The organism is Azospirillaceae bacterium (assembly GCA_028283825.1).
GTDB lineage: Bacteria > Pseudomonadota > Alphaproteobacteria > Azospirillales > Azospirillaceae > Nitrospirillum.
The window spans coordinates 974006-1070000 of the sequence record JAPWJW010000003.1 but is presented as its reverse complement, the minus strand read 5'-3'; the positions used below and the strand labels follow the sequence as shown (position 1 = coordinate 1070000).

60 protein-coding genes, 2 tRNA genes and 1 pseudogene (2 of these 63 cut by a window edge) are annotated in these 95995 nt (G+C 69.5%); 20 read left to right on the top strand and 43 right to left on the bottom strand.

The window, feature by feature from the left end; translation table 11 throughout:
• Positions 1 to 239 carry the 3' end of a flavin reductase family protein gene (locus PW843_16765; protein MDE1148252.1) on the top strand. It extends 415 nt beyond the left edge of the window, so the window shows 239 of its 654 coding nt (coding positions 416-654); its start codon lies off the left edge, out of view; its stop codon occupies positions 237 to 239.
• Between the two features lie 139 nt (positions 240 to 378).
• On the opposite strand, the gene PW843_16760 is transcribed toward PW843_16765, so the two are convergent.
• From PW843_16760 to PW843_16745, 4 genes are all read right to left on the bottom strand, one after another.
• The gene (locus tag PW843_16760; protein MDE1148251.1) at positions 379 to 2436 is read right to left on the bottom strand and encodes an alpha/beta hydrolase domain-containing protein; all 2058 of its coding nucleotides are present in this window, start codon (positions 2434 to 2436) and stop codon (positions 379 to 381) included.
• A gap of 68 nt (positions 2437 to 2504) precedes the next feature.
• Positions 2505 to 3689: an AGE family epimerase/isomerase gene (locus PW843_16755; protein ID MDE1148250.1), complete on the bottom strand. Its 1185-nt coding sequence runs from the start codon at positions 3687 to 3689 to the stop codon at positions 2505 to 2507.
• 27 nt (positions 3690 to 3716) lie between these two features.
• The gene (locus PW843_16750) at positions 3717 to 4610 is read right to left on the bottom strand and encodes an ROK family protein (GenBank protein ID MDE1148249.1); all 894 of its coding nucleotides are present in this window, start codon (positions 4608 to 4610) and stop codon (positions 3717 to 3719) included.
• Positions 4611 to 4905: 295 nt separating this feature from the next.
• A complete protein-coding gene (locus PW843_16745) occupies positions 4906 to 6132 on the bottom strand; it encodes an ROK family transcriptional regulator (protein MDE1148248.1) in 1227 nt (408 codons plus the stop codon).
• A 193-nt stretch (positions 6133 to 6325) separates the two neighbouring features.
• Between PW843_16745 and PW843_16740 the strand changes: the two genes are divergently transcribed.
• From PW843_16740 to PW843_16725, 4 genes are all read left to right on the top strand, one after another.
• On the top strand, positions 6326 to 7975 hold the full coding sequence (locus PW843_16740) for an alpha-L-fucosidase (GenBank protein MDE1148247.1): 1650 nt from the start codon (positions 6326 to 6328) through the stop codon (positions 7973 to 7975).
• A 274-nt stretch (positions 7976 to 8249) separates the two neighbouring features.
• A complete protein-coding gene (locus tag PW843_16735; GenBank protein ID MDE1148246.1) occupies positions 8250 to 13151 on the top strand; it encodes an alpha-2-macroglobulin in 4902 nt (1633 codons plus the stop codon).
• Positions 13148 to 15214, top strand: coding sequence for a penicillin-binding protein 1C (pbpC, locus tag PW843_16730; GenBank protein MDE1148245.1), 2067 nt, complete (start codon positions 13148 to 13150; stop codon positions 15212 to 15214). Before PW843_16735 ends, pbpC begins: the two co-directional genes overlap by 4 nt.
• A gap of 105 nt (positions 15215 to 15319) precedes the next feature.
• Positions 15320 to 16678 carry a beta-1,6-N-acetylglucosaminyltransferase gene (locus PW843_16725; protein ID MDE1148244.1) on the top strand — a complete coding sequence of 453 codons (1359 nt, stop codon included), beginning with the start codon at positions 15320 to 15322 and terminating at the stop codon, positions 16676 to 16678.
• A 223-nt stretch (positions 16679 to 16901) separates the two neighbouring features.
• On the opposite strand, the gene mgrA is transcribed toward PW843_16725, so the two are convergent.
• The 3 genes from mgrA to PW843_16710 all read right to left on the bottom strand — a co-directional run bounded on the left by mgrA (position 16902) and on the right by PW843_16710 (position 20375).
• Positions 16902 to 17945 carry an L-glyceraldehyde 3-phosphate reductase gene (gene mgrA / locus PW843_16720; protein MDE1148243.1) on the bottom strand — a complete coding sequence of 348 codons (1044 nt, stop codon included), beginning with the start codon at positions 17943 to 17945 and terminating at the stop codon, positions 16902 to 16904.
• 93 nt (positions 17946 to 18038) lie between these two features.
• Positions 18039 to 19730, bottom strand: a complete 1692-nt coding sequence (locus tag PW843_16715) for a HAMP domain-containing methyl-accepting chemotaxis protein (GenBank protein ID MDE1148242.1) — start codon at positions 19728 to 19730, stop codon at positions 18039 to 18041.
• A 186-nt stretch (positions 19731 to 19916) separates the two neighbouring features.
• Positions 19917 to 20375, bottom strand: coding sequence for a MarR family winged helix-turn-helix transcriptional regulator (locus PW843_16710; protein ID MDE1148241.1), 459 nt, complete (start codon positions 20373 to 20375; stop codon positions 19917 to 19919).
• Between the two features lie 142 nt (positions 20376 to 20517).
• Between PW843_16710 and PW843_16705 the strand changes: the two genes are divergently transcribed.
• The 3 genes from PW843_16705 to PW843_16695 all read left to right on the top strand — a co-directional run bounded on the left by PW843_16705 (position 20518) and on the right by PW843_16695 (position 23040).
• Positions 20518 to 20901: a tautomerase family protein gene (locus PW843_16705; protein ID MDE1148240.1), complete on the top strand. Its 384-nt coding sequence runs from the start codon at positions 20518 to 20520 to the stop codon at positions 20899 to 20901.
• Positions 20898 to 21596 (top strand): SDR family NAD(P)-dependent oxidoreductase, encoded by a 699-nt coding sequence (locus tag PW843_16700; GenBank protein MDE1148239.1) that lies wholly within the window; start codon positions 20898 to 20900, stop codon positions 21594 to 21596. Before PW843_16705 ends, PW843_16700 begins: the two co-directional genes overlap by 4 nt.
• Positions 21597 to 21699: 103 nt before the next feature.
• Complete coding sequence (locus PW843_16695; GenBank protein MDE1148238.1) at positions 21700 to 23040, top strand: LLM class flavin-dependent oxidoreductase; 1341 nt, start codon at positions 21700 to 21702, stop codon at positions 23038 to 23040.
• A 69-nt stretch (positions 23041 to 23109) separates the two neighbouring features.
• On the opposite strand, the gene PW843_16690 is transcribed toward PW843_16695, so the two are convergent.
• Complete coding sequence (locus tag PW843_16690) at positions 23110 to 23946, bottom strand: oxidoreductase (protein ID MDE1148237.1); 837 nt, start codon at positions 23944 to 23946, stop codon at positions 23110 to 23112.
• 133 nt (positions 23947 to 24079) lie between these two features.
• On the opposite strand from PW843_16690, the gene PW843_16685 reads away from it, so the two are divergent.
• Complete coding sequence (locus PW843_16685) at positions 24080 to 24976, top strand: LysR family transcriptional regulator (protein MDE1148236.1); 897 nt, start codon at positions 24080 to 24082, stop codon at positions 24974 to 24976.
• Positions 24977 to 24982: 6 nt separating this feature from the next.
• On the opposite strand, the gene PW843_16680 is transcribed toward PW843_16685, so the two are convergent.
• From PW843_16680 to PW843_16545, 28 genes and pseudogenes are all read right to left on the bottom strand, one after another.
• A complete protein-coding gene (locus tag PW843_16680; protein MDE1148235.1) occupies positions 24983 to 25360 on the bottom strand; it encodes an ATP-binding protein in 378 nt (125 codons plus the stop codon).
• A gap of 70 nt (positions 25361 to 25430) precedes the next feature.
• Complete coding sequence (locus PW843_16675) at positions 25431 to 25763, bottom strand: STAS domain-containing protein (GenBank protein ID MDE1148234.1); 333 nt, start codon at positions 25761 to 25763, stop codon at positions 25431 to 25433.
• Between the two features lie 12 nt (positions 25764 to 25775).
• On the bottom strand, positions 25776 to 26987 hold the full coding sequence (locus PW843_16670; protein ID MDE1148233.1) for a SpoIIE family protein phosphatase: 1212 nt from the start codon (positions 26985 to 26987) through the stop codon (positions 25776 to 25778).
• 1 nt (position 26988) lies between these two features.
• Positions 26989 to 31389 (bottom strand): hypothetical protein, encoded by a 4401-nt coding sequence (locus PW843_16665; protein ID MDE1148232.1) that lies wholly within the window; start codon positions 31387 to 31389, stop codon positions 26989 to 26991.
• Positions 31328 to 34954 (bottom strand): hypothetical protein, encoded by a 3627-nt coding sequence (locus tag PW843_16660; protein MDE1148231.1) that lies wholly within the window; start codon positions 34952 to 34954, stop codon positions 31328 to 31330. Before PW843_16660 ends, PW843_16665 begins: the two co-directional genes overlap by 62 nt.
• Positions 34955 to 35379: 425 nt before the next feature.
• Positions 35380 to 36852, bottom strand: a complete 1473-nt coding sequence (locus PW843_16655; GenBank protein ID MDE1148230.1) for a hypothetical protein — start codon at positions 36850 to 36852, stop codon at positions 35380 to 35382.
• On the bottom strand, positions 36770 to 37387 hold the full coding sequence (locus PW843_16650; GenBank protein ID MDE1148229.1) for a hypothetical protein: 618 nt from the start codon (positions 37385 to 37387) through the stop codon (positions 36770 to 36772). Before PW843_16650 ends, PW843_16655 begins: the two co-directional genes overlap by 83 nt.
• 704 nt (positions 37388 to 38091) lie before the next feature.
• Positions 38092 to 45489 (bottom strand): hypothetical protein, encoded by a 7398-nt coding sequence (locus PW843_16645; protein MDE1148228.1) that lies wholly within the window; start codon positions 45487 to 45489, stop codon positions 38092 to 38094.
• Between the two features lie 347 nt (positions 45490 to 45836).
• Positions 45837 to 49904 (bottom strand): hypothetical protein, encoded by a 4068-nt coding sequence (locus tag PW843_16640; protein ID MDE1148227.1) that lies wholly within the window; start codon positions 49902 to 49904, stop codon positions 45837 to 45839.
• The gene (locus PW843_16635; protein MDE1148226.1) at positions 49798 to 50943 is read right to left on the bottom strand and encodes a hypothetical protein; all 1146 of its coding nucleotides are present in this window, start codon (positions 50941 to 50943) and stop codon (positions 49798 to 49800) included. Before PW843_16635 ends, PW843_16640 begins: the two co-directional genes overlap by 107 nt.
• Entirely contained in the window at positions 50864 to 54499 is a 3636-nt protein-coding gene (locus PW843_16630; GenBank protein ID MDE1148225.1) for an Ig-like domain-containing protein, read from the bottom strand. The genes PW843_16635 and PW843_16630 overlap by 80 nt, the downstream gene beginning before the upstream one ends.
• Before the next feature lie 407 nt (positions 54500 to 54906).
• Positions 54907 to 56010, bottom strand: a complete 1104-nt coding sequence (locus tag PW843_16625) for a hypothetical protein (GenBank protein ID MDE1148224.1) — start codon at positions 56008 to 56010, stop codon at positions 54907 to 54909.
• Positions 55913 to 57049: a hypothetical protein gene (locus PW843_16620; GenBank protein MDE1148223.1), complete on the bottom strand. Its 1137-nt coding sequence runs from the start codon at positions 57047 to 57049 to the stop codon at positions 55913 to 55915. The genes PW843_16625 and PW843_16620 overlap by 98 nt, the downstream gene beginning before the upstream one ends.
• A gap of 130 nt (positions 57050 to 57179) precedes the next feature.
• On the bottom strand, positions 57180 to 58505 hold the full coding sequence (locus PW843_16615; GenBank protein ID MDE1148222.1) for an HlyD family type I secretion periplasmic adaptor subunit: 1326 nt from the start codon (positions 58503 to 58505) through the stop codon (positions 57180 to 57182).
• Positions 58505 to 60697, bottom strand: a complete 2193-nt coding sequence (locus PW843_16610; protein ID MDE1148221.1) for a peptidase domain-containing ABC transporter — start codon at positions 60695 to 60697, stop codon at positions 58505 to 58507. Before PW843_16610 ends, PW843_16615 begins: the two co-directional genes overlap by 1 nt.
• A complete protein-coding gene (locus PW843_16605; protein ID MDE1148220.1) occupies positions 60694 to 62292 on the bottom strand; it encodes an ATP-binding cassette domain-containing protein in 1599 nt (532 codons plus the stop codon). Before PW843_16605 ends, PW843_16610 begins: the two co-directional genes overlap by 4 nt.
• A 1000-nt stretch (positions 62293 to 63292) precedes the next feature.
• On the bottom strand, positions 63293 to 64960 hold the full coding sequence (gene leuA / locus PW843_16600; GenBank protein MDE1148219.1) for a 2-isopropylmalate synthase: 1668 nt from the start codon (positions 64958 to 64960) through the stop codon (positions 63293 to 63295).
• Between the two features lie 579 nt (positions 64961 to 65539).
• Positions 65540 to 67675 (bottom strand): TonB-dependent receptor, encoded by a 2136-nt coding sequence (locus PW843_16595; GenBank protein MDE1148218.1) that lies wholly within the window; start codon positions 67673 to 67675, stop codon positions 65540 to 65542.
• A gap of 137 nt (positions 67676 to 67812) precedes the next feature.
• Positions 67813 to 68853 carry an ACR3 family arsenite efflux transporter gene (arsB, locus tag PW843_16590; protein MDE1148217.1) on the bottom strand — a complete coding sequence of 347 codons (1041 nt, stop codon included), beginning with the start codon at positions 68851 to 68853 and terminating at the stop codon, positions 67813 to 67815.
• An 11-nt stretch (positions 68854 to 68864) separates the two neighbouring features.
• Positions 68865 to 69149, bottom strand: a complete 285-nt coding sequence (locus PW843_16585) for a GNAT family N-acetyltransferase (GenBank protein MDE1148216.1) — start codon at positions 69147 to 69149, stop codon at positions 68865 to 68867.
• Positions 69150 to 69287: 138 nt separating this feature from the next.
• Positions 69288 to 69695 (bottom strand): annotated as a pseudogene (gene arsC, locus PW843_16580) (arsenate reductase (glutaredoxin)).
• A gap of 8 nt (positions 69696 to 69703) precedes the next feature.
• Positions 69704 to 70060, bottom strand: coding sequence for a metalloregulator ArsR/SmtB family transcription factor (locus PW843_16575; protein MDE1148215.1), 357 nt, complete (start codon positions 70058 to 70060; stop codon positions 69704 to 69706).
• A gap of 5 nt (positions 70061 to 70065) precedes the next feature.
• Positions 70066 to 70809 (bottom strand): arsenical resistance protein ArsH, encoded by a 744-nt coding sequence (gene arsH / locus PW843_16570; protein MDE1148214.1) that lies wholly within the window; start codon positions 70807 to 70809, stop codon positions 70066 to 70068.
• Positions 70810 to 70899: 90 nt separating this feature from the next.
• Positions 70900 to 71847 carry a hypothetical protein gene (locus PW843_16565; GenBank protein MDE1148213.1) on the bottom strand — a complete coding sequence of 316 codons (948 nt, stop codon included), beginning with the start codon at positions 71845 to 71847 and terminating at the stop codon, positions 70900 to 70902.
• A gap of 95 nt (positions 71848 to 71942) precedes the next feature.
• On the bottom strand, positions 71943 to 73982 hold the full coding sequence (locus PW843_16560; protein ID MDE1148212.1) for a S9 family peptidase: 2040 nt from the start codon (positions 73980 to 73982) through the stop codon (positions 71943 to 71945).
• A 134-nt stretch (positions 73983 to 74116) separates the two neighbouring features.
• Positions 74117 to 75691, bottom strand: a complete 1575-nt coding sequence (locus PW843_16555) for a peptidase S10 (GenBank protein MDE1148211.1) — start codon at positions 75689 to 75691, stop codon at positions 74117 to 74119.
• A 294-nt stretch (positions 75692 to 75985) separates the two neighbouring features.
• Positions 75986 to 77578 (bottom strand): peptidase S10, encoded by a 1593-nt coding sequence (locus PW843_16550; GenBank protein MDE1148210.1) that lies wholly within the window; start codon positions 77576 to 77578, stop codon positions 75986 to 75988.
• 69 nt (positions 77579 to 77647) lie between these two features.
• Positions 77648 to 78652: an NAD(P)H-binding protein gene (locus PW843_16545; protein ID MDE1148209.1), complete on the bottom strand. Its 1005-nt coding sequence runs from the start codon at positions 78650 to 78652 to the stop codon at positions 77648 to 77650.
• An 89-nt stretch (positions 78653 to 78741) separates the two neighbouring features.
• Between PW843_16545 and PW843_16540 the strand changes: the two genes are divergently transcribed.
• The 5 genes from PW843_16540 (at position 78742) to PW843_16520 (ending at position 82264) form a co-directional block, all read left to right on the top strand.
• A complete protein-coding gene (locus PW843_16540; protein ID MDE1148208.1) occupies positions 78742 to 79650 on the top strand; it encodes a LysR family transcriptional regulator in 909 nt (302 codons plus the stop codon).
• Between the two features lie 129 nt (positions 79651 to 79779).
• Positions 79780 to 80631: a fumarylacetoacetate hydrolase family protein gene (locus PW843_16535; GenBank protein MDE1148207.1), complete on the top strand. Its 852-nt coding sequence runs from the start codon at positions 79780 to 79782 to the stop codon at positions 80629 to 80631.
• A 78-nt stretch (positions 80632 to 80709) separates the two neighbouring features.
• The gene (locus tag PW843_16530; protein MDE1148206.1) at positions 80710 to 81534 is read left to right on the top strand and encodes an NAD(P)-dependent oxidoreductase; all 825 of its coding nucleotides are present in this window, start codon (positions 80710 to 80712) and stop codon (positions 81532 to 81534) included.
• Between the two features lie 68 nt (positions 81535 to 81602).
• On the top strand, positions 81603 to 81842 hold the full coding sequence (locus PW843_16525) for a plasmid stabilization protein (protein ID MDE1148205.1): 240 nt from the start codon (positions 81603 to 81605) through the stop codon (positions 81840 to 81842).
• Positions 81839 to 82264, top strand: a complete 426-nt coding sequence (locus PW843_16520) for a type II toxin-antitoxin system VapC family toxin (GenBank protein ID MDE1148204.1) — start codon at positions 81839 to 81841, stop codon at positions 82262 to 82264. Before PW843_16525 ends, PW843_16520 begins: the two co-directional genes overlap by 4 nt.
• Positions 82265 to 82286: 22 nt before the next feature.
• Here the strand turns inward: PW843_16520 and PW843_16515 are convergent, their stop codons facing one another.
• The 5 genes from PW843_16515 to PW843_16495 form a co-directional block, all read right to left on the bottom strand.
• Entirely contained in the window at positions 82287 to 83759 is a 1473-nt protein-coding gene (locus tag PW843_16515; GenBank protein ID MDE1148203.1) for a S41 family peptidase, read from the bottom strand.
• A 32-nt stretch (positions 83760 to 83791) separates the two neighbouring features.
• Positions 83792 to 85531: an ankyrin repeat domain-containing protein gene (locus tag PW843_16510; protein MDE1148202.1), complete on the bottom strand. Its 1740-nt coding sequence runs from the start codon at positions 85529 to 85531 to the stop codon at positions 83792 to 83794.
• Between the two features lie 191 nt (positions 85532 to 85722).
• Positions 85723 to 85914 carry a hypothetical protein gene (locus PW843_16505; protein MDE1148201.1) on the bottom strand — a complete coding sequence of 64 codons (192 nt, stop codon included), beginning with the start codon at positions 85912 to 85914 and terminating at the stop codon, positions 85723 to 85725.
• A gap of 97 nt (positions 85915 to 86011) precedes the next feature.
• Positions 86012 to 86085 (bottom strand) — tRNA-Gln (locus PW843_16500).
• A 68-nt stretch (positions 86086 to 86153) separates the two neighbouring features.
• Positions 86154 to 86227: transfer RNA gene (locus tag PW843_16495), tRNA-Gln, on the bottom strand.
• A gap of 325 nt (positions 86228 to 86552) precedes the next feature.
• Between PW843_16495 and PW843_16490 the strand changes: the two genes are divergently transcribed.
• The 5 genes from PW843_16490 (at position 86553) to PW843_16470 (ending at position 92477) form a co-directional block, all read left to right on the top strand.
• Positions 86553 to 87587, top strand: a complete 1035-nt coding sequence (locus tag PW843_16490; GenBank protein MDE1148200.1) for a Ppx/GppA phosphatase family protein — start codon at positions 86553 to 86555, stop codon at positions 87585 to 87587.
• Between the two features lie 106 nt (positions 87588 to 87693).
• Complete coding sequence (locus tag PW843_16485) at positions 87694 to 88422, top strand: RlmE family RNA methyltransferase (protein MDE1148199.1); 729 nt, start codon at positions 87694 to 87696, stop codon at positions 88420 to 88422.
• A gap of 371 nt (positions 88423 to 88793) precedes the next feature.
• Positions 88794 to 90269, top strand: coding sequence for an IMP dehydrogenase (gene guaB, locus PW843_16480; GenBank protein ID MDE1148198.1), 1476 nt, complete (start codon positions 88794 to 88796; stop codon positions 90267 to 90269).
• A gap of 109 nt (positions 90270 to 90378) precedes the next feature.
• Positions 90379 to 91773 (top strand): RsmB/NOP family class I SAM-dependent RNA methyltransferase, encoded by a 1395-nt coding sequence (locus PW843_16475; GenBank protein ID MDE1148197.1) that lies wholly within the window; start codon positions 90379 to 90381, stop codon positions 91771 to 91773.
• Between the two features lie 119 nt (positions 91774 to 91892).
• Positions 91893 to 92477, top strand: a complete 585-nt coding sequence (locus tag PW843_16470; GenBank protein MDE1148196.1) for a GNAT family N-acetyltransferase — start codon at positions 91893 to 91895, stop codon at positions 92475 to 92477.
• A gap of 126 nt (positions 92478 to 92603) precedes the next feature.
• Here the strand turns inward: PW843_16470 and PW843_16465 are convergent, their stop codons facing one another.
• Both PW843_16465 and PW843_16460 read right to left on the bottom strand, forming a co-directional pair.
• The gene (locus tag PW843_16465) at positions 92604 to 93290 is read right to left on the bottom strand and encodes a GNAT family N-acetyltransferase (protein MDE1148195.1); all 687 of its coding nucleotides are present in this window, start codon (positions 93288 to 93290) and stop codon (positions 92604 to 92606) included.
• A gap of 60 nt (positions 93291 to 93350) precedes the next feature.
• Complete coding sequence (locus PW843_16460; protein MDE1148194.1) at positions 93351 to 94394, bottom strand: alpha/beta fold hydrolase; 1044 nt, start codon at positions 94392 to 94394, stop codon at positions 93351 to 93353.
• Between the two features lie 229 nt (positions 94395 to 94623).
• Here PW843_16460 and guaA point away from each other — a divergent pair, with 229 nt between their 5' ends.
• Positions 94624 to 95995 carry the 5' portion of a glutamine-hydrolyzing GMP synthase gene (gene guaA, locus PW843_16455; GenBank protein MDE1148193.1) on the top strand. The gene runs 191 nt beyond the window's last position, so the window shows 1372 of its 1563 coding nt (coding positions 1-1372); its start codon is at positions 94624 to 94626; its stop codon lies off the right edge, out of view.

The window sequence follows — 95995 nt, the reverse complement described above, 5'->3', positions numbered from 1 at the left end:
CCGACATCCACCGCCTGCGCCGCCATGACGGTACCGACGTCGATTCCTGGCTGGTGATGGGGGAGGCGGTGGCCATCCACATCAGCCGCCACCTGCTGGTCGACGGCCTGTTCGACACCTTCGGTGCCGGCATCATTCTGCGCGCCGGCGGCCCCAGCGCCTACGCCGCCATCACGCCGGACACCCGCTTCGATATCGAGCGGCCGAGCGCGGAACAGGCGCGGGCGCACAAATCCTGAGCATGGCAGCGGCATGAGACGCCTCATGCCGCTGTAGGCCCCGACCGGGGCCGCCGGAGATTTTTGGGGAGCCGAAGGCGGACTGAAAATCGAGGATAAGCCAAGGGCGCGGATGCGCCCGCCCGGCGTTTGAGGGCACTTAATTCATATACAGATACCCGCAGCCGGTATCCGCCGGGTCGTGGGCCAGGATGCGGTCGTACAGCGCGCCCTGGTCGGCCACCAGGCCGTCCGCCTCTTCCGCCAGGATGAAGCCGGCCTGGACTTCGCGGGTCACGGCCGCGCGCACCTTGGCCAGGAAGGCGTCGCGGGTGGGATAGCGCTCGGCCAGCGACGGGCGCGGGTCATGGCTGGCCGCGCGTTCCGCCGCCGTCCGGGCGAAGGGCACGAAGGAACCGTCGAAGCGCGCCTGCACTTCCGCGAAGCCGGTTTCCGGCGCCCGCAGGTTCCAGCCGGTGTGGGTGCCCAGCGGCGCCTCCACCTCCACCTGGCGCACGCCGCCGCGGTCGTTGCCGTCGGCATCGGGGGCAGGCACGCGGGTGACGTAAGCCGCACCCCGCGCCGGCGGCACGCGGTCGGCGATGCCCTGGGCATAGCGCGGGCCGAAATCCAGGCGCGGCGGTGCCAGGGGACCGGCAGGCGGCGTCAGGCCGGGCACGGCCGGGAACGCCGCCTTGGCGACAGCCGCCGGCACCAGCGTGCCGTCGGCCAGCTTGGGCACGGCGCTGGCCGGTGGTTGGCCCTTGCCCTGCACCCAATTGTCCAAGGCCACGATCAGGGCACGTTCCACCGGGTAATGGTTGGTGGTGTTGACGCACGCAGTGAACGGCGCCCGGGTGTGGGAGCGGCCGACATAATGCTGCGATCCCGCCAGCATGTAGATGCGGGCGTCGGGATCGATGGCGGCGTCCGCCTGGCCGTCCGGCGTGATGTGCAGCAGTGAGGCGGAGCGGTTCCAGTACTCCGCCGAGGTGTTGGCGAAGATCATCTTGGGCAGGGGCCCCGCCGCCCGCGCGCCGTCCAGCATCGACCCGCTTTCCCCCGTGGCGGCGTCGGTCGAGGTCACGGTGGTGAAGGGGAAGGCGTCGGAGAAGTAGATCTGCTCCACCAGCGGGCTGAAATGGCGGGTGGCCATGCCGAAGCGCTGGTTGAAGGCACCCTTGCCGGCACCCGGCACCTGGGCATAGGCGCCGTCGAAGGCCGGCCGGCCCTCCTCATCCCGGTTCCAGCCATTGTACAGCATGGTGTCGATGACCCGGCCCGACTGGGAAATGCCGAAGATCAGGGCGCGCGACAGTGGCGTCTGGCCGGCGAAAGGCTGGTTCTTGAAGTAGGACAGCAGGTCGCGGATGCCCGCCAGGCCGACGCCCACCACGTATGGGTCGCGCGACGGCACCACCACCTCGTACAGCTTGCCGGTCTGGAAGCCGGCGTCCATCCGCACCTCGATGGGCAAGGCACCGTCGCCGCTGTTGACGAAGGTCCAGGCGTCGCGCGGGATGACGTGGCGGGGGCTGTCGGGCGCGTCGCGTTCGGTCAGCACGGCGTCCGGTGCGCCGGGGGTGGCGAAGGGGTAGGGCGTGCCTTTCATGCCGACGTAGGTCGCGGTCTTGGCCGGTGCGTCGACGATGAACTCATAGGCGGCCTTGCCGGTGATGGGCTTGCCTTTTTCGGTCGCCACCGGCGGCTTCAGGATGAAGGGCTTGTCGCCGGGCCCGCCTGGCTGGACGTCCCAGGTCCAGGCTGACCACAGCAGGGTGAAGCCGCGCTTGAAGAAGAAGCCGTTGCCGGTGTCGGCCAGGGTGGTGGGGTCGTTGTGCGGTGGCACACGGCCATTGGCCTGACCCAAGGCGGCGATGCCGCCGCGGTTGTTGACGTCGTAGAACAGGGCGCCGTTGCGGCGGGCGGCGTCCACGGGACGCAGCATCAGGAAGTCAGTGGCGAACACCACGCGGCCGCGCTTGTCCCGGGGCGCCAGCGCCAGGTCGGTGATGTTGGCGTTGGCGGGCAGGGCGGGGTCCAGCGCCACCCAGGCCGTCCCCCGGATCTTCTCGTAGGCGCCGGCCTCACCGAAGGTGGCGCCGTCGGCCAGCACCGTCCGTTCGGTGATCTCCACCCGCTCCACCTCGGCCCTCGACGGCGTGGCGCTCAGGATGGTGCCGGCCAGCAAGGCCGCCAGGAAAATCAGTCGCCGCATTCTGTCTGCCCCCTATTTTGGGCGACAGTAGAACCGACCGATGCGGCGATATCAATGCCCGGGACGCGTCAGCCCGGATGCCCGGCCTTGGCCAGGGCCTGGTCCAGTTCCTGGATGGCGCAAACGATATGGTAGAAGCTGCTGGCGGGTGCCGCTTCCTCCACGAACGTCCCGTCCGGGTTCAGGCGGTCGCGCCACAGGCCCTGCACCGGCGTGTCGAAATATTTCATCAGGCCGCGCCCGCCGGCCGCCGCCATGGACCAATAGCCGTCGGACTGTTGCGGGTCGTCGCGGGTGGCCAAGGCGGCCAGCACGGCACACTTGATGCGTTCCGTCTGCGGCCACAGCCGGGCTACCGGATCGTGCGGCGTGAGGTCGTCCAGCAGGGCGTTCATGGCGACACCACGCGCCGGGTCCACGCCCGATCCTTCCCCCACCGCGATCATGCGCCAGGCGGCATCCGCCGCCGCCTTGCTGCCCGTCAGGCCGGCCCAGCGCAGCATCAGCCACGACCATTCGAACTGGTGCCCCGGCTCGACAATCCGGCCGGGGGTGCCGGCCTGGGGGTGCCAGTCGCCGTCGAAGAATTCCTTCAGCCCGCCCATGTCGTCGTCGATGAAGCGGGTGAGGGCCAGGCCCACGATCTCTTCCGCCAGGTTGCGCCAGCCCTTGTCGCCGCCCTGCTCCATCCAGGCCAATGAGGCCTCCAGCATGTGCATGTGCGGGTTGGACAGCAGCGGCAGGGTGCGGGGGTGGCTTTCCTCGAACCCGCCCTGGGCATGGTGCAGGGTGTCCAGCAGGCGCTGGCGCAAGGCCACCGCCATTTCCTCCGGCACCCGACTTTCGGGCGTGGCGCTTTGCGCGGCGGCCAGCGCGAACAGGGCGAAGGCCTGGTCGTACAGCACCACGGTGTCGTCCAAACAGGAACCGTCCGGCGCCACCTTGGTGCGGAACAGGCCGTCGGGCCGGCGGTAGTGGTTCAGGAAGAAGGTCAGGCCGTGTTCCGCCGCCTCACGCACCGGACCGTTCCAGCCCGACCGGGCGGCGACGGAATAGGAGTAGACCTGGCGGGCCTGCACCCGCGCCCGGCGGGCGTCGTTGGTGGGCTTGCCGTTCAGGTCCAGCTTTTCATGAAAGCCGCCGTTCACCCGGTCGGCCCCCGCCTGCCACCACAGCGGATAGGCCTGTTCCACCAGCCAGGCCTTCAATTGGCCGCGCACGGCGGCGGCGTCGATCAGGGCGGGGGAAGACATCGGGGCTTTCCTTTGTGGATGGACGGATCAGGACCAGAGGCGGGCGGCGCCACGCACGCCAGAGGAATCGCCCCAGCGTGCCGGAAGGATCTTGGCCTCCCACGTGTCGGTGAACAAGTGGGGACGTATGGCGTCGGGCAGGCGCTGGTAGATTTCCGTCACGTTGGACAGGCCGCCGCCCAGGATGAAGACATCGGGGTCGGCGATGTGGGAGACGGCGGCCAGGCCCCGGCCCAGCCGGTCGACGAAGCGGTCGAAGGCGGCGACGGCGTCGGGTTCATTGCGGCGCATGCCCTGGATGATGGCTTCGGTATCCAGGGAACGGCCGGTGACGGTCTGGAAATCCCGGCGCACGCCGGTGCCGGAGATCCAGGTTTCCAGGCAGCCGCGCTTGCCGCACCAGCATTCCGGCCCCGGCAGTTCGTCGGCCTTGGGCCAGGGCAGGGCGACGTGGCCCAATTCCCCCGCCATGCCGTTGGCGCCCTCCACCAGGCGGCCGTCCACCACCAGGCCGCTGCCGCAGCCGGTACCCAGGATGACAGCGAAGGCGACGCGGGCGCCGGCGGCCGCACCGTCCACCGCCTCTGACAAAGCCAGGCAGTTGGCGTCGTTGGCCACGCGCACCGGCCGGCCCAGGGCGCGGCCCAGATCGTCGTGGAAGACGCGGCCGTTCAGCCAAACGGTGTTGGCGTTGCGCATCAGCCCGGTGCGCGGCGAGATGGAACCGGGCAGCCCGATGCCCACCGTGCCCTGGCCGCCGGCCTCGGCCTCGACCTTGTGGATCAGGGTGCAGACGGTGGCGATGGCGGTGTCATATTCGCCGGGATTGGCGGCCCGGATGCGGGACAGGAAACGGCCGTCAGGCGCCAGCGCGGCCGCCTCGATCTTGGTGCCGCCGAAATCCACGCCGATCTGTATCATCCGTGATGCCCTCGAGAGTGGCGTCGGACGCCTGGAGCACGCAAGGGGCGCCAGCCGGGGCCAAAGCACCCGGAATCCATCCAGGCGGTGGCCCTCCGCACCCCTCCCACGATCCTTTGGCGTTCCCTAAGGTTTGAGGCCTGTTTTATGCGCCGGTCCCACCTTGGGGTAACCGGGGTCAATCCGGTGCCAAGCCACAACCGTTGTGGGGCCGACGATAACGCGCCCGCTCTAAAATGAAAATTGAAATATTAATTATTGAGGACAGAAATCGGCCGTCGCCACCGTTCCAGGCTCAGGTGGCGGAGGTCTTCATCAGGGCGGCGCGCGACGGCAGCAGGCGGTCGTTGAAGGGCAGGATGGCTGCCCCCACGGCGGGGGCGTCCATGGCGGTGGCGGCGCGGTGCACGGGGGCGATCACCGGGATGGCGCCGGCGAAAGCCTCCAGCCGGCGGGCGATCAGCTGGGCCAGGCGATCCAGCTGCGCGGTGGGCAGGCGGCCGCCCAGGAACACCGCCTCCGGGTTCACCAGGCAACTGACGGCGATGATGGGGCTGGCCAGCAGTTCCGCCGCCAGGTCCAGCCACTGGTCCACCAGCGCCTGGCCGGCGGCGTCCAGTTCGGCCAGCTGGTCCGGCTGGGTCACGGTGCGGCCATGGCCGGCCAGGAAGGCGAACAGGGCGGACAGGGACACCGCCTCCTGCAAGGACTTGGCCAGCGTGCGGGGGGAGGAGACGGGCAGGAAGCCGATTTCACCGCTACGCCCCTGGGCGCCGCGGAAATACTGCCCATCGATCACCATGCCGCCGCCCAGGCCGCGGCTGACCAGGATGTAGAAGAAGCTGGGATCGCGCAGCCCGTGGCCGAATTGCAATTCACCCAGTGCCGCCGCCGCCGCGTCGTTTTCCAGGAAGACGGGCAGGGGCAGGGTGTTGGCGAACAGGCGGGCGACATCCACACTGTTCCAGGCATCGTAGCTGTCGGGCCGGTTGGGCAGGTTGACGCGTGCCAGGTCGTCCGGCATGGCGACGCCGATGCCGACGATTCGGTCGTTCGGGAAGGCCCCGCCCCCCAGCAGGCCGTCCATCTGTTCCTTGAAGAAGGTCGCGACGGCGTCGGGCAGGGGGAAGTCGACCTCCAGCGTGGCGCGGTGCCGCACCTGGCCCAGCAGGTCCAGCAGCACCACCGTCACATGGTCGCGGTCGATATTGACGCCGATGGAAAAGCAGCCGTCGGGGTTGATGGCCAGGCGCATGGCCGGCTGCCCCCGGGCGCCGTGCAGGCGCCCCACCTCCATCACCAGGCCGTCGTTCAGCAGGCGCTTGGTGATGTTGGCGATGGCCGGCGCCGTCAGCCCGGTGACGGTGGCCAGCTCCGCCCGCGTGACCGGGCCGCTGACCCGGATGGCCTGCAGCATGACCCGCTGGTTGTGGTCGCCTGCCCGTTCCAGGTTGGTGCCCGACAGACTTGCCCCCAGCGATGGGTGCAGATCCGTGGGGCGCGGGCTCACAGGCGGTGCCATCCGGACAATTCCTTTTTCAAATTTAAGAATGCTGCGGCCGGATGGTGGGACATCGTGCTTCCGGACACAATCCCGCTTTTTCATCGCCTTCGCTTTTGTGGCGACACGCGGAAGGGTGTGCCAGGGTGGGATGTTCCATCCAGTGACGCCCCGACATCGCAGGGGGGCCCCAAGGAAAGGTCGCCGAACACCCATGACCGCCCGCTCCGCCGTTTTTTCATGGCGCCTCCTGGGTGCCGCCGCCGCTTTCCTGGTCGTCCCGGTCGCCTTCGCCGCCGATCCGCCCCCCGCCGTTTCCCCGACGGCACCCACCGTCAGCACCCTGACACCGGCGCAGATGGACGCGGCGTGGCACAAGGCGGCATCCCGGACGGTGCGGGAGCGGGACGCCCTGCTGAAAACGGTGATTGCGGGCGATGCGGAGGGGCCGTTCCGGGCGGACTGGGTGTCGTTGCGGGGATATCAGGTGCCGCAATGGTATGCGGACGCCAAATTCGGCATCTTCATCCACTGGGGCGTCTATTCCGTGCCCGCCTTCGGCAGCGAGTGGTACTCGCGCCGCATGTACATCAAGGGCAGCCAGGAATATCAGCACCACGTCGCCACGTACGGCCCGCCGGACAAGTTCGGCTACAAGGATTTCATCCCCCAGTTCAAGGCGGAGAAGTACGACCCTCGTGCCTGGGCCGCCCTGTTCCGCGCCGCCGGCGCCCGCTACGTCGTGCCGGTGGCCGAACACCATGACGGCTTCGCCATGTACGCCACCAGGTTGTCCGACTGGTCGGCCCTGCGCATGGGGCCGAAGCGCGACCTGATCGGCGACCTGGCGCGGGCGGTGCGGGCGCAGGGGCTGCACCTGGGCCTGTCGTCGCACCGGGCGGAGCATGACTGGTTCTTCGGCGACGGCCGCAAGATCCCCTCCGACGTCAACGACCCGCGTTATGCCGACCTGTACGGCCCCGCCGAAATCCGCCTGACGGGGGAGGAGGTGGGCGATCCGCAGATGACGGGCGACTTCACCTACGTCTCGCACGCCTGGCTGGAGGATTGGACGGCGCGCACGGCTGAACTGGTGGAGAACTATCACCCCGACCTGATCTATTTCGACTGGTGGATCAGCAACCCGGCCTTCCGCAACACCCTGCCGAAGTTCCTGGCCTATTATTACAACACCCAGGCCAAGCGCGGCGGCTCCGCCATCGTCAACTTCAAGGAAGGGGCGCTGCCGCCCACCGCCGGCGTGATGGACGTGGAACGCGGCCAGATGCCCGACATCCAGCCCCATGTCTGGCAGACCTGCACCTCGCTGGGCAACATCAGCTGGGGTTATGTGGAGAATGAGACCTACAAGTCGCCGCAGCAGGTGGTGCATCTGCTGGCCGACATCGTGTCCAAGAACGGCAATCTGCTGCTGAACATCGGGCCCAAGGCCGACGGCACCATCCCCCAGGGCGTGCAGGATACCCTGCTGGCGGTGGGCGGCTGGCTGAAGACCAACGGTGAGGCCATCTACGGCACCCGCCCCTGGCGCCAGTTCGGCGAGGGGCCCACCCAGGTGGTCAGCGGCGCTTTCCAGGAGGGCAAGACCAAGCCCTTCACGGCGGGGGATTTCCGCTTCACCGCCAAGGGTGACACCCTCTACGCCATCGAACTGGACTGGCCGGAGGATGACGAGGTGGTGATCCACGCGGTGCAGGCGGAGGACGCGGTGAAAGGCGTCACCCTGCTGGACGGCGGCGCCGGCACGCCTGTCACCTTCCGTCAGGACGGCGACGGCCTGCACCTGACCGTGCCCAAGCGGCCCGCCGGCCAGTTCGCTTACGTCTATCGCATCGAGCGGTAACGACGCGTCCTTTCCCGAGTCCATTGCGCCCGGGCGTTTGGGCAGCCCAGGCCGGCACCCCCGCTGTCGCCGCTGGGTGCGGTGAGGTCGCGTTTTGCTGTCATCAGCGGTGATGGCATCGCCATCCCCTATCTGGGCGCCATACCTCTGAAGGCGATGATCGTGGAAATTGCCGATCGGCCTTGACGCTCTATTGGCAGCATCGCAACGATCAAGTCCCGCCTTCGCGACCGGCCGCCCGTGGTCGCCCTGATCCTGCCTGGGACTTGCCGCCATGGGACGTCGCGCCGCGTCTTCCACCCGCCCGGTCATCGCTTTCGCCCGGCTCTTGCGGGCCGCCATCTTGGGTGCTGCCCTGATGCAGGCCGGACCGGCGCTGGCGGGACCACCCCTGGCGCCGTCCGGCGGCTTGGCGCAGGACGACAGCGACAGCACCGCGGCTTGCGTCACCTTCAACGGGGCGCTGGCCGACAGCCGCGGCGACCTGTCGGGTTTCGTCGCGGTGGCGCCCGGCGGTGACATCGCCGTCACCGCCAATGAGCGCCGGCTGTGCCTCAGCGGGCTGGAGCCGGGCAAGGCTTATGACGTCACCGTCCGCGCCGGGCTGCCGGCGGCGGACGGCGGCAGTCTGGCCCGTAATCTGACCTTCCACGTGGTGATGCACGACCTGGCCAGCAGCATCCGCATCGCCGGCACGGGCTACGTGCTGCCGCGCGTGGGCAACGCCGGCGTGGGCGTGGAGACGATCAACATCCCAGCCGTGCGCCTCAGCCTGTACCGCGCGCCGGAAACGGCGCTGTCCTCGCTGACCCTGAACCAGGATCCCACCGGCTGGAGCGTCCAGCAGCTGGTTGAGGAAAAGGTGCGGCCCGTCTGGACCGGGACCATGGAAACCAAGGGCCCGCAGAACAAGCGCGTCATCACCAACTTCCCCCTGGACCAGGTGCTGGCTGACCGCCAGCCCGGCGCCTATCTGCTGGTGGTGGAAGATCCCAAGCTGAAGCGCGATGACGATGATTACTTCAGCCAGCGGATGGAACGCACGGCCGCGCGCTGGCTGGTGGAAACCGACATGGCGCTGACGACGCTGAGCGGGCCGGATGGTTTAACCGTCGTCGCCCGCTCGCTGGCCAAGGCCGCCCCCCTGTCCGGCGCCCGCGTGGTGCTGGTGGCCCACGATTCCGGCACGCTGGGTGAGGCCAAGACCGACGGCGACGGCATCGCCCGTTTCCCCATCGGCCTGCTGCGGGGCAAGGGCGGCGCCCGACCGGCACTGGTGGAGGCGTTCGTGGGCGGCCCATCCCTGATCCCCTTCGCCAGCAAGCCGGCGGATTTCGCGGCCTTGTCGCTGGACCGCGCCGCCTTCGACTTCAGCGCCCGGGGTGCCGACGGCCGGGAGGATCCCGGGCCCCTGGATGCCTTCGTCTATACCGAGCGCGGCATCTACCGCCCGGGGGAGACGGTGCACGCCGCCCTGGTGCTGCGCGACGGGCAGATCCGCACGACGGCGGTGGAGAACGTGGCCGCCGTGGTCCGGCGCAGCGACGGGGTGGAGGCCGCCCACCTGACCCTGAAGCTGTCGGCCGGTGCCGGGGCCGTGGACATTCCCATCAGTGCCGCCGCCCCCCGGGGCGAATGGCGGATCGATCTGTATGTGGCCGGCGGCGACGTGATCGTGGGCTCAGGCACCTTCGAGGTGCAGGACTTCGTGCCCGAGCGGCTGAAGGTCACCATTGGCAAGCCGCCGGTCCCGGCCCTGGTGGCGGGGCGCACCGCTACCTTGCCGGTGGAGGCGCGGTTCCTTTACGGCGCCGCCGCGGCTGACTTGCCGGCCGGGGGTGAGGTGCGGCTGGAGCGTGATTCCAAGCCCTTCGCCAAATGGACGGATTTCGCCTTCGGCCGCGACGACGACAAGTTCGAGGCGCAGACGGCGCCGGCCGCCGACACCAAGACGGATGGCGAGGGCAAGGCCCAGGTGGAATTCCCCTTGCCTGAGGCCGGCACGGCGACGGCGCCGCTGCACGCCGTCATCACCGCCACGGTGGTGGAGCCGGGCGGCCGCGTCACCCGCGACCAGACCGCCCTGCCGGTCAGCTACCGCGCCGGTTTCGTCGGTATCCGGCCGGCGTTCGCCAACCACCGTGTGCAGGAGGGCGGTGGCGCCGACTTCGACATCATTGCGGTGGACAGCCTGGGGGCAGCGCAGGCGGCGAAAGGCCTGCGCTATACCCTCAGCCAGGTGGAGCGCGACTACACCTGGTACCGCAGCGGTTATCAATGGTCCTACAAATCCTCGGCCCATTACCGGCAGGTGGCCAACGGCACCCTGGACCTGGACGGGACCCACCCCGGCCGGGTGAGCCAGCGCCTGGACTGGGGCGAATACCGCCTGCTGGTGGAAAACGCCGCCACCGGCGCCGTCACCACCGTGTCCTTCTATGCCGGCTGGTACATGGCCGGCGTCAGCACCGATGCGCCCGACGTGGTGCCGTCCGCGCTGGACAAGGCCGCCTACAAGCCAGGGGAGACGGCGCACCTGCGCATCGAACCGCCCTTCGCCGGCCAGATGCAGGTGGCCGTCGCCGGGCGTGAGGTCACCATCCTGGCCACGCGCGCCGTGGGGGCGGAACCGGTGACGGTGGACGTGCCGGTCAAGGCGGAATGGGGGGCGGGCGCCTATGCCCTGATCTCCTTCATCCGGCCGGCGGACAAGGCGGCGGGGCATCAGCCGGTGCGCGCCGTCGGCCTGGCCTGGATACCGGTCGACCCGATGGGCAAGGCGCTGGCCGTCAGCATCGATGCGCCCAAGATTCTGCGCCCCCGCCAGAAGGTGGACATAACCGTGACGGCGGCGGGGGCGGACCCTGGTGCCCACGTCACCGTGGCGGCGGTGGATGAGGGCATCCTGCAACTGACCCGGTTCCGTACCCCCGACCCGCTGGCCTATTACTTCGCCAAGCGCAAGCTGTCGGCCGAGATGCGCGACGATTACGGCCGCCTGCTGGAAAGCGAGGCCGGGCAGACCGGCGTGCTGCGCCAGGGCGGCGACCATGGCGCGCCGGGCGGTGTCGGCCTGCCGGTGGTTCCCACCCGCACGGTGGCCCTGTTCTCCGGCCTGGTGACCCTGGACGACAAGGGGCGGGCCAAGGTCACGCTGGACATCCCCGATTTCGCCGGCAGCCTGCGCCTGATGGCCGTGGCGGTGGATAAGGACCGCATGGGTATGGCCGAGGGCGCCATGGTGGTGCGCGACCCGGTGGTGGCGGAGGTCATCCTGCCCCGTTTCCTGGCACCGGACGACACCGCGGCGGGCACGCTGCTGCTGCATAATCTGGAGGGGGCGGCCGGCGACTATCGCGTGACGCTGGTGCCGGACGGCGCCCTGAAGCTGGCGGGGGAGCCTAAGCGCACCGTCGCCCTGGCCGCCGGCCAGCGCGTCATCCAATCCGTGCCCCTGCGCGGCGGGCCGGCCGGCATCGGCGGCCTGACGCTGCTGGTGGAGGGGCCTGGCGGGCTGAAGCTGGAACGGAATTGGCCCATCACCGTGCGCCCGGCGGAGGCGCCCATCGTGATGGCGGAACAGCGCCAGCAGGCGCCGGGTGAGGCCTTCACCCTGCCGCCGAACCTGCTGGACCTGTTCCAGGCGGGGACGGGCAGCGTCAGCCTGTCCTACGCCAACCTGCCCGGCATCGACGTCGCCGGCCTGATGCGGGATCTGGACCTTTACCCCTATGGCTGCACCGAACAGACCACCAGCCGGGCCCTGCCCCTGGTGGCCTTCCGCGACCTGGCGCGGGCCCTGAACCTGGAGGGCAACGTCAAGGATCCGGATAACCGGGTCAACACCGCCATCGACCGGCTGTTGCAGCGCCAGGACACCACGGGGCGGTTCGGCCTGTGGTCGGCGGGTGACGGCCTGGGCGGTGATTGGCTGCAGATGTACGTGTTCGACTTCCTCAGTCGCGCCCGCGTCGCCGGTTATTACGTACCCGAAACGGCCATGCAATCCCTGACCGACTGGGTGACGCAGCAGACGGACAAGGGGGTGGGCGCCACCGGGGCGGAGGGGGAGGCGGTGGCCTACGGCCAGTACCTGCTGGCCCGTGCCGGTCACGCCGTCCCGGCCAATCTGCGTTACATCCACGACATCACGGGGGAACGGCTGTCCACCGGACCGGTCGCCTATGCCCAGCTGGGCGCCGCCTTGCTGTCCACCGGCGACAAGGCGCGGGCCGAGGTGGCCTTCGCCCGGGCCCGCGATCATTTGGGGCGGCAGTCGAACGACTATTACACCTCCCCCCTCCGCGACGCGGCGGCCACCCTGGCGGTGGCGGCGGAAGCCAACAACGCCCCCTTGCAGGAGGCGGCGCTGACCCTGGCGCTGCAGAGCCTGAAGGAACCCTGGTACTACAACACCAACCAGAAAAGCTGGCTGCTGCTGGCGTCCCAGGCCATCCTGGCCAAGGGGCAGCCCATTTCCCTGACCACCACCGGCTTCGCCAAGGCCGCCACCGGCCGCACCCTCAGCTACAGCCCCACGGCCGCGCAACTGGCCGCCGGCTTCGGCGTGACCAACAGCGGCACGGCGGCGGTGTGGCGCACGGTGCAACTGCGCGGCGTGCCCAAGGAAAGCCCAGGCCCCGTGTCGCAAGGGCTGACCCTGTCCAAGGACGTCTACACCATGGACGGCAAGCCGGCCGACACGGCGCATGTCGCCCGCAACACCCGGCTGGTGGTGGTGCTGTCCGGCGTGCTGCAATTCCCGGTGAAGCGCACCCTGGTGACGGTCGATCCCTTGCCCGCCGGGTGGGAGATTGAGTCCGTGCTGCGCCCCGCGCGCAAGGGCAAGCACGCCCTGGCCTGGCTGAAGGAACTGAGCCGCGCCACAATGGCGGAGGCGCGCGACGACCGCTTCGTGGGCGTGCTGGATGCGGGGCAATCGACCTGGATCTACCGCATCGTCAATGAGGAAGACGGCGATGACGACAACGCCACCACCGATGATGACGAGATCGATGACAGCGGCCCCACCCACGCCTTCCGCTTTGCCTACGTCATCCGGGCGGTGACGCCGGGGCAGTTCGCCCTGCCGCCGGCCTCCACCCAGGACATGTACGACCCCGCCACCATCGCCCGCACCGCTTCCGGGCGCACGGTGGTGGACGCGGTGCCGTGACCCGGCGCCGCATCGTCGCCCTGGGCGCCGGCGGCCTGGTGGCGCTGGCCGTCCTGGTTTTCGCCGCCGACCGGCTGTTCCCGCCGGACCTGACGCGCTGGCGCGACCGGTCCACCCTGGTGACCGACGCCTCCGGCGAGGTGCTGCGCGCCTTCATCAGCGATGACGGCGCCTGGCGCCTGCCCATGACGGCGGATGAGGCGAACGCGACCTATCTGGCGATGCTGGTGGCGTATGAGGACCACCGCTTCTACTGCCATCCCGGTGTCGATCCGCTGGCCCTGGCGCGGGCGCTGTGGCAGGCGGCCCGCCACGGCCGGGTGGTGTCCGGCGGATCCACCCTGACCATGCAGGTCGCCCGCCTGCTGGAACCCCGGCCGCGCACCGTGGGCGCCAAGCTGGTGGAGATGCTGCGGGCTTTTCAGCTGGAAGAACGCTTTTCCAAGCGTGAGATCCTGGGCATGTACCTGACCCTGGCGCCCTTCGGCGGCAACCTGGAAGGGGCGCGGGCGGCGTCGCTGGCCTATTTCGGCCGGGCGCCGTCGGCCCTGACGCCGGGGCAGGCGGCCTTGCTGGTGACGTTGCCGCAATCGCCGACCAAGCGCCGGCCGGACCTGGCGCCGGCGGCGGCCCAGGCGGGGCGCGACGGCCTGCTGCGCCGCATGGCGGCCCGGGGCATTCTGACCCGACAGGTGGCGCATGAGGCGATGTCGGAGCGCGTGCCGACGGAGCGGCGCCCGCTGCCCTTCCTGGCGCCCCACCTGGCCGACCGTTTGCGCCGGACCCAACCCACCGGCAGCGTCATCGCGTCCACCGTGGATGCCGGGCTTCAGCGTCGCGTGGAGACCCTGGTCCGCGATGCCCGTGCCGCGCTGGAGCCGGAGGCGGAGGTCGCGGTGCTGGTGGTGGATGTCGCCAACCGCCGCGCCCGCGCCTATGTCGGCGGCAGTTTCACCGGGCCGTTCGGCCAGGTGGACATGGTGGCGGCCCCGCGCTCCCCCGGCTCCGCTCTGAAACCCTTCCTCTATGGCATGGGGTTCGAGGCGCTGCCCCTGCATCCCGAGACCCGCATCAACGATGCCCCGGCGGTGTTCGGCGATTACGCCCCGCGCAATTTCGACGGCGGGTTCCACGGGCTGGTGACGGTGCGCGAGGCCCTGCAGCAATCGCTGAACGTGCCGGCGGTCAAGGTGCTGGACCGGGTGGGGCCGGCCCGTTTCCTGGCCCGCCTGCGCGAGGTCGGCGCCCAGGTCAGCCTGCCGCGTCCGGACGCGGCGCCGGGCCTGCCGCTGGCCTTGGGCGGCGTGGGCATCAGCCTGGCGGACCTGACCAACCTTTACGCCGACCTGGCCGACCGGGGACGGGCGCTGCCCCTGGCGCTGACGCTGCCGGTTCCCGGCAATCGGGCCGTGGCCGAACGGCGGCTGTTGAGCCCGGTGGCCGCCTGGTATGTGGCCGACATCCTGGCGGAAACGCCCCGCCCCGATGGCCGCGCCGCCATCGGCGGGCGTTGGTTGGCTTACAAGACCGGCACGTCCTACGGCTTTCGCGATGCCTGGGCGGTGGGTTTCACGGGCGGCCAGGCCGTCGGCGTCTGGGTGGGGCGGCCCGACGGCACCCCCCGTCCCGGTGCCGCCGGCCGGGATGTGGCGGCACCGCTGCTGTTCCGCGTCGCCGACCTGCTGCCGGCCGGGGAGGAGGCGCCATCACCGCCGCCGGGCGCCCTGCTGGTGGGGCCGGGACAGGCCCTGCCGATGACGCTCGCCCTGTTCGACCATGGGTCCGGTATCGGCGGTGGCGGCGACGCGCCCCTGAAGATCGCCTTCCCACCCGACGGGGCGGAGGTGGAGCGCGCGCAGGGCCATGACGGCACGGCCGCTGCCGTCCCGCTGGAGGCGTTGGGCGGCCGGGCGCCGTTCCATTGGCTGGTCAATGGCCTGCCGCTGCCGTCAGCTGACGGTGAGGATGGGGCGGGGTGGGTGCCGGACGGCATCGGTTTCGCCGACATCGCCGTCATCGATGCCGTCGGGCAAAAGGCCAAGGCCACCGTGCGGGTGCGGTAGGACCGTGCTGGGCGACGGGATGGGCGGTGCCGCCGGGGTTGCGCTGCGCGCGGCCTTTGTACTATGTGCCATGGGGTTTGATGGCGGGTTGGGACGTTGGGCCTCATGGCGAACTGTTATTTCATAAGTTGCCACAGGGCGTGCGATCAGGTGGCGGACCTGTTCCGGTTCATTTACCGGCCTGAACATCTCTACGTTGTCCATTGCGACCCCAAGGCGCCCGCCGACCTGCGCGACCTGGTGATGCGCCTAGCGGCCCGTTTCCCCAATGTGGTAGCGCTGCCGTCCCAACCGTGCAGCTGGGGTGGCTATTCCCTGGTGGCGGCCGCATTGCGCGCCCTGGAGGCCGCGTTGGCGGGGGGGCATGCCTGGTCGCATTTCTTCTGGCTGAGCGAACAGCATCTGCCCCTGTTCGGCCAGGACGATGCCCGCTGGACGCTGGAGCCCGGCTGGTCCTACAGCGACGCCGTGCCGGTGACGACCATGGACCCTGCCGGGCAGGCCGACGCCCTGCACCGCTTTTCCCTGGATTTCCGGGAATTGCCGGGCGTCGGTCCCTTCGGCACCGAAGCCGTGACGCTGGACGCGGCGGTGCGTCGGGGCCTGTGCCACGGCAGCAACTGGATCGTCCTTGCCCGCCCGCACGCCGCCGCCATCCTGGCGTTGGCGGCAACGCCGGAGGTCGCGGCGCCGTTCGCCCGGTCCTGCATGACCGATGAGACCATGCTGCAAACCCTGCTGGTGGCGGTGGCGGACGGCGCGGTCCGCCGCCACAACGCGACCTTCGTGGCGTGGCCGTATCTGAGCGGCAGTCCGGACATGCTGTGCACCCGCCAGAACATTCTGGCGGCGCGCGGGCAAGGCCACCTGTTCATCCGCAAGCGCCCGGCCGAGCTGACGCCGGAAACGCGGGAGGAGTTGGAGGCGACCGCCGCTTTCAGCGATGCCGCCCTGGCCGGCCTGCTGGCGGAGGTCGCGGGGGGCGGGCCGGCGGCTGATTTGTGGCCGTTGGCGCAACAGCTGTCCAAGCACATCGTGGCGTCGGTCGATGGGCGCGCTGGCGCCTACGCCTTCCATCTTTTCGATAGTGTGAACATCGGCAACGTGCCGCTGTTCTATATCACCGTCACGCCGGTGGCGGCGGCGGGCGCACCGGCCGACTTGCGGCTTTGCGTGCTGTCGCAGGACTTGCGCACCTTCAAGCTGGTGGTCGCGGTCCACGCGTCGGCGGCGGGGGACAAGACCGGCGGCTGGGCACCGGTGGCCGTGGGGCCGTACCGGGCCCACCCCTTGCGGGTGCGGGTGTTCGACCTGTTCATGGAACGGGAGGTGCGGGTGGAAGAGGGGCCGGATGCCGGCTTCGTCACCCTGGGCACGGACGGTGACGTGAGCGGCCTTATCGATGCCATTCATCGCCATCTCGACCGGGTGGACGCCCTGGCCCAGGTGTCCGGGACGGCCTGATGGGCCGAAACGCCGCGACCCATTCCGACAAAAGTGCCGTGAGGCGTGCAAGAACGCCGGGGGGCGGGGCGCTATTCTGGGGACCGTGACCCGCGGCCCGATCCCGCGGCTTCCTTCCCCAGAGGCGGCCTTATCCAAGCGGCCCCCCGCCCGCCAGCGCCGCCATCCTTGATGCCCGCGTCTTCACCGACGCGGGCATCATTTTATGGGGCCGGCGTGGGGTTCAGGCCGGCGTGCTGGCGTCGGAGGATGTCTGCCACAGGTTGATGCCGGTCTCCACCGCGTGGTGGTCGATCTCCGCCAGTTCCTCGGCCGTGAACGCCAGGGTCTTCAGCGCGTCCAGGCTGTCGTCCAACTGCGCCACCGTGCGCGCGCCGATAAGGGCGGAGGTGACGCGCGGGTCGCGCAGCACCCAGGATATGGCCATCTGGGCCAGGCTCTGTCCCCGCCGCTGGGCGATGGTGTGCAGCGCCCGCACATGCTCCAGCGCTTCGGGCGTCAGCAGGCGCTGCTTGAACGACCCGCCCTTGGCCGCCCGCGCGTCGGCCGGCACGCCGTCCAGGTACTTGGTGGACAGCAGCCCCTGCGCCAAGGGGGAGAAGGCGATGCAGCCGATGCCGGTGTCCGCCAACGTGTCCAGCAGGCCTTGCTCGACCCAGCGGTTCAGCAGGGAATAGCTGGGTTGATGGATCAGGCAGGGGGTGCCCATCTCCCGCAACAAGGCCGCCGCCTTGGCCGTCATCTCCGCGGAGTAGGAGGAGATGCCGACGTACAGGGCCTTGCCCTGGCGCACCGCTTGGGCCAGGGCGCCCATCGTTTCCTCCAGCGGGGTGCTGGGATCAACGCGGTGGGAATAGAAGATATCGACGTAGTCCAGGCCCATGCGGCGCAGGCTCTGGTCCAGGCTGGCGGTCAGGTATTTGCGTGATCCGCCGATGCCGTAGGGGCCGGGCCACATGTCGTAGCCGGCCTTGGTGGAGATGAGCAATTCATCCCGGTAGGGCTTGAAGTCGGCGGCCAGCACCCGGCCGAAATTCTCCTCCGCCGAGCCATAGGGCGGGCCGTAGTTGTTGGCCAGGTCGAAATGGGTGACGCCCCGGTCGAAGGCGCGGCGCAGGATGGCACGGCCGGTCTCATACACGTCGGCGCCGCCGAAATTCTGCCATAGGCCCAATGAGATGGCCGGCAGGTCCAGGCCGCTGCGCCCGCAGCGGCGATAGGGCATCGCCTGGTAACGATCATCGGCGGCACGGTAGGGGGACTGCATGGGGAAGCTCCTATGGGCGGTAACCGGTTAACCATGAATCCGGCGCACCATAGGGCAAGTCGGGTGGAAAAGTCGCCGGCTCCGCAGCGTACGTCACGCCGCTTTCACGCCGCCGATGAAGGACATGATCTCGCGGTTGAGCGTCTCGGCCTGGCGGGACAATTGTCCGGACGCGTCCACCATCTGGTTGGCGGCGCCCCCCGTGGTGACGGCCGCCTGGTTCACGTCGGTGATGGTGCTGGAAACGCTGCCCACGCCGTCCGCCGCCTCGTTCACGTTGCGGGCGATCTCGTTGGTGGCGGCGGTCTGTTCCTCCACGGCCGAGGCGATGACCACGGCGATTTCCGACAGGGCGGCGATGGTGGCGTTGATGCGCTCGATGGCGCCGACGGTGCGGGTGGTCAGCGCCTGGATTTCCCCGATCTGGCCGGCGATTTCATCCGTGGCCTTGGACGTCTGGGTCGCCAGGGCCTTGACCTCGTTGGCCACGACGACGAATCCCTTGCCGGCGTCGCCCGCGCGGGCCGCCTCGATGGTGGCGTTCAGGGCCAGCAGGTTGGTTTGTGCCGCGATACCGGCGATCATCTGGGCGACGTTGCCGATGCGCTGGGCGCTGTCGGCCAGCTGGCCGACGGTCTGGCGCGTCTCCAGCGCCTCATCCTGCGCCTGGCCGGCGATCCGGCGCGAATGGGTCACCTGCTGTGCGATCTCCTTCACCGACAGGGCCAGTTCCTCCGTCGCCGCCGCCACCGTCTGCACGTTCATCGCCGCCTGGTGCGAGGCGCTGGCCACGGCGCCGGAGCGCTGGTTGGTCTGGTCCGCCAGGCCGGCCATGGAATGGGCGGTGGCCTCCATTTCCGTCGCGGCGCTGGCCAGCATGCGCACCAGGTCGCCCGACGTGGCTTCGAAGTGTTTGACCAGGCCTTCCAGCGCTTCCGTCCGTTGGGCCTTGGCGGCCCGGTCCGCCGCCTGGGCGGCGCGCAGGCGTTCGGCCTCGCGGGCATTGTCGCGGAAGATGACGGCGGCGCGCCCGATGTCGCCGATCTCGTCACCCCGGCCGGCACCCTGCACTTCGCTTTCCAGGTCCCCGTCGGCTAGGCGCCGCAACACGCCCACCACCTGGACGATGGGACGCAGCAGGCCGTGGTTGGCGACCAGGTATCCCACCGCCAAGCCGGCGAAGATGCCGACGGCCGTGAACAGGATCATCAGGCGCGTGGCCAGGGACGCCGCCTCATGCGCTTGGGCGTTCACGGCGATGGACCGTTGTTCCAGCCTGTCCACCAGCGCCTTCATCTTGTCCTGCAAGGCCGCCACGTGGGTGCGGGACTCATGAATGGCGTCCACCAGGCCGGCCCGGCTGGCGGCGTAGTCGCCGTCGCGTGCCTGCCGCACCTTGGTGAACAGGGATGTCATGACGGGCGCATAATCGGCGTAGGCGGCGCGCACGGCCGCCAGCTGGGGCCGTTCGTCCGGCGTCACCAGTTTTTCCAGCGCGTCCAGCCGGCTGGTCAAGGTGGCCTCGGCCACGTCCCTGGCCTGGGAGGCGTCCTCCCATTCCTCCGGCAAGGCCAGTACACGGTATTCCAGGCGGTTGAGGGTGGACAGCTCCCGGCTCATGCGGGCGCCCAGGGTGGCGGCGTTGCCGGCGGCCTGGATCTCGGTCGCGTGGTTGGCCATGGTGCGCAGGCCCACCAGGCCGGCGGCGGCGATGCCCCCCGCGGCCAAGGCCATGGCCGCCACGATGATGACGATCTTCCACAGGATGCGGATATTGGAAAACATCGGATGCCTCCGGGTTCAGGGAAGCCGCCGAATTGTTCTGCCCGGCTGGGTCGAGCGGCGCCATCACAGGGCGCCGATGGTGTCACGGGCTGGAACCGCGTGCTGAACTCTTAGGCGTCACCCCCTTGGGGCATGTGGGCGCCCGCGTGGATTACACCGCCGCCGGCACCATTTGAGTCTTTAGTATCAAGCCTTGCTGAGGTCCGTCTTTTCCACCTGGCGCAGGATGCGGCGTAGCGTCTCCGCGTTGTCGGCGCCGAAAGCCTGTTCGAAGCGCGCCTGTGCCGCCGCCCAAAGGGGACGGGCCTGGGTCACCAGGGCTTCGCCCGCCGGCGTCAGGACGATGACGCGGCGGCGCTTGTCTTGCGCCGTGGTGGTCAGGCGCACCAGGTCGCGCTTTTCCAGCGGGCGCAGCAGGTGGCCCAGGGTGGACCGGTCCATCACCAGCATGGCCGCCAGGTCCTGGATGCTGCGGGGGCCGTGGCGTTGCAAGCGCGACAGGATGGAATACTGGTTGGTGGCCAGGTCGATGGACACCAGCGCCTCGTCATAGAACTTGGACATGTGGCGCGACGCCTGGCGCAGTGCGGTGCAATTGCAGGCGATCAACTCGGCCTCGGTCTCGGAAACGGTATCGGTGGGCATCAAACGGTCCTGCTGAACGCGGCCACGCTATCAGGCGCCGGGGCATCGCCGCTGTCAACGATTATACGGGCAATTACCCATAAATCCGCCATACTCGAATTCTGCTCCGGCATCCGGGGCCATTGTTAGGGAGGATAAATCCATGCCGCTCGCCCGCATAGACCTGGCCCAGGGCAAGTCCGCCGAGTATCGCCGCACCATCGGCGACGTGGTGTATGAGGCCATGCTCAGCACCCTGAACGTGCCCAAGGACGACCGTTTCCAGATCATTACTGAGCACCCCGATACCGATTTCGTGGCCGATCCCACCTATCTGGGCATCCAGCGCACCCGCGATTGCATCATCCTGCAGGTCACCCTGAACGCCGGCCGCACGTTGGAGGTGAAGCGCGCCTTCTACAAGGCGGTGGCCGACGGCCTGCACGCGCGTCTGGGCCTGCGGCGCGAGGATGTGTTCATCAGCCTGGTGGAGGTGGCCAAGGAGAACTGGTCGTTCGGCAATGGCGAGGCGCAGTACGCATCATGACCCACCAATCCACCGCCTTGATCGTAGGGGCCGGCAAGGGCATCAGCGCATCGCTGGCCCGCCTGCTGGCCAAGGAAGGGTTCCGGGTGGCGCTGGCCGCGCGCGACACAGGGAAATTGGCCGATCTGGTGGCGGAGACGGGGGCGCACGCCTATGCCACCGACGCCGGCGATCCGGGCGCCGTGGCCCGCCTGTTCACGGAGGTGGAGGCCGATCTGGGCGTGCCGGAACTGGTGGTGTTCAACGCCGGCAACCGCTACCGCGCCCTGGTGCAGGACATCGACCCGGCCCAGGTGATGGAAAGCCTGCGCGTTACCGCTTTCGCGGGATTGCTGGTGGCGCGTGAGGCGGCGGTGCGTTTGCGAGCCTTGGGGCGGGGCAGCATCCTGCTGACCGGCGCCACCGCCGGCGTGAAGGGCCTGCCCGGGTCCACCCCCTTCGCCATGGGCAAGTTCGCCCTGCGCGGCATGGCGCAAAGCCTGGCGCGCGAGCTGGCGCCGCAGAACATCCATGTCGCCCATTTCATCATCGACGGCGGTGTCGCCAGCAGTTGGGCGAAACCCGGTGAGGAGGGGCCGGAGGATCGCTGGCTGGACCCCGACGCCATCGCGCAGGAATACCTGCACGTCCACCGGCAACACCGCAGCGCCTGGGCCTGGGAAGTGGAATTGCGTCCCTGGGTGGAGAAGTTCTGATCCCTAACGGTTGCGGGTGCGGCTCAACAATCTCATTGGGAAGACTCGTTTGTTTGGCGCCGCCCCGCGCCCGATGCTGCCCGCCTCGACAGCTTTGGAGGCGATGATGGGTGCGGGCAAACAACTGAAACTGGGCTTCATCCTGCACGGCGTGGGGCGTACCTGGGGCGATTGGCGCCACCCCGATGCCGTGCCCAACGCCAGCACCAACTTCGCCTTCTACAAGCGCCAGGCGCAGTTGGCGGAGAAGGGACGCTTCGACTTCCTGTTCGTGGCCGACAGCGTCTACATCACCGAGAAGTCCAGCCCGCATTACCTGAACCGGTTCGAACCGCTGACCATCCTGTCGGCGCTGGCCGGCGCCACCGACCATATCGGCCTGGTGGGCACGCTGACCGTCAGTTACAGCGAACCCTACAACGTCGCCCGCCAGTTCGCTTCGCTGGATCACATCAGCGGTGGCCGGGCGGGATGGAACGTGGTGACCAGCTGGCTGGAGGGCAGTGCCGCCAACTACAGCAAGGCCCAGCACCTGGCCCATGACCAGCGCTATCGCCTGGCGGCGGAGTACCTGGACGTGGTGAAGGGCCTGTGGGACAGCTGGGAGGATGACGCCCTGGTCCATGACAAGGACAGCGGCGTCTTCTTCGACCCCACCAAGCTGAACACCCTGGACCACAAGGGTGAGTTCTTCCAGGTGCGGGGGCCGCTGAACATCGCCCGTTCCCCCCAGGGGCAGCCGGTGATCTTCCAGGCCGGCGCGTCGGAGGACGGCAAGAACTTCGCCGCCAGACATGCCGACGCCATTTTCGTCGGCCAGGACGATATCGACGAGGCGCGGGCCTATTACCGCGACGTGAAGGCGCGCGCCGCCGGCTTCGGCCGCGACCCGGACCAGGTATTCATCCTGCCCGGCGTGGCGCCGGTGGTGGGCGCCACCGAGGCGGAGGCCGAGGCCAAATATCAGGAACTGGCCAACCTGGTGTCCATCGAGAACGCCCTGTCCATGCTGGGCCGCCCCTTCAACGACCATGACTTCAGCCAATACGACCTGGACGCCCCTTTCCCGGAGGTGGGTCCCGACGCGTTCAACAGCAACCAGAGCAGCGTGCTGAAGATCATCGACGCGGCCAAGCGCGACAATCTCACCCTGCGCCAGGTGGCCCAGCGCTTCGCGACACCGCGCGGCAACTTCGTCGGCACGCCGGAACAGATCGCCGACAAGTTCCAGCATTGGCTGGAGACCGGGGCGGCCGACGGTTTCAACTTCTTCGAAGCCCTGCCCGGGCAGTTGGATGCGTTCGTGGACACGGTGGTGCCCATCCTTCAGGCGCGCGGTCTGCTGCGCACGCAGTATGAGGGCACGACCTTCCGCGAAAGCCTGGGCCTGGACGTGCCGCTCAACCGCTTCACCGCCGCCAAGGCGGCCAGGGGGGCCGCGTAAGCGGGGGCAGGTTTCAAAAGCGGGGAAGAGGGCGGGCGGCTTTGGGGGCCGCCCGCTCCGTTTTCAGGATCAGGCCCCGACGGCAAAGTCCGTCGAGAGGGCCAGGGCGCGCCATTCGGCCATTTCGGCGGCGACAAAGGCGTTCTTCGTCTCGATCACCGCCAGCGTGTCGCTACCCAATGGCAGGCGCAGCGGGGGCTTGGGCGCGTTGACCAGGGCCATGAAGGCCTGCGCCAGCTTGGCCGGATCGCCCGGCTGGGCATGGTTGGCGCCAGCGGCGAAGGTGCGCATCTCCCCCACCGTGGCGTGATAGTCGTCGATGTGGGCCGCCGTGCGGGCCAGCGACTGGTCGTCCAGGAAGTCGGTGCGGAAGAAGCCGGGTTCCACCACCGTGGCGTGGATGCCCAGCGGTGCCAGTTCCTGGGCCAGCGCTTCCGTCAGGCCCTCCACCGCGAACTTGGTGGCGCAATAGGCGCCCCAGCCGACGTGGGACTGATACCCGCCCAGGGAGGACAGGTTGATGACGTGGCCGCTGCGCTGACGGCGCATGTGCGGCAGCACGGCGCGGGTCACGGCCAGCAGGCCGAAGACGTTGGTGGCGAACAGGCGCTCCACCTCCGCCCCGCTGGACTCCTCCACCCCGCCCAGCAGGCCGTAGCCGGCGTTGTTCACCAGGATGTCGATGCGGCCGAATGCCTTGATCGCGGTGGCGACAGCCGCATGGGCCTGATCCTCGTTCGTCACGTCCAGGGCCACGGGCAGAAGGTTGGGGTGGGTGCCCAGGCGGGCTGTAATGGTGGCGGGATCGCGGGCGGTGGCGACGACGGCGTCGCCGGCGGCCAGGGCCTCCCGGGTGATCAGGGCGCCGAAACCGCGGGATGCCCCGGTGATGAACCAGACACGCATGATGCTCTCCTTATTCGATGGGCCGCGGCGTCCGTCGTCGCTGGCGATGAAGGAAAGCTAACGCCGCCCGGCCGGTGAATTAATCCGATGGATTTGCGTTGAGTTGATGAGATGATCTCATCAATAATGAATCATGAAGCGCATCGATCCCGCCGACCTGGCCGTCTTCCTGGCCATCGCCACCCATCGCAGCTTCCGTAAGGCGGCGATGGAACTGGGTGTCACCCCCTCGGCGCTCAGCCACGCCCTGCGCGCCATCGAGGAACGGCTGGACCTGCGGCTGGTGAACCGCACCACGCGCAGCGTCGGCCTGACGGAGGCGGGGGAACGGCTGTATGCCCGTATCCGCCCGGCCTTCCTGGACATCCATGACGCCATTGAGGATTTGAACAGCCTGCGCGGCGCGCCCGCCGGCACCCTGCGCCTGAACGCGCCGCAGGCGGCGGCGCGGCTGGTGCTGCTGCCCATCGTTACGCGCTTCCTGGCGGCCTACCCCGACGTGCGGGTGGACCTGGTGGCGGACGATACGCTGGTGGATGTGGTGTCAGGTGGGTTTGACGCCGGTGTGCGGTTCGGCGAAAGCATCGCGGCGGACATGATCGCCGTGCCCATCGGGCCGCGGCAACGCTTTGCCGTGGTGGGGACCCCGGACTATTTCCAGCGCCATCCCGTGCCAGCGACTCCACATGACCTGCGCGGCCTACCCTGCGTCCGTTTCCGCTTCCTCAGCGGCGCGCTGTACCGGTGGGAGTTCGAGCGCGGCGGCGAAGCGGTGGAGGTGGAGGTCGATGGCCCCCTGACGCTCAGCGACCACGACCTGATGGTGGACGCGGCCCTGGCCGGCACCGGCCTGGCGTATGTTTTCGATGTGCGGGTGGTGCCCCTGCTGGCGGAGGGGCGATTGGTGCGGGTTTTGGCGGACTGGTGCCCGTATTACCCGGGTTTCTTCCTTTATTACCCCAGCCGCCGGCAACTGCCGGCCGTCCTGCGCGCCTTCATCGACTTCGCGCGTGGCATGGGGGCGGGGTAGACCCGATCAAAACGCCATGGCGTCCTGGTTCAGGGGATAGGACAGGGTGACGCGGTTGATGCCGGCCTCATGCCGGAACCAGGCGTCGGAAAAGCACTGGCGCACCAGCGAATACCCCCGGCCGGACAGGGCCATGACGTCACTCATGTCCCCGGCGTTGTCGAACTTCGACTGTGTGTCCGCCGGAAGGGGGGTGCCGTTATCCTCGATATCCACCGTCAGGGTGCCATCGTCGATCAGGGCACGCAGGGTGACATAGCCGTCGGCCATGCCGGCGCAGGCGTATTCGATGGCGTTGTTGACCACCTCCGCCAGGCCGATTTCCAGCAGGATCCAGTCACCCGCCACCACCTCATTGGCGGCGGCGATCAACAGATCCGTCAAGAAGCCGACATCTTCCAGCCGGCTCCGGATCGAGACGTAGATGATCGATCCGGCCTCCATCGACAGCGGCTCACTGGGCGGGGGTGGCCAACGCCGTGGCGGCGTCCGGGTAGATCGAGAAGACGCGATCCATGCGGGTCAGCGAGAACATGGTCTTCACCGAGGGTTGCAGGCCGCAAATACCCGGGCGGTCCGGCAGCTTCAGGTGCTTGACGATGGAGATCAGGGCGCCCAGGCCGCTGGAGTCGATGAAGCTGACCCCCGTCATGTCGATCAGGACCGGCCCCGGGGGGATTTCCAGCGCCAGGAAAGCCTCCTTGAAACGGACCGCGACGGCGGCGTCCAATCGACCCGCGTCGATGGTCAGGACGGTCGTACCATTGGCCTGCGTGATGGTAAGCATGCAGCTGCTTCCTCAACTATTTATTTCAAATGCCAGTACGCTCACATCATCGTCGAAACCGCCACCGCCGCGCCAAGCGTAAAGATCTTCGCGCACCACGTCGCTGATCCGGTCGATGGGTAGGTCACGCATTTCGTCGAGCAATTTATGCAGTCTGGTTTCCCCGTACTGTTCCCCGTCCGGTGAGGCGCATTCTGTGACGCCGTCGGAATGCAGCACCACCCGTGTCCCAGGGGACAGGGGAACCACGGTGTCATCGTAGTCCATGCCGTCCACAAGGCCCACCGGAAAACCACCTGAGCCCACGGGGAAGGGGGCTTCGTTTCGGGGTACCACGACTGGATGGGGGTGGCCCGCCTGACAGAAACGCACCCGCCCGCCATTCTGGTCCAGCACGCCGCAGATCATGGTGAAATAGTCCACGATCTCCGCGTCCGGCACGAAGCGGCGGTTCAGTTCGGAGACCAGGGACCGGGGCGCGTGCGGCTGCATGATCTGCTGGCGCGCATCGCTGTAGATGAAGGCGTCCGCCGTCAGGATGCGGTTCAGGGTCACCGACATCAGGGCGGCGCGGGCGCCGTGGCCCGCCACGTCCACCATGTAGAAGCCGATGGACCCGTCCGGCAGTTCGAAGAAATTGTACATATCGCCGGAGATGTTGGCCGACGGCACCAGGCAGGAGGCGAACTGCGCCCGGCCCACGGTCTTCAACGGCTCCGGCAGCAGGCGGCGCTGGGCGCGGGCCGCGGCGTCCACGTCCTCCTGCAGCTTGTTGTAGGCCTCCGTCAGGCGCTCATTGGTGCGGGTCAGCAGGTCGTTGTTCTGCATCAGGCGGTTCTGCAGGGCCAGCAGGCGCTTGGTCACGCCCAGGCGGGAGGAGAACATGGCCGGATTGAAGGGCTTGCTCAGGAAGTCGTCGGCCCCGGCCTCCATCGCCGCCAGGAAGTCGGCCTGCCGCTGACGCGCGGTCAGCAGCAGGACGTGGATGTATTTGGGCAGGTGCATGGCCCGGATTTGGCGACAGAACTCCACACCGTCCATGAACGGCATTTCCCAGTCGCTGATCACCATGTCGACCTGGGGCATGCTGCGGATGATGGACAACCCTTCCGCCCCGTCGCTGGCCTGCATGACGTCAAAGCCCTGGGCCATGGTGATGACGCTGACCAGGTCCCGCATGACCGGATCGTCGTCGACGATTAGGACGCGTGGTGTTTCCTGCATATCATAACCCAGTGTGAACAGTGGTGTCGTGGTGCAGCAGGCTGTTGTCCAGCGTGGTCCCGCTGTCGTGGGCGAAGGGATCGGCCACGGTGGTGTCCGTAGACGAGGTAGTGCTGGTCAGCGACGTGTCCAGTGCGGCGGTGAAGGTGCTGCTGAGGGCCGACAGCGTGTCGCCCACCGTACCCACCGTGTGGCTGAGGTCGAAGTGGCCCAGCGCCATGTGCGAACCGCCCTGGTCGTACAGGTCGATGCTGATGGACCGGGTGCCGTTGTCGGCGCCGGCGTTCAGGTTCAGGGCCTGCAACACCGACTGATAAGTGCTGGCGGACGCGTCACCGCTGAGCGTGAGGCTGTGATGGACGGAGTCAAATCCGCCGCCGACCACCTCAATGTTGGTGCTTCCGATCATCGTGCGACCATCCGCAGTGGTCTCCAACTGCAATCCCGACAACGATAGGCTGTCGCCGGTATGGAAGGCAAGCGGGTCAAGCGATACAACCGCATGAGACACCGTTTGGCTACCCACCGCCGTCAGGCTCAGGGTCGGGGCCAGCAGGCCGTCGGTGGGCAGGGTGTGGCTGTCGGCCACCCCCACATGCAGGGTGGCGGTGGTGCTGGCGGTCGATCCGTTGGCTTCCTGCGAGGTCGCCGTGACCGCCAGGTTGACCGTGCCCGCCGCCTCGCCGGCGCCCGGCACCAGCGAGACATGGGACAGGTCGGTGGACTGCAGGGTCCAGGTGCCGTCGTGGTTGTCCGTGCCGGCCGACAGGGTGGCGCCCACCGGTACGCCGGCGACCGTCACCTGCAGGTTCTCCGACCCGTCAGTGTCCGTCAGGGCCGACTGGATGTTCAAGGCGATGGGGGCGGCGTTGGTTCCACTGGTGTCGGTGACGTGCAGCGTCGGGGCATCCGCCACGGCGGTGACGCCGACGTGCAGGTCGCTGGTGGTGGTGGACACCACGCCGGCGTTGGTGGTGGCCGTGGCGGTGACATGGGCCGTGATGGCGCTGGCGTTGTCATGGCCGGGGGTCAGGGTCAGGCCCGCCAGGTCATCGGTGGTCAGCGTCCAGCTGCCGTCGGCGTTGTGGGTGCCGTGGTTCAGCGTGGCGTCGCTGGGCAGGCCGGTGATGGTGACCGCGACGGTGCCGCCCGCGGCCAGATTGTCGGTGGAGACACCCACGTTCAAGGCGACGGCCGTGTCCTCGTTCGTCACCGCGTCCAGCGTGGCCAGGTGGATACCGGCGGCGGCCGGCGTCACGTGCAGCGTCACGCTGCCCGTCGCCTGCGCCGTACTGCCGTCGCTGACCTCAATGCTGCGGCTGGTGACCGACAGGTTGACGTCGCCCGTCGCCGTGCTGGGCAGGGTGATCTTCAGCCCGGTCAGTTGGGCGGACGTCAGGGTCCAGGTGCCGTCGCCGTTGTTCAGGCCGGCGGAAAGGACCGCCCCCGTGGGCACGTTGCCGACGATGACCGACAGATGCTCCGACCCGTCGGTATCGACCAGCGCGCTGCCGATGTTCAGCGCCGTCGCGGCCCCGGCCGTCGCCGCCACCGTCGCGGACGGCAGGGTCAGGGTGGGCGTGTCGGCCACGGCCGTCACCGTCACCGCGATCGTGCCGGTGGTGGTGGCCGTCGCCGCCGTGCCGTCCTGCGCCGTGGCGGCGACCGTCAGGTTCAGCGTGCCGCTGTAACCCGTGGGCGGCGTCACCGTCAGGCCGGTCAGGTCGGCGGTACTCAGGGAATAGACGCCGTTGCCCAGGTTGGTGCCGTGGTTCAGCGTGGCGCCGGTGGGCACGCCGGAGATCAGGATGGTGGTGAAGTGTTCCGACCCGTCGGTGTCGCCCAGTGCGGCGCCGACGTTCAGGGTGATGGGGGTATGCTCCGCCCCCGTCGATGGCGTGATGGTCAGGATCGGCGACTGGGTGACCGGGGTGACGGTCACCGACACGGCCTGGCTGGTGCTGGTGTAGTTGCCCCCCAGTTCGGAAGAGATGGCCACCACCTGCATGTTCAGGGTGCCGCTGTAATTGGTGGGCGGCGTCACCGTCAGGTTGGCGACTTCCGAGGCCTTCAGGTCCCAATCGCCGGTCTGGGGGTTGTAGTGGCCGGCAGAGAGGGTGGCGCCCGCCGGCAGGCCCTTGATGGCATAGGACAGGGTTTCCGACCCGTCGGTGTCGGTCAGCGCACCCGTGATGGTCAGCGGGATGCTGTGATTCTCCACCACACTGGTGGGGGCGCTGGCCGTCAGGGTCGGCGTGTCGGCCACGCCTTCGATGTGGACGTTGTACAGGCCGAGCTGGGTGGTGATGCCCAGGATTTTGCCGGTGACCGTCAGCTGGAAGTCGCTGGCGACGTTGGCGGCGGGGATCAGCTTCAGGCTGCTCAGCAGGCCGGTGGACACCGACCAAGTGCCGTCGGCGTTCTTGCTGCCGCCCGACAGGGTGGCGCCGGCGGGCACGCCGCCGATAGTGACGCTGAGCACGCTGCCCAGGTTGAGGCTGAGCAGGCTGCTGCCCAGGTTGAGGGAGGTGTCCTCGGTGCCCAGCAGGGTGGTGACGGCGCCGATCACCTGGGCGGCGACCGACACCGCCAGCGGCTGGGTGGCCGACACGGCGACGGAGCCGTCGGCGTCGCGCGCCACCTCGGTCACCGTCAGGTTCATGGTGCCGCTGTAGCTGATGGGCGGGGTGACGGTCAGGCCGGTGATCTGGCTGGGCAGCACGGTCCAGGTGCCGTCGCCGTTGTTGATGCCGGCCGACAGGTGGGCGCCGTTGGGCACACCGCCGATGATGTAGGACTGCTGCTGCGTCCCCACCGTGTCGAGCAGCGAACCCACGATGGGCAGGCTGATGGCGGCATGGTAGAGGCCGGCGATGCCCGTGGCGACGACGGAGCCGACGCTGGCCACGGCCGCGACCTGCACGCCCACGGTGCCGCCCACGGTTTCCGCAGCGCTGCCCGCCCCGACGCCGTAGGAGACGTTGAGGTTGAAGGCGCCGGCGTAGGTGGACGGGGTGGCGACGGTCAGGCCCGACAGCTGTGCTGGGGTCAGCAGGTAACTGCCGTCGGCCTGCAGGATGCCGTGGTTCAGGGTGGCGCCGGTGGGCAGGCCGCTGACGACGACGCTGTTGACGTCGCCCAACGAGACGCTGGCTTGCAGGCCGGTGGTCAGGTCCAGCGCGGTGGCGGCCCCCTGCACGCCGACCGCCGCGCCCAGGGTGACCGTCAGGTCGCTGTGCGTCAGGTTGGGCACGCCCAGGGTGCCCAGGACGGTGACGCCCAGGGTGCCGCTGATGCTGGCGGTGCTGCCGGTTTCGGTGGCGATGGCGCTGACGGTCAGGCTGGTGGTGCCGCTGTAGTTGTGCGCCGGTGTCATGGTCAGGCCGGTCAGGTCGCTGGACGACAGCGACCACACGCTGGTGCCATTGGCCGCCACCGATGTCAGCTGGCCGTGGTTCAGGGTGGCACCGGCGGGCACGCCGGACACGGTGACCGACAGCTGTTCCGACCCGTCGGTGTCGGTCAGGGTGGGGGCGATGACCAGGGGTACCGCGGCGTTGGCCAGGCCCACGGCCGGGGTCAGCACCAGCAGCGGGGTGTCGGCCACACCGGCCACCGTCACCGGCAGCGTCAGGCTGGTGGCGGCGTCGTTGAGGTTGCTGGTCTCCGTCGCATGCGCCGTGACCGTCAGGTTGAAGCTGCCGCTGTAGTTGGCGGGCGGCGTGACGGTCAGGCCGGACAGTTGCGCCGGGGTCAGGAGGTAGCTGCCGTTGGCCTGCAGGACGCCGTGGTTCAGGGTGGCGCCGATGGGCAGGCCGCCGACCACCACGGTCATGATCTCCGACCCGTCCGTATCGGTCAGGCGGCCCATGATGTTCAGCGCGATGGGCTGGTCTTCCAGGCCGTTGGCCGGCAGCACCGCCAGTTGCGGCGTGTCGGCCACGGCTGTGACCGTCACCGGCAGGGTGGTGGAGGTGGTGCTTTCCACCGAGCCCAGCGTGGCATGGGCGGTGACGCCCAGGGACAGCGTGCCGCTGTAGTTGCTGGGCGCGGTCAGGGTCAGGCCGCTCAACTGGGCGCCGGTCAGCGTCCAAGTGCCGTCGGAATTGTGGGTGCCGGCGGACAGGGTGGCGCCGACGGGCACGCCGCTGAGGACCACGGACAGCGTCTCACCCGCCACCGGTGCCACCAGGGCGCTGGAGATGGTCAGCGCGATGGGCTGGTCCTCCAGACCCACGGCGGCCGCAACCGCCAGCGTCGGGGCTAGGGTCATGGGCAGGACGGTGACGGCCAGGCTGCCGGTGGTGTCGGCGCTGGTGCCGGCCACCGCCGCATGGGCGTCAACCGACAGGTTGATGGTGCCGCTGTAGTTGGTGGGCGGGGTGATGGTCAGGCCGGTCAACTGCGCGCCGGTCAGGGTCCAGCTGCCGTCGGCGTTGTGGATTACCGGCGGACAGGGTGGCGCCGGTGGGCACGCCGCTGATGATGACGGACAGGGTCTCGCCGACGGCGGGGCTGGTCAGGGTGGAGGCCAGGTTCAGCGTGATGGGCTGGTTCTCCAGGCCCAGGGCCGGGGCCAGCAGCAGGCCGGGGGCGTCGGCCACCGGCGTGACGACGACGGCCAGGCTGGTGCTGGCGGTGGCGTCGGTTCCGTTCAGGCCGGCGTGGGCGGTGACGCCCAGGTTGATGGTGCCGCTGTAGTTGGCGGCCGGGGTGAGGGTCAGGCCGGTCAGTTGGGCGCTGGTCAGGGTCCAGGTGCCGTCGGCGTTGTGGGTACCTGCCGACAGGGTGGCGCCCGTCGGCACGCCGCTGACCACCACCGACAGGGTCTCACCCGCTACCGGGGTCGCCAGGCCGGCGGTGATGTTCAGGGCGATGGCGTGGTCTTCCTGGCCCAGGGCGGGCAGGACGGCCAGGGTGGGCACGTCGGCGATCTGCAGGACGTTGACCGCCAGGCTGGTGCTGGCCGTGGCGTCGGTGCCGTTGAGGCCGGCGTGGGCGGTGACCGTCAGGTTCAGCGTCCCGTGGTAGTTGGCGGCCGGGGTGAGGGTCAGGCCGGACAACTGGGCACCGGTCAGTGTCCAGGTGCCGTCGGCATTGTGGGTGCCGGCGGACAGGGTGGCGCCGGTGGGCACCCCGCTGACCACCACCGACAGGGTCTCACCCACCACGGGCGCGGCCAAGCCGGCGGAGAGGCTGAGGGCGATGGGCTGGTTCTCCAGGCCGACGGCGGGCAATGCCGCCACGGTCGGGATATCGGCCACCTGCAGGACGTTGACGCTCAGGTTGGCGCTCGCGGCCGCATCGGTGCCGTTCAGGCCGGCGTGGGCGGTGACGCTCAGGTTGAGGGTGCCGTAATAGTTGGCCGGCGGGGTGATGGTCAGGCCCGACAGCTGGGCGCCGGTGAGGGTCCATGTGCCGTCGGCATTGTGGGTGCCGGCGGACAGGGTGGCACCGGTGGGTACCCCGCTGACCACCACGGACAGGGTCTCACCCACCACGGGCGCGGCCAGGCCGGCGGAGAGGCTGAGGGCGATGGGCTGGTTTTCCAGGCCGACGGCCGGCAGGACGGCCACGGTGGGAATGTCGGCGATTTGCAGGACGTTGACCGCCAGGTTGGCGCTGGCGGTGGCATCCGTGCCGTTGAGGCCGGCGTGCGCGGTGACGGTCAGGTTCAGCATGCCGTGGTAGTTGGCGGGCGGCGTGATGCTGAGGCCCGTCAACTGGGCGCCGGTGAGGGTCCAGGTGCCGTCGGCGTTGTGGGTGCCGGCGGACAGGGTGGCGCCGGTGGGCACGCCGCTGACCACCACCGACAGGGTCTCACCCACCACGGGCGCGGCCAGGCCGGCGGAGAGGCTGAGGGCGATGGGCTGGTTTTCCAGGCCGACGGCCGGCAGGACGGCCACGGTGGGAATGTCGGCGATTTGCAGGACGTTGACCGCCAGGTTGGCGCTGGCCGCGGCATCGGTGCCGTTGAGGCCGGCATGCGCCGTGACGGTCAGGTTCAAGGTCCCGTGGTAGTTGGTCGGCGGGGTGACGGTCAGGCCGGACAATTGGGCGCTGGTGAGGGTCCAGGTGCCGTCGGCGTTGTGGGTACCGGCGGACAGGGTGGCGCCGGTGGGCAGGCCGCTGACCACCACCGACAGGGTCTCACCCACCACGGGCGCGGCCAGACCGGCGGAGAGGCTGAGGGCAATGGGCTGGTTTTCCAGGCCGACGGCCGGCAGGACGGCCACGGTGGGAATGTCGGCGATCTGCAGGACGTTGACGGCCAGGTTGGCGCTGGCGGTGGCATCCGTGCCGTTGAGGCCGGCGTGGGCGGTGACGGTCAGGTTCAGGGTGCCGTGGTAGTTGGCGGGCGGCGTGATGCTGAGGCCCGTCAACTGGGCGCCGGTGAGGGTCCAGGTGCCGTCGGCATTGTGGGTGCCGGCGGACAGGGTGGATCCTGCGGGCACGCCGCTGACCACCACCGACAGGGTCTCACCCACCACGGGTGCGGCGAGGCCGGCGGAGAGACTGAGGGCGATGGGCTGGTTCTCCAGGCCGACGGCGGGCAGGACGGCCACGGTGGGAATGTCGGCGATCTGCAGGACGTTGACGGCCAGGTTGGCGCTGGCCGCGGCGTCGGTGCCGTTCAGGCCGGCATGCGCCGTGACGGTCAGGTTCAAGGTGCCGTGATAGTTGGTCGGCGGCGTGACGGTCAGGCCGGACAATTGGGCGCCGGTGAGGGTCCAGGTGCCGTCAGCATTATGCGTGCCGGCGGACAGGGTGGCGCCGGTGGGCAGGCCGCTGACCACCACCGACAAGGTCTCGCCCGCCACCGGGGCCGCGAGGCCGGCGGAAAGGCTGAGGGCGATGGGCTGGTTCTCCAAGCCCACGGCGGGCAGGACGGCGACGGTGGGAATGTCGGCCACTTGCAGGACGTTGACGGCCAGGTTGGCGCTGGCGGTGGCATCGGTGCCGTTGAGGCCGGCGTGGGCGGTGACCGTCAGGTTCAGCGTGCCGTGGTAGTTGGTCGGCGGTGTGATGCTGAGGCCCGTCAACTGGGCGCCGGTGAGGGTCCAGGTGCCGTCAGCGTTATGCGTGCCGGCGGACAGGGTGGCGCCGGTGGGCAGGCCGCTGACCACCACCGACAGGGTCTCACCCACCACGGGCGCGGCGAGGCCGGCGGAGAGGCTGAGGGCAATGGGCTGATTTTCCAGGCCGATGGCGGGCAGGACGGCCACGGTGGGGATGTCGGCGATCTGCAGGACATTGACGGCCAGGTTGGCGCTGGCGGTGGCATCGGTGCCGTTGAGGCCGGCGTGCGCGGTGACGGTCAGGTTCAGGGTGCCATGATAGTTGGCGGGCGGGGTGATGCTGAGGCCCGACAGCTGGGCGCCGGTCAGGGTCCAGGTGCCGTCGGAATTGTGGGTGCCGGCGGACAGGGTGGCGCCGGTGGGCAGGCCGCTGACCACCACCGACAGGGTCTCACCGACGATTGGGGCGGCCAGGCCGGCGGAGAGGCTGAGGGCGATGGGCTGGTTTTCCAGGCCCACGGCGGGCAGGACGGCGACGGTCGGGATATCGGCCACCTGCAGGACGGTGACGCTCAGGTTGGCGCTGGCGGTCGCATCCGTGCCGTTCAGGCCGGCATGGGCGGTAACGGTCAGGTTCAGCGTGCCGCTGTAATCATGCGGCGGGGTGATGCTGAGGCCGGACAGCTGGGCGGCCGTCAGGGTCCAGGTGCCGTCGGCGTTGTGGGTACCGGCGGACAGGCTGGATCCTGCGGGCAGGCCGCTGACCACCACCGACAGGGTTTCACCCGCCACCGGCGTCGCCAGGGCGGCACTGAGGTTCAGGGCCAGCGGCTGGTTCTCCAGCCCCACGACGGGCAGGACCACCAGGTTGGGGATGTCGGCGACGGGCAGGACGGTGACGCCCAGGTTGGCGCTGATGGCCGCATGCCGTCCCGTTGACGTCGGCATGGGCGGTGACGGTCAGGTTCAGGGTCCCGCTGTAGCTGGCGGGCGGGGTCAGGGTCAGGCCGGACAACTGGGCGCCGGTCACGCTCCAGGTGCCGTCGGAATTATGGGTGCCCGCGGACAGGGTGGCGCCGGTGGGCAGGCCGCTGACGATCAGCATCAGGGCTTCGCCCACGGCAGGGTTCACCAGGCCGGCGGAGATGTTGAGGGCCACCGGCTGGTGTTCCAGGCCCACGACGGGCAGGACCACCAGATTGGGGATGTCGGCGACGGGCAGGACGGTGACGGCCAAGTTGGCGCTGATGGTGGCATCGGTGCCGTTGACGTCGGCGTGGGCGGTGACGGCCAGGTTGATGGTGCCGTTGTAGTCCGGGGGCGGCGTCAGGGTCAGGCCGGTCAACTGGGCACCGGTCAGGGTCCAGGTCCCGTCATGATTGTCGGTACCGGCGGACAGGATGGCGCCCGCCGGCAGGCCGCTGACCCACCAGGGACAGGGTCTCACCCACCGCCGGGCTCACCAGGCCAGCACCGATGCTCAAGGCGATGGGCTGGTCTTCCAGGCCGACGGCGGGCAGGACCGCCAGGGTCGGGATATCGGCGACGGGCAGGACGGTGACGGCCAGATTGGCGCTGGCGACCGCGTCGGTGCCGTTCAGGCCGGCATGGGCGGTGACGGTCAGGTTCAGCGTGCCGTTGTAGTCGTGCACCGGTGTCAGGGTCAGGCCGGTCAGTTGGGCGCCCGTCAGCGTCCATGTGCCGTCGGCATTGTGGGTGCCGGCGGACAGGCTGGCGCCGGCCGGCACGCCGCTGACCACCACCGACAGGGTCTCACCCGCCACCGGGGTGGGCAGGCCGGCGGCGATGCTCAAGGCGATGGGCTGGTCTTCCAGGCCGACGACGGGCAGGACGGCCAGGTTGGGGATGTCGGCGACGGGCAGGACGGTGACGGCCAGGTTGGCGCTGATGTCGGCGGTGGAACCCGCCACGTCGGCATGGGCGGTGATGCCCAGGTTCAGGGTGCCGCTGTAATCAGCGGGCGGGGTAAGGGTCAGGCCGGTGAGTTGGGCCCCGGTGAGGGTCCAGGTACCGTCGTGGTTGTCGGTACCGGCGGACAGGGTGGCACCGGTCGGTACGCCGCTGACGACCACGGACAGGGTCTCGCCCACCGCCGGGGTGGGGATACCGGCGGCGATGGTCAGGGCGATGGGCTGATGTTCCAGGCCCACGACGGGCAGGACGGTCAGGGTGGGCACGTCCGCCACCGGCACCACTGTCACCGACAGGCTGGCGTTGGTGGTGGCGCTGACACCCGCCAGGTCGGTCTGGGCGGTGACGCCCAGGGTCAGGGTGCCGTGATAATCGTGTGCCGGGGTCAGGGTCAGGCCGGACAACTGTGCGCCGGTCAGCGTCCAGGTGCCGTCATGGTTGTCGGTGCCGGCGGACAGGGTGGCGCCGGTCGGCACGCCGCTGACGGTGACGGTCAGCGTCTCACCCACCGCCGGGGTGGGGATGCCGGCCGCGATGTTCAGGGCGATGGGCTGGTCTTCCAGGCCCACGACGGGCAGGACGGCCAGGTTGGGGATGTCGGCCACCGGCACGACGGTGACCGCCAGGCTGGCCCCCACCGAAGCCTCCGTCCCATTCACGTCGACATGCGCCGTGACGGACAGGTTCAGCGTGCCGTGGTAATCGGCCGGCGGGGTCAGGGTGAGGCCGGTGAGCTGGGCGCCGGTCAGGGTCCAGGTACCGTCGGCATTGTGGGTGCCGGCGGACAGGGTGGCACCGGCGGGCAGGCCGCCCACCACCACCGACAATGTCTCACCCACCGCGGGCGTGGCGATGCCGGCGGTGATGGTCAGGGCGATGGGCTGGTCCTCCAGCCCGACGACGGGCAGGACCACCAGGTTGGGGATATCCGCCACGGGCAGGACGGTGACGGCGACGTTGGCGCTGGTCGATGCGTCGGTGCCGTTGATGTCGGCAATGGGCGGTGACCGTCAGGTTCAGCGTGCCGTGGTAATCGGCCGCCGGCGTCAGGGTGACGCCGGTCAGCTGCGCGCTGGTCAGTGTCCAGGTGCCGTCGGCGTTGTGGGTGCCGGTCGACAGGGTGGCGCCGGCCGGCAATCCGGCAATGGTGACGGACAGGGTCTCACCCGCCACGGGTGCGGCCAGGCCAGCGGTGATGTTGAGGGCGATGGGCTGGTCTTCCAGGCCCACCACGGGCAGCACGACCAGGTTGGGGATGTCGGCGACGGGCAGGACGGTGACGGCGACGTTGGCGCTGATCGCCGCGTCGGTGCCATTGACGTCGGCATGGGCGGTGACGGTCAGGTTCAGGGTGCCGCTGTAATCGGCGGGCGGGGTCAGGGTCAGGCCGGTCAGCTGGGCGCCGGTCAGTGTCCAGGTGCCGTCGGCGTTGTGCGTGCCGGCGGACAAGGTGGCGCCGGCCGGCAATCCCGCGACGGTGACGGACAGGGCCTCACCCCGCCACGGGGGCGGCCAGGCTGGCGGCGATGGTGAGGGCGACGGGCTGGTCTTCCAGGCCCACGACGGGCAGGACCACCAGGTTGGGGATGTCGGCGACGGGCAGGACGGTCACCGCCACGCCGGCGCTGACCGCCGCGTCGGTGCCGTTGACGTCGGCGTGCGCCGTGACGCCCAGATTGATGGTGCCGCTATAGTCGGCGGGCGGGGTGATGGTCAGGCCGGTCAGCTGCACGCCGGTCAGGGTCCAGGTACCGTCATGGTTGTCGGTGCCGGCGGACAGGGTGGCGCCGGTGGGCACGCCGCTGATCACCACCGACAGGGTCTCGCCCGCGGCCGGGGTCGCCAGGCCGGCGGTGATGTTCAGCGCGATGGGCTGGTCTTCCAGGCCCACCACCGGCAGGACCACCAGGTTGGGCACGTCGGCGACGGGCAGGACGGTGACGGCCACGTTGGCGCTGGCGGTGGCGTCGGTGCCGTTGACGTCGGCATGGGCGACGACGGACAGGTTCAGGGTGCCGCTGTAGTCGGCGGGCGGGGTGACGGTCAGGCCGGACAACTGGGCGCCGGTCAGGGTCCAGGTGCCGTCGGAATTGTGGGTGCCGGCGGACAGGGTGGCGCCGGTCGGCACGCCGCTGATCACCACCGACAGCGCCTCACCCACCGCCACCGGTGCCGTCAGGCTGGCGGCGATGTTGAGGGCGATGGGCTGGTCCTCCATGCCGACGGACGGCAGGGTGACCAGGTTGGGGATGTCGGCGACGGGCAGGACGGTGACGGCCACGCTGGCGCTGGTCGACGCGTCGGTGCCGTTGATGTCGGCATGGGCGGTGACGGTCAGGTTCAGCGTGCCATGATAGTCGGCGGGTGGGGTGACGGTCAGGCCGGACAACTGGGCGCTGGTCAAGGTCCAGGTGCCGTCGTGATTGTCGGTACCGGCCGACAGGGTGGCCCCGGCCGGCAGCCCGGCGACGGTGACGGACAGCGCCTCGCCCGGTGCTACCGGCGCGGTCAGGCTGGCGGCGATGGTGAGGGCGATGGGCTGGTCCTCCAGCCCCACGGTGGGCAGGACCACCAGATTGGGGATGTCGGCGACGGGCAGGACGGTCACCGCCAGGCTGGCGCTGGCCGTGGCCTCCGTGCCGTTGACATCGGCATGGGCGGTGACGGTCAGGTTCAGGGTGCCGTGATAGTCGGCGGGCGGGGTGACGGTCAGGCCGGACAGCTGTGCGCTGGTCAGGGTCCAGGTGCCGTCGTGGTTGTCGGTGCCGGTGGACAGCACCGCACCCGCCGGCAATCCGGCGACGGTGACGGACAGGGCCTCCCCGGCCACGGGTGCGGCCAGGCTGGCGGCGATGTTCAGCGCAATGGGCTGGTCTTCCAGGCCCACGGTGGGCAGGACCACCAGGTTGGGCAGGTCGGCCACGGGCAGGACGGTGACCGCCACGTTGGCGCTGACCGCCGCGTCGGTGCCGTTGACGTCGGCGTGCGCCGTGACACCTCAAATTGAGGGTGCCGCTGTAGTCGGCGGGCGGGGTGAGGGTCAGGCCCGTCAGTTGGACGGCGGTCAGCGTCCAGGTGCCGTCATGGTTGTCGGTACCGGCGGACAGGGTGGCGCCGGTGGGCACACCGCTGATCACCACCGACAGGGTCTCGCCTGCCACGGGGGCAGCCAGACCGGCACTGATGTTCAGGGCGATGGGCTGATCTTCCAGACCCACCACGGGCAGGGCCACCAGGTTGGGCAGGTCGGCGACCGGCAGGACGGTGACCGCCAGGTTGGTGCTGGCGGTGGCGTCGGTGCCGTTGACGTCGGCGTGTGCCGTAACGGTCAGGTTCAGCGTGCCGCTGTAGTCGGCCGGCGGGGTGATGGTGAGGCCGGTGAGTTGGACGGCGGTCAAAGTCCAGGTGCCGTCATGATTGTCGGTGCCGGCGGATAGGGTGGCGCCGGCCGGCAGCCCGGCGACGGTGACGGACAGGGTCTCACCCGCCACCGGTGCGGCCAGGCTGGCGGCGATATTGAGGGCGATGGGCTGGTCTTCCAGGCCCACCACGGGCAGGGCCACCAGGTTGGGGATGTCGGCCACCGGCAGGACGGTTACCGCCAGGCTGCCGCTGACGGCCGCGTCGGTGCCATTCACATCGGCATGCGCCGTGACGGACAGGTTCAGGGTGCCACTGTAGTCGGCCGGGGGCGTGATGGTCAGGCCGGTCAGCTGTGCGCCGGTCAGGGTCCAGGTGCCGTCGTGGTTGTCGGTGCCGGCGGACAATGTGGCGCCCACCGGCAGGCCCGCGACGGTGACGGATAGGGTCTCCCCCGCCACCGGTGCGGCCAGGCTGGCGGCGATGTTCAGCGCGATGGGCTGGTCTTCCAGGCCCACGGCCGGCAGCACCACCAGGTTGGGCAGGTCGGCCACCGGCATGACGGTGACGGCCACGTTGGCGCTGACGGCGGCATCGGTGCCGTTGACGTCGGCGTGCGCCGTGACCGTCAGGTTCAGGGTGCCGCTGTAATCGGCGGGCGGGGTGACGGTCAGGCCGGTCAACTGGGCGCTGGTCAGGGTCCAGGTACCGTCATGGTTGTCTGTGCCGGCGGACAACGTGGCACCCACCGGCAGTCCGGCGACGGTGACGGACAGGGTCTCGCCGGCCACGGGTGCGGCCAGGCTGGCGGCGATGGTCAGTGCGATGGGCTGGTCCTCCAGCCCCACGGTGGGCAGGACCACCAGATTGGGCAGGTCGGCCACCGGCAGCACGTTGACGGTCAGGGTGCCCGTCGTGTCGGCGGTGGTGCCGTTGACATCGGCGTGGGCGGTGACGGTCAGATTGACCGTGCCACTGTAGTCGGCGGGCGGCGTCAGGGTCAGGCCGGTCAGTTGGACGGTGGTGAGGGTCCAGGTGCCGTCATGGTTGTCGGTGCCGGCGGACAGGGTGGCGCCCGCGGGCAACCCGGCGATGGTGACGGACAGGCTCTCGCCGGCCACCGGTGCGGCCAGGCTGGCGGCGATGTTCAGGCCGATGGGCTGGTCTTCCAGGCCCACGGCCGGCAACACCACCAGATGGGGCACGTCAGCCACCGGCAGGACGGTGACCGCCAAGTTGCCGGTCGCGTCGGCGCCGGTGCCGTTGACCTCGGCATGGGCGGTGACGGACAGGTTCAAGGTGCCGCTGTAGTCGTGCGGCGGGGTGATGGTCAGGCCGGTCAACTGGGCGCTCGTTAACGTCCAGGTACCGTCATGGTTGTCGGTGCCGGCGGACAGGGTGGCGCCCACGGGCACGCCGGCGACGGTGACGGACAGGGTCTCCCCGGCTACCGGTGCGGCCAGGCCGGCGGCGATGTTGAGGGCGATGGGCTGGTCTTCCAGGCCCACGGTGGGTAGGACCACCAGGTTGGGCACGTCGGCGACCGGCATGACGGTGACCGCCAGATTGGCGCTGGCCGCCGCGTCCGTGCCGTTGACGTCGGCGTGCGCTGTGACGGACAGGGTCAGCGTGCCGCTGTAGTCGTGTGGCGGGGTGATGGTCAGGCCGGTCAGCTGCACACCGGTCAGGGTCCAGGTGCCGTCGTGGTTGTCGGTACCGGCGGACAGGGTGGCGCCGACCGGAACACCGGCGATGGTGACGCTCAAGGCTTCACCCGCCACGGGGGCGGTGAGGCCAGCCGCGATGTTGAGGGCGATGGGTTGGTCTTCCAGGCCGATCACCGGCACGACGGCCAGGTTGGGTACATCGGCGACGGGCAGGACGGTGACCGCCAGGCTGCCGCTGGCCGTGGCCTCCGTGCCGTTCACGTCGGCATGGGCGGTGATGGACAGGTTGAGGGTGCCGCTATAATCGGCGGGCGGGGTGATGGTCAGGCCGGTCAGCTGGGCACTGGTCAGTGTCCAGGTGCCGTCATGGTTGTCGGTGCCGGCGGAGAGGGTGGCACCGACCGGAACACCGGCGACGGTGACGGACAGGGTCTCCCCGGCCACCGGGGCGGCCAAGCCGGCGGCGATGGTCAGGGCGATGGGCTGGTCCTCCAACCCGATGGCGGGCAGGATGGCCAGGCTGGGGACATCGGCCACCGGGGCCACGGTCACGGCTAGGGTGCTGCTGGCCGTCGCCTCGGTGCCGTTCACCTCGGCATGGGCGGTGACACTGAGGTTCAGGGTGCCGCTGTAGTCGGCCGGCGGGGTGATGGTCAGGCCGGTCAGTTGCACACCGGTCAGGGTCCAGGTGCCGTCGTGATTGTCGGTGCCGGCGGATAGGGTGGCGCCGACCGGAACACCGGCGATGGTGACGCTCAGCGTCTCACCCGCCACCGGGGCCACAAGGCCGGCGGCGATGGTCAGGGCAATGGGCTGATCTTCCAGGCCGACGGCGGGCAATGCCACCAGGGTCGGCGCGTCGGCCACGGGCAGGACGGTGACCGCCAGGTTGCCCGACACGTCGGCGGTGGTCCCGGCCACCTCGGCATGGGCGGTGACGGTCAGGTTCAGGGTGCCATTGTAGTCGGCCGGCGGCGTCAGGGTCAGGCCGGTCAGCTGGACGGCGGTGAGTGTCCAGGTGCCGTCATGGTTGTCGGTACCGGCGGACAGGGTGGCGCCCGTCGGCAATCCTGCGATGGTGACGGTCAAGGTCTCACCCGCGACCGGGGCGGCCAGGCCGGCGGCGATGTTCAGGCTGATGGCCTGGTCCTCCAGCCCGATGGCGGGCAGGACCGCCAGGCTGGGGGTGTCGGCCACGGGGGTGACGGTGACGGACAGCGCCGCGGTGGTGGTGGCCGACACGCCGGCCAGGTCGGCATGGGCGGCGACGGACAGGTTGAGGGTGCCGCTGTAATCGGCGGGCGGGGTCAGGGTCAGGCCGGTCAGTTGAACGGCGGTGAGCGTCCAGGTGCCGTCGTGATTGTCGGTGCCGGCCGACAGGGTGGCGCCGGCCGGCAGGTTGCCGATGGTGACGCTCAGGGTCTCGCCCGGCAGGGTGACCGGCAGGGCGGCGGCGATGTTCAGGCTGATGGCATGGTCTTCCAGACCCAGGGCGGGCAGGACGGCCAGTGTCGGCGCATCGATGGTGACGCCGGCGTCGACCGTGTCGGGCGCCACGGTGACGGTCAGCGTGCCTGCGGTGTCGGCGGCGGTGCCGTTGACGGCGGCATGGGCGGTGACGGACAGGTTGATGGTGCCGTGGAAATCGGCCGGCGGCGTCAGGGACAGGCCGGACAGCTGCGCGCTGGTCAGGGTCCAGGTGCCGTCATGGTTGTCGATACCGGCCGACAGCGAGGCACCGACGGGAACGCCAGAGACGATGACGCTCAAGGTCTCGCCCGGCGCCGGATGGGTCAGCGCCGCACCGATGGTCAGCGCGATCGACTCATCCTCATGACCGCTGGCGGCCTGCAGGCTCAACGTCGGCGCATCCGCCACCGGGTTGACGGTGACGGCCAGGCTGCCGGTGGTGTCGGCGGTGCTGCCGTTGACGGCGGCGTGGGCGGTGACACTGAGGTTGAGCGTGCCGCTGTAGTCGGCCGGTGGGGTGATGGTCAGGCCGGTCAGCTGGGCGCCGGTCAGCGTCCAGGAGCCGTCACCGTTGTCGGTGCCATGGTTCAGGGTGGCGCCGGCGGGCACGCCGCTGATGGTGACGGAGAGGGTCTCGCCGGCGGCCGGGGCATGGAGGCCGGCGGCGATGGTGAGGGCGATGGGCTGATCTTCCAGGCCGACGGCGGGGACGACGGCCAGGCTGGGAGCATCAGCGACGGCGCCGACGGTGACAGCCAGACTGCCGGTGGTGTCGGCGGTGCTGCCGTTGACGGCGGCGTGGGCGGTGACGCTGAGGTTGAGCGTGCCGCTGTAGTCGGCGGGCGGCGTCAGGGTGAGGCCGGTCAGCTGGGTACCGGTCAGGGTCCAGGAGCCGTCACCGTTATCGGTGCCGTGGTTCAGGGTGGCACCGGCGGGGACACCGGCGATGGTGACGGAGAGGGTCTCGCCGGTGGCCGGGGCATGCAGGCCGGCGGCGATGGTGAGCGCAATGGGCTGGTCTTCCAGTCCGACGGCCGGGACGACGGCCAGGCTGGGGGCATCGGCGACGGCACCAACGGTGACGGCCATGTTGCCGGTGGTGTCGGCCGTCGTGCCGTTCACAGCGGCATGCGCCGTCACGGACAGATTCAGCGTGCCGCTGTAGTCAGTGGGCGGGGTGATGGTCAGGCCGGTGAGCTGGGCGCCGGTCAGCGTCCAGGAGCCGTCGTGGTTGTCGGTGCCGGCGGACAGGGTGGCGCCGGCGGGGACACCGGCGATGGTGACGGAGAGGGTCTCGCCATCGGCGGGGGCGTGGAGGCCAGCGGCGATGGTGAGCGCAATGGGCTGGTCTTCCAGCCCGACGGCGGGGACGACGGCCAGGCTGGGGGCGTCGGCGACGGCGCCAACGGTGACGGCGAGACTGCCGGTGGTGTCGGCGGTGCTGCCGTTGACGGCGGCGTGGGCGGTGACGCTGAGGTTGAGCGTGCCGCTGTAGTCGGCGGGCGGCGTGAGGGTGAGGCCGGTCAGCTGGGTACCGGTCAGGGTCCAGGTGCCATCACCGTTATCGGTGCCGTGGTTGAGGGTGGCGCCGGCGGGGACGCCGGCGATGGTGACGCTGAGGGTCTCGCCGGTGGCCGGGGCGTGGAGGCCGGCGGCGATGGTCAGCGCAATGGGCTGGTCTTCCAGTCCGACGGCGGGGACGACGGCCAGGCTGGGGGCGTCGGCGACGGCGCCAACGGTGACGGCCAGGCTACCGGTGGTGTCGGCGATGGTGCCGTTGACGGCGGCGTGGGCGGTGACGCTGAGGTTGAGCGTGCCGCTGTAGTCGGCCGGTGGGGTGATGGTCAGGCCGGTCAGCTGGGCGCCGGTCAGGGTCCAGGTGCCATCGTGATTGTCGGTGCCGGCGGAGAGCGTGGCGCCGGCGGGCACGCCGCTGATGGTGACGGAGAGGGTCTCGCCGGCGGCCGGGGCATGGAGGCCGGCGGCGATGGTGAGGGCGATGGGCTGATCTTCCAGGCCGACGGCGGGGACGACCGCCAGGCTGGGGGCATCGGCGACGGCACCGACGGTGACGGCCAGGCTGCCGGTGGTGTCGGCACTAGTGCCGTTGACGGCGGCATGCGCCGTCACGGACAGATTCAGAGTCCCACTGTAGTCGGTGGGCGGGGTGATGGTCAGGCCGGTCAGCTGGGCGCCGGTGAGCGTCCAGGAACCATCACCGTTGTCGGTGCCATGGTTCAGGGTGGCGCCGGCGGGCACGCCGCTGATGGTGACGGAGAGGGTCTCGCCATCGGCGGGGGCATGGAGGCCGGCGGCGATGGTCAGCGCAATGGGCTGGTCTTCCAGTCCGACGGCGGGGACGACGGCCAAGCTGGGGGCGTCGGCGACGGCACCGACGGTGACGGCCAGGCTGCCGGTGGTGTCGGCACTGGTGCCGTTGACGGCGGCGTGGGCCGTTACGGACAGATTCAGGGTGCCGCTGTAGTCGGCGGGCGGCGTCAGGGTCAGGCCGGACACTTGGGCACCGGTCAGGGTCCAGGAGCCATCGCCGTTGTCGGTGCCATGGTTCAGGGTGGCGCCGGCGGGGACGCCGGCGATGGTGACGCTGAGGGTCTCGCCGGTGGCCGGGGCATGCAGGCCGGCGGCGATGGTGAGGGCGATGGGCTGGTCTTCCAGGCCGACGGCGGGGACGACGGCCAGGCTGGGAGCATCGGCGACAGCGCCGACGGTGACGGCCAGGCTGCCGGTGGTGTCGGCGGTGGAGCCGTTGACGGCGGCGTGGGCGGTGACGCTGAGGTTCAGCGTGCCGCTGTAATCGGCCGGCGGGGTGAGGGTCAGGCCGGTCAGCTGGGCGCCAGTCAGCGTCCAGGAGCCGTCGTGATTGTCGGTACCAGCGGAGAGGGTGGCGCCGGCGGGGACACCGGCGATGGTGACGCTGAGGGTCTCGCCATCGGCGGGGGCGTGGAGGCCGGCAGCGATGGTGAGGGCAATGGGCTGGTCTTGCCAGACCGACGGCGGGGACGACGGCCAGGCTGGGGGCGTCGGCGACGGCACCAACGGTGACAGCCAGGCTACCGGTGGTATCCGCCGTGGTGCCGTTGACGGCGGCGTGGGCGGTGACACTGAGGTTGAGCGTGCCGCTGTAGTCGGTGGGCGGCGTCAGGGTGAGGCCGGTCAGCTGGGCGCTGGTGAGCGTCCAGGAGCCGTCATGGTTATCGGTCCCGGCGGACAGGGTGGCGCCGGCGGGCACGCCGGCGATGGTGACGGAGAGGGTCTCGCCGGTGGCCGGGGCGTGGAGGCCGGCGGCGATGGTCAGCGCAATGGGCTGGTCTTCCAGTCCGACGGCGGGGACGACGGCCAGGCTGGGAGCATCAGCGACGGCGCCAACGGTGACGGCCAGGCTACCGGTGGTGTCGGCCGTCGTGCCGTTGACGGCGGCATGTGCCGTCACGGACAGATTCAGAGTCCCGCTGTAGTCGGCCGGCGGGGTGAGGGTCAGGCCCCGTCAGCTGGGCACCGGTGAGGGTCCAGGTGCCGTCATGGTTGTCGGTACCGGCGGACAGCGTGGCACCGGCGGGCACGCCGGCGATGGTGACGGAGAGGGTCTCGCCATCGGCGGGGGTGTGGAGGCCGGCGGCGATGGTGAGCGCAATGGGCTGATCTTCCAGGCCGACGGCCGGGACGACGGCCAGGCTGGGGGCGTCGGCGACAGCGCCGACGGTGACGGCCAGGCTGCCGGTGGTGTCGGCGGTGGTGCCGTTGACGGCGGCGTGGGCGGTGACGCTGAGGTTCAGCGTGCCGCTGTAGTCGGCCGGCGGGGTGATGGTCAGGCCGGTCAACTGGGCGCCAGTCAGCGTCCAGGTGCCGTCGTGATTGTCGGTACCAGCGGAGAGGGTGGCGCCGGCGGGGACGCCGGCGATGGTGACGCTGAGGGTCTCGCCGGTGGCCGGGGCATGCAGGCCGGCGGCGATGGTGAGGGCGATGGGCTGGTCTTCCAGGCCGACGGCCGGGACGACCGCCAGGCTGGGGGCGTCGGCGACGGCACCGACGGTGACGGCCAGGCTGCCGGTGGTGTCGGCCGTCGTGCCGTTCACAGCGGCATGGGCGGTGACGGACAGGTTCAGCGTGCCGCTGTAGTCAGTGGGCGGGGTGAGGGTCAGGCCCGTGAGCTGGGCGCCGGTGAGGGTCCAGGTGCCGTCGTGATTGTCGGTGCCGGCGGACAGGGTGGCGCCGGCGGGGACACCGGCGATGGTGACGGAGAGGGTCTCGCCATCGGCGGGGGCGTGGAGGCCGGCGGCGATGGTCAGCGCGATGGGCTGGTCTTCCAGGCCGACGGCCGGGACGACGGCCAGGCTGGGGGCATCGGCGACGGCACCAACGGTGACGGCCAGGCTGCCGGTGGTGTCGGCGGTGCTGCCGTTGACGGCGGCGTGGGCGGTGACGCTGAGGTTCAGCGTGCCGCTGTAGTCGGCCGGCGGGGTGAGGGTCAGGCCGGTGAGCTGGGCGCCGGTGAGGGTCCAGGAGCCGTCGCCGTTGTCGGTGCCGTGGTTCAGCGTGGCGCCGGCGGGGACACCGGCGATGGTGACGCTGAGGGTCTCACCATCGGCGGGGCCATGCAGGCCGGCGGCGATGGTCAGGGCGATGGGCTGATCTTCCAGGCCGACGGCCGGGACGACGGCCAGGCTGGGGGCGTCAGCGACGGCGCCGACGGTGACGGCCAGGCTGCCGGTGGTGTCGGCGGTGCTGCCGTTGACGGCGGCATGCGCCGTGACGCTGAGGTTCAGCGTGCCGCTGTAGTCGGCCGGCGGGGTGATGGTCAGGCCGGTCAACTGGGCGCCAGTCAGCGTCCAGGTGCCGTCGTGATTGTCGGTACCAGCGGAGAGGGTGGCGCCGGCGGGGACGCCGGCGATGGTGACGCTGAGGGTCTCGCCGGTGGCCGGGGCATGCAGGCCGGCGGCGATGGTGAGGGCGATGGGCTGGTCTTCCAGACCGACGGCGGGGACGACGGCCAGGCTGGGGGCGTCGGCGACGGCGCCAACGGTGACGGCCAGGCTACCGCTGGTATCAGCCGTCGTGCCGTTGACGGCGGCGTGGGCGGTGACGCTGAGGTTCAGGGTGCCGCTGTAGTCGGCCGGCGGGGTGATGGTGAGGCCGGTCAACTGGGCGCCGGTCAGGGTCCAGGAACCATCACCGTTATCGGTGCCATGGTTCAGCGTGGCGCCGGCGGGGACGCCGGCGATGGTGACGCTGAGGGTCTCGCCGGTGGCCGGGGCGTGCAGTCCGGCGGCAATGGTGAGGGCGATGGGCTGGTCTTCCAGGCCGACGGCCGGGACGACGGCCAGGCTGGGGGCATCAGCGACGGCACCGACGGTGACGGCCAAGCTGCCGGTGGTGTCGGCGGTGGTGCCGTTGACGGCGGCGTGGGCCGTTACGGACAGATTCAGGGTGCCGCTGTAATCGGCGGGCGGGGTGAGGGTGAGGCCGGTCAGCTGGGCGCCGGTCAGGGTCCAGGTGCCATCACCGTTATCGGTGCCGTGGTTGAGGGTGGCGCCGGCGGGGACGCCGGCGATGGTGACGCTGAGGGTCTCGCCGGTGGCCGGGGCATGCAGGCCGGCGGCGATGGTGAGGGCGATGGGCTGGTCTTCCAGGCCGACGGCCGGGACGACCGCCAGGCTGGGGGCGTCGGCGACGGCACCGACGGTGACGGCCAGGCTGCCGGTGGTGTCGGCACTAGTGCCATTGACGGCGGCATGCGCCGTGACGGACAGATTCAGAGTCCCACTGTAGTCGGCCGGCGGGGTGATGGTGAGGCCGGTCAGCTGGGCACCGGTCAGCGTCCAGGAACCATCACCGTTGTCGGTGCCATGGTTCAGGGTGGCGCCGGCGGGCACGCCGCTGATGGTGACGGAGAGGGTCTCGCCATCGGCGGGGGCATGGAGGCCAGCGGCGATGGTGAGGGCGATGGGCTGGTCTTCCAGGCCGACAGCGGGAACGACGGCCAGGCTGGGGGCGTCGGCGACGGCACCGACGGTGACGGCCAGGCTGCCGGTGGTGTCGGCGGTGCTGCCGTTGACGGCGGCATGCGCCGTCACGGACAGATTGAGGGTGCCGCTGTAATCGGCGGGCGGGGTGAGGGTGAGGCCGGTCAGCTGGGCGCCGGTCAGGGTCCAGGTGCCATCACCGTTATCGGTGCCGTGGTTGAGGGTGGCGCCGGCGGGGACGCCGGCGATGGTGACGCTGAGGGTCTCGCCGGTGGCCGGGGCGTGGAGGCCGGCGGCGATGGTCAGCGCAATGGGCTGGTCTTCCAGTCCGACGGCGGGGACGACGGCCAGGCTGGGGGCGTCGGCGACGGCGCCAACGGTGACGGCCAGGCTACCGGTGGTGTCGGCGATGGTGCCGTTGACGGCGGCGTGGGCGGTGACGCTGAGGTTGAGCGTGCCGCTGTAGTCGGCCGGTGGGGTGATGGTCAGGCCGGTCAGCTGGGCGCCGGTCAGGGTCCAGGTGCCATCGTGATTGTCGGTGCCGGCGGAGAGCGTGGCGCCGGCAGGCACGCCGGCGATGGTGACGCTGAGGGTCTCGCCATCGGCGGGGGCGTGGAGGCCGGCGGCGATGGTCAGGGCGATGGGCTGGTCTTCCAGTCCGACGGCGGGGACGACGGCCAGGCTGGGGGCGTCGGCGACGGCGCCAACGGTGACGGCCAGGCTGCCGGTGGTGTCGGCACTGGTGCCGTTGACGGCGGCGTGGGCGGTGACGCTGAGGTTGAGGGTGCCGCTGTAATCGGCCGGCGGGGTGAGGGTCAGGCCGGTCAGCTGGGCACCGGTCAGAGTCCAGGAGCCGTCGTGATTGTCGGTACCAGCGGAGAGGGTGGCGCCGGCCGGAACGCCGGCGATGGTGACGCTGAGGGTCTCGCCATCGGCCGGGGCGTGCAGGCCAGCGGCGATGGTGAGGGCGATGGGCTGGTCTTCCAGACCGACGGCGGGGACGACGGCCAGGCTGGGGGCGTCGGCGACGGCACCGACGGTGACAGCCAGGCTACCGGTGGTATCCGCCGTGGTGCCGTTGACGGCGGCGTGGGCGGTGACACTGAGGTTGAGCGTGCCGCTGTAGTCGGTGGGCGGCGTCAGGGTGAGGCCGGTCAGCTGGGCGCTGGTGAGCGTCCAGGAGCCGTCATGGTTATCGGTCCCGGCGGACAGGGTGGCGCCGGCGGGCACGCCGGCGATGGTGACGGAGAGGGTCTCGCCGGTGGCCGGGGCGTGGAGGCCGGCGGCGATGGTCAGCGCAATGGGCTGGTCTTCCAGTCCGACGGCGGGGACGACGGCCAGGCTGGGGGCGTCGGCGACGGCGCCAACGGTGACGGCCAGGCTACCGGTGGTGTCGGCACTGGTGCCGTTGACGGCGGCGTGGGCGGTGACACTGAGGTTGAGCGTGCCGCTGTAGTCGGCCGGCGGCGTCAGGGTCAGGCCGGACAACTGGGCGCCGGTCAGGGTCCAGGTGCCATCGTGATTTGTCGGTGCCGGCGGAGAGCGTGGCGCCGGCAGGCACGCCGGCGATGGTGACGCTGAGGGTCTCGCCATCGGCGGGGGCGTGGAGGCCGGCGGCGATGGTCAGGGCGATGGGCTGGTCTTCCAGTCCGACGGCGGGGACGACGGCCAGGCTGGGGGCGTCGGCGACGGCGCCAACGGTGACGGCCAGGCTGCCGGTGGTGTCGGCACTGGTGCCGTTGACGGCGGCGTGGGCGGTGACGCTGAGGTTGAGCGTGCCGCTGTAGTCGGTGGGCGGCGTCAGGGTCAGGCCGGTCAACTGGGCGCTGGTCAGGGTCCAGGTGCCATCGTGATTGTCGGTGCCGGCGGAGAGGGTGGCGCTGGCAGGGACGCCGGCGATGGTGACGCTGAGGGTCTCGCCGGTGGCCGGGGCATGCAGGCCAGCGGCGATGGTGAGGGCGATGGGCTGGTCTTCCAGGCCGACGGCCGGGACGACCGCCAGGCTGGGGGCATCGGCGACGGCACCGACGGTGACGGCCAGGCTGCCGGTGGTGTCGGCACTAGTGCCGTTGACGGCGGCATGCGCCGTCACGGACAGATTCAGAGTCCCACTGTAGTCGGTGGGCGGGGTGATGGTCAGGCCGGTCAGCTGGGCACCGGTCAGGGTCCAGGAGCCGTCGCCATTATCGGTACCGGCGGAGAGAGTGGCGCCGGCGGGGACACCGGCGATGGTGACGCTGAGGGTCTCGCCATCGGCGGGGGCGTGGAGGCCGGCGGCGATGGTCAGCGCGATGGGCTGGTCTTCCAGTCCGACGGCGGGGACGACGGCCAGGCTGGGTGCATCGGCGACGGCACCGACGGTGACGGCCAGGCTGCCGGTGGTGTCGGCGGTGCTGCCGTTGACGGCGGCATGCGCCATAACGGACAGATTGAGGGTGCCGCTGTAGTCAGCCGGTGGCGTGATGGTGAGGCCGGTCAGCTGGGCGCCGGTCAGGGTCCAGGAGCCATCGCCGTTGTCGGTGCCCATGGTTCAGGGTGGCGCCGGCGGGGACACCAGCGATGGTGACGCTGAGGGTCTCGCCATCGGCGGGGGCGTGGAGGCCGGCGGCGATGGTCAGCGCAATGGGCTGATCTTCCAGTCCGACGGCCGGCAGAACCGCCAGCGTTGGCACATCGGCCACCGGGGCGACGGTAACGGCCAAGGTGCTCGAGGTGTCGGCGCTGGTGCCGCCCACTTCGGCGTGAGCCGTGACGGACAGATTCAGAGTCCCACTGTAGTCAGCCGGTGGCGTGATGGTGAGGCCGGTCAGCTGGGCGCCGGTCAGGGTCCAGGTGCCGTCGTGGTTATCGGTACCGGCGGAGAGGGTGGCGCCGGCGGGGACGCCGGCGATGGTGACGCTTAAGGTCTCGCCGGCGGCCGGGGCATGCAGGCCGGCGGCGATGGTGAGCGCAATGGGCTGATCTTCCAGGCCGACAGCCGGAGCGACGGTCAGGCTGGGGGCGTCGGCCACCGGGGCGACAGTGACGGCCAGGCTGCCGGTGGTGTCCGCCGTCGTGCCGTTGACGTCGGCATGGGCGGTGACACTGAGGTTCAACGTGCCACTGTAGTCGGTCGGCGGGGTGATGGTCAGGCCGGTGAGCTGGGCGCCGGTGAGGGTCCAGGTGCCGTCGTGATTGTCGGTACCAGCGGAGAGGGTGGCGCCGGACGGGACGCCGGCGATGGTGACCGAGAGCGTCTCGCCGGCGACTGGGGCGTGCAATCCGGCGGCGATGGTGAGGGCGATGGGTTGGTCTTCCAGACCCGCGGCGGCCTGCACCGACAGCGTCGGCGCTTCAATGCCGGTTACCGGGCTTGTGTCCCCCGTCGGTGTTACCGTCACTGACAGCGTGCTGATGGTATCGGCGCCGGTGCCGCCAACCTCGGCGTGGGCGGTGACGGATAGGTTGAGGGTGCCGTTGTAGTCGGCCGGCGGGGTGATGGTGAGGCCCGTCAATTGGGCGCCGGTCAGCGTCCAAGTGCCATCGCCGTTGTTGGTGCCGGCGGACAGGGTGGCGCCGGCAGGGACGCCAGCGATGGTGACACTGAGGGTCTCGCCATCGGCAGGCGCATGCAGGCTGGCGGCGATGGTCAGCGCAATGGGCTGGTCTTCCTGGCCCGTGGCCGGCAGGACGGTCAGGGTCGGGGCGTCGGCCACCGGGGCAACCGTGATCGCCAGGGTGCTGGTGGTGTCGGCGCTGGTGCCGCCCACTTCGGCGTGGGCGGTGACGGACAGATTCAGAGTCCCGCTGTAATCGGTCGGCGGGGTGAGGGTGAGGCCGGTGAGCTGGGCGCCGGTCAGGGTCCAGGTGCCGTCGCCATTGTCGGTGCCGGCGGAGAGGGTGGCGCCGGCGGGGACACCAGCGATGGTGACACTGAGGGTCTCGCCATCAGCCGGGCTGTGGAGGCCGGCGGCGATGGTCAGGGCGATGGGTTGGTCTTCCAGGCCGGTGGCGGGCCCGATGGCCAGGGTGGGGGCATCGGCAACCGGCGCGACGGTGACCGCCAGGCTGCTGCTGGTGTCGGCACTGGTGCCGCCGACCTCGGCGTGGGCGGTGACAGAGAGATTCAGAGTCCCGCTGTAATCGGCCGGCGGGGTGAGGGTCAGGCCGGTCAGCTGGGCACTGGTCAGCGTCCAGGTGCCGTCGCCATTGTCGGTGCCGGCGGAGAGGGTGGCGCCGGCGGGAACACCGGCGATGGTGACGGAGAGGGTCTCGCCATCGGCCGGGGCATGCAGGCCAGCGGCGATGGTCAACGCGATGGGTTGGTCTTCCAGGCCAACAGCGGGGGCGACGGCCAAGGTCGGGGCGTCGGCCACCGGGGCGACGGTGACGGCGAGCGTGCTGGACGTGTCACTTGTCGCGCCGTTCAACTCGGCATGGGCGGTGACGGACAGAGTCAGAGTCCCGCTGTAGTCAGTGGGCGGGGTGATGGTGAGGCCGGTCAACTGCCCGGCGGTCAGGGTCCAAGTACCGTCATGGTTATCGGTACCGGCGGACAAGGTGGCGCCAACCGGGACACCGGCGATGGTGACGCTGACGGTTTCACCGGCCCCGGGCGAGCCGACGCCAGCCCCGATGGTGAGGGCGATGGGTTGGTCTTCCAGGCCGGCGGCTGGGGCAACGCTCAGATTGACGGAAATGTGGTTGCCGTCGCCGGAGCCTGTGCCGCCGGTGGGATCGGTCGTACCGGTGCCCGTGCCTGGATTTGTGGTGCCGCCGCCGGTTCCGGTGCCGCCGGAACCCGTGCCGCCCGTACCGGTGCCACCGGTGGGATCGGTGGTGCCAGTTCCGCCACCCGTGCCGCCGCCGGCCTCAACGCCACCGGAGCCCGTGCCGCCGGTGGGATCGGTCGTGCCCGTTCCGCCGCCGCCGCCTGTTTCCGCACCGCCGGAGCCCGTGCCGGTGGAGGAATCGCCCCCGGTGCCGGTTCCGCCGGAGCCCGTGCCCGTAATGGGGTCCGTGCCGGTACCGCCGCCCGAGCCCGGGTTTGTGCCACCGCCGGTTCCAGTACCCGTGCCGGTGCCCCCCGTGGGATCGGTGGTGCCGGTACCGCCGCCCGTACCGCCGCCAGCCTCGACGCCGCCGGAGCCCGTGCCGCCAGTGGGATCGGTCGTGCCGGTGCCCGTGCCCGGATTGGTGCCGCCACCGCCGGTTCCAGTACCCGTGCCGGTGCCCCCCGTGGGATCGGTGGTGCCGGTACCGCCGCCCGTGCCGCCGCCGGCCTCGACGCCGCCGGAGCCCGTGCCGCCAGTGGGATCGGTCGTGCCGGTGCCCGTGCCCGGATTGGTGCCGCCACCGCCGGTTCCAGTGCCCGTGCCGGTGCCCCCCGTGGGATCGGTGGTGCCGGTACCGCCGCCCGTGCCACCGCCGGCCTCGACGCCGCCGGAGCCCGTGCCGCCGGTGGGATCGGTCGTGCCGGTGCCCGTGCCCGGATTGGTGCCGCCGCCGCCGGTTTCGGTGCCCGTGCCGGTGCCGCCCGTGGGGTCGGTGGTGCCTGTGCCGCCACCGGTGCCGCCGCCAGCCTCGACACCGCCAGAGCCTGTGCCGCCAGTGGGGTCAGTCGTGCCGGTTCCTGTGCCCGGATTGGTCGTGCCGCCGCCGGTCTCGGTGCCCGTGCCGGTGCCGCCCGTGGGGTCGGTGGTGCCTGTGCCACCACCCGTGCCGCCACCAGCCTCGACACCGCCGGAGCCTGTGCCGCCGGTGGGATCAGTCGTGCCGGTTCCGGTACCCGGGTTGGTGCCGCCGCCTGTTTCGGTGCCCGTGCCGGTGCCGCCCGTGGGGTCGGTGGTGCCTGTGCCACCACCCGTGCCGCCACCAGCCTCGACACCGCCGGAGCCCGTGCCGCCGGTGGGATCAGTCGTGCCGGTGCCCGTGCCCGGATTGGTGCCGCCACCGCCGGTTCCAGTGCCCGTGCCGGTGCCGCCCGTGGGGTCGGTGGTGCCGGTACCGCCGCCCGTGCCGCCGCCGGCCTCGACGCCGCCGGAGCGCCGTGCCGCCAGTGGGATCAGTCGTGCCGGTGCCCGTGCCCGGATTGGTGCCGCCACCGCCGGTCTCGGTGCCCGTTCCGGTGCCGCCCGTGGGGTCGGTGGTTCCGGTACCGCCGCCCGTGCCACCGCCGGCCTCGACGCCGCCGGAGCCCGTGCCGCCGGTGGGATCGGTCGTGCCGGTGCCCGTGCCCGGATTGGTGCCGCCGCCGGTTTCGGTGCCCGTGCCGGTGCCGCCGGTGGGGTCGGTGGTTCCGGTACCGCCGCCCGTGCCACCGCCGGCCTCGACGCCGCCGGAGCCCGTGCCGCCAGTGGGATCAGTCGTGCCGGTGCCCGTGCCCGGATTGGTGCCGCCACCGCCGGTCTCGGTGCCCGTTCCGGTGCCGCCCGTGGGGTCGGTGGTTCCGGTACCGCCGCCCGTGCCACCGCCGGCCTCGACGCCGCCGGAGCCCGTGCCGCCAGTGGGATCAGTCGTGCCGGTGCCCGTGCCCGGATTGGTGCCGGCCGCCGCCGGTCTCGGTGCCCGTTCCGGTGCTGCCCGTGGGGTCGGTGGTTCCGGTACCGCCGCCCGTGCCGCCGCCGGCCTCGACGCCGCCGGAGCCCGTGCCGCCGGTGGGATCGGTCGTGCCGGTGCCCGTGCCCGGATTGGTGCCGCCGCCGCCTGTTTCGGTGCCCGTGCCGGTGCCGCCGGTGGGGTCGGTGGTTCCGGTACCGCCGCCCGTGCCGCCGCCGGCCTCGACGCCGCCGGAGCCCGTGCCGCCGGTGGGATCGGTCGTGCCGGTGCCCGTGCCCGGATTGGTGCCGCCACCGCCGGTTTCGGTGCCCGTGCCGGTGCCGCCCGTGGGGTCGGTGGTGCCGGTGCCGCCACCGGTGCCGCCGCCAGCCTCGACACCGCCAGAGCCTGTGCCGCCAGTGGGGTCAGTCGTGCCGGTTCCGGTGCCCGTATTGGTCGTGCCGCCGCCTGTTTCGGTGCCCGTGCCGGTGCCGCCCGTGGGATCGGTGGTGCCGGTGCCGCCGCCTGTGCCACCGCCAGCCTCAACGCCGCCGGAGCCTGTGCCGCCGGAGGGGTCAGTCGTGCCGGTTCCGGTGCCCGGATTGGTCGTGCCGCCACCTGTTTCGGTGCCCGTTCCGGTGCCGCCCGTGGGATCGGTGGTGCCGCTGCCGCCACCCGTGCCGCCACCAGCCTCGACACCGCCGGAGCCTGTGCCACCAGTGGGGTCAGTCGTGCCGGTTCCTGTGCCCGGATTGGTCGTGCCGCCGCCTGTTTCGGTGCCCGTGCCGGTGCCGCCCGTGGGATCGGTGGTGCCTGTGCCACCACCCGTGCCGCCGCCGGCCTCGACGCCGCCGGAGCCTGTGCCGCCGGTGGGATCGGTCGTGCCGGTGCCCGTGCCGCCCGTGGGGTCGGTGGTGCCTGTGCCGCCACCGGTGCCGCCGCCGGCCTCGACGCCGCCGGAGCCTGTGCCGCCGGTGGGATCAGTCGTGCCGGTGCCCGTGCCCGGATTGGGTGCCGCCGCCGCCGGTCTCGGTGCCCGTGCCGGTGCCGCCCGTGGGGTCGGTGGTTCCGGTGCCACCACCCGTGCCGCCACCAGCCTCGACACCGCCGGAGCCTGTGCCGCCGGTGGGATCAGTCGTGCCGGTGCCCGTCCCCGAGCCGGTATCAGTGCCTGAGCCCGTTCCGGTCCCTGTGCCGGTGTCGGTCCCCGTGTGGGTTCCGGTATCGGTGCCGCCAGCCTGTGTTCCGCCCGAGCCCGTTCCGGTGGTGGGATCGGTCGTACCGGTGCCCGTGCCCGAACCGGTATCAGTGCCCGAGCCCGTTCCGGTCCCTGTGCCTGTATCGGTACCTGTATTGGTCCCGGTGTCAGTGCCGCCAGCCTGTGTTCCGCCGGAACCGGTTCCGGTGGTGGGGTCGGTGGTGCCGGACCCCGTGGTGGTCCCGCCGGTTTCCGTACCGGTGGAGGTGCCGGTATCGGTGCCGCCGGCCTGGGTGCCGGTGGTGGTTCCCGTGCCGGTATTCGTGGTGCCCGTATTGGTCGTGCCGGTGTCGGTACTGGTCGTGGCCGGCGTGGCGGCCGTTTCCGCATTGGCGGCGTTTGTGGTGCCGGGGGCGGCGGCGGCCGGGGCGGCCGGGGTGCCGGCGCTGGCCAGGTTCACCGGCCCGCTGGGGGCGGTGGCGTGCGCCTGGGGGACGGTGGGGGAGGACGACCCCAGGGCGGGGGAGGTGGGGGTGCCACCGCTATCCGCGGTGGTGGCCCCGCCGTCGCCGCCACCCGAGGCCAGGGAGGAACCGCCCGAGGAGCTGTTGCCGCTGGACGTCAGGTTGGTGGTGTTCTCATTCGGCGCCAGGGGTGAACTGGCGAGATCGGTGGTGCTGGTGGAGGCCTGGCTGGCGGTGCCCGTCGGCACTCCGGTCTGCGCCGCGACGCCGCCGTTTTCCAGCTGGCTGCCGTTGTGCACCGTGCCGAGATAGCCGCTGCCAGAGCGCGGGTCCGCGGCCGTGTCGGCGCCCGGCCGCTCCAGCGCCTTCAGCGGACGGCTCGTCTGCGTCGTGGCCTGGTCGCGGATGGCCTGGGTCTTACCGGTCGAGGACGACTTATCGCTCTGCTGAGCCATGGCGTGTTTCCGTCACAAAAAGAGGGCCGAATGGAAGCGGGTGCCGGTAGCAGCCGCTTGCGGGCATGTCGTTACTGGATCGAAAGGCGGGCGCCCGCGGGGCGGATCCCCTGCGGTGCCCGCCGGCACCTCAACGTTCGTGGAAGGCGCTGTCCACCGTGGTGTAGATGGGCTTCAAGAGGTACTGGAATACCGTCTTCTCGCCCGTCGTGATGTCGGCCTGAAGCGTCATGCCGGGCAGCAGCTGATAGCGTTCCTTCTGCAGCCCGACGTAGTTGGTCGCCAGCTTCACCCGTGCCTGGTAGTAGGGGTTCTTCTGCTCATCCATGAAGGTGGTGGGCGAGACCGATTCCAGGACGCCGTCAATGCGGCCGTAGCGGGCGTAGTCGAAGGCCTGCACCTTCACCTTCACCGGCTGGCCCGCCTTGACGAAGCCGATGTCGCGGGTGGAAACGCGCACCTCGGCCAGCAGTTCGTCGTCCACCGGCACCAGGCGGGCGACGATGCCGCCGGGGGAGATGACGCCGCCGATGGTCTTCACCGGCAATTCCAGGACGATGCTGCGCATCGGGGCGGAGATGACCAGGCGGTCCACCCGGTCATCCTGGCCGTTGATCAGCTTGTCCAGCTCCGCCAATTGGGCGCCCGTGGTTTCCATCTTGTCCATGGCCTCCTGCTTCAGGCGGCCGTCCAGTTCGTTCAGGCGGGACTTGTTCTCGGCCAAGGTGCCCTGGGTGGCGCCGATGACGCCTTCCAGCCGGGCCTTTTCCGACAGGGACGCCGCCATGTCGCGCTGGGCTTCCAGCAGGTTCAGCTTGGAATTCAGGCCCTTTTCCACCAGGTCCTGGCGCAGGTTCACCTTGCTCTGGGCGATGTTCAGGTCGGTCATGACCGAGACCAACTGCGCCTTCGCGGCGGTCAGCTGCGACGCCATCTGCCGGCCCTGGTCCACCAGCACGGCGCGCTGGTTGTTCCTGGCCTCGATCTGGGCGGCCAGCAGCTGGCGGTTGTTCTGCACGACGTCGGGCTGGCTGGCAAAGGGGGTGAAGTTCGCCGGGCGGCCTTGCGCGAAGGCGGCCAGCCGTTCCATCTGTGCCTGCAGGGCGAGGCGCCGCGCGGTGTACTGGTCGCGGCTGGCCGTGGTGGTGCCGCCTTCGAAGCGCACCAGCGGCTGGCCGGCCTCCACCAGCTGGCCCTGGCGCACCATCACCTCGGCGACGATGCCGCCTTCCAGGGATTGGGCCGCCTGCACGGCGCGGGCGGGGACGACCTCGCCAAAGGCGGTCGCCACCTCATGCACAGGCGTCAGTACCGCCCAGCCGATGAAGGCGGCGACACAAATTCCCGCCACCATGATGGTGCTGCGGGTGAGGGGGGAGATGCCGGGATCGGTGACCAGTTCGTCGGAGGCGAAATCCGGCAGATGGAACCATGACGGCAGGGCGAAGGTGCGCATCAGATCATGCCTCTCGGAATACGGTCGCGAACCTTTTCGGCAGTCCCGAAGTAGCGGGTGGTGCCGTTCTCCAGGATCAGGACCTTGTCGGCGATGCCGAGGTGGCCTCGGCGATGGGTGGCGAAGAAGACGGTGGAGCGCTGGCGCAGCATCTCGATGGCCGACATGAAGGCGAACTCGCCCTCGAAGTCGAAACCGCTGATGGGCTCATCCAGCAGGACCAGCGGGGTGTTGCGCAGGTAGGCGCGGGCCAGCGACAGGCGGGCCAGCACGCCGGTGGGCAGCGGGGCGGAATGGGTGTCGAACCGGGTGTCCAGCCCATCCTTCAGGCTGCGCACCGTGTCCAAGGCGCCCGCCTGGTCCAGCGCGTCGATCAGTTCGGCGTCGGTCGCCAGCGGGGCCGCCAGGCGCAGATTGTCGGCCAGCGAGCCCTGGAAGAACTGCGGCACCTGCGTCACGTAGGCGATGGAACGGCGCAGCTGGATGGGGTCGAACTGGCGGATGTCGCGGCCGTCGATGCGGACGGATCCGCCCTGGGCGGTGTACAGGCCGCTCATCAGCTTCAGCACGGTGGACTTGCCGCCGCCGCAGCGGCCGACGATGGCCACTACCTCGCGCGGCGCCACCTCGAACCCGATGTTGGCCAGGATGGGCTCGGGCTCCCGGTGGTAGCGGAAGGTGACGCGGGTGAAGGAGACGCGGCCCTGGATTTCGGCGACGCGGTCCGGCCGCATCGTCTCCGACCGTTCCGGCGGCGTCGCCATCAGGGTTTCGATCTGCCGGATGGAGGAGCGGATCTGGCCCACGCGGGCGCTGGCCATGAAGGCGGCCTGCAGGGGGCCCAGCATGCGCCACACCAGCATCATGGAGGCGATCAGGCCGCCGGTGGTGAGGTCGCCGGCCAGGACGCGGTGCACGCCGAACATCAGGGTGGCCAGCGCCGTCAGCGTGCCCAGCGTCTGGCTGATGGTGCTGACGGTGGCGGCCGCCTGGCCGTAGCGCAGGTTGGCCTCCGCCGCGTTGCGGGCCACGGTGTCGTAGCGGTCGCGCCAGATGTCCACCAGGCCCAGGGTGCGGATGGAGCGCATGCGCTCGATGATTTCCAGGGTCAGTTCCTGGCGCCGCGCGTTGGCGATGGCCGCCTGGGACACGCGGTAGCGGGTGACGGCGTTGGCGACGAAGGCCAGCAGGCCGTAGACGAACACGGCGAACACCGGCACCAGGCCCAGCCAGCCGCCCAGCACGAAGATGGCAGCGATGAACAGGAACATGAACGGCAGGTCCAGCGTTGCCTGCGCCAGCGGGCCGGTCAGCAGGTCGCGCACCCGGTCGATGTCGCGCACGCGCGCCACCTGGGCGGCGATGCTGACGCGTTCCGTCAGGGCGCTGGGCAGGCTCAGCAGGCGGCCGAACACGGCGTTGCCCACCACATAGGCCAGGCGGGCGCCGCCATGGGCCATGGTGTGGCTGCGCAGGCGGCGGGTGACCAGTTCGAACAGCGAGGCGCTGATGGCGCCGATGCCCAGCGGCACCAGCAGCCAGGGCGTGTTGGCGGAGATGACCTTGTCGTAGACGTTCATCACGAACAGCGGATTGGCCAGCGCCAGGATGTTGGCCAGCAGGGTCAGGCCCATGGACGCCAGGATCAGCGGCCCGCTTTCATTGATGCGGCTGCGCAGCCAGCCCTGTTTCTCCGTCCCGCTGCTGGGAAGGGTGCCGGGGCGCACCACCACCAGCGTGCCGGCGGGCAGGGCGGCGTCCTCGCCCGCCGTGGCCGGCGCGCCCTCGGCCAGCGGCCGGGTCACGACGAAGCGGTTCTCCATCACCTCCACCAGGGTCGGCGGTGCGCCCAGGGGGATGTGCAGCATGACGCCGATGGTGCTCTCGGCCGGGCCGGCGATGCGGCGCAGGTCGTCCAGCGAAAAGCCGTCGGCCTGGTGCAGGGTGCTGACGTAACCCAGGCGGCCCAGGATGTCGCGCAGGTCGGCCATGGGATTGGCCCGCGGCTCCGACGGCAGCGCCTCCAGGATCTGGCGGCGGGAGCCGGACCAGCCGTGGCGGTTCAGCAGCTGCGCCAGCGGATCCAGGAAGTCGATCCAGTTGACGCCCACCGTGGTGGCCGGAACCGGCAGGGCGGCGGGACGCGTCGTCAGGTCCCCGCGGGCGGCATCGCGGTCGAGAAGCAGCGTCATAATGCGAACTCCAGGGTGCGATCCAGTTGGCCGTCGGCCAGGCGGTAAATCCGGTCCGCCAGCTTCAGGACGGCCGGGCGATGGCTGACCAGGACCAGCCCGCATTCGCTGCGCAGCTCGTTCATCAGCCCGAACAGGTGGCGGTCGCCCTCGTCATCGACGGCGGAATTGGCGTCGTCGAACAGGATGATGCGGGGGCGGTGGACAAGGGCGCGGGCCACGGCGATGCGCTGGGCCAGGCCGCGGGGCAGCGGTTCGGTGGCGCCGTCGCCGACGAAGGTGGCGAAGCCGTGGGGCAGGGCGTGGATCAGGTCGGAGATGCCGGCCCGCTCGGCGGCCACCAGCGCCAGCTCGTCATATTCCGGGCGGAACAGGGTGATGTTCTCGGTGATGGTGCCGCGGAACAGGATCTCGTTCTGGGGCAGGAAGGCGATGGCCTCGCGCACCGAAGTCGGGTCGTACTGGTCGAGGTCGACGCCGTCCAGGGTGATGCGGCCGCGGCCGGGCTGGTAGAAACCGCCCATGATGGACAGCAGGGCGGTCTTGCCGCTGCCGTTGGGGCCGACCAGGGCGATGATCTCGCCCTTGGTCATTTCCAGGTTGATGCCGTTCAGGATTTCCTGGCCCGGCTTGAAGCCGAAGGACACGTCGCTCAGGATCAGGCGCGGCTGGGTGTCGTTGGCGTCCAGCGTGCCCATGGCGCGGCGCTCGCGCGGCATGGCGTACAGCGCGTCCATCTGTTCCCGCGCGATGGCGGCCTGCTGCAGGCGCGACCACAGCTGCAGGATGTTCTGCATGGGCGACAGGGCCCGGCCGCACAGCAGCACGCAGGCCGACAGGCCGCCGACGCTGAGGTGGCCGTGCAGCACCATCAGGCTGCCGAAGCCCACGGTCAGCAGGCCGGAGACCTGCACCACGCACTGGCCGATCTCACCCAGGTGCTGGGCCGACAGCTCGGCGGTGCGGTGTTCGCCCAGGCGGTGTTCCTGCAGCTTTTCGTACCGGCGCAGCAGCGGGTTCTCCAGCGCCATGGCCTTGACCGACTGGATGCCGCTCAACAGGCTGATGATGAAGCTGAGACGCTTGTCCTCCGACTCCGCGACGCGCAGCAGCGAGGTGCGCGCCATGCGGATGGCCGGCAGGGCCAGCAGCACGATGGCTATGACGCTGACCAGCGGGACGATGGTCAGGATGCCGCCGATGTAAAAGATGATGCTGAGATAGATGACGATGAAGGGGATGTCGTACAGGCTGACCATGATCTGCCCGGACGCGAAGTCGCGCAGCGAGGCGATGGAATTCAGCCGTTCCATGTGCGCGCCGGACGTCTGCGACTGGAAGGCTTGGATGTCGCTGTCCAGCAGATGGAAGATGGCCCGGCGGCTTTCCGAAATCTCGAATTGCGCGCTGCGGATGCTGAAAATCCGTTGGCGCGCCACGCGCAGGAAAAATTCCATCAGCAGGGCGGTAACGATGCCACCTGCCAACAGAAACATTGTGTCGATGGTGTGGTTGGGCAGAATCCGGTCGTAGACCTGAAGCAAGGCGATGGGCATCGCCAGGGAGACGATGTTAATCGTGATGCTCGAAATCATGATGTAGACGTTATGAGGGATCTTAACGCCGTTAATATTCAGGATACCCGATGCGGTTCTGCTCATGGTTTTCACCATTTGATTCGATGTCGCATCCTGTTGATATGTATATTAAAGAAGGGTTAAGCGTCAATCCTCATGCGATAGTATACAATCGCTCCGATTTGCCAGTATTTGAGCGTTATCTTTGTGCGCGAAAGGATAGTGTCAGTAATTTAGCTGACGTTGGGCTATCAACTGCGCAAATCGAAATCGTTGATAGGGAACTATAGGGCCACGTTCAACCGGTTGAGCCTGATCCCGGTTATTCGGGTGCGGCGCAACATGAGCAACCGGAGGTTTGGCGCGTCGAATGGGGTGATAGCGCTGATCACAAAGGATAAATTCCCAGAAGCCTACCGTCGTAGCGGCTTTCCCCTCTGCGGTTCGGCAGGCCGTCGTAGGTCGTCTATTCTAGGGCGTGCCCGCGCCATGCTTGCTACTAAAGCTTTAACCAAGCCTTCGGCCCGGTCCCCCGGTGGCTCCGGCATAGACTTTATCCGTCGGGATATAGTCCTCGATCGCGAAATTACTGCGATAGGATATATGACCCTAAGGGGGTACCCCTTAAACTGGAAATGAACGGCAGAATTTGGAACGTTTTTAAAAAGTAAAACCAATAAAATGCCATGTAAATAGCGAGTGAACAAAAGGCCGCCCGGCGATGGCGGGGCGGCCTTGGGACGTTAAGACTTATGGCGCTTTTGATGGTGTGAAGGGTGCTGCCGGACACAACCCATGGGGTGCGCGCCGGCGGCGTCCTGGCCGTTTGTACCGCCCTTTATGCGTGCGATCTTTGATCATGACCGATCAAGGATCGCCCCTCAGTCGCCGGGCGCCCGCATCCGCGGGCTTGGGGCTTCCTCAGTTTCCAGTCCACTGCGTTTCCCGGAAACTTCCGGCGGCCCCCGTCGGGGCCTACAGCGGCACGAGGTCTGAATCTCGTGCCGCTGGTGTCGGTTCAGCCGGCGCCGTTGGCCGCACTCAGCACCGCGCGGACCGAGGCGGTGGCCACGTCGGTGTCGATGCCCACGCCGAAGACCTTGCGGCCGTCGGTGGTGCGGCATTCGACGTAAGCCGCGGCGCGGGCGTCGCCGCCGTGGCCGATGGCGTGTTCCTGGTAATCGACGATGTCCAGTTCCACGCCGCAGTCGGCCTTCAGGGCGGCCAGCACGCTGGACAGCAGGCCGTTGCCCCGGCCGCTGATGCTGCGTTCCTCACGCCCCACGCTCATGCGGCCCACGAACACGCGGTCGCGGCTGCCGGCGGCACCGGTTTCCTGATAGTCAATCAGCTCGAACCGTTGCAGGCCGGACAGGCAGTAGGTGTCCTGGAAGATGGTCCAGATGTCGGCCGCCGTCATCTCGCGGCTGGATTCGTCGGCGTAGCCCTGGACCACGCGGCTGAAGTCGATCTGCATGGCACGGGGCAGCTTCAGGCCCTTGTCCTGTTCCATGACCCAGGCGATGCCGCCCTTGCCCGACTGGCTGTTGACGCGAATCACCGCCTCATAACCGCAGCCCAGGTCGCTTGGGTCGATGGGCAGATAGGGAACGTCCCAGATCTCCTCGTTGCGCCCGGCCTGGGCGGCGAAGCCCTTCTTGATGGCGTCCTGGTGGGAACCGGAGAAGGCGGTGAACACCAGCTCACCGGCATAAGGGTGGCGGGGGTGCACCGGGATCTGGTTGCAGTACTGGACGGTCTGGACCACGGACTGGATGTCGGAGAAGTCCAGTTCCGGGTTGACGCCCTGGGTGTACAGGTTCAGCGCCAGGGTCACCAGGTCGACGTTGCCCGTGCGCTCGCCATTGCCGAACAGGCAGCCTTCCACCCGGTCCGCACCCGCCTGCACCGCCAGTTCGGCGGCGGCGACACCGGTGCCGCGGTCGTTATGGGGATGGACGCTGACGATGACGCTGTCGCGGCGGCTGATCTGGCGGCAGAAGTGTTCGATCTGGTCGGCGTAGATGTGGGGGCCGGCGGCCTCCACCGTGGCGGGCAGGTTCAGGATGACGGGCTTGTCGGGCGTGGGCCGCAGCACGTCCAGCACCGCCTCGCACACCTCCACCGCGAAGTCGGGTTCGGCGGTGCTGAAAGTTTCGGGCGAGTATTCAAAGACCCAATCGGTCTCGGGATACTTCTCCGCCTGTTCGCGCAGGATGGTGACGCCCTTGACGGCGATGTCCTTGATGCCGGCCCGGTCCATGCCGAACACGATGCGGCGCCAGGCGGGGGAGATGGCGTTGTACATGTGCACGATGGCGCGGGGTGCGCCGCGCAGGCTCTCGAACGTGCGTTCGATCAGGTCGCGCCGGGCCTGGGTCAGCACCTGGATGGTGACGTCGTCGGGCACGCGGCCGCCGTCCAGCAACTGGCGCACGAAGTCGAATTCGGTCTGCGAGGCGGAGGGGAAACCGACCTCGATCTCCTTCAGGCCGATCTTCACCAGCATGTCGAAGAAGCGCTGCTTCTTCTCCGCGTCCATCGGGTCGATCAGCGCCTGGTTGCCGTCGCGCAAGTCGGTGGACAGCCAGCGCGGCGCCTTGGTGATGGCGCGCGACGGCCAGGTGCGGTCGGGCAGGTCGGCGTGGGCGAAGGGGCGGTACTTGGTGGAGGGATCGCGCAGCATGGTCATGATCAAAGCGTCTCCGCTGGAAAGGTATTCATCAGGTTTGGGATGGTGAATACGGCCAGGGGTGCAGCCGCCGGGTAGCCGTCAGGCCCGACGACTGCCGATAAGTCGCAGGGAAGCGACCGGACGCTGGGTGTGGCGATTTTCAGGAAAGGCGCGCCCGCCACGGTGGGCAGACGGACAGATGAACGACATTTGGCAAATTCCGCAGACAGCGCAGGCGTACGACGAAGGTCCCGGTCCTCTCAGGAGGCCGGGCCAAGAAGTCGCAGAAGGGTGGCGGTCGCGGTGTCGAACATGATGCGGGGGATAAGAGCGGCTGCGGCCGGGACTGTCAAGCGCCGGCCGCGCCATCGCCATCCGCTTATTGCGGGTCTGCCCGGCGCGGCATGTCGTTTCATGCGCGGCGCCCACCTCAAATGACGTTTCCGTTGCGCTCCGATCCAACGGCACGAGATGGAACCTCGTGCCGTTTAGGCCCCGACGGGGCCGCCGGAAGTTTCCGGGGAACGTAGTGGACTGGAAACTGAGGACAAGCCCAGCGGCCGGATGGCCGCGCCCGGCGTTTGAGGGCGTTTACAAATCCAACGTGGCGGAGAAGCGCACGGTGGCCGGCATGCCGGCGTACAGGGTGGGGCCGCCGGTCGCCCAGTAGCGGGTGTTGGTGACGTTGTCGCTGTTGACCCGCAGGGTCAGGCCGTTGCCGCCCACCTCCGTCTTGTAGCTGGCGCCCAGGCTGAGGGTGGTATAGCCCGGCAGCAGGGCCTGGTTCAGGGCGTTGGCCTCGCGGTCGCCGGTGTAATAGACGCCGGCGTTCAGGCCCACGCCGGGCAGGAAGTCCGGCCGGTATTCCGCGAAGACGGAACCGGACCAGCGCGGCGTGTTCTCCACCCGCTTGCCGTCCTGAGCGGCGGTGCCGGTGTTCTGCTGGATGGCGTCCAGGTACTGGCCGCTGACCATCAAGGACACCTGGGGCAGGATCTCGCCCTGGATGGACGCCTCCACGCCCTGGTGCACGGCGGTGCCATTCACGACGTAGGTGTTGGTGGTGTCGGTGTAGGCCAGGCCCCGTTCGATGTGGAACCAGGCCAGCGACACCATGGCGCCCGCCACCTCCATGCGGCCGCCCACCTCCACCTGCTTGCTGACGACAGGGTCCAGGATGCTGCCGGCGTTGGTGGTGCCGTCGGGGGCGGTGCCCGCACTCTCCAGTCCCTCGATGTAGGTGGTGTACAGGCTGGCGGTGGGCGTCAGCTTGTAGACCAGGCCGGCGGTGGGGGTGAAGGTGGTGATGGTGTAGTTGCTGGTGGATGAACTGGTGTCGTAGTCGACGTACCGCCCGCCGGCGATCAGCAGCCACTTCTCGCCCAGATGCATCATGTCCATGACATAGCCGCCGGTGTCGATGTTGACACTGCCGGCCAGCAGGCGGGTGGTGGTGAAGTGCAGGCTGTCGTAGGTGATCTCGACGGGGTCGTACAGGTTCTGTTTGACGGCGGTGTAGGACTGCTGGTGCTGGTCCTCCTGCGTCTGCCGGTTGCGGCTGAATCCGAACAGCAGTTCATGGGTGATGGGGCCGGTGTCCAGCTTGCCGGCCAGTTCCGTGCGGACGTTCTGGTTGCGGTATTCCTGGTCGGGCGTGTAGGTGCCGGACAGGGTGCCGGCACCCGTCGTCAGGTTCAGCGAACCCAGGTTGGAAATGGTGCGCTGGCGGCGGGTGGAGGCGACGCCGAATTCCGCGCGGGCCGACCAGTCGTCGGTGATGGCGTAGTCGGCGCGGCCCACCACGTTGGTGGCCCAGGTGTTGTAGGGCGAATTCAGCGGCGCCAGGCGCTGCGTCGGATCGGGGATGCCGGGCAGGGTGATCTTGCCGGCGACCGCGGTGGGCAGGGTGATGCCGCCCGGCTCATCCATCTCACGCCGGTAGTATTCGGTGTCCAGCTTGAAGGTCAGGCGTTCGGTCGCGCGCCAGTCGAAGGCGCCGCCCATCACCCAGCGGCGGCCGTCGACATCGTCCACCGGCGTGCCGACGCGTGAGGCGTAGCCGTTCAGGCGGGCACCGAACTGGTCCTTGTCGCCGAACTCCCGCCCCACGTCGAAACCGCCGCCGAAACTGCCGTTGGCGTCGCCGTTGACGTAGTAGGAATTCACCGGGTCCGGCCCGGCGCGCTTGGTCACCACGTTGACGATGCCGGACGGCGTGCTGAGGCCGTAGTACAGGGCCGACACGCCCTTCAGCAGTTCCACGCGCTGCTTGTTCTCGATGGGGATGGGCCCCAGGTTGATGATGGGCAGCGAGCCGTTGAGGCGATAGTTGGTGCGGGCCTGCATCAGCACGCCGCGCGAGACGAAGTTGTTGCTGGTCAGCGGGCTGGTGGCCTGCTGGGTGATGCCCGGCGTGTTGCGCAGCGCGTCGTCCAGCCCCTGGGCGCCCTGCGCGTCCAGCACGGCGCGCGGCACGATCTCCACCGTCAGCGGCGTGTCCAGCAGCGACTGGTTCCGGAAGGCGCCGACTTGCACCACCTCCGCCTTGAAGGAGGGCGCGCGGCTGCCGGTCACCAGTACCTCATCCAGGGATTTTTCCTGCTGGTCCACCTCGGTCGCCACGGCGGTGGCGTCGGCGGGGGCCGGGGCGGGTTCGGCGTGGGCGCGACCCGCTTGCGCGTAAAGCGCGGTCAGCAGGGCGATGGCCGATACGGCGCTCTTCTTCATTTGTGTTCCGTCAATGGGATGGGGCTGCTGGTCTCCTGATAGTGATAGTAAGAATGGTTCGCAATATTAAACTATGTGTAATTGCGGAGTGTCGGCCGGTGTTGCCGAAATCCAACACTTTTGCATGCAAGCCGGTGTCAAGGCGCCAATTTGCTGGGGCCGCGCTGCTCATACCAAGGCCGGCTGGCCTTCACCAGGCGCACCACCGACAACATCACCGGCACCTCCACCAGCACGCCCACCACCGTGGCCAGGGCGGCGCCGGAGTTCAGGCCGAACAGGCTGATGGCGGCGGCCACGGCCAGCTCAAAGAAGTTGCTGGCGCCGATCAGGGCCGCCGGTGCCGCCACGCACCAGGCCACGCCGAACTGGCGGCTCAGCAGGTAGGCCAGGCCGGCGTTCAGGTAGACCTGGATCAGGATGGGCACCGCCAGCAGGGCGATCACCAGGGGCTGGGCCAGGATCTGTGGCCCCTGGAAGCCGAACAGCAGGACCAGGGTGGTCAGCAGGGCTACCAGGGACAGAGGCTGCAGGAGGGACAGGACGCGTTGCAAAGGGGCCTCACCATCTGCCAACAAGGCGTGGCGCCAGGCCTGCGCCACCACCACCGGCACGACGATGTAGAGGGCGACCGATAGCGCCAGGGTGCCCCAGGGCACGGCGATGGAGGCGACACCCAGCAGCAGGCTCACCAGGGGCGCGTAGGCGAACACCATGATCAGGTCGTTCAACGCCACCTGGCTGAGGGTGAAGTGGGGCTCCCCCTCGCAGAGGTTGGACCAGACGAACACCATGGCCGTGCAGGGGGCCGCCGCCAGCAGGATGAGGCCGGCGATGTAGGACGGGCCCTGGCCCGCCGGCAGCAGGTCGGCGAACAGGGTGCCGATGAACAGGCTGCCCAGCAGCGCCATGGAGAAGGGCTTGACCGCCCAGTTGACGGCCAGGGTGACGGCCACGCCCCGCCAATGCTCCTTCACCTGCGCCAGGGCGCCGAAGTCGATCTTCAGCAGCATGGGGACGATCATCAGCCAGATCAGCGCCGCCACCGGCAGGTTGACCTTGGCCACCTCGGCCGCCGCCACGGCACCGAACAGGCCCGGCAGCAGGTGGCCCAGGGCGATGCCGGCGGCGATGCACAGCGCCACCCACAGGCTGAGGTAGCGTTCGAAGCGAGACATGGGGGTGGCCCTCAGATGGTGATGGTGCGCGACAGCAGGGTGGCGGTCGAGGGGCATAGGCCCCGGGCCTGGGACGTCGCCAGGACCGATGCCGGCGCCTGGTCGCGGGGCGCGGGCTTGAAGCCGGCCTTCTCGAAGAAGCCGCTGGCCGAATTGGTCAGCAGCCAGGCCCGCTGGTGGCCTTCCTTCCAGGCGCGGCGCAGCAGCAGGGCCACCAGGTTGCGCCCCACCCCTTTGCCCCGCGCCGTCGCCGGCACCACCACGGAACGGACCAGGATGTCCGCCCCCAGCGGCACATAGCCGCCATAGCCCGCCGGCGTGCCGCCCAGGGTGCGATAGGCGAAGAAACGGCCCTCGCCGTCGCCCAGGTCCGCTACCGGCAGGCCGGCGGCCGTCAGCGCCGCCACCAGGCCGGCATCGGCGGCTGGAACCGGCTCATCCTCCAGGAAGGGTGCCCCTTCCTCCTTGTCGAAATCCGCGTCCGGCAGGTTAGGCAGCAGGTCCAGGACGACGTCCGAAGGCCGGCACAGCGTCACACCCCGCGGCGTCACCACGATGGGCCGGTTGATCAGGATGGGGTGGACCATCATGAAATCCAGCAGGTCGTCGTCGGTCCACTTCGGATCGTCCAGGCCAAGCTCCGCGTAGGGCGTGCCCTTGCGGCGCAGCAATTGGCGCACCGTCAAGCCTGCGCGCCGGACCAGGTCGGCCAGCACGTCGCGGCTGGGCGGGGTCTTCAGGTACTCGATCACCTGCGGATCGGCGCCGACGTGGCGCAGCAGGGCCAGGACGTTGCGCGACGTGCCGCAGGCGGGGTTATGGTAGATGGTCGTGCCGGTCATGGGGGGGCCTAAGCGTCGACGGTGGCCTGGGGAGGACAGCAGGCGATCACGTCGGTGATGCCGGTGCCGCACAACTCGGGCAGGCCCTGGCAGCAATCCTCCATCAGGAAGGCCAGCAGGCGGCGGGTACCCTCATAATCGGTGGCGTAGAAGATCTGCCGCTGCACCCGCCAGGAACGCAGCAGGCCCGCCCGCTCCAGGATGCCCAGATGGTGCGACAGGGTGGAGGCCGGCACGCCCACGCGGGCGGCGACCTCGCCGGCGGTCAGGCCGTTGGGGCCCGCCTGCACCAGCAGGCGAAAGACACCCAGGCGGGTTTCCTGGGCCAAGGCGGCGAAGGCCCCGACGGCGACTTTCGGTTCCATGGCGGTCACGACCCCTCCACGGCGGGCTTCTCATGGCTCATCGCCACGGCACCCAAATCCGGCTTCGGCTCCCTGGCCGCCGCCTCCTTGCGCTCGCTGTAACGGTCGACCAGATAGTCGGCGCGGTCGCGCGTCAGCAGGGTGAACTTCACCAGTTCCTCCATCACGTCGACCACCCGGTCGTAATAGGCGGACGGCTTCATGCGGCCGGCCTCGTCGAACTCCTCATAGGCCTTGGCCACCGACGACTGGTTGGGGATGGTGATCATCCGCATCCAGCGGCCCAGCACCCGCAGGGCGTTCACGGCGTTGAAGGACTGGCTGCCGCCAGACACCTGCATCACCGCCAGGGTGCGGCCCTGGGTGGGGCGGACGCTGCCCGTCTCCAGCGGTAGCCAGTCGATCTGGCTCTTGAATACGCCGGTCAGGGTGCCGTGCCGTTCGGGCGAGCACCACACCTGGCCCTCGGACCAGATGGACAGGTCACGCAGTTCGGCCACCTTGGGGTGGGTGGGGGGCACGCTGTCGGGCAGCGGCAGGCCGGTCGGGTCGAAGATGCGCGTCTCACACCCGAACCGTTCCAGCAGGCGGGCGGCCTCCTGCGTCAGGAAGCGGCTGTAGGACCGCTCCCGCAGCGATCCGTAGAGCAGCAGGATGCGCGGCGGATGGGCGGACATCCGTGGCGGGGTTAGCTTGCCCAGGTCGGGAAGGTCGAACCGGGCAGCGTCGATATTCGGCAGGTCGATCATATTGATACGATAGTTCGACAAATATGGAATTGTAAAGGGCCTCTCATGCTCCTGGCGCTTCCTGGCGCCAAAAAGGATGCTGGTGAAGTGTCAGGGCGCGCCCAGGCTGTCCACGATATGCCCGACGATGCTGCTGCGCTGAAAGGTGCCCAGGGCGCGCGGGTCCATGGTGTACAGGCCCTCAAGGTAGGCCTTGTCCGCAGGGCTCAGGGCGCGGGCCTTGTCCGTCGTGGCGCAGTTTTCCTTGAACAGGTCCAGGATGCTGGACAAGGGCGCGCATTGGTCGGTGAGGGCGGGGCGTGTCAACGCCAGCATGGCCAGGTAATCGGCCACCGTCCCGAACTTCTCGCCCACGATCCTGTCGGTGTTCACGACGATCAGGACGTGGTCAAAGACGCTTTCCAGCTTCACGCCCAGGCGGCTGCCCAGCATGCCATGCAGGGCCCCCGGTTCATCGGTGGAAGGGGAAGCGTCCGCCCGGTTGGGAAGCCGCTCGGTGGCGTCCACGCGGGTCACCAGGCCGCTGCTGGTTGCCGTGACGTACCAGGCCTGGATGGGGAAGTTGACCGTGGACACGGCCTGGGTCTGGGCGGCGTAGTGGTGCCCCAGCAGGACGGGATCCTTCTGGGCGATCTTGTCCACCAGGGCCTGCGGGTTGTCGGTGAAGATGATCTGGACGTTGGGTTTGCAGCCATCCTCCGCCGTCGGCGCGTGTGCCGCCTGCGCCACGGCCCGGATGCGCTTGGTGACGAAGCCGGCCACCTCGGGCGTCACGTTCATCGCTTCCGGGCAGATGGCCTCGCGCCAGCGGGTGAGCTGGTCGATGCTGGGGGAGCTTTCGCCGCTGGTCCGCACGAAGGCGTCCGCCACCCGCTCCAGCTTGTCCGCCGGCAGGCGGTTGCCGGTCACCGTGACGGTGTTGGTCTCGGTATTGGGGGCGTCGGATTGGGCGGCGGCGCCACCCGCCGCCAGCATGACCGTGACGGCCAGGGCCAGGCATCCACGCGTCCCCCAAACGCGACCGTTACCGCTGTTCATTGCCGCCCCCACTGTGGATGAAATCCCCCTCAGGCTATGGCGCGGCTGTTTGTTGCACAAGGTGCGCGGCGTTGCGTCCCGCAGCGTGCCCGGCCCTACCTTGCCGACAGCGCCGCCTGCAGCCCCGGCGTGAACTGGGCGCCGTCTGGCACGGTGATGCTGGAGCCTTTCAGCGCGGTGCCGAAGGGTTCCGCCTTGCCGCCCAGGCAGGCGCCCAGGAACTGTTCGGCGGCGGCGTTGAAGGCGATGCTGTTCTCTGGCCGGGCGAAACCGTGGCCCTCATCCGGGAACAGGATGTAGGTGACGGGGATGTTCTTTTCCTTCATCGCCGTGACGATCTGGTCGGATTCCGCCTTGTTGACGCGCGGGTCGTTGGCGCCCTGGCCGATCAGCAGCGGCTTCTTGATGTCCCCGGCCTTGAACAGGGGGGAGCGGTCGTGCAGCAACTGGTTTCCGTCCGCGGTCGTGGGGTCGCCCATGCGCTTGTAGAACTGCTGGCGCCCGGCCTCCCAATAGGCGGGGATGGTCTTCAGCAGGGTTTGCAGGTTGCTGGGGCCGACGATGTCCACGCCGCAGGCGAAGGCGTCGGGGGTGAAGGTGACGCCGGCCAGGGTGGCGTAGCCGCCGTAGGACCCGCCCATGATGGCGACCTTGTCCTTGGTGGTGACGCCGCTCTTGATGGCCCAATCGACGGCGTCGATCAGGTCGTCATGCATCTTGGCGCCCCATTGCAGGTTGCCGGCGGTGATGAAGTTCTTCCCGAAGCCGGTGGACCCGCGATAGTTCACCGACAGCACGGCGTAACCCCGGTTGGCCAGCCACTGGTGATAGCTGTGATAGCCGTAGTCGTCGCGCGCCCAGGGTCCGCCGTGGACGAACAGCACCAGGGGCAGGGGCTGGTCGGGATGGCCGTCGCCCTTGCTGTCCGCCCCCGCCGGCAGGGTGAGGTAGGAGACCAGGGTCAGCCCGTCGCGCGCCTTCAGTTCCAGCGGGTGCATGGCCGCCAGTTCGGCCCCCTCCAGCTCCGGCCGGCTGACGAACAGCCGGGTCAGCTTGTGGGCCTTGCGGTCATAGCGGTATGTCGCCGCCGGTGCCGTCACCGGGTCCACCACCACCATCCAGGCGGCGTCGTCATCGGTGCGACTGGTCACCTGGATGTCGCCCTTCAGCTGCTGTTTCAGGTAATCCAGGTCGGCGCCGATGGCGGGGTCCAGCGGCGTCCATTCGCTGCGCAGGTAAGTGACGGCATAGGCCTGCACCACGCCGGTCTTGGGATCGCTCAGGGCCTCGCTCACGTCGGCCTTGGCGTTCTGGCCCACCACGGTGGTGGCGCCGGTGGCCACGTCCTGGCCCACCAGGGCCGCCGTGTCGCGCCCGCGGCTGTCCAGCCAGTACAGGGTCCGGCCGTCGGCGGTGAAGCCCAGCGGGGCGGTGGTCAGGCTGTCGTCCAGGCCGATGCTGCTGAATGGTGTCGCCTCCACCGTGTCGCCGGTCATGCGGAAGAAGTCGGATCCGCCGTCGGACCGGGTCTTGGTGGCCAGGCGCAGCTTCAGGGATTCATCCGACGTGAAGCCGGCGTACTCACCCTCGTTCTTGTAGACCAGGGTCAGCGTGCCGCTGGCCAGGTCCAGGCTGTAGACGTCGTGCCATTTCGGGTCGCGGTTGTTCAGGCCCACCAGGATGTGGTTCTTCACGTGCTTGCTGATACCGATCACCTCGGCCCGGGTTTTCTCGAACGGGGTCAGGGTGCGCTGGGCACCGGTCTTCACGTCCACGCCGTACAGCAGGAAATTCTCATCCCCGCCCTTGTCGTTGATGAACAGGATCATCCGGCTGTCGGGTGACCAGAAATACTGGCGGACGGGGCGGGCCTTTTCCGCCGTCACCGGCTTGGCCTTGGTGGGGTCGGATGCCGGCGCCACCCAGACGTTCATCACGCCGTCGCGGGGTGCCGTCCAGGACAGCCACTTGCCGTCGGGGCTGAGGCGCCCCTGCGCGCGGCTGGGGTTGCCGAAGAACTTGGCACGTTCGATCAGGGGGGCGGCGGTGCTGCCGGCCGGCGGGGGCGGGGCCGCCATGGCGGTCAGCGTGGTGGATGCCAGCAATAGGGCCAAGGCCGCAGCGGTGCGCTTCATCTGTTCCCCCGTCTCATCATCCATTGTTGGCCGCCGGCACCCCGTGATGGGACGCCGGCGGCGGAATGGACCGAAGATGGGGCGGACCTTGCCGCGCGGCAAGGTCCTGTTTGGCCTACCTAAACCGGACCGCCTTACGGGGCCGCAGGGGCGGCCTTGTCGTAGAAAGCGTCCAGGTCGGTGACCAGCTGCTTCAACGCGTCCGGGTTCAGGTAGATCATGTGGCCGGACGGGTAGTACTTGAACGTGATGTTCTTACGCTGCGCCGGTTCCAGCTGCATGTGGTCGATGTCGTACTCGGTGGAGAAGAACGGTGTCGCCATGTCGTACCAGCCGTTCAGCGACAGCAGTTGCAGGTGCGGGTTCTGGCGCAGGGCGGTGCTGAGGTCCAGGGCCACGTCCGGCACCTCCATCTTGCCGAAGGCCGGCGCCTTGTGGTGCCAGTCCCACTGGTCGTTGGCGTCGTCCGATCCGGGACGGTAGTCCAGGTCGGTCTTGTACCCCAGGTCGCCGCTGACATAGGCGCGGAAGCTGGAGATGAAGGCGCCGTTGATGGCGCTGTCGGAGGGGTCGTACTCCGGCGCCTCGCCGGCGGCATCGGTGTCCACGCCCAGGAAGCGGCTGTCGAAGCGGCCCACCGTCTGCCGCTTGTCGCGCAGCAGTTCCTTCTGGAAGCGGAACAGGTCGATGCGCAGCTTGGCCCGCTTCAGGTAATCCACCGACAGGCCGGTGTAGGCCGACAGCTGCTTGGCGACCGCGTCGGTCTCTTCCGGGGTGATGCGCTGACCCTTGGCGAGTGCCGCGGCATAGGGCCCACGGGCGTAGTCGCGCACCTGTTGCAGGAAGGCGGGCAGGTCGGTGGGTTTGTTGGCCAGGCGGTTGTGGTACCAGGCGGTGGCGGCATAGCTGGGCAGATAGCCGATATAGACGTCGTCGTAGCCTGGCTGCTCGATGCCGTAGTTCAGGATGGACGACAGCAGGATGACGCCGTTCAGATCCATGCCGTCGGCCTGCAACCGGGCGGACAGTGCGGCTGACCGGGTGGTGCCGTAGGACTCGCCGAACAGGAATTTGGGCGAATTCCAGCGGCCGTTGATGGTGACATAGCGGTTGATGGCGCGGGCGAAGGCGTCCACGTCCTGGTCCACGCCCCAGAAGTCCTTGCCCTTGGCTTCGCCCAGCGGGCGGGAATAGCCGGTGCCGATGGCGTCGATGAACACCAGGTCGGTCTTGTCCAGCAGGCTGTCGTCGTTGGCGGAGAAATTGTAAGGGGCGGGGGCGTTGTTGTCCGGGCTATTGGTGCGCACCCGGATGGGCCCGAACGACCCCATGTGCAGCCACAGGCTGGCCGAGCCGGGACCACCGTTGTAAAGGAAGGTCACCGGCCGCTTGGCCGCCGGCGCGCCCTCCGCCGTATAGGCGACGTAAAACACGCTGGCCGTCGGCTTGCCTTCATTATCGCGGATGGTCAGGGTGCCGGCGGTGGCCTGGTAGCGGATGGTCTTGCCCTTGATCGTCACCGTGTGGGACGTGGTCTTGGCAGATTCCGTGATCGGCGCGCGGGCGGTGGCGGCGTCGATCTGTTCCGCCACCTTCTCGTTCTTGGGCGTGTCGTCGCCGCCCTTGTCCTTCTTGTCGTCTGCCCATCCGGCCACAGCGACAGAGGTCAGCAACACCGCCGTCAGCGCGGTCACGATCGTCTTACGCATCCCCAAACTCCCTATCCCGTGGACTTCATCAAATAGTTTGATGGTTGAAGCCTACGCGGACAGTTCTGTCCAGTTCCGGTGCGTGGGGGCGACATCGTGACATCCGCCGCCTGGGGCAGGGGCGGGCGGAGGAGGGTGAAGTGATACGAGCGGCACGAGGTTTTCGTGCCGCTCGCAGGCCGGCGACTGCCGGACCGGGCCGGTCAGGCCCGTGAGCCAAGCCAGCGGATGCTGGCGCCCGGCGCATGAGGGGGTTTTTGATCGGTCATGATCAAAAACCGCGCGCATGAATACTTACGGCGCCGGTGCCGACGCCTTGTCGTAGAAGGCGTCCAGGTCGGCCACCATCTGCTTCAGCGCGTCGGGGTTCAGGTAAACCATGTGGCCGGACGGGTAGTACTTGAAGGTGATGTTCTTGCGCTGCGCCGGGTCCAGCTCCATGTGGCCGATGTCGTACTCCGTGGCGAAGAAGGGGGTCGCCATGTCGTACCAGCCGTTCAGCGACAGCAGCTGCAGGTGCGGGTTCTGGCGCATGGCGACGGCCAAGTCCAGTGCCACGTCCGGGCTTTCCATGCGGCTGTTGCCGATCTTGTGGTGCCAGTCCCACTGGCCGATGGCGCCCTCCGCCGCGCGGCGGTAGTCCAGGTCGGTCTTGTAGCCCAGATCACCGGCCAGGTAGGCCCGCTGGCTGGAGATGTAGGCGCTGGTGATGGCCCGGTCGGAGGGGTCGTATTCCGGGTTCTCGCCGGCGCTGTCGCTGTCCACGCCGACGAAGCGGCTGTCGAAGCGGCCCAGCGTCTGCGCCTGGTCGCGCAGCAACTCTTTCCGGAAGCGCTGCAGGTTCACGCGCAGCTTGGCGTGCTTGATGAAGTCCGCCGACAGGCCGGTATAGGCCGCCAGCTGCTTGGCCACCGCGTCGGTCTCCTCCGGCGTGATGTCCTGGCCCTTGGCGAGTGCTGCGGCATAGGGCCCGCGGGCGAAGTCGCGCACCTGTTGCAGGAAGGCGGGCAGGTCGGCGGGCTTGTTCGGGATGCGGTTGTGGTACCAGGCGGCGGCCGCGTAGCTGGGCAGGTACGAGGTGTAGATGGTGTCGAAGCCGGGCTGGCGGATGCCGTAGTTCAGGATGGTGGACAGCAGCACGACGCCGTTCAGATCCATGCCGTCCTGCTGCAGCCGGTTGGCCAGGGCCGCCGAGCGGGTGGTGCCGTAGGATTCGCCGAACAGGAATTTGGGGGAGTTCCAGCGGTTGTTCAGGCTGACATACCGGCCGATGGCGCGGGCGAAGGCGTCGATGTCCTGATCGACGCCGAAGAAGTCCTTGCCCTTGGCGTCGCCCAGCACGCGGGAATACCCCGTCTCCACCGCGTCGATGAACACCAGGTCGGTCTTGTCCAGCAGGCTGTCGTCGTTGGCGGAGAAGTTGTAGGGCGCGGGGGCGGTGTTGTCCGGGCTGTTGGTGCGCACCCGCACCGGCCCGAACGACCCCATGTGCAGCCACAGCGTGGCGGAGCCCGGGCCGCCGTTGTAGAGGAAGGTCACCGGACGCTTGGCCGCCGGCGCGCCCTCGGCCGTGTAGGCGACATAGAAGATGCTGGCGGTGGGCTTGCCCTCGTCATTGCGGATGGTCAGGGTGCCGGCGGTCGCCTGGTATTTGATGGTCTTGCCCTTGACCGTCACCGTATGGGACGTGGTCTTGGCCGTCTCGGCGATCGGCGCGCGGGCGGTGGCTTCCTCGATCTGGTCGGCGATCTTCTCGGCCTTGCCCTTGGCCGCGTCATGGGCCGCCTCGTGCCCGGCGTCCTTCTTGTCCTTGTCGTCGGCCCAGCTGCTGACAGCGACGGAGGCCAGCAACACCGCCGTCAGCGCGGTCACGATCGTCTTACGCATGCCCATCTCCTCTAGGGGGGATTTTGTATCCAATCTTGATGGGCGATTGGGCCGGCGGTGTCCAGGCTTTCAAGGCCGGGGTGCGGCATCCTGTCGCCGGGGCAGGCACCCCAGGCTGGCCAGGGTGTCGGCCACGGCGCGGTCCAGCGGCGTGTGCGGCTCGGTGCCCAAAAAGGCGGTGAGCCTGGCGTTGTCCAGGCGCAGGGGGCGCTGCCAGAGGTAGCGCATCTCCCGCAATTCGCGGAACGTGGTGACGAAGGGGCTGGCCAGGTGGACCAGCCACCAGGGGAAGGCGGTGATGCGCGGGCGCCTGGCGCCGGTCGTGACCACGGCATGCTGGATGGCCTCCGCCATGGCGACACCCCGGTCCAGCCAGTGGCCGCCGAATTGGAAGGTGGCGAAGGTCGGCAGGTCGTCCCGCCGGTCCAGCAACCGGGCCAGCGCCTCCGCCGCGTCGGGCAGGTAGGCCCAGGCATGGCCCACATCGTGGGCGCCGGGGTAGGGGATGGCCATCACCGGCTGGCCGGGTTTCACCAGCCCCTGGCTGAACCAGCTGCCGCCGGCGTCGGGGCCGAAGAAATCGCCGAAACGCAGGATCAGCACGGGCGTGCCCCCGTCGGCGGCCGCCCGCAGGCGCCGCTCCATCGCCACCCGGATGCCGCCCTTCACCGTCACCGGGTTCTGCGCCGTGTCCTCCGTCAGGATGTCCGGCGCATCCGGGCCGTAGTTATAGATGGTGCCCGGCAGGACGATGCGGGCGCCGTTGGCCTGGGCCGCCTTGAGGCTGTTGTCCAGCATGGGCAGCACCACCCGGTCCCAATCCTTGTAGCCGGGCGGGTTCACGGCATGGACGATGACGTCCACGCCCATGGCGGCGGCCGCGATGTCGGCGGCGTTCAGGGCGTCACCCCTGATCCATTGGGCGGCCGCCAGATCCGTGCGCTGAGACGGCCCCCGCGCCAGCGCCCGCACCGTCCAGCCGTGGCGCAGCAGGGCCGCCGCCGTCGCCCCGCCGATGCCGCCCCGGGCCCCCACCACCAGCGCCGTCCTGCCGTTCGTCGTCGTGTTCGTCATGTCGTCCTCCTCGGTTGGTGAGGAGAGGATGAGGGGGCGGGTTGATAGACGTAATTGCGGAAAATCGTGCCATCGATATACATAAATTTATGACTGACGCCGAACCCGGATGGGAACTCTACCGCTCCTTCCTTGCCGTGGTGCGGGAGGGCAGCCTGTCGGCGGCGGGCCGCGTGCTGGGCCTGACCCAGCCCAGCGTCGGCCGCCATGTGGAGGAACTGGAGCGCAGGCTGGGCGCCGCCCTGTTCACCCGCAGCCCCCAGGGGCTGCGGCCCACCGAAACCGCCCTGGAACTGCGCCCGCATGCGGAGGTGATGGCCGCCGCCGCGGCGGCCTTGCTGCGCACCGTTTCCGGCCCGGCTGACGCGCTGCGGGGTGCCGTGCGCCTGACGGCCAGCGAGGTGGTGGGGGTGGAGGTGCTGCCGCCCATCCTGGCCGCCTTCCACCGTGACCATCCCGGCGTGGCGGTGGAGCTGTCCCTGTCCAACGACACGGAGGATCTGCTGCGCCGTGACGCGGACATCGCCGTGCGCATGGTGCGGCCTATCCAGGGCGCCCTGCTGGCGCTGTCCCTGGGCGCCATCCCGGTGGGCTTCCACGCCCATCGCCGCTATCTGGACGCCCATGGCGTGCCCGGGACCCTGGCCGATCTGAACCGGCACAGCCTGATCGGCTTTGACCGGGAAACGGCGGCGGTGCGGGCCCTGCGCGGCACAGTGGAAAGCCAGGGCGTGGATCTGTCGCGCGACGCCTTCGCCTTCCGGGCCGACAGCGACCTGGCGCAACTGGCGGCCATCCGTGCCGGCTATGGCATCGGCATGTGCCAGACGGGGCTGGCCCGGCGCGACCCCGATCTGGTGTCCGTGCTGCCCCAGGCCTTCCGCCTGGACCTGGGCGTCTGGCTGGTCATGCACCAGGATTTGAAGGCCAGCCGCCGGGTGCGCCTGCTGCACGACCATCTGGCGCGGGGCCTGGGCGCCTATATCCGGGGGGAATGATGCCGGCTGCGGCGTCAAGTCCGGGGGAAGATGCGCCGTCATGACAGGTTCGGCATTGCCAGCGGTGTCACCTTGGGCCGACACTGCCGCCGCCAAAGCTGACGTTTCAATTTCAGGGTAGGAATAGCAATGAAGCTGCTGCGTTACGGCCCCGTGGGCCAGGAGAAACCCGGCCTGCTGGACGCCGCCGGCCAGATCCGCGACCTGTCGGGCCATGTGGCCGACATCGGCCCCGCCCAGCTGTCGGCGGAAAGCCTGGCGAAGCTGGCGGCGCTGGACCCGGCCAGCCTGCCGGTGGTGCCCGGCACCCCGCGCCTGGGCGTGCCCTACACCGGCATCTCCAAGTTCCTGGCCGTGGGCCTGAACTATGCCGACCACGCGGCGGAATCGAACCTGCCCCTGCCCAAGGAACCGGTGCTGTTCACCAAGGCCGTCAGCTGCCTGACCGGCCCCAATGATGAGGTCATGCTGCCCCAGGGCAGTGTGAAGACCGATTGGGAGGTCGAGCTGGGCATCGTCATCGGCAAGACCGCCCGTTACGTGGACGAGGCCGACGCCCTGGATCATGTCGCCGGCTACGCCCTGATCAACGACGTGTCGGAGCGCGAGTACCAGATCGAACGCGGCGGCACCTGGGACAAGGGCAAGGGCTGCGACACCTTCGGCCCCGTCGGCCCCTGGCTGGTGACCAAGGATGAGGTCGGCGACCCGCAGAACATTGATCTGTGGCTGGACGTCAACGGCACCCGCCGCCAGACCGGCAACACCGGCACCATGGTGTTCGGTGTTGCCACGCTGGTCAGCTACATCAGCCGCTTCATGACCCTGCAGCCCGGCGACCTGATCACCACCGGCACCCCGCCGGGTGTGGGCATGGGCATGAAGCCGGAGGCCGTCTACCTCAAGGCCGGCGACGTCATCCGCCTGGGCTCCGACACGCTGGGCACCCAGCAGCAGAACGTGGTGGCCTGGCACCGCTGAGGTGCCGTCGCCGCTGATGGTATAGAAGAACGGGGGCGGGGCGATCCGCCCCCGTTTCTTTTTGCACGGGTTGCCGCCATGCGTTTGCTGGTCACCGGTTCCTCCGGCGCCCTGGGCGCCACCATCGTCCGCCAGGCGCGGGCGCGTGGCTGGTCGGTGCGTGGGCTGGATTTGCGCCCGGGGCCCGGCACCGACATCGTGGCCGACATGTGCGACGCCCACGTCCTGGCCCGCTCGGTGGCGGGCGCGGATGTCGTCGTGCACACCGCGGCCCTGCACGCACCCCAGGTGGGTCAGGTGCCCGATGACGCGTTCCGCCGCGTCAACGTCGATGCCACCGCCACGCTGCTGGACTTGGGCGGCCGGGCCGGCGTGGGGCGCTTCGTTTATACCTCCACCACCTCCCTCTACGGTCACGCGCTGGTGCCGCCCGATGGCGGCATCGCCTGGGTGGATGAGGATTTGGCCCCGCGTCCGCGCGACATCTACGACGAAACCAAGCGGGATGCCGAACGCCTGTGCGCCGGCGCCGCTTTCCCGCGCGGCGCCGCCATCCTGCGCATCGCCCGCTGCTTCCGCGAGGTGGCGCCCCTGCGCGCCGCCCACCGCCTGCATCGTGGCCTCGCCATGGCCGACGCGGCGGCGGCGCATGTGCACGCCGCCGGCGTGGACGTGCCCGGCACCTTCGTCATCTCCGCCCTGACGCCCTTCACCCGCGCGGACGCCGGGGCGTTGGCCCAGGACGCCGCCGGCCTGATCCGCGACCGCCTGCCGCGTGTGGTGGCCCTGTTCGACCGCCGGGGCTGGCCCCTGCCGGCACGGCTGGACCGTGTCTACGATGCCAGCCGCGCCGTCCGGGTGCTGGGCTTCCGCCCGCGCTTCGACTTTTCGGGGTGGGTATAGCCAGTCATCTTGCCGCCAAAACCAGATGATGGGATCATTGATCTCAACGCTAGCGGCGGAGGGTGGTCATGGCTGGAAATCTGCACGTACGCAATCTCGATGACGATCTCATCGCCCGGCTGAAACAGCGGGCCGCACGTCATGGCCGGTCGGTGGAGGCGGAGCACCGCGAAATTCTGCGGCACGCCTTGGCCATTGAACTGGAACCCTCCTTCGAAAGCCTGGCGGCTGAACTGAGGCAGCTGTCGAAGGGGCGGACACACACGCCCGCCGAACAGTTGCAGCGTGAGGGGCGGGAAGAACGGTGACGGACCGCGTCATCGACGCCAGTGTGGCGATCAAATGGGTGGTGGACGAAGATGGGACGGCGCGGGCGCTTTCGCTGCTGCGCCGTTATCGGCTGATCGCCCCCGATCTTCTACTGCCCGAATGCGCGAATATTCTATGGAAGAAGGTCCAGCGTCAGGAATTGCTGCGGGAAGAGGCGCGGATGGCCGTGCGCCTGATCCAAACGGCAAGCCTGGAATTGCTGCCCATGCGGCAAATCTTCGAGAAGGCGACGCAGCTGTCCATTGATTTGGGACACCCCGCGTACGACTGCTTTTATCTGGTCGCGGCCCTTGAATACGGTTGTCCCTTCGTCACCGCGGATGACCGCCTGGTCCGCAAGCTGGCGCAGGTTCCCCCCACTATTTTCGATGGGGACGTGCGGCCGTTGATGGAAATCTGACGGGCGGCTTCGGTTGCCGCATTCACGGCCCCACCGCCCCCGCCAGCCATTTGCGCTCCCCCGCGTCATCCGCCGGGCTGCCGGTCCAGGTCAGGGCGGGGGCGGGCTTGTAGCTGATGTTGCTGCCGCGCGGGCGGTCCACCCACGCCTTGTGGCCGAAGTGCAGGCCGGCATAGCCGGAGGGCAGGGGCGTCCTGGTCATCTCCATGAAGATGGTGTCGGCGCCGGTCTCCGCGCCCGCCTGGCGCACATTGGGCATGGCCTGGAACAGATCCATCAGGTCCAGGCAGGCGGAGGTGCAGGTGCCGTCGGTCAGCAGGATCATCTGGCCGCGCATGGGGTTGATGGGCCGGTGCGCCGGGTGGGTGGGGGCCGGGTTCTCCGCCGTTTCGGTGAAGCTGGCCTGGCCGGCGGCGATGGCGTCGTCGTAGCGTTTCACCAGGGCGCGCAGGGTGCGGGCCTCGTCCGACAGGGTGGTGGCCGTCTCCACCGTTTTCAGGTTGGCCGCCATCGTGTCGCGGTTCATCTGGGTGGCGCGATAGACGACGGGGCCCAGGTTGGGGCGGTCGGCGTCCACCAGTTCAGGCTCCCACAGCAGCTTGGCCAGGGTTTCGGCGTAACCGCTGTCGCCGCCGTCATTGCCGCGCAGGTCGATCACCACCGTGCGGGCGTGGCGCAACGCCTCACGGTGCATCTTCACCGCTGCCAGCAGGCGCCGCCATTCCCTCTCGTCCTGCATGTCGGGCGCGCCGATCCACCACCCGTCCGGGCCCCAGCGCTCCACGCCGAAGCGGGCATGGGTGCTGGTGGGGGACGCGGCGGAGATGTCGATGGGTTCGGCCGCGCGGTAGGTCAGGGGATAGGACCGCGCCGTTCCGTCCGGCAACCGGAAGACGCAGGCCTTCAGCGGCGGCAGGAACAGGCCCTCGGTGCTCCACAGCAGCCAATACGCGGCGGCGCGTCGTCGCGGCTCCAGGTCGATGTTCACCCCGCGCCGGCCCTGGCGGTCACGGGTCAGGGCGTCGGCCGGGCTGTCGTCGCAGGTCGTCAGTTGGGCGCCTGCCGGCGGCAAGCGCTTGTCGGCGGGATGGTCGGTGACGGCATAGGCCGTGCCGGTCCAGGCCACGCTGAAGCCCGGCCATTGGAAGGTTCGCCCCCCTTGCGGCGTGCCTGGCACCGCGTTGACGCCGATATGGCTGTCGCGGAAGCCGCCGGCGTAGAAGGTCAGCAGGTCGAAATAGCTGATCGGGTCCTTCACCTGGGGCAGAAGCTTCTTGGCCTCTGTCCAGCCGTTCTCCAGCCAGGCGCGGAAGGGGGCGGCGTCCCGCTGCACCACCATGGCCGGGTGGCTGGTCGCCAGGATGTCGTGGATGGCCTGCAAATCCCGCTCGGCCACCCGGCCCCAATCCACGGGAAGGGCGGCGCGCGCCGACGGGGGCGCCAGCGCCAGCCAGGCGGCCGTCAGCGCCGCGCCGTATCGTTTCCATCGCTTCATGGACAGCAAGGATGGGGGCTGCCGCCCCCGCGTCAAGTGTCGCCCCCCGCCGCCAGGTCGATCAGGTCGGCGGCATCGTCCAGGCCCCGGCGGCGGGCGCCCTCGGCCGGGGTATGGCCCAGCGGGTTGCGGAAGGCGGGATCGGCACCGAAGGACAGCAGCAGTTCCGCCACCGCCATCGCTTTGGCCGGGTCGTCGGGCAGGCAGAACAGGGGCGGCTCGCCCTCCCGGTCCTGGCGGTTGGCGCGGTCAGTTTCCTCGGTCAGCAAGGCGCGCAGCCGGTCCACCGCGCCGGCGAAACACAGGCCGCGGAAATTGCGGCTGTGTCCGGCCAGCAGGTCGGCCATGGCTGCATGGCCGTGATAGACGGCGTGGGTCAGGGGCGATCCGCCGTAGCGCTGCTCCAGTGCGTCCACCTCCGCCCCGCGTGCGATCAGCAGGCGGGCGATATCGACAGCGCCGTGGTCGGCGGCGACGTGCAGGGCGCGGTAGTTCTTGTCATCTCCCACATCGGGCGGCATGCCCAGATCCAGCAGGGTTTCCATCATGGCGGTGGCGCCCCTGGCGATGGCGACCGTCATGGCGAGGGGGAGTGTCGGCAGGGTTGGATGCGCCCGCGCCAGCCGATCTACAGTGGCCGTATCGCCGGCCGCGACCGCTGCCACGAAGGCCTCCGCCGCCGTCAGTTGCGGCCGCGTGGCGCCATGGTGGACCAGCAGATCGGCCACGGCCCCGTACCCGCCCAGCACGGCGTGCTTGATGACCGGCAGGCCGCTGTAGAAGTTGACGCCGCGCGCGTCGGCGCCGTGGTCCAGCAGCCAGCGCACCCGGTTCGGATGGTTGTTGTTCACGGCGTTGCCCAGCAGGTAGGCGACGGCGCTGGCCGATTTCTTGCCCCCCAGGGCATTGGGGGCGGGGCCGGTCCATCTGGCCGTCTCATTCCGCCTGGCCGATTCCGCCCACAGCCAGCCCAGCCAGAAGGTGTCGTCGTCGCCCAGCGAGGTGTTGTACAGCGCCTGGGCGGCCAGCGGGTCGGCACCCCGGTCGATCAGCAGGCGGGCGAAAGCCTCGGCATCGGGATGGGGCGATTGCCCGCCCTCGCCACCGCCGATGACGCCCACCAGGGCGGTGAATTCCGGGTTCTTGTCCGACCAGCCGGCGTCCGCGTCGGCGCCCGCGTCCAGCAGCAGGGTGGCGACGGCCAGCGCGTCCCGCTGCACGTCCGGCGGCAGGCGGGCATAGGCCAGGCGGATCAGGGGCGTCCAGCCGTCGAAATCGCTGCGGTGGTGCGCCAGGCCGGGATCGCGGCCCAGCAGGGTGCCGACGGTTTCCAGGTCGTGGGCGGCGACGGCGGTGTGGATGTCGGCCCGCGCGATTTCGGGATGTCGGGCCAGCAGGCGGGCGGCCACGGTACCACGGGCCGGGCCGTCGCGCTCATAATCGCCCCAGGTGCGCGTGGCCGGATCGGTGCCGTAGCGATGGACGGATTTCTCCAGGAACAGGCGCACGCGCTCCGCGTGCGTGCGGGTCCGGTCCTCCACCTCCTGCTTCAGGGCCGCCCAGCTGGCGTGGCCGTGCTCGCGCGCCAGCGCCTGCTGCACCTCGCGCAGGGTGGGCGGGGCAGTGTGGCCGGGGAACTGGGTGAGGAAACGCAGGGCGGCTTGCGTGTCGCCGCCGGTAAGGGCCTTCAGCCAGCGCTTGGCCTCCCGCCGCAGCGCATCCACGCTGGTGCTGGCGGACAGGACGCGCGCAGAGGGGGTGTCGTTTGCCATGGGACCTTCCTTCCGAAAAACGCCCGATGTCCGCTTATCAAAGGGCCGGAAGAAGGGATGGATGTGGACGGCCGAAACCGGATGGGTGGGGGCTTGGCCCCCTTGCCGCGGACAGGTGGCGCCCCAATGCGCACTGTCGTGGATGAAACGGCGAACGCGCGGGGAAGTCAACTGTCAGGCTGACAGGACATTCAACGCAGCTGTGGATGCGTCGGGGACGGCACCCATTCGCGGCGGCCTTCCTCAAGCAACTCCCGGATTGAGATATTGCCAAGCGACTGGTGGTGGCTGTCGGCGATGATCTCGGCCGCAGCGGCTTTGGCGTCCTGGCGTACTTGGGTGGCGAGGTTCCGTGGCGGTTTGCCAACGATGCTGTGTGACATGACCATCACTCCCTTCACGGGATATCTTGGCATATCCCGCCAAAGGCGTCGCAAGGAACACGAAGGCGCAGGGGCCGTGATGTAAGGAAAGGCCGTTTGGCTGGGGGACTTGGATTCGAACCAAGGTTGACGGAGTCAGAGTCCGTAGTCCTACCGCTAGACGATCCCCCAGCAGGACGGGCCGCGACGACGCCGGTCGGCATCCCTTGTCCGATAACCGAAACTGTCGCGGAAGAAATTGGCTGGGGGACTTGGATTCGAACCAAGGTTGACGGAGTCAGAGTCCGTAGTCCTACCGCTAGACGATCCCCCAGCAGAACGGTCGCGGCGTTGATTGGCGCCGTGTCCGTCGGACGGCGCGGCTTATAACACCCCTCATGGGGGTTGTGTAGCCCTTTGTTGAATTTTTTTGGCGGGGCGGTGGCGGCTTGTGCGCAAGGGCCGCCGCCGCCGGGACAGGCGTGTGGCCACAGCGTGGCCCCGGGCGTGTGACGGTGGTGGTGCGCCGGCGCTTTCCTGGTCTAGGATGATCGCCTGTGTGCCGCACCGGCGCCGGGGCGCCCCCGCCGACAGATCGTTTCGGGGTTGCCGACCTGGCGGATGGGGGCGGTTTCGATGCGAAGAAGGCTGGTTCGGCGATGAGTGAAACGGGCGTTCAGCCCCAGCCGGGCACCGGCACCCCCCGGGGTGCGGGGCCGGGTGAGCCTATGCGGCGGCCGATTTTGGCCGCCTTGGACCTGGGCACCAACAACTGCCGCCTGCTGATCGCCCGGCCGGGGCGGGAGGGCTTTCGCATCATCGACGCCTTTTCCCGCATCGTGCGACTGGGTGAGGGCCTCAGCCGCACCAACGCCCTGTCGGATGAGGCCATGGCCCGCACGGTGGCGGCCCTGAAGATCTGCGGCAACAAGATGCGCCGGCGCGGCGTCACCGACGTGCGCGCCGTGGCGACGGAGGCCTGCCGCCGCGCCGCCAACTGCAACGCCTTCATCGACCGCGTGGTCGAGGAAACCGGCATCCGCATCGAGATCATCAGTGCGGAGGAGGAGGCGCGGCTGGCGCTGGCGGGATGCGCAGCATTGCTGAACCGCCGCATCCCCCGCGCCCTGGTGTTCGACATCGGCGGCGGCTCCACCGAGATCATGTGGCTGTCCTTCAACCGCGGCCGCCCCACCCTGATCGACCAGGTGTCGGTGCCCCAGGGGGTGGTCAGCCTGACGGAGACGTTCGGCGGCGACCGCGTGCTGCCCGAGGCCTATCGCGGCATGGTGGACACGGTGTCGTCGGCGCTGGCCGATTTCGACGCCCGCAACGACATCGGGCGCGAGGTCGCGGCCGGCCGGGTGCAGATGCTGGGCACGTCCGGCACCGTCACCACCCTGGCCGGCATCCGCCTGGGCCTCACCCGGTACGACCGCGCCCAGGTCGATGGCTCCTGGCTGGGCCTGGATGAGGCGCGGGCCATCAGCAAGTCATTGCTGGACCTGGACTATGCCGGCCGCTCCGCCCATCCCTGCATCGGGCATGACCGGGCCGACCTGGTGATCGCCGGCTGCGCCGTGCTGGAGGCCATCTGGGAACGCTGGCCGGTGGAGAATTTGCGCATCGCCGACCGCGGCGTGCGTGAGGGCATCCTGACCGAACTGATGGCTGCCACGCGCGTGCCCGGTTGATCTTTACCTTGCCTTTGCGGGCGGTGGCGCCAATATCCGCCGCTTGCATTGAATCTTAGTTGACGGGCGTCCGCGCCCGGTCCGCCAAACCGGGTTTGCGCACACCATGACCAAAAGCACCAAGGATCTCGGCAGCAAGTTGAGCGGGCGCGGCCTGACTGTCCGCGTCAAGACGGCGGCCAAGCGCTCCAACTCCTCCGCCCGCTGGCTGGAACGCCAACTGAACGATCCCTACGTGGCCGAGGCCAAGAAGCGCGGCTATCGCTCGCGCGCGGCCTTCAAGATGCTGCAGCTGGATGAGAAGTACCACCTGCTGCGGCCCGGCACCCGCGTGGTCGATCTGGGTGCCGCCCCTGGCGGCTGGACCCAGGTGGCGGTGGAAAAGGTGCGCGGCGCCAAGGTTATCGGCCTGGACATCCTGGGCATGGATGAGGTGCCCGGCGCCATCACCATGCAGCTGGACTTCCTGCTGCCGGAGGCGCCGGATCGCCTGAAGGAGGCGTTGGGCGGCCCGGCCGACGTGGTGCTGTCCGACATGGCGGCCCCCACCACCGGCCATCCCAAGACCGACCATCTGCGCATCATGGCCCTGGCGGATGCCGCCTACGCCTTTGCGGCCGAGGTGCTGGCGCCCGGCGGGGCGTTCGTCGCCAAGCTGTTCCAGGGCGGGGCGGAGCGCAGCCTGCTGGACCAGCTGAAGCGCGACTTCGCCGTCGTCCGCCACGCCAAGCCGGCGGCCAGCCGCGCCGACAGTTCGGAGACCTACGTCGTAGCCACCGGCTTCCGCGGACACAGCGTTCGGCTGGATGTGGAAGATGAGGACGCGCAGGGCTGATTTCGCGCGCCCTCAGGTGCCGGGCGCCGCCGTCCGGCGGCTTGGCTGGTCCTCGCTTTTCAGTCCGCTTCGCTCCCCAAAAAGCTCCGGCGGCCCCGCTTGGGGCCTGCAGCGGCATGGTGCATGCCGCTGGCTTGCGCGTTGTTCCGTGAGGACAAGCCCTCCCGCTCCCCACGCAAGTCTGCCATGGCGGATTTGACCCACATGTGGTGGGTTCACATCCGCACGGTGGCGTGTATAGTGCGTCGAACCTTAAGCCCTGGACGACACGGCCGGCCCCCGAATGTGGGGGTGGGCAGGTCGTCCCATACCCGTATTCGACGCCTGGCCGCCCGCTGCCCCATGGGTTGGCCGCCTAGGGAGAATGGTTCATGACCCGTGCGCTCCAAATCCGCGAAGCCCTGACCTTCGACGACGTCTTGCTGGAGCCTGCGGCGTCCAGTGTGATGCCGGGCGAGGTGGACACCCGCACCCGTCTGACCAAGACCATTGAGCTGGGCATTCCCCTGCTGTCGTCCGCCATGGACACGGTGACCGAGGCGGCGCTGGCCATCGCCATGGCGCAGGCCGGCGGCCTGGGCGTCATCCACCGCAATATGGACATCGAGCGCCAGGCCGAGGAAGTGCGCCGGGTGAAGCGGTTCGAGTCCGGCATGGTGGTGAACCCCATCACCATCGCCGCCGACGCCACCCTGGCCGACGCCCTGGGCCTGATGGCGCGCTATCACATCTCCGGCATTCCGGTGGTGGAGAATGGCGCTGCCGGCAAGCTGGTCGGCATCCTGACCAACCGCGACGTGCGGTTCGCCACCAATCCGCACCAGCCGGTGTCGGAGCTGATGACGCACCAGAACCTGATCACCGTGCGTGAGGGCGTGGGCAAGGACGAGGCCAAGCGCCTGCTGCACAGCCACCGCATCGAAAAGCTGCTGGTGGTGGACGACGCCTACCGCTGCATCGGCCTGATCACGGTGAAGGACATCGAGAAGGCGCAGTCGCACCCCAACGCCTGCAAGGATGAGAAGGGCCGCCTGCGCGTGGCCGCCGCCACCGGCACCGGCCCTGACGGGCTGGCCCGCGCCGAGGCCCTGTTCGACGCCGGCGTGGACGTGCTGGTGGTCGACACCGCCCACGGCCATTCCGCCAAGGTGCTGGACCAGGTGGCCGCTGCCCGCAAGCTCAGCAACTACACCCAGGTCATCGCCGGCAACGTCGCCACCGGCGCCGCCGCCCTGGCGCTGATCGACGCCGGCGCCGACGCCATCAAGGTGGGCATCGGCCCGGGTTCCATCTGCACCACCCGCATCGTGGCCGGCGTGGGCGTGCCGCAGCTGACCGCCGTGATGGACGTGGTGGACGCCTGCCGTGAACGCGGCATCCCCGTCATCGCCGACGGCGGCATCAAGTATTCCGGCGACCTGGCCAAGGCCATCGCCGCCGGCGCCGATTGCGCCATGCTGGGCAGCATGTTCGCCGGCACCGACGAAAGCCCGGGCGAGGTCATCCTGTACCAGGGCCGCAGCTACAAGAGCTATCGCGGCATGGGCTCGGTGGGCGCCATGGCCCGCGGTTCCGCCGACCGTTACTTCCAGGCGGAAGTCAGCAACACCCTGAAGCTGGTGCCGGAAGGCGTGGAAGGCCGCGTGCCCTACAAGGGCCCCGTGGGCAGCGTCATCCACCAGCTGGTGGGCGGCCTGCGCGCCGCCATGGGCTACACCGGCAACGGCACCCTGGCCGAGATGCAGACCAACTGCCGCTTCGTGCGCATCACCAACGCGGGCCTGCGCGAAAGCCACGTCCACGACATCCAGATCACCAACGAGTCGCCGAACTACCGTCCGGGTTGATCCGGCGCGTCGTTCCGCCCTTATGATCGAGAGCCGGCTCGTGTTCCCCATGGGAACCCCAGCCGGCTCTTTAGTTTTTCGGCCGGTTTCAGAAAGAAGAAGTCCCGCCATGACCCCGACCGCCCGTTTGCAGGCCGCCATTGATCTTCTGACGGAAGTGCTGGCCACGCCGCGTCCCGCCGATGCCGTGGCCAGCGCCTTCTTCCGCGCCCGCCGCTACATCGGCGCCAAGGACCGCACCGATGTGGCGGAACGTGTCTACGGCATCCTGCGCCGTTGGGCCCGCCTGCATTGGTGGCTGAACCGGTCCGGTTATGGTGGGGAAGGCCAGCCGGCGATCGACGGGCGCGCCCTGCTGATCGCCGACGAACTGCTGCATCGGGGGCGTTCGGCGGCCTCGGTGGCGGAGCATTTCAACGGCGGCAAGTTCGCGCCGTTCCCGCTGGAGGCGGCGGAGCGCGCCCTGATCGCGGCCCTGGAAACCCACACGCTGGATCATCCGCAGCAGCCCGACGCCGTGCGCGTCGAGGTGCCGGACTGGGCGGCGGAGACCTTGCAGAAGGCGCTGGGCGAACGTTTCGTTACCGAAATGGAAGCCATGCTGGGCAAGGCCCCCATGGATCTGCGCGTCAACCCGGTAAAGGGCACGCGCGACCAGGCGCTGGCCGCCTTGCGCAAGGCGGGGGTGGAGGCGGAGGCCACCAATATCTCCGCCCTGGGCATCCGGGTGCGCAACCGTTTCCCCATCGCCACGCTGCCGGCCTTCCAGGAAGGCCTGCTGGAAATCCAGGATGAGGGCTCGCAGCTGGTGGCCTTCGCCACCAACCCGCAGCCGGGCCAGCAGGTGGTGGATTTCTGCGCCGGCGCCGGCGGCAAGACCCTGGCCATCGCCGCCATGATGGCCAACAAGGGCCGCGTGGTCGCCTGCGACGTGCTGGACGGCCGCCTGAAGCGCGCCCAGGAACGGTTCCGCCGGGCGGGCCTGCACAATATCGAGACGCGGCCGCTGAAGTCCGCCCGCGATCCGTGGGTGAAGCGCCACAAGGCGCGCTTCGACCGCGTGGTGGTGGACGCGCCGTGCAGCGGCACCGGCACCTGGCGCCGCAACCCCGACGCCCGCTGGCGCCAGCTGGGCCCGGGCTTGAGCGAACTGCTGCCCCTGCAGGCGGAGATCCTGGACAGCGCCGCCCGCCTGGTGCGGCCCGGCGGGCGGCTGGTCTATGCCACCTGCTCGCTGTTGCCGGAGGAGAATCAGGACCAGGTGGCCAGCTTCCTGGCCACCCATCCGGACTTCACCCTGCTGCCCATCGCCCAGGCCTGGCCCGAGGGCATGGGCACGCCGCCGGCCACGGGCGACATGCTGTCGCTGTCCCCGGCCCGCCATGACACCGACGGTTTCTTCGCCGCCGTCATGGTGCGCAAGGACGCGCCGGTGGTGGCGGATGCGGCCGAGCCGGCCGAGCCGGCCGAGGATGCCGCGGATGAGGCCGTCGCCGAAGCCTGACCCCGCGGCCTCGGACCCTTGCCCGGAATGATCCCCGCGGACCGGTTGCGCCGCCCCTGGCGGGCGGCCCCGTTCTGCGGCAGGATGATGCCCATGGTAACGGGAACGAGGGGCGGCCCATGGCTCACGGTCCGGCGGAAATCGGTTTGGTGCGGCCCGCCACCGCGGCGGACGCCGCGGCCATCGCCCGCGTCCATGTCGCCAGCTGGCGCAGCACATATCCGGGGCAACTGCCCGACCAGTACCTGGTGGGCCTGTCGCCCGAGGCGCACGCCGCCCGCTGGCAGGGTCTGCTGAACGGCCGCCAGCGCCGCACCTTCGTCGCCATCGGGGAGAATATCGCCGCCGACGGCCTGCCGGCCACGGGCGTGGTGGGTTTCTCCACCTGCGGTCCCCAGCGCACCGACATGCGCGGGTATGAGGGCGAGTTCTACGCCATCTACCTGTACGACCACGCCCAGAACCAGGGCCATGGCCGCCGCCTGATGGCCACCATGGCCACGGAACTGCTGGCCGGCGGCATGCGTTCGGCTTGCGTCTGGGTGCTGCGCGACAATCCCGCCCGCTGGTTCTACGAGCGCCTGGGCGGCACCCGCCTGGCGGAACAACCCATCACCTTCGCCGGCACCCGCCTGACCGAGGTCGCCTACGGCTGGCTGGACCTGGCGCCGCTGGCGCGGCTGTCGTCGTACAGCGAGGGGTGAGGGCCTTTCGTTTGCCTCAAACGCCGGCGGCGCATCCGCGCCTTGGCTTATCCTCGATTTCCAGTCCGCTTCGCTCCCCAGAAATCTGCGGCGGCCACGGTCGTGGCCTAGCGCTGGCGCGCGTCTTCAAAGCCGCCGCAGCACCGTGAAATGCACCGACCGCCGCACGCGGAAGCCCAGCTTTTCATAGATTTTCTTGGCGGCTTCGTTTTCCGTCTTCACGTGCAGGAAGGGCGTCTTGCCTTCGGTGGCGATGCCCACGGCCACGGCGGCGACCAGGGTTTGGGCCAGTCCCCGGCCCCGGAAATCCGGATCGGTGCAGACGGCGCTGATCTCCCGCAATCCGGGCAGGTGCATGCGTTGGCCGGTCATGGCCATCAACCGGCCGTCCCCGCTGCGCAGGCCGAAATAGGCGCCCATGCGGATGGTGCCTTCCAGGAAGGGGCCAGGCTCCGTCCGTGCCGCCAGATCCATCATGTCGGGCACGTCGGCGGTGCCCAGGGGCAGCAGCGGCACGGGCGGCGGCGGGGGCGGGTCCTGGCACACCATCTGGTCCACCTCCCGCGCGCGCAGCACCTGCCAATCCTGGGCGGGGAAGTCCAGGGCCGTCGGGCTGACCAGGCCGATGGTGTGGCCGGCCGGTACCAGGGTCGCCAGATCGGCCAAGGCCGCGGCCGACGGTTCCGCCAGGCCGGCGAGGGGGGAGATGTGCTCCTGATAGCGGGCGGCCCGGCCGTGCACCTGCCCCAGGGGTTGGTGGGCTGTGGTCACGGCGTTCCAGACGGGATTGTCCAGCAAAGTCAGATCAGCCAAGACGGGTGCCCCCAGGGTGTTTCCCATTGAATGGGGGTGCCGCCCCGCCAGCGCAAGGGGCTAATGCCGGGCCACCGCCGTGGCGATGAAGCCGGTGATGGCGTCCATCACCCCGGGCGCCAGCGGCAAGGTGGGGTCGGCATAGGTCGCCAGATTGGCCGGGCGGTCGGCCGGCGCCGTCTTCAGCACATGGTTGGCCCCGGGGATGAGGGCCAGGGTGGCCGCCGGCTGCGCCTGGGCCAGCAGGCGGGCGTCCGCCACCGACACCTGCAGGTCCGTCTCGCCCTGAAGGATCAGCAGCGGCACCGTCAGGGCGCCCGCCCCCTTGGCCGGATCCAAGGCCATCATGGAGATGAGGTAGGGCTGGACGGCCGGGCGGAACATGGCCTGCAAGGGGGGCGGCACATCCGCCACCGTCTGGCCGCCGGCCAGGGACGCCTCGATGGATGCCGCCTTTTCCACCAGGGCGGGTGGGGCGCCGCTGGCCTTCATCTGCTCGATCAGGACTTGCCCAAAGGGCCGGCCGCTGCCGGACAGGGACAGCACGCCGCAAACCGGCGCCTTGTCCACCGCCAGCTTCGCGGCCGCCAGGGTGGCGATGGTGGCGCCCTCGGAATGGCCCAGCAGCAGGACGCAGCCCACCTTGGGCTGCTTTGTGATAAGGCGCGCCCAGGCGGCCATGTCATCGACATAGGTGGTGAAGCGCAGCTTGTCTTCCCCTGGGCAGGCGCCGGCGCTGGCGGCGATGCAGCGCTTGTCCACCCGCAGGCTGGCGATGCCGTGGGTGGCCAGGCCCTGGGCGATCAGCTTCAGGGTGTCGGGATGGACGCCGGGGATGCGGCTGTTGCCGTCGCGATCGGTGGGGCCGGAACCCGCCTGGATCACCACCGCCGGGCCGCCCGCCCAACCGTCGGGGATCATCAGGGTGCCGTGCAGGGCTCCCAAGGTCGCGCCGCCGTCCCCCATGCCGCCGTCCAGGGTGAGGTCGCTTTCAGTGGGCGGTACGGCCTGCGCCTGGCCGGGCAGAGGGGCCAGTAAGGACGCCAGGGCCAGCAAGGCTGCGGCGATGAGGTGGGGCAGGCGACGGGTCAGGGACGCGATCACGGGACGGATGCTCCTTCAGTGGTGCGGACGTATGCACGTAGTTCGTTAGTTAGCAAAATAACAAATCAATGTCCATGGGCTGTCCCGCCTTGCCCCCCGTGCCCATATGCTGGCGTGGGTCCAGCCCGCGTCCGGCGCGGGGTGCCCTTGCCCGTCCGGCGCTTGCCGTCCAAAGGCGCTTGGACTAGCGTGCGGCCACTCGCGAAACCCCACATATATGGATGAAGCCATGGCAACGCCGACGACCTCCAATCGGGTTCTGATTCTCGATTTCGGGTCGCAGGTGACCCAGCTGATCGCCCGCCGTGTGCGCGAGGCCGGGGTCTATTGCGAAATCCACCCGTTCTCGATGGCGGAAGCGGCCATCCAGACCTACAACCCCGGCGCCATCATCCTGTCGGGCAGCCCGGCCTCGGTGACGGAGCCCGGCAGCCCGCGTGCGCCGGAGATCGTGTTCACCGCCGGCGTGCCCGTGCTGGGCATCTGCTACGGCCAGCAGACCATGTGCGAACAGCTGGGCGGCAAGGTGGTGCTGGGCGACACCCGTGAGTTCGGCCGCGCCTTCGTCGACGTGAAGGAGCCCTGCGCCCTGTTCGAAGGCGTGTGGCAGGTCGGCGCGCGCGAGCAGGTGTGGATGAGCCATGGCGACCACGTCGCCCAGCTGCCCGAAGGCTTCCGCATCGTCGCGACCAGCGAGGGCGCGCCCTACGCCATCATCGCCGATGACGCCCGCCGCTTCTACGCCGTGCAGTTCCATCCGGAGGTGGTGCATACCCCCCATGGCTCCGCCCTGATCGCCAACTTCCTGTTCGCCGTCGCCGGCCTGTCGGGCGACTGGACCATGGCCGCGTTCAAGAACGCCGCCATCGAGAAGATCCGCGCCCAGGTCGGTACCGGCAAGGTTATCTGCGGCCTGTCCGGCGGCGTCGACAGCTCGGTGGCCGCCGTGCTGATCCATGAGGCCATCGGCGACCAGCTGACCTGCATCTTCGTCGACACCGGCCTGATGCGCGCCGGCGAGGCGGATGAGGTCGTGACCCTGTTCCGCGACCATTACAACATCCCGCTGGTGCACGTGGACGCGGCCGACCTGTTCCTGGGCAAGCTGGCCGGCGTCAGCGATCCGGAGGTGAAGCGCAAGACCATCGGCGCCACCTTCATCGAGATCTTCGACGTCGAGGCGAAGAAGATCGGCGGCGCCGGTTTCCTGGCCCAGGGCACGCTCTACCCCGACGTGATCGAAAGCGTCAGCTTCACCGGCGGCCCCAGCGTCACCATCAAGTCGCACCACAATGTGGGCGGCCTGCCGGAACGCATGAACCTGAAGCTGGTGGAACCGCTGCGCGAGCTGTTCAAGGACGAGGTGCGCCGCCTGGGCGTGGAACTGGGCCTGCCCCCCGCCTTCATCGGCCGCCACCCCTTCCCGGGCCCCGGCCTGGCCATCCGCATCCCTGGCGAGATCACGCCGGAGAAGCTGGACATCCTGCGCAAGGCCGACGTGGTCTACCTGGACGAAATCCGCAAGGCCGGCCTGTACGACAAGATCTGGCAGGCCTTCGCCGTCCTGCTGCCGGTGCGCACCGTCGGCGTGATGGGCGATG

Coding starts and splice junctions, on each gene's coding strand:
- PW843_16760 (MDE1148251.1), bottom strand. CDS start 2,436: ATGCGGCGACTGATTTTCCTGGCGGCCTTGCTGGCCGGCACCATCCTG.
- PW843_16755 (MDE1148250.1), bottom strand. CDS start 3,689: ATGTCTTCCCCCGCCCTGATCGACGCCGCCGCCGTGCGCGGCCAATTG.
- PW843_16750 (MDE1148249.1), bottom strand. CDS start 4,610: ATGATACAGATCGGCGTGGATTTCGGCGGCACCAAGATCGAGGCGGCC.
- PW843_16745 (MDE1148248.1), bottom strand. CDS start 6,132: ATGGCACCGCCTGTGAGCCCGCGCCCCACGGATCTGCACCCATCGCTG.
- PW843_16740 (MDE1148247.1), top strand. CDS start 6,326: ATGACCGCCCGCTCCGCCGTTTTTTCATGGCGCCTCCTGGGTGCCGCC.
- PW843_16735 (MDE1148246.1), top strand. CDS start 8,250: ATGGGACGTCGCGCCGCGTCTTCCACCCGCCCGGTCATCGCTTTCGCC.
- PW843_16725 (MDE1148244.1), top strand. CDS start 15,320: ATGGCGAACTGTTATTTCATAAGTTGCCACAGGGCGTGCGATCAGGTG.
- mgrA (MDE1148243.1), bottom strand. CDS start 17,945: ATGCAGTCCCCCTACCGTGCCGCCGATGATCGTTACCAGGCGATGCCC.
- PW843_16715 (MDE1148242.1), bottom strand. CDS start 19,730: ATGTTTTCCAATATCCGCATCCTGTGGAAGATCGTCATCATCGTGGCG.
- PW843_16710 (MDE1148241.1), bottom strand. CDS start 20,375: ATGCCCACCGATACCGTTTCCGAGACCGAGGCCGAGTTGATCGCCTGC.
- PW843_16705 (MDE1148240.1), top strand. CDS start 20,518: ATGCCGCTCGCCCGCATAGACCTGGCCCAGGGCAAGTCCGCCGAGTAT.
- PW843_16700 (MDE1148239.1), top strand. CDS start 20,898: ATGACCCACCAATCCACCGCCTTGATCGTAGGGGCCGGCAAGGGCATC.
- PW843_16695 (MDE1148238.1), top strand. CDS start 21,700: ATGATGGGTGCGGGCAAACAACTGAAACTGGGCTTCATCCTGCACGGC.
- PW843_16690 (MDE1148237.1), bottom strand. CDS start 23,946: ATGCGTGTCTGGTTCATCACCGGGGCATCCCGCGGTTTCGGCGCCCTG.
- PW843_16685 (MDE1148236.1), top strand. CDS start 24,080: ATGAAGCGCATCGATCCCGCCGACCTGGCCGTCTTCCTGGCCATCGCC.
- PW843_16675 (MDE1148234.1), bottom strand. CDS start 25,763: ATGCTTACCATCACGCAGGCCAATGGTACGACCGTCCTGACCATCGAC.
- PW843_16670 (MDE1148233.1), bottom strand. CDS start 26,987: ATGCAGGAAACACCACGCGTCCTAATCGTCGACGACGATCCGGTCATG.
- PW843_16660 (MDE1148231.1), bottom strand. CDS start 34,954: ATGCCGACGTCAACGGGACGGCATGCGGCCATCAGCGCCAACCTGGGC.
- PW843_16635 (MDE1148226.1), bottom strand. CDS start 50,943: ATGGGCACCGACAACGGCGATGGCTCCTGGACCCTGACCGGCGCCCAG.
- PW843_16620 (MDE1148223.1), bottom strand. CDS start 57,049: ATGGCTCAGCAGAGCGATAAGTCGTCCTCGACCGGTAAGACCCAGGCC.
- PW843_16615 (MDE1148222.1), bottom strand. CDS start 58,505: ATGCGCACCTTCGCCCTGCCGTCATGGTTCCATCTGCCGGATTTCGCC.
- PW843_16610 (MDE1148221.1), bottom strand. CDS start 60,697: ATGACGCTGCTTCTCGACCGCGATGCCGCCCGCGGGGACCTGACGACG.
- PW843_16605 (MDE1148220.1), bottom strand. CDS start 62,292: ATGATTTCGAGCATCACGATTAACATCGTCTCCCTGGCGATGCCCATC.
- leuA (MDE1148219.1), bottom strand. CDS start 64,960: ATGCTGCGCGATCCCTCCACCAAGTACCGCCCCTTCGCCCACGCCGAC.
- PW843_16595 (MDE1148218.1), bottom strand. CDS start 67,675: ATGAAGAAGAGCGCCGTATCGGCCATCGCCCTGCTGACCGCGCTTTAC.
- arsB (MDE1148217.1), bottom strand. CDS start 68,853: ATGTCTCGCTTCGAACGCTACCTCAGCCTGTGGGTGGCGCTGTGCATC.
- PW843_16575 (MDE1148215.1), bottom strand. CDS start 70,060: ATGGAACCGAAAGTCGCCGTCGGGGCCTTCGCCGCCTTGGCCCAGGAA.
- arsH (MDE1148214.1), bottom strand. CDS start 70,809: ATGATCGACCTGCCGAATATCGACGCTGCCCGGTTCGACCTTCCCGAC.
- PW843_16565 (MDE1148213.1), bottom strand. CDS start 71,847: ATGAACAGCGGTAACGGTCGCGTTTGGGGGACGCGTGGATGCCTGGCC.
- PW843_16560 (MDE1148212.1), bottom strand. CDS start 73,982: ATGAAGCGCACCGCTGCGGCCTTGGCCCTATTGCTGGCATCCACCACG.
- PW843_16555 (MDE1148211.1), bottom strand. CDS start 75,691: ATGCGTAAGACGATCGTGACCGCGCTGACGGCGGTGTTGCTGACCTCT.
- PW843_16550 (MDE1148210.1), bottom strand. CDS start 77,578: ATGCGTAAGACGATCGTGACCGCGCTGACGGCGGTGTTGCTGGCCTCC.
- PW843_16545 (MDE1148209.1), bottom strand. CDS start 78,652: ATGACGAACACGACGACGAACGGCAGGACGGCGCTGGTGGTGGGGGCC.
- PW843_16540 (MDE1148208.1), top strand. CDS start 78,742: ATGACTGACGCCGAACCCGGATGGGAACTCTACCGCTCCTTCCTTGCC.
- PW843_16535 (MDE1148207.1), top strand. CDS start 79,780: ATGAAGCTGCTGCGTTACGGCCCCGTGGGCCAGGAGAAACCCGGCCTG.
- PW843_16530 (MDE1148206.1), top strand. CDS start 80,710: ATGCGTTTGCTGGTCACCGGTTCCTCCGGCGCCCTGGGCGCCACCATC.
- PW843_16525 (MDE1148205.1), top strand. CDS start 81,603: ATGGCTGGAAATCTGCACGTACGCAATCTCGATGACGATCTCATCGCC.
- PW843_16515 (MDE1148203.1), bottom strand. CDS start 83,759: ATGAAGCGATGGAAACGATACGGCGCGGCGCTGACGGCCGCCTGGCTG.
- PW843_16510 (MDE1148202.1), bottom strand. CDS start 85,531: ATGGCAAACGACACCCCCTCTGCGCGCGTCCTGTCCGCCAGCACCAGC.
- PW843_16505 (MDE1148201.1), bottom strand. CDS start 85,914: ATGTCACACAGCATCGTTGGCAAACCGCCACGGAACCTCGCCACCCAA.
- PW843_16490 (MDE1148200.1), top strand. CDS start 86,553: ATGAGTGAAACGGGCGTTCAGCCCCAGCCGGGCACCGGCACCCCCCGG.
- PW843_16485 (MDE1148199.1), top strand. CDS start 87,694: ATGACCAAAAGCACCAAGGATCTCGGCAGCAAGTTGAGCGGGCGCGGC.
- guaB (MDE1148198.1), top strand. CDS start 88,794: ATGACCCGTGCGCTCCAAATCCGCGAAGCCCTGACCTTCGACGACGTC.
- PW843_16475 (MDE1148197.1), top strand. CDS start 90,379: ATGACCCCGACCGCCCGTTTGCAGGCCGCCATTGATCTTCTGACGGAA.
- PW843_16470 (MDE1148196.1), top strand. CDS start 91,893: ATGGCTCACGGTCCGGCGGAAATCGGTTTGGTGCGGCCCGCCACCGCG.